Genomic DNA, 115,343 nt, shown 5'->3' with positions numbered 1-115,343 from the left:
CATCACTATTATGATGTGAATGTTCATAATATTTCCAATTCGGAGGGGGCGCGTATAGAAAACTTGTATGTTGTGCAAATACACGTTATCAAGACAGAAGATAAATATCCTTATAGAACATCAGGGGGAAGTATGTACCTGAAGAAAGGGACAACCTGTATGAAACTGAACAGTCAAGAAATTGCCAAAGAAATGGAGAGACGCACACAGGTACATTTGCGAAAAAAAGCTGACGAACTTGATAGAAAACTAGAAAAGGAACCTAATAATCCTGACCTTTTAAGCAAAAGAGCTGAAGTTGCAACAGATATGGGTGATGTTGCTAATATGGATCGATTTTACCGGAAATTGCTTGAACTAGATCCTAAAAGCCCAAAAATGAGGAGAGAATATGCCACGGCTTATCAGAGTATAGGTGATATAGAAGGCGCGTTATCTATCCTCAATGAGGCACTTAAATCCAATATCAACGACTTTTCTATTTTAAACAACAAAGGATTAATGCTTCAGGAGCTAGACAGATGGGATGAAGCTCTTTTATTTTATCAAAATTTGCTTAAAATGAAGCCGGATGATTATACTATAATTACTCAAATTGGCGTTATCTTAAGGCATAAATGCCAATATAGTGAATCTATTAAATTTCTTAATTATGCACTCTCAAAAAACCCCAATTATAGACTGGCAAAATATGAAAAGAAAAAAACCTATCAGGCTTTTAAAAGAGGTAATACGAATTAATAATATCTATAAACTATCATAAGACTTTTAATAAGATTGAGAAATTTATAAAATCGTGGTATAATTACCTTAGTACCTACTTAATGGGTATTTATTTCCGTGAGCGATACTGCGACGGAGGACTCTCAACTTAGCTTTACGCTCCTGGTACTGAACAGTGTCAGTGTGCGCTGCGTATGCAAAAAGCGTGAATGCTCAGAGAGTAGGTACTTCATTTTAAGAGTCGGAGCGGATAGTTATGAAAAATAAGACTTATGTTCCTCCATTTTTATACGAGAGTTGCGAAGAACTTTCCCAAAAGTTCAAAGAGCTTAAATCACCTTATGATGTTGCTCAACTATTGAGAGTTCCCTATGAATATCTTATATACTATATTTACCGAACTCCTCACGATTCTCGGTACACAAAATTTCAGGTTCCCAAGAAATCTAGAGGTTATAGAACTATTCATTCCCCTAATGGTTCGTTAGGGATAGTTCAAAGAAAGCTGAGCCAAGTTTTATATGCTGTCTATCGACCAAGACCTTCTGTTCACGGATTTGCGACTTCGCGTAGCATTATTACTAACGCTAAAGCTCACGTCGGAAAAAAGTTCATTCTCAACCTGGATATTAAGGATTTCTTTGGCTCTATTAACTTTGGTCGAGTTAGGGGATTGTTCATGGGAAAACCCTATGAACTAGACGAGAAAGTCGCGACAATCTTAGCTCAGATATGCTGTTTCGATAATCGCCTGCCACAAGGAGCACCAACTTCACCAATAGTCTCAAATCTTATTTGTGCAAAAATGGATAGCGAATTACAAAGATTTTCCCGAGAGCATGGGTTATTTCATACACGATATGCAGATGACATTACTTTATCTAGCAACAGGAATGAACTACCAGTCTCATTAGTTTCCTCTTATGAAAAAGGTTCTTCTAAGGTTGTTTTAGGAGATGAATTGCGAGGCATCATAGAGAGAAATGGGTTTAGAATTAACGATGCAAAAGTGAGGCTATCTTACAACAAAACACAAAGGCAGGAAGTTACAGGTCTAATTGTCAATCAAACTATTAATGTAAGTCGTAAATACGTCCGTAATATTGACGGTGCTCTTCATGCCTGGGAAAAGTATGGACTACAGGCAGCTACAGAAACTTATGAATCAAAATATGCGAAGAAAGTGACTTTGCCCGAAAAGGAGCTAGCGCGTTTCGTAGACTCTGTACGTGGGAAAATCGAGTTTGTAGGTAGTGTTAGAGGCAAAGATGACTACCTCTATCAGAAGCTTCTGAGTAAGTTCAACGAGATTAAAAAAAAAGAAGCTGATAATCAAAAAGTTACAGAGACTGAAGATCCACGATAACTTCTCAAATACGGCCCAACAATTGAAATTGCGTGCGGTGTATCTGCCCTTAACGCTGGATGACAAGTATCCTCATGCCGATCACGAGCTACACAAATCCATCTGCAATTGCTATGCTGTAACAGAATAAATTTTGTTTAGGGATTCTCTAAATAATCTGGTTTGTGCCGGATCTAAATAATCTGGTTTGTGCCGGAGTGGGAAGGTCAGCGCTAAACTAAGTTAGGTAAATGACTTTCTATACAGATGACTATTTTTACTCTGCGATCGATCAAAAAAGACTTCGGCATCAAGGAACTCTTGACAGATGCCAGTTTCAGCCTGGATGAAGGCGATAAAGTCGGACTCATCGGCACCAACGGTTCCGGCAAATCCACCCTCCTGAAAATGATTGCCGGTATGGAGTCGATCGACTCTGGCGATCGCTGGGTCAATCCAGGGTCTACAATTGTCTATCTCCCCCAACAGCCGGATTTAGACGAAAATCACACTGTCTTAGAGCAAGTATTTGCCGACAGTGGCGAACAAATGGCTTTAGTGCGCGAATACGAGGAAATTTCCGATCAATTGTCCCACGGCAAAGGCGATACAGACAAGTTGATGGCGCGTCTGTCTGCGGTGTCTGAACGCATTGATGAGGTGGATGCGTGGGATTTGGAAACCAAGGCGAAATTGATTTTGACCAAGTTGGGGATTGAGGATTTTGATGCGAAAATTGCCGACTTGTCCGGCGGCTACCGCAAGCGAATTGCCTTAGCAACGGCTTTGTTGTCCGAGCCCGATGTGTTGCTGATGGATGAACCGACAAACCACTTGGATGCGCTGTCTGTGGAGTGGTTGCAGAACTATTTGAACGGCTATCGCGGTGCTTTGCTGCTGATTACGCACGATCGCTATTTTCTCGATCGCGTTACCAATCGCATCCTGGAGATCGATCGCGGCGATCTTTACAATTATGCTGGCAATTACGCTTATTACTTGGAGAAAAAAGCCTTAGCTGAAGAATCCGCAGCCAGCAGTGTTCGCAAACACGCGGGTGTATTGCGGCGCGAATTGGAATGGCTCAAACGCGGGCCGAAAGCGCGGAGTACCAAGCAAAAAGCGAGGATCGATCGCATTAAAGATATGCGAGCCCAGGAGTTCAAAACAGCCAACGGCAAAGTCGAAATTGCGACAGCGGGCCGCCGGATTGGTAAGAAGGTGATTGAGTTACTGAATATCAGTAAGGCCTATGGCGATCGCACTTTAATTAAAGATTTTACCTACAATTTCACTCCCGAAGACCGGATAGGAATTATTGGCTGCAACGGTGCGGGAAAATCGACACTGATGGATATCATCACCGGACGCATTCAGCCGGATTCGGGTACTGTCGAAATTGGCACAACCATTCATATCGGTTATTTTGACCAGCATTCAGAGGATTTGACGCCCAATGAAGACCAGCGAGTTATTGAATACTTGAAAAGTGTGGCGGAGTTGGTGCAAACGGCGGATGGGGAAATCATTACCGCTTCTCAAATGTTGGAAAAGTTTCTGTTTCCACCGAACCAACAGTATGCACCGATTAACAAACTTTCTGGCGGGGAAAAGCGTCGGTTATTTCTGTTGAAAGTGCTGATGAGTGCGCCGAACGTGCTGATTTTGGACGAACCGACAAACGACCTAGACGTGCAGACCTTGGCTGTTTTGGAGGATTATCTCGAAGATTTTAACGGCTGCGTGATTGTGGTGTCCCACGATCGCTATTTTCTCGATCGCACGATCGACATGGTTTTCGCCTTGGAACCGGGCGGGAATTTGCGCTTGTATCCCGGCAATTATTCGGTGTATTTAGACTACAAAAAAGCAGAAGAAGCTAAGGAAATCAAAGGGCAAAAAGAAAAAGAAAAACTTACAAGCACCGCTGAATCTAATAATTCAAAATCCCCAAGCTCCAATCAAAAATCTACAAAAGTTTCCTTCAATGATAAGCGGGAATACGAACAATTAGAAAGTCAAATTCCGCAGATGGAAGCTGAGAAACAAGAGATTGAAAAGAGGTTGTCTAACAATGCTCCCAGCGGGTTTGCCGAGGTGAAGAAGTTATCGGATCGTTTAGCTCAGTTGACGCAGCAGATCGATCATGCGACTGAGCGCTGGTTGGAGTTAGCCGAACGGGTTGGTTAATTTGGGTTGTCCGAGTGTTGTGTTTAGCTCCTGTTAATAATGACAGGAGCTAGAGGAATTAGGGCTGAAAAAATTTCATGCTGAAACGAATATATATTGACAAATTTCAATATTTTTTTTATTTTTATATTACAAATAGTGTGGAAAAAAAATATTAGGAATAATGCTTATTTAGCCGACGATTTGGCAACCTTTGACACTTTATTACCTAAGTGTGATGAAGCTATGGTACTATTAAAGTTATAAAATGGGTCGCCTGTTACTACTGTCAAGCAAACTGACCAACAAACTTAAGACGGATAAAAGTCTGAAATCCTTGTCAAAGCTGCAATGCGATCGGAAACAGCGGCAAAAAACCCGCTTTTTTTCCAGAGCCTCAAGTAAAGCTGTGTGTCAAAAACAGCCAAGCCCCGGAAGGTGGGGTTGACAAAAGCAGTAGAATATGCAGTAAAAGTCAGGGTAAGCAAATAAGACTGGCAGCAGAAAACAGGGGCGAAAAGTCCCAAAACAGGTAAAACAAAAGTCGATCGGGCAAAGTAAGTTGGCTGAACACTAAAAATATGGTGATGGGTGAGATACAATTGACCTGTTCTTAACCAAGAATTGGTTAACATCACAAGTATCCTGTAGAAGTCTGATAGTTGAGAATCTCAGGGTTGTCGAGGAGCGGGAGCAAACAGAAAACTATGCCTCAAAAAGTAATCGCCAAACAGATGTCTTTGGAATCAGCGTCAGAGCCGATCGCCGTGAGGGCGACGGTGGAAACAGTGCCCGCCGAAGCAGTGGCAGTAGAGTCCTACGCCGATCGGTTGATGGACGAACTGTTTGAAGGAGTGGATCGAGCATTCGACGGTAGCGGCGGACTGCCATCCGAGCCCGTGCAGCCAGAATTCGTGGCGCTCAAGTCGATCTCGGTACCTCAAATAGTTTTGTCGCAGTTGGCACCCCCCCAGCCGCAGCGGGACGAAAAAGACGTAGAAGCGATCGCCCGCCAAGTCGCCCTAGAAACAGCCAAAAAACAGCAGTCCAAACAATCATTCGACAGAATGCTGCTGGGAGCAGCATTTGGGTCGCTGCTGCTAGTCATGGGGTTATGGCTCGCAAGCAGGTCGGGACTCGTGCGCTTGCCCGCCGCCCCCGCACCTGAGACACCAGCAGCAAGTGGCAAAACAGCACCAGATACTCCGTTTGTCGAATATGTGCAGCGCTCCCTAGAAGCGATCGAACAAAAAAAAGCACCCAAAGCTAACCCCCAACTTGCAGGAGTTCCCGGAACCCCCACCCCAGGGACTCTGCCGAGCATTCCAATTTCCGGCGCGCCGCCGGCAACCGCAGGTCTTTCGACCGCAGTCAACCGCATCGCTGATGCCCTCGAACAAGCCGGCGCGCAGCCAGGAGCACCTGCACCCCAAATCGTAGTCATCCCTCCCCCCGCTCAGGTGACAGTGGCTCCGCCTGCTCCGGTAGCGGCTGCTCCGGCTGCTCCTGAAACCGCGGCAGTTTCCCCCTCGCCTGCTGCTCCAGCCTCCGGTCGTGCGATCGCCGCTGCGGGCAATCGAGATCCCCTCGCCGCTTCCCCTTCCCCCTCGGATTCTCCCCAGCCAAAGATTTTGGCTCGCGAAACCGAACCGGCACCAGCGCCGCCAGCCCAGCAATCCGCGCCCGCGCCCGAGCAATCCGCACCGGCCGTCACCAGCGCCCCGACTTCCGCGCACACGCTGGTAGGGATTTTGGAGTTGGGCGATCGATCGGCTGCTTTGTTTGAAGTAGACGGCGTAGCCCGCAGAATTTATGTGGGCGAAAGCATCGGCGCTAGCGGTTGGACACTGGCAGAAATCAAAAATCAAGAAGCCGTTATCCGCAAGGGAGGAGATGTGCGATCGGTTTTTGTCGGGCAAAAGTTCTAATCAGTCATCAGTTATGAGTCATTAGTCATCAGTCATTAGTTATGAGTTAGGTCATCGGTAATCAGTAATAGGCAGCGATCGGGCTGTATATCACGAGCAGTGAAAACAGTTATAATATAGGAAGCGCCAAGACGTTCTTAATTGCTGAAACCATTGCTCTTATTACTTCTTGCTTCTATCCGTTAAATCGGTTCCCCAATTCGTTGCCGAACTTTCTTCTGCTATAACTAACAACTAAGGATCAATAATCGATCTCCAGTGACTAAGAACCAATGACTAATAACTAATGACCAGTGACTAATGACCAAGGACTAATGACTGAGGATTTATAAAAAATGGGCTTATTTGATGATTTCAGCCGCTTTCTAGAAACCAGATTAGAAGAATTTTTGCGAAGCAATCCCCATCTGGAATTGCAGGCAATAGAAGAACAACTGAAGGAACAAGAAGAAGACACTCTGCGGCTGATTCTCGATATCCAAAAACAAGAGAAAAAACTGCAAGCCGAAATTCTCTCGGCCGCCCAAGAAATTCAGCGCTGGAACGATCGCATCAACAAAGCTAAAGCTGGTCAAAGGCTCGATTTAGCTCAAGCCGCCCAAGAGCGCCAAGCAGCTTTGCTGCGTCAGGGAAATCAGCGCTGGGGTCAAATGCAAGGCTGCAAAGAACGCATTGAAAAAGCCAAAGAACTGTACCGCCAAATTCAAGTACGGCGAAAAGAAGTCCGAGCAAAAGCTGCAGAAGCTGCAACTCGAACTACCACTAAAACAGAGCCAAATTGGGATACAAAGGGTTGGAATCAGAGTTCAAATTATAATAGTTTTAATGCGGCAGATCCTTTAGAGGAAAAGTTTCAACGCTGGGAAGCAGACGAAGAACTAGATCAAATGAAGCGGAATATAAGCCGATAGGTCGTTGCTGATTTACGGTATGAAAGGCTAAATATGCAAGTCATATAAACCCGTACCCACAAAGCTTCCCGATTTCCAACTGATTTTTTTCATACCCTGATTAAGCAACGCCGATTTTAGAATAATATCTGCTAAGAGTCGAGTAAAAAAGACAGATTCTGCATCAACAAACAGTTTTTAATTTAAATCGCTGTGGTTATTCACAACGGCTGCTCCGCTTGAGAAGGGGGATCTTCTGGCAACGGAATAAACTCGGTCTCTTGAGGAACCTGAGCAAACCGTCCCTCTCTCCAATCGAGTTTGGCTTGCTCAATGCGCGAGTGCCGACTCGAAACAAAATTCCACCACTTATGCCGCTCCCCAACAGGTTCACCGCCAATCACAATACAACGAGCCTTGCCTGAAGCAGAAATGTTTACTTCAGTGCCTGAAGTGAGAACCGCCAACCGATGTTGTTCCAGAGGCATTCCATCAATAACCAGCCCCTCTGTTACGCTGTAAACCGCCTGTTCGCTGTAAAGGCCGGGTAAGGTAAATTGCTTGCCAGGAGCTAGTTGCACGTCCAGATAAATCATGGGTGAAAATATTTGAACTGGGGAAGTGCGACCATAGGCCTCACCCGCAATTAGGGTGAATGAAACTCCTGCATCCTCCCAAACAGGCAGTTGAGTGGCCGGATGATGCCGAAACCAGGGGTCGGTTTCTTCGTATTCATCGGGAAGTCCTATCCAAGTTTGAATGCCATGCAGGATGGCTTCTTTGCTGCGCTCGTCGTCAGGCGTGCGTTCGGAGTGGACAATTCCTCGCCCTGCCGTCATCCAGTTCACCGCACCGGGACGGATTTCTTGAACGCTGCCGACACTATCACGATGCAGCAAAACACCTTCAAACAGGTAGGTGACGGTTGCTAAGTTGATGTGCGGATGCGGTCTGACATCCACGCCCCGGCCGGGTGGAAACACCGCAGGGCCGAGATGGTCAAAAAAGATGAACGGGCCTACCAGTGCTAAAACGTCTGAGGGAAGCAAGCGGCGGGCTTGGAATCCACCCAAATCTTGAATGTGCGGCTCGATGAGATGCTGGATGCTATCCGTCATGATGTTTTATGAAGTTGTGAATGCTAATCGTCTATGTCAAAACTGCATTATACAAAAAGCTATCCTTGTAGAGGCCGATCGCAATATCAGTGACTGGTCTAAACTTTCCCAATCGAAAGCTGTTGTAGAGTGTCGAGTTCTCAACGAGCTTTCTGCTTACGAGACGATGGAGAGTTCATCACTGACTTGAATCCTACCTTTGACCAGGGAGCGAATCAGACGATCGAGTGAGCCACGTTCTTCTTCACTGATGGACTCATCGAGGATGGCGGCCATCATGCCGTATCGGTCAGCCTTGGTAACGCGGTGAGTATCGGTGACAGTGGCAATTAATTCGTTGATAGCGCCGGGGAGAAGATTAACTTGAAACATGGGATTATTTGGAACTCGACACCTTAATCATCTCGTGGTTTCTTCTAAGAGCAAGTGATGGTGCTGGTTTTTTTGCGTGATAATACTGAAAATATTGGGTGAACCAAGTCCGTGTTACCAGTGATCGAAGTCACAACATTGAAACCAATGCAGCGGTGGAACAATTACAACCCACATTCGGCCCTTTGACTGTCACACCGTGATAATTTTCGTTTTGCACGAGTCTGAACTTCCTGCTGTGCAAAAGTTTCAGACCTTCATCGGAAGAACTACCTCTTCTTCAACCAATTATCAACAAGTAACGACTGTTGACTTTTTATCCCAAATCAAAATAAGTAGACAGACAAAAAAATTAGTCCGCCTACTTAATCGCTAACTACAAATCACTCCCACTCGATCGTTCCCGGCGGCTTAGAAGTAATATCGTAAACCACCCGGTTCACCCCCTTAACCTCATTCACAATCCGATTCGAGATCAGTTCCAACAAATCGTAAGGGACGCGCGCCCAATCAGCCGTCATCCCGTCTTCACTCTTAATAAATCGCAAGACGATCGGGTAAGCATAAGTGCGCTGATCGCCCATCACGCCTACACTGCGAATCGGCAGCAAAACTGCAAAAGCTTGCCAAAGTTCACCGTACAATCCGTGCCGGTTAATTTCTTGGCGAACAATGAAGTCAGCATCCCGCAAAATATTTAGTCTCTCTGCGGTAACTTCTCCTATAATCCGAATCGCCAATCCCGGGCCAGGGAAAGGTTGTCGGTTGACGATTTCTTCCGGTAGCCCGATCGACCGGCCGACTTTTCGCACTTCATCCTTAAACAGTTTTCGCAGCGGTTCAATCAGCTTAAATCGTAAATCTTTCGGCAAACCCCCCACATTGTGGTGGCTTTTAATTTTAACAGCAACTCGTTCGCCGCTTTTCGGGTCTGCATTAGTATCAGCCGACTCAATCACATCAGGATAAAGAGTACCTTGTGCGAGGTAGTCAAAGGGGCCCAGACGCTTCGATTCTTCTTCAAATACGTTGATAAATTCGTGACCGATCCGCTTGCGTTTTACTTCAGGATCAGTAATCCCTTCAAGTTGAGCTAAAAAGCGTTCGCGAGCATTAACATACTCAACGTCAATGTGGAATTGTTCTTTAAATAATTTTACCAACCGTTCTGGTTCATACTTCCGCATAAACCCTTGGTCGATAAACATACAGGTAAGTTGGTCGCCGATCGCCTTGTGCAGCAAGAAAGCCAAAGTAGAAGAATCTACGCCGCCGGATAGAGCCAGCAAAACTCGTTTGTCTCCCACTTGCGCGCGAATTTCGCGAATCGATTCCTCCACAAAAGTAGCTGTCGTCCAAGTCGGTTCGCACTCGCAAATGTGGTAAACAAAATTGCGAATTAAAGCTATTCCCCCGATCGAGTGAACTACTTCTGGGTGAAACTGAACCCCGTACAAATTTTTCTCGTGGTGAGCAACAGCAGCAGACGGAGTATTGTCCGTGTGAGCGAGGATCTCAAAACCCGACGGCAACTCGGAACAGGAGTCTCCGTGGCTCATCCACATCGTGCTGCCTTCTTCGACATTTGTCAGCAAATCTGTAGGATCGTCAATAAATAGCGATGCCTTGCCGTATTCGGCTAACTTAGCCCGCTCAACCGTTCCTCCGAGCTGCTTTACCATCAACTGCATCCCATAACACACTCCCAACACCGGTATTCCCAAATTCCAAATTTCTGGGTCGCATTGGGGAGCTCTTTCATCGTATACAGAACTCGGGCCTCCTGAAAGAATAATTCCTTTAGGATTGATAGCTGTTAACTGTTCTGCCGTAGTGCGGTAAGAAATAACTTCTGAATATACTTGAGTTTCGCGAATGCGGCGAGCAATCAGTTCGGAATATTGCGAACCGAAGTCGAGAATCACGATCGTCTGGCGATCGCTCTGCCCCAGAGAAGAGTTTGTGAGGTCTGATTCAGTTTTTATTTGAGTAGTCACGGTTATTGCGTAATTGCTAATTGCTAATTGGGCAGAAAGTAGGGGATGTATTTGTCGCCCCTTCACTACTAGACTGAGGAAGGCGAGCAAGCATTAGTCGCTAGGAATAAATCTTATTTATACTAGATTGCAGTCAGCGCTCGTAGTCGATTAATAGGGTCGAGGGCAAGCATAGATTTACTTCAATCCTTACCCTAATTAATTGAACTCTGGCTTCAAAAACTGCGTCCCCAAGCAACCTAGTATAATTAAGGTCTAGGGACAAAGAATTATTACTTGTTAAATATTATCCCTGAGCGATGTTTTAAACAGAATTCAGGGATATTCACACTACATTAACAAATTTGGGTCAAAAATGTATCTCCTATATCACTTTTAACAATAATTTTGCGATCGCGCCCGAACATCACCGACCCCACGGGGATTCTCCGGTTGGTGTGAGTAAAAATGCAATCCGATGAGCGCAAGTCTATTTGTTGGGCGATGTCGCCGTAAATTCGATCGACCCAATTGCTGCCACTTTGAGCGTCCAAAGCCCGCAGTTGCCCGAGAGCGTCTTCGGCTGTCGCTGCGGCAAAAATTGCGGAACACGCATCGGCGGGCATTCGGGCCTTAGCACAGTAAGCTGTGAGAATTTCCCTGCGCCCGTCAGCGAGGTGGTGGTGAGTGTGAAAAATCCCCGCAGCCAATTTCATCAGTTTCCCGTGATAGCCAAACAGCAAAATTGACTGCACGCCCTGATATCCTGCTTCTACCAGCAGCGGGCCGAGCCAGTTAGCGGTTTTGACGAGCCTATCAGGATTAATCCCCAGTTGTCGGGCTAAATCCAAGCCGTTTTCGCCGATGCAGAAAACCAAACAGTCAAACAGTTGGGCTTTTTGTTGGAGTTGTTCGCGATAAACTTCCAACTGTCCGGGGGCGCTCAGGGGTTGAGAAATGCCAGTTGTACCCAGCAGCGAAAGTCCTTCTACCACGCCGAAAGCTTCGTTAGAAGTGCGGGCGGCCAGTTGGCGCCCTGACGGCAGAATCAGGGTGACAGTAATTTTTGCGGAGGGTGCGAGTTCTCGGCTCAAATTCGATCGCAGCAGCCGCATCGCATAATCATAGATTGCCGCTCCTCCACCTGCTTTATGATGTCCAATTCCCTCGCCCCCAACAATCTGTATTTGTTCCCCCTCTTCCCAATTCCCCAATTCCACCATTGCCCAAACGGGGGTGTTGCGAGTCAGATCGAGATTTTCCCCCGGATCGGAGCGAGTTACTCCTAAAGCGGTACCAGTTTTGAGTACAGACGCCTGTTCGATCGGAATTTCTGCCGTTATTTGCGGTTCCAGTAAATTTACTGATACGCTATCTAGAGAGTAAATACCCTCACGCAAGCACCGCAAAGCTGCAAGTGCGGCCGCACAGGCAAATACTGGCAGTGTATACCCGGATAAAGGTTGAGTTTTTGTCACAATCAAATGCAGAAATCCGTAAATTGGGCGGGGATCGACATCACGCCGCAGCAGTGATACCCCTCAAACATTTAAGCTTAATTCTAGGATTTGCTATCATTACACTTAGCGTAATTTTTGTCAAAGAATAATTTTGTGTTACCAGTTGCCGATCGCAACCACACTTTTTTTGAGGTGCGTTAGCGGAGCCCTCGTAGAGGATCGCCAAAAACCCACTCCGAAGCCTTACGGGCACGTGCGGGGGATTTCCATAAACAACCCGGAATCTTGATCGCCAGCGCTGGGACTGAACAAACGGATTCCAGGAATTAGGTACAAATCGTCCTTCAGCAATACTCGGCAAGTAGATCGTACTTCATTCTATAGATTTAGCTAGCCGTAAAGGTTTGAGAGCCGAATGGAGGATCTTGCGCCAAATTTGCTTGGGCCCTTGGGGCGACTTGTTTGAGAGGGAATTCGAGCAATTTTTGGCAGGCGAAATGCTGCGATCGCTTCCTTGTTAAGCGCTAAAACCTACTTTTTTACAATTAGCCAATTTATATCTCCCAAGCGGTTGATGTCCTAGCGATTGCAAGTCATTTATATTGATATGAATTACCCGGACGTGCCAGTCCTACTTTCGAGCTAACCTCTTGAAGGTGGGGCTGGTTTTATCTAACCCTGTTACTTCAATTCTCCAATCTAAAATCTAAAATCTAAAATCTAAAATCGATTGACTATGTTTGAACCAGTTGCACAGTTAAATGAACCTCTCTCCCTTCAGACTCCAGAAATACTAGACAAGAAAATATCTCAGCTCGTTCAATCTCCAAAAACCGATCTCAAAATTTCTAAACAAGAGGTTCGCTCGACCCTGAAAGCCTCAACTCTAGACGGCGTTTTTGCCACTGTCTTCGAGTCGGCGACCGCCGGCGTGCTCCTGAGCAACTTCTTGCTGCAACTCGGCGCCAGCAGCGTGGAAATAGGTATATTCTCGGCTATTCCGATGGTGGTAAATCTCCTGCAACCATTAGGAGCCTACATCGCAGACCGTACAACCAGCCGCCACTGGTACAACCTATTTGTATTCGGCTTGTCGCGGCTGCTGTGGCTGATGTTCGCAGTGGCAATTGTTTGGGGATCCCAGTACGCAGACCCCCACCAACTGCTGCAATGGACGCTGGTAACAGTCGTAGCAGCTAGCGTGCTGGGAGCTTTTGCAAATTCTAACTGGTTCAGTTGGATGGCAGCCGTGGTCCCTCACCGTTTGCGGGGACGCTATTTTGGCTTTCGCAACAGTGCTGTCAGCCTCATCACTTTACTGGGAGTGCCCTTGATGGGATGGGGAGTTTCAACTTGGGGCGCAGATCCAATTTTCGGCTACGGTATTGTTTTATTGGTGGGTGTTTTGGCTGGAATGATTAGTTTGGCGTGTCAATTCTTCATGGTTGATGTGAATCCGCAGCTATATAAAAAAGATGCAGAGAGGCATCGACTTACAGAGAAAAAAGAAAAGCAAGTAACAGATTTTGTGCCTTCTGTGCTGAAAGATTCTAATTTCTTAATGTTTATTCTTTACTTTAGCGTGTGGACATTTGCAGTTAATCTCAGCGCGCCTTTTTTTAATATCTACCTGCTGAAAGAATTAAGCTTGGATGTGAGTTTGGTAACGATTTACAGCAGCTTGAGTTCGGGGGCAAATCTACTGCTGCTGATGTTTTGGGGCAAGTTAGCCGATCGCTGGGGAAATCGCCCCCTGCTAATTGCGGTGGGGCTGGTGGTGGCGATAACGCCTTTGCTGTGGTTGGGTACGGGCAATTACCCGTTTGCGGTGTGGGTATGGCTGCCGCTGCTGCACTTGCTAGGGGGAACGACTTTAGGGGCGATCGCGCTGTGTAGTAACAATATTCAAATGGAGATAGCGTCGATCGAGCAACCTTCGACTTATTTTGCGATCGCCGCAGCAGTTTCGGGAGTAGCTGGGGCTTTGGGAACTACCGCCGGCGGCTTTCTTGCCGAACTTCCTGGCATGAGTTTGGGAGCAGTGTTTGCCCTCTCGGCTGGTGTTCGCTTGATTGCCCTTCTGCCTTTGGTTTTGGTGCGAGAACCTCGTAGCCAGTCGCTGCGGTCGATCGTCCCCACTTTTGCAAGTGTCAAAATAAACCGGGGCTAGGAAATTTTCGCACCAATTTACCGATCGAGAAACCAGAAAGGCCCACAGATTGTTAAAAACTTCAAGCACATCGCAGAAAAGCTGAGAGTGACTGAAACAAAACTTAACCTCAAAATCGCCCAAATGTGGTGTGTGCGGCAAATACCTCACTATTATCTTGCAGCCAACGGAAAAATTGATAAGATATAGCTGTTTTAAAAGCTGACAAGGCAGAGCGTAAATGTGTTTAAAGGTTTGTTAGCTAGGGCGTCGGATCACTACTCCTGTTAGGAGAATCGAGCATTTTCCCAGAACCAAACCTAGGATTTCACGCTCTGAATTTTTTACGTTTTAGGAGAATCGAGTATTTTCCCAGAACCAAACCTAGGATTTCACGCTCTGAATTTTTTAGGTTAAGAAATATAAATAAAATTAAAATTTTAATACAACAAACTCAACTAGGTGGTGTTTTGGGACTAATATCCTGAGAATCGAAATAACTCAACATTGCCCAGCCCGATCATAATTTGGTCGAGCAAGAAATTAGGAGGGCTCGCCGGACGCGACAGAAAAACGGGAAGTGGCAATTCTCTTGTAACCGATTACCAATGACAGGTCGCTATCAAATTTCAGATTCAAAGAGAGAATATAAAAATGACGAAACCAGGGAAACGTCTGATAGTTTGCTGTGATGGAACTTGGAACAAACTAGATACTCAGTGCCCAACTAATGTGGTTAAGCTTGCCCAGGCCGTGAAACGGACAGCCAGTGACGGGGTTCCGCAGATCGTGTTTTATGACGAGGGAATTGGAGTAGACAGTAACAAGATTGTGGGCGGAGTCACGGGGCTGGGAATCGATAAAAATATACAAGATGCCTATCGTTTTCTTTCTTTCAACTACGATCAGGGTGACGAAATCTATCTATTCGGGTTCAGTCGCGGTGCTTACACAGTCAGGAGTCTAGCGGGGATGATCTATTGCTCCGGTCTCCTATCCCGCCGTTATATTACCAAGGCATCAGAAGCTTACGAGCTTTACCGTGACCGAGGCCTTAAACCAAATGATGACAAAGCAAAGAGTTTCCGCCAAGATTACGGCAAAGATAACGGCGATCGCGTCCCGATTACCTTGCTTGGTTGTTTCGACACCGTTGGAGCCCTTGGTATTCCTCTTGTACCGGCATTGAAGAAGTTTGAGGGACAGATCAAAACAAGGTACAAATTCCACGACACCACTTTAAATAAGGATATTGAGAATGCGTTGCACGCCGTTGCGATCGACGAAATTCGCGAAATCTTTGATGTTACCCTGATGAAGAAAAATCCTGATGCCCCGAAGCAGAAGCTTCGTCAAGTTTGGTTTCCAGGCGAGCATGGCTGCATCGGCGGTGGTACGCCAGCATACCGCGGGTTATCAGATACTGTCTTGAAGTGGATGTTGGATCAAATCAGTGACTTGGAATTGAAGCTGGAATTCGAGCCAGAGGCCATTGAGGATATCAAGCCTGATTATAAGGTTCCATTTCAAAGCAATCCTGGGTTCTTCAAATTGGCAGGAATCAAGTGGCGCGAGGTGGGGGATACCATTGACGATCTTCACGAAAGCACGATCGAGCGATTGAAAAAAAGCCAAGACTATCGGCCTAAGAATCTGCAAAAGATTCTCTCCAAAGTAATTGAAAACATAGAAAAATGATAAAACTTTATCAAGCTCTCAGAACCGAACATAAGAAGACGATCTAATCTACAACAATCGAAAGGAAAAGCAATCATGACAAGAGATACATCTAGAGATGGATTGAGCAACAAAGCTTTAGCATATACGTTGACTCATTTCAAACCAATTTGGGATTTAGTTCAAAGTTACGAGCCTCTGAAACGTAAACTAAACAAATTTTTTCTCAATAGCATCATTTACAAACTTCCGACTCGCCCGCTTCCCTATAGCTTAATGGGCTTAGATCCAAAAATTCCAGGGACAGATATTCCCAAGAAAACTGATACCTATATCTCTTGGGATTCACTTACAGACAAGACTTATACTGGGCGACATTTACCTCCCGACCCGGAATTTAACAAAGAAGGGAATTTACCACCACTGGACAAAGTAAAGACCTTATTCCAAAAAAGAGACGGAAAAACAATTTATTCGGAAAAATCGACTCTGCTCTTTCCCTATTGGGTGCAGTGGTTTACAGATAGTTTTCTGCGGATCGATCAGCAAAACCGCTTCAAAAATACCTCCAATCATCAGATTGATATGTGTAATGTTTACGGGTTGACCCGCAAACAAACAAATATGCTCAGAGCTTTCAAAGACGGTAAATTTAAAACCCAAAAACTCAAGCGCAAAGATGGCGTAGAAGAAGAGTATCCACTCTTTTATTATGCCGATCCTGAGCAGGGTATTATCGATCCTCAATTTGAAGGTCTTCATGCACCCCTTAATGATGAGAAAAGACAACCCCCCGAAAAGAAAGGCAAGCTATTTGCAATGGGAGTTGAACGGGCAAACGTCCAAATTGGCTATGTCATGCTCAACACTTTATGTATCAGGGAGCATAATCGAATTTGTGATGTTTTGTCCAAAAGCTATCCGGATTGGGACGATGAGAGGCTCTTCCAAACCGCGAGAAATATTCTCATGGTGATTGTTCTCAATATCATTATGGAAGAGTACATTTTCCACATTACGCCCTATAATTTTAGGTTTTTTGCCGATCCAGAAGCTTTTACCAAGGAAAGTTGGTATCGAGAAAATTGGATGGCGATTGAGTTTAGTTTTGTCTATCGCTGGCATAGTGCGGTTCCGGAAACCTTTACCTATGACGGCAAAGAAAAATCCATGTACGATTCCCTCTGGAATAATCAGATGTTAATCGATAAAGGGTTGGGTGCATTGATGGAAGAAACTTGTTCCCAACCAGGCACTAGAATTGGTTTGTTTAACACACCTGATTTTAAGATCGCAGGAACACCCTATACATTTATTGATGCTACCGAACTAGCATCTGTTAAACTCGGACGGCAGGCGCAGTTAGCCAGTTATAACGATTACCGCGAAATGTGTGGTTATCCCAAGGTGACTGATTTCAATCAAATTACGGGTGACGAATACGCTCAACAGAAATTAAAAGAGTTGTACGGTCATGTTGATAACATTGAATTATTTGTCGGATTGTACGCTGAAGATGTCCGGAAAAATTCAGCAATTCCGCCTTTAGTAGCACGGATAATTGGCATTGATGCTTTCTCCCAAGCTTTAACTAATCCTTTGTTATCGCCTAAAGTCTTCAATAAGGAAACTTTTTCTGAGGTTGGTTGGGAAATTATCCAAAATACCAAAACAGTCTCTGATTTAGTGAATCGTAATGTTCCTCCAAGCGATCCCAAGTACAAAGTCTCCTTCGAGCTTTAAGTTGTAACTGACAACTAAGACTCAAATTAGTTGGGGGCGCAAAGACACCTGCGCCCTCAAAAATGAGGAATAAAAAGGCGATCTTTTCGCAAGCGCTCGGCTACGGCAATTCGGGAGCAATTGCACCAGCAGTTATACTGTTTAACAGATGCAACGGTTTGTGTAGAACCTTTTTTAGCGATTAACCGAAGGTTATGTTATGAACAAAAAGTTATTTACCGAATATCCCGAACAGGACGAACGCAAATACTACGATCTTTTGGTTGAGCAGGCCAAGCTTCGGATGGATAATCTTTACGGGGATAAGGAGCGGGCCCTGCGAGATACTCACGCCAAAACTCATGCGTGCGTTAAAGGAACTCTGGAAATTTTTGACTTTGATGAGGAAGAGATTAAACGGGAATTGGGCAAACGCGCCTCGTTAAATTCTTCGCAACTCAATGCGATTTCCCTTAAGCAAGGTTTGCTAGCCAAACCCAAACAATATCCTGTTTGGCTGCGATTTGCTAACGGGGCTACCACAGTATACCCTGATTACCAAAAAGATTCGCGCTCAATGTCAGTGAAAGTGATGGGGGTGGAAGGGGAACGACTGGCGCAAAGCCACGAGTCACAAACCCAGGACATCATTGTTCACAATTCAGAGATATTTGTGAGCCAAACCATCAAAGACTACTACGGCTTTTTTTCTGCTCTGGTTGAATCACCAGAGACATTGAAAAAGTGGCTAATGCGACATCCCAGACACTTTTTAGCTGTCTCGACGCTTACGGGTAGCCGGACTCCGAAGAGTTTGCTAACAGCCAAATATTGGAGCGGTTCACCCTCTGCTTTGGGTCTCAATCCCGATTTCGATCCCTCCCAGCCTGGTGAAGTTCCTGTCGAATATCCTGCTGTAATTAAGTATGGGTTTACTCCGGTTTCATGCAAACCACCGCACGGGATAATTCCAGAACAATCTCGACCGGGAATTCCTAAAATTCCTTTTGTCGATCGCGCTAAAGCCTTGGGTTTCGCTCCCAAACAACCAGACAATTATTACCGCGATGATCTAATTCAAGCCTTGGCGAAACCTGATGCTCAATACTGGTGGGATTTTGGCATTCAGTTCCAAACCAGCCTAAAAATGCCGATCGACGATGGCATCAATGTCTGGAAGGAAAAGGATTCACCCTTCTTGAGAGTAGGTCGTCTCACCGTCAAGCATCAGATTATTGATTATGAAAAACAATCTGATTTCAACGAAAACCTGAGATATTCTCCCTGGAACGGCTTAGCAGTTCATCGTCCAGTAGGTGCGATCAATCGGATACGCGGTGTTGTTTACCCGGTTGTAGCGAATTATCGCCTTCAAAAGCGAGGTATTGTCCACCAAGAACCCACAGGAGAAGAAACATTTTAAGGGAATAATTTTTGTCGGGGACAGGGCGTGGTTTCTTTCAGGGGTGTGGTTTGAGGTAAAATGCTGGCGTTGCTGAATACAGGTAGGAATTCAGATTTCCCAATTGCGATAAGCCAAGTCGGGTGAGTTTTGTAATTTCCGAGAAAAGTTAATTCATACCGTGAATCAGCAACGCCAAATGCTTATCCTGTCTAAGTTATAGCAACCGCCAGGGTAGCGCCGGACATTAGATGTCTTGCAAAAAGAACACCAAACTAATTCCCTTACTAACTGGTCTTGCTTTAATTACTTTGAGGGAATCCCTGGTCAACAGATTCAATTGCTAGAACGGTTTGAGGGTGCTAAGTAGAAGGAATAATGCTTGTACAGCAAGCTTTTTAGCCATTCCGATCTTAAGTGTAATTAAGTGAATTTACTTATACTATTTCCTAAAAGCAAAACACCCTAGTATATCAACAAGTTGAACTCGCGACTCTTCCATCCACAAAACGCAAAATTAGTTGGCCGATCGCACCTTCTCAAAAATCCCATATGTGCGATCGGGAATTCGATTAAACCAGGTTTATTGCCGATCGCCAACGTCCGTCTAGGATAGTCCAAATCCGTCGTTAGCGCAGCCCTCGAAGAGGATCGCAATCCTGAGTCAGTTGGGGCGAGCGCACTCATCACCATGTGCCAGTTGCGTAAATCCTGAATCAATTATATTATATTGTTACAAAAATATCTTATGAAAAGGAGTTTATGCGAATACAGTATTTTTTGTCCATTTTCCCAATATTACTTGTACTCACGTTTCAGGATACTACATTTGCCCAGTCTCTAGACTCATTACCATCAAGTGCCACCGCCCCAACCGCACCTCAAAACATTGCCCCGACTCTCAAAGAGGAAGTTAAAGATGACTTTGTAAAAGTTCAAGGTCAGGAGACATCTGTTTCTCAAGCGTCCGACGTACAGCCTCAGCAGGTTAAAGATGACTTTGTAAAAGTTCAAGGTCAGGAGACATCTGTTTCCGAAGTGTCCGACGTACAGCCTCAGCAGGTTAAAGATGACTTTGTAAAAGTTCAAGGTCAGGTCACATCTGTTTCCCAACTGTCCGACGTACAGCCTACCGATTGGGCGTTTCAAGCCTTACAATCTTTAGTTGAACGCTACAGTTGTATTAGCGGATATCCCGATGGCACTTATAAAGGGAATCGAGCCATGACTCGTTACGAGTTTGCTGCGGGTTTGAATGCTTGCTTGCAACGAGTCAATGAATTAATTGCTGCATCTGCAGTCGATAAAATAACCCAGGAAGACTTAGCCGTTTTACAGCGACTGCAAGAAGAGTTTGCCGCAGAATTAGCTACCTTACGAGGTCGGGTTGATACTTTAGAAGCTCGTACTGCTGAACTCGAAGCTAACCGATTCTCCACAACTACAGTTTTGGGAGGAGAAGCCATTTTTGCGTTAGCCACAGCAACAGGAGGCGACCCCCCTGGAGACCAAAGTAATAACCAACCCGTTTTTAATAATTTGGTGCGTGTGGGAACCGTCTCATCTTTTAGTGGTTTAGATCGCTTAAGAATTGGCTTAGTTAGTGGAAACTCGGCCAATCGAGGCTATGCCGGAACAGTTGAGAAACCAGGATTTGGTGACATGGCCCTGCTATCTTCTCAGACTGATACCAATAACCGAATCGCGTTAGACCTATTAGAATACAGATTTCCTGCATTTAACAATCGCGTAGTCTTTACGGCTAGACCTGTCGGCTTCAGTCTTAGCAACGTACTTACCGCGAATTCTCCCTACTTTGATACGGGACGGGGAGCTATTTCTCGATTTGGTGAAGCCAGTCCTCTCTTTAAAATTGGTAGCTTAGATGCAGGAGCAGGTGCCGATTGGTTAGTAACAGATTGGCTGCGATTGCAAGTTGCCTATGGAACAAGAAACAGCAGCGATCCTAATCAAGGTATCAGTGGCTCCGATCACAGTACATTGGGAGTTCAGTTTTTAATTAAACCCTCTGGCAATACTTTAGCAGGTCTAACTTACATTAACGCCTACTCTGCCAATGGCAGCCTCGATACCTTTACAGGTAGCTTAAATGCCGATACTTCTGGCGGTTTGGAGAAACCCATACAGGTTAATGCTCTAGGTGCATCGTTTCAATGGCGGATTAATCGTCAAGTTACCTTGGGGGCATGGGGAGGTATTACAATGGGGAACTTCCTTAATAGCAATGCCTATGCTAATACAACAACTTACGCGGCTTCTGTGGGGATTTCCGATCCCTTTGGTCGTGAGGGAGACTTATTGGCTTTCATCATTGGTCAACCCCCTAAATTAGTTGCAGGTCGGGATTTACCCAACGGAACCGATCGAAATACGTCTCTACACTTTGAGACATTTTATCGCTGGGGTGTATCGGATAACATTTTTGTTACTCCGGGTTTCTTTGTTATTACTGCTCCTGAACATAATGCTGATAATAACACAATTTTTATGGGTGTCCTCAGAACAACATTTCTGTTCTAAGCAGTTTGTCCTCAATTGAACACAAGTTTTGGAGATTAAAATCGTGAATCAGTATTTACCCAACTCAAAAGTTCTGAATCCCTTCCTGGCTATTGTGATTCTGAGTCTAGGAGGAATAGGATTTTTTCCTTCACATAGCCAAGCAGAAAGTTTAAACTCGTCTCACTCCAGTTCAGAAACTCAAACTATTGCTCAATCTCGACGTACCCGACCCACTTTTTTTGAAGAAACACAAGATCCAGAAGCAAGAAGAAGAAGGGGATTCAGGGAGACATTTTTAAATGATGCTTTAGGGGGAACTGCCGATCCCCTGAGTGGGACAGGTGGAGTGGCTACAACAGTAGATTCTTTACAAAAAGTAGGGTTTAACGGACAAAATGCAGGTCAGTTGCGTCCTGGACAACTAAATTTATCTCCCACTTTTGACCGAACAAATGTTATTATTCCCTCTCAAAGAGGACGTAATTAAGGGGTTACGCATACACTCAAGGGGAACAGAGCGTTCCCCAAGTGAGTTTCCCAAGGATAAACAATAGAATGACTTTAGCCAAAAGTAATATCGCCGATCACGAGTTTATTAGGTTGGTTTCCTAGAATTACTGATTTGCCAGTCCCTTGAAACAACAGATTTGATGAAGGATTGCTTTCTAAAATATAAGCACCGGGCGTTAAATTAGAGTCAGTTGTTCGAGGCAATTGTACTGAGGCTAAAACATTTCCTGTTCCATTCACTCCATCATAAATCGTCACTTGATGCTCGGCAAATGGAGAAGCATAACGGAAGCTGAATTTTTGACCGAATCCATTGCCTACATTGATGATAATGGATTGTCCTTCATCGTAGGTAATCCCACGAGCAACCTGTCCGGGGTTAATCAAAGGATCGATAAAATTACCGCTTCCTCCTTGCTGTGCACTGACAATTGCCAAAGCATTTGCAGACAAGTCAAAACCAGATTCTCGAATTAAAGGATCTCTAGCAACAGTTTGTAAATTACCCAAATTATCTAAAGGTAAGGAGACACCAGTATCGCTACTATTAATTATTAAACTTGCAGCAGTCTGTACACCTAAAGTTGCTCCGTTTGTGGGATTAACTAAGGAAAGATTAATAGTTTCATTGGGTTCCAATAGAGAATCATTAATGATGGGAATTCGGATGGGCTTGGGTGTGGTATCCCCATCGATAAACGAAACAGTAATCGGTGTAGCATTATAATCTGTTCCTGCATTTGCAGTGCCGTCACTCGCTAATACAGTTACATCCACTGTTCCCAAACTACCTCCAGTTCGAGTCACCATCACTTCCAGACTGGTTGTGCCATCTTCATTCACTGAATAGCTGGGGTTACTAAACTGCAAAATCCCAGGAATGCCAATGGGCGGCGTTGTTCGAGCATTTCCAAAATTAATATTTTCTGCATTGAAACCCCTAACAACAGGAATTGTAACTGGATTAGGAAGCTGAGAGGCTACAAAATCGGGTTGACGAGGAATTGTAACTGGATTAGGAACCTGAGTGGCTACAAAACCGGGTTGTTGGACTTCCCGAAGTATGTAAGTATTGGGTGGTAGGTCATTGAACTGATAGAAACCTCTGACATCTGTTAGTGTTGAGGGTTCACGGCTATCAAGGATGTTGTTTCTGTTGATATCGATGTAAATAGTAAACCCTGGAATTCCTGGTTCTTCTACGTCAAAAATTCGGTTAGCATTGATATCATTAAATTTCCTGCCACTAATACTACCAGTGACAGTTGGTGGGGTTTGTGCAATATTAAGAATGTCAAAGTTAGTGGTCTGATTAGCAACAGCAACAGCTTGAACTGGAGTAACACGAGTGAACCCTGCGGGAACTATTTCTTGAACAGTATAGGTGGCGGGGGGTAAATTTGAGAAGGAATAACCACCTAAACTATCTGTTTGAGTTTGTAATTCTTCGCTATCGAGTTGACCGTTGTTATTCTGATCTAAAAATAGGGTGACACCTGACTGAGGTTGATCTGATCCCGCGTCAAGCCTTCCGTTAAGATTGAGATCGTTAAATTTTGTTCCACTAATACGGCCAGTGAAAATTGGTGATGGCAGTGCAAAATCCAGACGATTAACAATGTCAAAGTTAGTGGTCTGATTAGCAACGACAGTAACACCTTGAACTCGAGTAACACGAGTGAAACCTGGGGGAACAATTTCTTGAACAGTATAGGTGGCGGGGGGTAAATTTGAGAAGGAATAACCACCTAAACTATTTGTTTGAGTTTGTAATTCTCCGCTATCGAGTTGACCATTGTTATTCAGATCTAAAAATATGGTAACACCCGGCTGAGGTTGATCCTCTCCCGCCTCAAAAATTCCGTTACGATTGAGATCGTTGGTGAATTTTGTTCCTTGAATACGGCCAGTAAAAGTAGGTAAAGGTTCTGGGCCAGGAATATTAATTTGTTGAGCAAACTTCAGGTTATTCGTTAAAATTGCTAATTCTCCTGTCTCAAGTGTGCTGTTGTTATTACTATCTAAAGCTGAAATGAGGTTAGTGCTGGGAAGTAAGGTTAAGTTTTTCATTTTTTTGAGATTGGTAGAGAGTTCTTAGAATTCAAGGGCTTGTCATTGAATCTTTTTTTGAGTAAGATTCAATGATTTAGAGAAAATAATTGAGAAGGCCAAAATCGCTACTTTTTTACCACTACCAACTTTCACATCCAGATTCATCAATAAGGACTCCGGTTGGACAATCTCTGAGTTGTGATTCTACACGATTAAATATTTTATACACATCCTCAATGACATCTGCCTCAGCTTTAGTTGCCCGTCCTCTAGAAATTACCGAAGGATTGACAGGTGGCGGATTAAAAGTTAGTCTAATCTGCTTAGATTCAATTTGACTAATCAAATAAACCGCTTGAATTCCACAACTACTATTAAGATTTAACTCCGGATCGATGCAGTAAATATTGCCGTTTTTTCTGCCAGCAGCATGAATCCCGATTACTTCTCCCTTTTGATTAAAAACTGAACTGCCACTCATCCCCCCTTTAGTCCAGTTATCATACATAATGTTATACCCCCCATTTGAAAAGGGAGTATCATCAACTTTAACTAACTTACCTGAACTAAAAACACGCACAATACGAGGGCTCCCATCTTCTGATCTAGGCCAACCGGATAGATAAACTGGCTCATTAACTTGAATCTGTTCAGAATTATTACTCATAACAGCAATTGGATAATCCTTATTACTGGTGAATTTGACTAAGGCGAGGTCAAATCCTCCGATGGGTAAATCGTCAGACTGATAGTTCCCAAATCGAATGATATTATCCCCAACATCGCGAACTAGATGTAATTCTTCATCCCAGGTCACAACTCCCCAAGTACCTTCACTGTTAGGTTGTTGAACAACGTGGGTATTGGTGACTGCATAATAAATATTACCACTGCGGGCAACAATCACACCAGAACCGGGATCAAATGTTTCTCGCCCTCCATCACCGTTTTTCAGAGATCTCCCAATTAAAACTGTGGTTTGGGAAGACATCGCATCGATATCATCGGGCATAATTGCTTGAGAAGGTGAACTTAATAGAATTAAGCCTAGCGCTGTAATTAACGCTAAAAACATCGATAAAATGCTAGACCCTCGACGGGATATAATCATAATTATTAATATCATCAATTCTAATTGTATAAAAACTCTTACTCAGATTTCTAAAATAATGTTTCTGAAGCCGGAGGAGTTTTTGGTTTCTGAAACCGCGAAATGGGAATCGCCCAACTTAAGGCTTCCATTTGTTGAAATAGCTCTTCTGAAGGAACTGTTCCATCCTCAAATTTAAACGCATCAATTCCTTGAAACGGATACTTAAGGCGGCCATTAATGCCAATTAAGCGACCATATTGATTGAAAACTGGCCCTCCACTCATGCCATTTTCAATTTCATTGGTGTAACCGAGTTGGTATCCTTGGGGAAGCGTTCGCTTCAATAACATTCCCACCTTTCCCACCGTTAAACGGTACGCTTTATTTCCCCAATCCTTTGTACTTAAAGGTGAATTTTGGTTAGGCCAATACCAATTCGGAAATCCAGAGGCATAAACTAATTCTCCGAGTGCAAGGGGTTGTAAATCTATGGTAGCGACTCGATAAGATTGGTTACTGGTAAACTGAACTAAGGCTAAATCTAAGTTTGCGAACTGAACAGACCGCCGCCATTCAGCGTGATAGGATTGACCGTCTGAGGTAAGAACCGTGTATTTGTTGTAATAGCTATTCTCCACAACATGATAGCAAGTCAATACTGTATAGGTTTGTCCTTGGCGATCGATAATTACACCCGATCCTAAACCGGGTTCTGTTAGGATTCTAACGGTAGCTTGTCTAGCAATTTCAGGAACTGCTACCCCGACTGCGGGTAAACGGGAAGTTAGTGTTTGGGAGGGTAGAACGGTTGCGGTATTAAGGATTGAACTCTGGGGATGAGTTGGAAATGGAATCCCCCAACCCCTTGACAATTCCCGTAATACAGGACTAATAGCGAATAAGTGTAACCCAATTAAGGTAGATAATAGCTCCATTGTGAGGCAATCAATATCAAGTTTAAAAGAGTAGGGGATGCCTCTACAGGACAGCCCCTACAAAAGATTCTTTCTGGTTAATTTTTGGGGATTGATTACGATAAGAGATTAGAAGACCGGCTCGTTGGGAGCAGGTTGAGATGGAGACTCATCAGGTGCAGAGGACGGGTCGGAAGTTCCTAATTCCTGCTCTAAATCACTCATATCCACTTGTATTCCCTCACCACTCTTTTCCGTAATATTACTCGATCCTGATAGTGAAAAATTCGTTAACTCTTGCAGAATTTGTCCAACGCGAGGTCGATTTTCTGGCTTGAGGGTAAACAACACATTGCCGGAGTTGCACCCAGATTGACCGCTCCCTAGAACACAAACCACCAGCTCCTCGTTGACAACTCCAGTATGAAAACGTACTCCTGCAAAACTTCCTCCATTCGCCATGACTGCATTGTGCAATTTAGGGGAAACCATTTGGCAGCGGGTTTCAGGAGAATATGTATCTCCAAAGTAATTTGTAGTCCATGTAATAACGGGTGATTGTCTGCCATTCTTTTCAGCGACTGTTACTCTACCTGCACAACGAACAGTTGTCATTGCTGGGGGTCGAACTGGAGGTGAGATTGGACGAGTAGGCCCTACTGGGATGCTGCCGCCGCCACCAGGAGTAGGACTAATTCGTTGAGCTTGGGCTTCACTGGTTAACGTCACCATACCTGCGACAGCCATTGCTAAACATGAAAGGGAAGCGAGCGATTGAGATTTCATGATGTTTTTTTCCTAATAAAATAAGCGAAAGCATAGAATAAAAGCACCCAGGTCATCGAGTTGTTACTATCAATTAATCCGCAACTTGTTACGGCTTGTAACAACAACTCAGTATAGTGGTCCGTCGTCAGGCGGTGTATTGACTGACCCAGGAGTGGTACGGGTTGTGGGATCAGCATTCAGGGGGAAAATCTCTCCCGTTGTGCGATCGTAGGTGTAGTTCCCAGCCGGTACTCCTGATCTCGGTACAATACAGTAAACTTTGTCCGTTTCAAAAGCAATCCTAACCACAGCAGTCCCTGCATTACAATCGACACGAGTTGCTCCCCAACTATTGATCGTTGCAATATAGGGATCGGCAGGTTCTTTAGGGATTAGCCGATTTTTTTCTGCATTGTAAACCCACTCTCCAGCTTTCCAACTGGTTGTACATCTTGTTTCACCTCCAATGTCAATTACTGCAACGACATCAGGAGAACTGCAAGCTGTTGAGATGAAGCTGAGTTTTTTCATCACCTGATCCGCATAAGGCACCGGTTCTGTAGGTTCCACCACACCACCATTGCGTTTAACAAGAAGCGTGATGCTGTAGTTTCCAGCTAGATAGTTATTAGAAACTACACGAACTTTCCACTTCCCTCCAGTATCAATAGAGTTTTCCGAAAAAACTTCCTTTGTACCTCCATTTAAGTCTAGATTAATAGGACCTATAGGTGCCTGATTGGGCGGATACACCATTAAAACAATATCAATTGCAGAGCCTTGCTCGCTCACAGCTGTGATTTGAATATTATCACCTGCTACAGCTTGAAAGGTGTACTCTATTCCAGGATGAGATTTACCAGAAATAAAAACAGGAGGTGATGAATCATCAATTCTCCCAGGAATAGTCTTGGTGGACTCTAACGCCTGCTGTGCCATAACTGTGCTGTTAAAACCGGCTGTGGTCGCACCGATCAGAGCCGCGGTTAGAGCAATTCTTTGAAACTTAATGTATTTCATTGTCCTTATAACCTCCACATCCCGACTATAGATTAGATACCCAACTGCTGTAGGACTATATTGGCAATTGTTACAAAAGTTTAAAAAAATTAACCTGTTGAGAGTCCAACTCAGAAGTTTAACTTCACTGTATTGTAATGCTTTTGCTTTGGAGGCGCTTGTTGCCCCCTGAACGGTACAGTTGGCATTTTCGTAAAAATTATCGCGTCCAGACTTTTGCAATAGGTTTATTGTTTAAGTACCCTTAAAAAATTCAAGCAAATAGCAGAAAAGCTTAGGGGTATTTGAAGCGAAACCTTCAAAAAATCCCATCCCTTTTTAGGGGTGGGAGTGTTAAAAATTATGAATTCTTAGTCCTCAGTCCTTAGTCCTCATTATTCAGTAGCAATTAATCAATAACTGGGTTCGTACCCAATTATTAATTATTCTGCTAGCAACCAACTGATGACTAATGACCAACGACTGATGACTAATAAATTAAGCTTGCCGTGAGTAGTATTCCACCACTAGCAATTCGTTAATCTGTAGAGCAATCCACTCGCGTTCGATAACGCCGTTAACTTTGCCAACCAGTTTTTGCTTATCAAATTCCAAGTGATTCGGCAAGTGAGCCAAGCCTGGGTCTTTGAGATTAGCTTCTACCATTGTGCGCGAGCGCTCTCTATTTTTCACAGCAACCACATCACCAGGCTTGCACTGATAGCTGGCGATATTGACTTCACGGTCATTGACAGTTATGTGACCGTGATTTACCAATTGTCTAGCGGACGGAATGGTTGGAGCCATTCCCATCCGAAACACAGTATTGTCCAAGCGCATTTCCAAAAATTGCAGTAACACTTGACCTGTGGAGCCCGTGACACGGCGGGCTTTGCGGACGTAACGGAGCAGTTGGCGTTCCGTCACACCGTAATTGAAACGGAGTTTTTGCTTTTCTTGCAAGCGAACCGCATACTCAGAGAGCTTTTTGCGGTTTTGACCGTGCTGTCCAGGCGGATAATCTCGTCTGGGGGTTTTGCGGGTTAGACCCGGCAACTCTTTCAGGCGACGGACGATTCTCAATCGGGGGCCTCGATATCGAGACATTTATTTTCCTCTCTAATATCTGTATGCAATTTTATGCAGACTCTATATTATATGTTGGTAACGGTCAAAATTCAAATAAAGATCGATAAAAAAACGATCGACCGCAGCGCGAGCCATAATGTGAGGTAAATTCTGAAGGAAAAGCCGATCGCTTGATCGCCCCAATCAGCCAAAAAACTCACTACTCGATCTGCCATGCACAACCGCAAATTTTCCCGCACTTCTTCCCCAAAGCCAGCACCGAGAGGCTCAAACCATACCGCGCGCTGGATATTAGCTCTCGGCACGCAGCTAGCAGCACTCGGTTTGTTAGCCACAGCACTGCCAATCTCGCCAGCATCAGCCATCACTATTAGAATCCCTCGCTCTAGGAATCCCTATCGCGTCTGCGCCCTAGAACTAATCGAAGCCGGAGTGGGGGCAGAGGCAGCCGCCGCCGCTTGTGCTGACGCCCTCCGCCCCCGCGACATATCTAAATGCGCCCTCCAAATCAACCGCAAAACTAATATTTCTGGTGTCGAAGCGCTCTCTAGCTGTCGGCGGGTGAGGCGTCCCCAGGAATTGGCTACTTGCGTAGTGAATATTAACAGCAAAAGTCGAACTCAACCTGCAGATCCCCTGGTAGTGCTCGATGGATGCCGCCGCAGTTTATTGCCACAACAGTTTGCTGAATGCGTAGTCGGTTTGAGCGGCAGGCTCGACTTTCCCACTGATCGGTTAATCACCACTTGTCTTGACCCCAGGGACAGCGTGAGCCAGTTGGACGGGCGTCCTGCACCTACCCCTCCTGTGGAGCTAATTTCACCGCCTTCGCCCCTCAATTAATCACTGTTAACAGTTAACAGTCAACTGTTAACAGTTGACTGTTGATTGTTAACTGACTAATGACTAATGACTAATGACTGATGACTAATGACTAATGACTACTTTTTTATAATCAAATGTCAGAAATTTTTGCTCAAATTACAGTCGAAGAATTAGCTCGCCAATTAGCAGAAACCAATGGTGAGAAATTGCAGCTTGTAGACGTGCGGGAACCTTACGAAATTGAACTCGCGGCGCTGCCAGGATTTGTAGCTTTTCCGCTGAGCGAGTTTGCCGAATGGTCTGGTGAAATTGACGCTAGACTCGATCGCGACACAGAAACCTTAGTTCTGTGCCATCACGGAGTGCGCTCGGCTCAAATGTGCCACTGGCTAGCCCAGCGAGGATTTACCAACGTTAAAAATATCGTTGGCGGCATCGATGCTTACTCAATGGTGGTCGATCGAACCGTCCCCCGCTATTAACATCAAATCCAGTTATTAAGTATCGTTTTCTTCAGAGTCCGCGCGGGCGGACTTTATATGTGTAGAAACGAATTATATTCTCCCGGAATGAGCTAATTAACAGTAGCCAATCGAAAGTTTAAAAGCGTACTCATAGTGAGCCGATCGCGCCCCTGCCTTTTCGAGTCATAAAGAGCCTCATCAGCCGCCATTAGCAGCGTTGTCGCATCATTTTCCTCGCTCGGAACAACGCTGGCAATTCCCAAACTAATCGTTAACACAGAATTAGGTAGACCGTCAACACTATCGGGGTTAAAAACAATATTCAAAGCTTTCACTTTCGCTCTAATTTGTTCGGCCACAACCACAGCCACCGACGCATCAGTTTCAGGTAAAATTACAGCAAATTCCTCGCCCCCGTAGCGAGCAGCTACATCAGCAGGACGCTGGAGCGATCGGCGAATTGTCTGAGCTACCAATCGCAAACAATCATCTCCTGCTTGATGTCCGTAGGTATCATTATATATTTTGAAATAATCGAGATCGCACAAAATTAAAGATATCGGACACCCCTCGCGAGCCATGTGTTTCCATGCAGTTCGCAAGCAACTATCAAAATACCGTCTGTTACCAATTTGAGTAAGTTCATCCACATTCACCAAAGCTTGCAGCCTTTGATTTTCTTGCTGCAACTCCTCAAAATCCACCACCGACCACTTGTCCTTGCACAAATTTTGCCCTTGAAAATACAGGCGATATAATTCGCAAGACAAACTACAGTTATTTCCCTCTAATTTGACCAGTCCCATGCTGTCTAACTGATAAGCGATCCAAGGTTCGAGGTGAATGCTATGTTTAGCATCGACAACTTGTTGAAATGCGGAGGCGAGTTCGGGCTGCTGTTGAATGGCGATCGAGTGATTTTGCAAGTAGTCGCTATAAATTCCGCTGTGAGTAGGAGCTGCTGTTAACAATTCTGCCAACTCGGCTCGCCCCAGTTCATCCACAGGCTCATCTCGATCGACGGACAGGCGATTTTGTTGCAAAATTGCCAGGTGATACAGGGCTAAATGCACTAAATAAGGATGCCCGCCTACCATGTTCATTAATTGCTCTATCGGATCGCTATCGCTCCAGTTCACTCCGTGTCTGCACGCCAAATCTTGAACTTGTTCAGCAGTAAATTCTGAGAGTTTAATCGGCATTCCTACATTAAATGGAGATTGATTAAGATTCAAAGCAATATAAATTTCTGTCGAATGAATGACAACAATGCGGAGTTTTTGCCAAGTTTTGCTAGCGCGAGCTTGTTCATACCAAAAACGGATCATCGACAGAAAATCTTGAGCAATATTGGTGCGTTCAAATACTCGATTTATTTCGTTAATCACCAAGACAATGGGACTGTCAATTAGTTCTAGCAAATAGTTTTCAAAGTAAATAGTGCAGCTTACCTTGCTGCCCATATCTTCATCCCAGAATTCATCAATATTTGGTTCGAGTTTGAGTTGCCGAGCGACATTGACACAAAGCCAGCGCAAAAATTTATCTAAACTAGCAAAAACCGCTGTGTCGGCTTGCTGAAAGTCTACAGTTACTGTGCGGTATCCACGATCGACTGCCGCGTCAATTATCCGCAGCATCAGCGAACTTTTGCCCATTTTTTTGGGAGCTTTAATGCGAACGAGGCCTCCGGGTTTGCTAATTTCTGCACAGGCCAGGGCTTCGGCCCCTGAGCGATCAATATAAAATCGAGAGTCAAGCGGTATGGGGCCGCCGGGAAATTCTAGGTCGGCAATTGTTTGGATCAAGTTTGGTGATTTTTGGAGTCCTGCCATAGTCCTTGCACAAGGCGATACCCTGACTGTATCTTACCTTTGTCAGGTTAGGGGGTAGACGAGCGGTGTCCAAGATCGATCGACAATCCTACAAAATCTAAGTTTTTAGGGACTTCCCGGAACTGACTTTGCTATAGTAGTGTCACTTTACCCAATATCAAATGCTGCTTCAACACGGCTCTGCCGACCGACAAAAATTCGACGGTAGCCCAGACGCGATGATTCTTGGCCTTTACCGGAAAAATAACTCGTCGGTCGTAGATGTCGTGCAGGAAGAGTCCCCATCAAAGGAGAAATAATCATTGTCACGTCGCTACCTGTTTACCTCTGAATCGGTCACTGAAGGCCATCCCGATAAAATCTGCGATCAAATTTCAGATACGATTTTAGATGCCTTACTGACTGAAGACCCCAAAAGCCGCGTCGCAGCCGAAGTTGTCGTCAACACGGGCTTGATGCTGCTGACGGGCGAAATTACCACTAAAGCTCAGGTAAATTACATAGAATTAGCCCGGAAAAAAATAGCCGATATTGGCTACATCCACGCTGACAATGGCTTTTGTGCCAATAGCTGCTCGGTGTTGGTGGCTCTTGATTCTCAGTCTCCCGATATTGCTCAAGGGGTGAATACAGCCCACGAAAGCCGGGAACAATCGAGTGAAGAGGAATTGGACGCCATCGGCGCTGGCGACCAAGGTTTGATGTTTGGTTTTGCTTGCAACGAAACGCCGGAATTGATGCCTCTGCCGATCAGTTTAGCGCACCGGATTTGCCGTCAACTGGCCGCAGTCCGCAAAACCGGTCAGTTATCTTACCTGCGTCCCGACGGCAAAAGCCAAGTTACAGTCATCTATGAGGACGGCAAACCTGTTGGCATAGATACGATTTTAATTTCTACGCAGCACACCGAAACGATCGGCGACATCACAGAAACAGCCGCAGTTCAAGCCAAAATCAAAGAAGACCTTTGGACTGCAGTCGTCCAACCCGTGTTTGCCGATATTAACGTGCAGCCGGATGCAGAAACTCGCTTCCTTGTCAACCCCACCGGCAAATTTGTGGTCGGCGGGCCTCAAGGAGATTCGGGTTTGACGGGCCGCAAAATTATTGTGGATACCTACGGCGGCTATTCCCGCCACGGCGGCGGCGCTTTTTCTGGGAAAGACCCCACCAAGGTAGACCGCAGCGCGGCTTATGCTTGTCGCTACGTTGCTAAAAATATCGTGGCGGCTGGCTTAGCCCAAAAGTGTGAAGTGCAGTTGAGTTATGCGATCGGCGTTGCGCGGCCTGTTAGCATGATGATCGAAACTTTTGGCACTGGGAAAGTTGATGACGATCGTCTTTTGGAAGTTGTGAAGCAGCATTTTGAACTGCGTCCTGCGGGAATCATTCAGGCATTTAACTTGCAGAATTTACCTGCTGAAAGAGGCGGCCGTTTCTATCAAGATGTGGCGGCTTACGGTCACTTCGGGCGCACTGATTTAGATTTGCCTTGGGAGGAAACTGATAAGGCGGAACTTTTGAAAGAAGCTTTGAGCCAGAAGTTGTCGGGAGTAGCTGGATAGTACGATTTTGGGGTGCGCGCAGCGCCCCTTATCCATAAATAATATCGGGTGCTACCAATCAATTTAGGGTGCGTACTCCGCACCTTATCCATAAATAATATCGGGTGTTCTTCGGCCCATCTTATCGATAAGTAATACCGGGTGCTACCAATCAATAATAACGTAGCGGGTTCAGTACCCACCTTCAAAGAAAAAAAGAATAAATAAATGCGATTTTTTAAACCTTTCCAATCAGCAATTCGCAGTTTTGCCTCTTTCTTCCCACAGCGGTTGGCGACGACTGGATTTTCTGCACCAAATCCAGCAACGCTGCCAAGTTCGTTTGCGACTAACAATCCTGGTGGAATTCGCGGCGTTTGGATACCCACCACTGACTCCAAAGTTCTCACATCAAAAGAGCGAATTGCTGAGGCAATGGACTTTCTCGCCGATACGGGATTTAATACCGTTTTTCCTATTATTTGGAACCAGGGTTATACGGCTTATCCTTCTCAAATTATGCGAGAAAACTTTGGGGTGGAAATTGACTCGCGCTATCAAGGTCGCGACCCCTTAGCAGAAATATGTGTTGAGGCTAAAAGAGTTGGTTTAAAAGTTATTCCTTGTTTTGAATACGGATTTGTGAGTTCTTACAATCGCAAGGGCGGTCATTTGCTGGCGAAAAAACCTGAGTGGACCGCCCGTGATGCCAGCGGCAATTTACTTAAGAAAAATAACTTTGACTGGATGAATTCTCTTGACCCGGAAGTGCAAGACTTTGTGCTGGGGTTGATGTTGGAAGTTGCTAGGAATTATCCGGTAGACGGCGTTCAAGGAGACGATCGCATTGCGTTTCCCGTAGAAGGCGGTTACGACGAAAAAACGGTTAAACGCTATCGAGAAGAGTGCGGTAAAGCAGCGCCGTCGGATTGTAAAGAACAACATTGGCTACAGTGGCGTGCTGATATTATTACTGAGTTTGTGGCTCGTTTATACCGAGAAGTGAAAGCGATTAATCCTGATTTGTTGCTCTCGATGTCGCCGAGTCCTTATGACTGGGGACTGGTGGAATATTTGCAAGATTCTAAAGCTTGGGTTGACAAAAATTTGGTGGATCTGCTTCACCCGCAGTTTTATCGTCGCGATTTTAATGCTTACAAACAATTGGTCGATAAAATGATGGGGGGACAGCTTAGCGGGCAGCAAGTAAAGTGCGTGTCGCCCGGTATTTTGTTGACGAATCGAGGCAGCAAATATAGCATAACTCCCGAACTGTTGTTGCAAGTAATTGCTTACAACCGCTCTTGCGGCATTCAAGGAGAAGTGATGTTTTTTTACGAAGGTTTGCGAGATAACGATAACGCTTTGGCTAAGGTTTTGAAAAAAGGGCCCTATGCTCGTTGAGAGATTGTCCCGGAATCAAGCTGTTTCTGGTGGGCGGGGTTCAACCGAGCCGATCGATATTTCCAGCCAACTTGGTATAAACTTAGGATGTTGCACCATTCTCAGTAAGCTTTTATGAACAGGCAAGATGCCTGTTCCACAAGAAAATTCACTCTTTGTGGAACAGGCATCTTGCCTGTTGCTGACAATGGTTCAAGATGTGAGTATAAAATGATATAGCAGAGCTATGCCTGTTAATAGCACAGCGATGCCAAGCAGCAAGCGCTACTAATTGTCAAGCCTCGCGCAAAAAAAAACCAGATAATTAATCATTGGGGAGTTGCAAAAATAGTGGCATCGAACATATTTTAGAAGTGGTGCCACTTTTTTTGAGAAGTTTAGTTTTGTAGGCGCCGCCGTATTTTTATTAAGACAGCGAGTTTAAAAGAGCAATCTCAACCGCTCGCCAAAATATCAGGATAAATCAGTGAACTCAGCAGCAAGCCTCATCCAACAGCTACCCGAGCTCAGCGATGCTCAATTTCATCAAAAATATTTGAAACAAAAACAAGGGATGCGAACCTTGGCAATAATATTGTCGCAAGTAGAACAGCAAAGTCTGGCTTTGCGGGCAGTAAAATTAGCTCTAAAAGTAAATTTAAAACTCGGCTCCAAGTTAGCAGGAACGGTAAAGCCAGAATTTCAAATAGCCACAATAAAATTAATCGAAAAAATCCCCACTTCGCCTCTGCTCAAAATTCAACTGCTGGCCCTAACAAGTTCGGATATGGCAATTCCGATGCTGGTGGCGGCATTAAACCACAAAGAAAGTGCAGTGCGGCTTGATGGGATTCGAGCGATCGGGAAAATCGGCTCCGAAGCGGCAGTAATTGAATTAGCCCGATCGCTCGAATCCAAAGATTCCCAAATCCAAGCTTGGGCCGCTTGGGCTTTAGGAGAAATTGACTCGAAACCAGCCGCCGTAGCACTGCTCAAAGCCATCAAACACCCAGAGTCTAGGGTGCGCGCCTGGGCTGTTTGGGCCTTGGGCAAAATTAACCCGAAAACAGCCGTCCCCGCGCTGCTGAAAGCCCTCAAACACCAAGATTCCGAGGTGCGGTGGCGGGCGGCGGTCAACTGCGGGAAAATCGGCGTCTCTGAGGCAGTACCCGGCCTGCTGAATGCCCTCAGAGACGAAAATCATATCGTCCGCGCTAGGGCCGCGGCGGCTTTGGGGAAAATCGGCGTCTCTGAGGCAGTACCCGGCTTAATAGAATTGCTTCATGATGATCCCGACTCCTATGCAGTTTCTTGGAGGGCCGCCGAGGCCTTGGGACAAATCGGCACGGAAACGGCTGTGGCTGGGCTGGTGCAAGCCCTCAACCATGACGACTCAGACGTGCGCGGCAGTGCAGTTTCTGCCTTGGGGGAAATCAGCAGCGAGGTTGCTATGGTGGCGGTAATGCAATCGCTCTCGGATCGAGACATTTTCGTGCGCGGCAGGGCGGCGGTTGCCCTGGGAAACATCAATACAGAGGGAGATGCTAAATTGCAAAAAATGGTGGTCGCGGGACTGGCGATCGCAATTGGCGACAGCGAATCTTATGTCCGGTGGAGAGTTGCTGCTGCTTTGGGGCAAATACGGACAGAAGAAGCTGTGGCAGGTTTGGTGCGGCTGCTGGGGGACGAAAATTCTGGAGTGCGCCAAAAGGCTGTTAAATCCCTCGGTCACATTGGCTCAACGGCTGCTATTGTTGCTCTGGAAACAGCTTTAAATCGCGAATTTGCTGACGTTCGGGCGCTGGCTGCCCAATACTTGGCGGATGTCAGCACTGAGGCAGAAACACTTGATTTTGAACCCTCTGTTTCCGCAGATTTCTCCGGTGAAAAGCTGCCGAAAATCCTGATTGCTTCGCAAGCAGAAGCCAGCGAATACATTGTCGATCGCGCTGTGGGGCGCCAGATCAAATACCTGATCTCGATCGGCAGTCCAGGCGTCCCGGAACCCAAAACTTTTGATCAAATCCCGAACCGAATGTGCCTGGAGTTTAACGACCTCGACACCCCCGTTGACGACCCCGATCAAATCTTGCCTACCTTTGAGGATGTACTTAAAATTATTGACTTTGCCCTCAAAATGTCGCCACAGGGAGGCAGTTTGCTGATCTGCTGCCAAAGTGGGATCAGCCGTTCAACTGCCACAGCTTTGACTGTTTGTGCTGCGCTATTGGGTCGCGGCAAAGAACGGGAAGCTTGGGCCGTTGTGCTTGCCGCCAGACCCCAAGCCAAGCCGAATCGCTGGATGGTACACTTGGCAGATGAAGCTTTGGGTAGAGACGGTAAGCTAGCACTGGCGATCGAATTGACCACCGCAACTCCAGAACTCGCAATCGCCAACAGTTGACTGGCCGAAACCGGGTTTCTTTTCGCAAGCCCTACAGTTATACTCAACTAACGACACTTCACCTCAGACTTGTCTGTGCGGGGCAACGATGCCAAAAGTCGATCGCCAGGGTGCAAAAGTTCGATCGGCTGCTGCATTTGTGACATTCTGTGCTAGAAAGTCGTCGGATGCTCAACAAAAACCGTCAAGCAATCGTCGCATTGCTGGCAGCCAAACTCCAAAGCTGAGGAATCGGGTGCATTGTCAACAGACAATATCAGCTTGGGGGAACTCAGAGGCAAAACCTATCAGACAGAATTTTCTGGCTGTAACATTCCACGCGGGGATAATTCACTGCCGGGATAAATTTTTATTTATTTTGCCTGCCGCAGACTTTTACGAGTCGAAAAAGTAATTTGGCAACAGCCATCAACAGCCTAATTATCTATTAGACATCAACCGAATTTAAGTTTATCCTCAGACTCGACAAAAGTTTTAGATACTTTTTCGCCGATGTCTACTAGAAAATAGACAAGCTTTTCCGTTTGGAGAATTTAAGAGCGTGGTAAATTTTAACAGAATACAGCGGTTGCATATGTCAAAAATTAACTTGCTCCAAAAAACAGGGGACGCAGCAAGTCTATCGGTAGCCGTTTGCCAAGGCCAAGGCGAATTGAATCCAGACTTAGAACCATTTAACCAGGAGGAAAAGCCTGTACTAACGCGAAAGGTTAACCAAAAAAATAGCAAGGTAGGTAAACTGATGCCACTCTTTACTTCCGGACAAGTGGCTTCTGTAGAAACCGCGAGCCAAAAAACCTCCACCCAGGATTTTGTACAAAAATCATCCTTAAAAATCACCAAAAGTTGGCCATCTAAAATTGGCAGTTTGCCTATCCATCAAAAAATTGGTGGCGGGTATGTGCTGGCAATAGGAATCGGCTTTCTTGGCTCCCTGAGTGGACTGCTAATCGCCGACTACTACCAAGGACAAGGAGTAAACCAACTCAATGATGCTCACCTGCAAGCCCAATTGCTGGGCAATTTTAAAGATGCAGCGCTGGCGGCGCAATTGCAGGGAGCGCAGCTAGATTCTTTTGTAGATAATTATGCCCAAGTACAACTGCAAAAAGAGCAGTTGATCGCGAGTGTTACTAAGGCAAAAAATCTGCGGTTGCGTATAGAAAAGTTTGCCGACAGCCAACCCGCTTGGCTGGCAGCAAAACCGGAAGTTCTCAAGTTTTTACTGCAAGATTGCACGAAAAATTTAGAAGCCTACGCCGATACTCTCAAGTCAACTTTGGAGAAAATCCAGCAATCGCAACTTTCGCATCGGGAGATAGAGTCTGCCCGAAAATTGTTGGCGACAGAAAGCGGAGAAGGTGTAAAACAGATCAACAGCAGCCTTGAGGAATTGAGCAAAATCCTGGAGATTGCCCAGCAGCAAGAGGGCCAAGGCGGTCAAGTGATGGAAGACGCCCAAGGAATGGAAAAAGCCATAATTATTATTAGTATGCTGCTGTCGGTAGTTGTGGCGGGAATTGTGGCTTGTCGCACCAGTCGGGCGATCGCCAAACCTGTAATCAGCGTTACTCAGGTAGCCGAACAAGTAGCCGCCGAGTCTAATTTTGACTTGCGAGTCCCCGTCACGGCACAAGGCGAAATAGGCTCTCTGGCTGTCTCTCTCAATCACTTAATCGAGCGAGTTTCCGAACATACAAAAGAATTGAAACAAGCTAAGGAAGCGGCAGTCACCGCTAACACTGCTAAAAGCCAGTTTTTAGCAAATATGAGCCACGAATTGCGGACGCCTTTAAATGCGATTATCGGCTACAGTCAACTACTTTCAGAAGATGCCCAGGATGCGGGATTTGATGAGTTTGTACCCGACTTGCACAAGATTCAGAAGGCGGGTACGCACCTGCTATCTTTGATTAACGATATCCTCGATTTGTCAAAAATTGAAGCGGGGGGGATGAAACTCGAAATCCAGGAATTTGACATCGAATCCCTGGTTGACAATGTGGCGAGTGCTGCGAAACCGTTGGTAGAGAAAAATGGCAATGTTTTACAAATAGAGTGCGATCGAACTGCAGGTATCATTCACGCCGATTTCAAAAAAGTGCGGCAAATTTTGATGCACCTGTTGAGTAATGCTGCTAAGTTCACCAAAAACGGCAGGGTGAAACTGAGTGTCAGGCGCATTGAAGGAAGCGGAAATTTGAATACAGCAGGGCGATCGGCGATTGACGATTCAATGCCTGCGGATGAAACTCATTCTGCGGCGATCGCTTGTCCCCTGCTGAATGTTCAAGAGTCGGATTGGATTTGCTTATCGGTTAAGGATACCGGAATTGGAATGTCGGAAGAACAACAGCACAAATTGTTTGAAGCTTTTGTGCAAGCTGACTGTTCATCAACGCGACCGTATGACGGCGCCGGATTGGGGCTGACACTTAGCCGCTACTACTGTCAGATGATGGGCGGGGAAATTTTAGTAGAAAGCGAAGAGGGTAAAGGGTCTATTTTCACTGTCCGCATACCAGCAGGAAACGGGTGATGTGATGTTTGGGCGAGAGATTTAGGGGGTAGGCAGAGGGGCGAAAATTTATGTTTCAAACCTCTGGCTGTATGTCCAAATGCTTTAGTCTGGCTATTGGGGGCGATCGCACTCTATTAATTCTAATTGGTTATTTTGCCAATTCAAACAGCACAAACCGCTTGCTCCTGAACTCCAACCTAAATAGATTCCGATAAATTTCATAGAGTATTATTGAACCGGGAAGACGCGAAGGACGCGAAGGAAGAATCAGGAAGAACTAGATAATCTTCTACGGGGAAGAAAGTAAAAGATCGATCGCACAAACTGCACTCAACTTTTATCTTGTTTCTCATCGGATGGTGGGGACTGTTTTTGCATTTGTTTTTGGCGTTCTCTCACGGCTTGTTCCAAAATGAATGCTGACAAGCCGCTGATTGAACGGCGTTCCTCATTTGCCCACTCTTGAAGTAGGTCATAGATTCCTTCTCCTATCGAGGTTGATATGCGTTTAGACATTAGAGGTTAATTGTTTCTTATTTAAGCCGATCGCCATTGTCCAGTATTTTAGGCAATTTTGTCGAAAATGCAGCATAATGCTGCTTTTGCACAGCACTATGCTGCTATTGCACGCCCCAACTCCACTCAACTCTTCTCCTGCTTCTCATCGGATGGCGGAGGCTGTTGTTTCATTTCCTTTTGGCGTTCTCTGGCAGCTTGCTCCAAAATGAATGCTGACAAGCTGCTGACTGAACGGCGTTCTTGACTTGCCCACTCTTCAAGGATGTCATAGATTCCATCGGCTAAATAGGTCGCTAAGCGTTTGGTCATAAGAGATTCATTATTTTTTAGTTTAAGCCGATCGTAATTGTGCTGTATCTAGACCATCCTGTCGAGGTTGGCTCATTTAAAGCATTTATGTGTGCTATATCTATGCTATAGTTTCAAAAAGTCAAAAGCCAGCGCTGAACTTTCGTCGGGCCCGCGCTGGCTTATGGCTCCCCAAATACGTAAGGAGACAATTACTATGGTAAAGCCTGTGAGCGACGGTAACGAATATAACCGCGGCTATCAACAAGCTTTGAATGATTTTGGCATCACGCAACTGCTGTCGGGTATTCGCAGCTACTCTAATGAGGATTTTGATGCCCATCGCGCGCGCATGACTGGGCCAGAGCTCGAAAGCTTTGCGGTGTTTCTGATTCTGCGCGTGGGGGCGAATCTCAAAGGAAGTACGATCGCCCGCTACCTCAACACTCTCCGAAAAGCAAATTCTCCGATGATCGCCGATCGCCCCGCGATCGAACTCAACCCAAATTCGATCTCGAAAACACCTGAAAAGTCAAAGGGGGGCGATCGCAATTCTTGGGCGATCATCCGAATTTTACCGAATGCTGAGCACTATACAATTGCGCGTTTTGTCAATCGCCAAGATGCGGACGATCGGCGGAGGGCTTTGTGTCGGTTTATTCCAGGGGGTGTGTTTGAAGTTGTGTGCGATCGGGCTTAATTAAAAAACACAAATCCCGTAGTCCGTCGGGGGGTTTAAGCCCCGCCGGACTGTTGCAACAAATGTAAAATATCAGTTGGAATGAACTTTTGCTAAAAGCTCGATCGCTTCAATACCGCTTGTACTACAATTAAAATCTATACTCTCTTTACTAAAACCGATGGAAACCATCAATCTTAAAGAAGAAGTCCGCAGCTTAATAGATCAACTGCCTGAAAACTTTACCTTGTCTGACCTGATATCTGCAATTTATCTCAGGCAAGCGATGAAATCCGAACCTATCCATCTTAAAGGCATAAAACAAGGTAAAAACATCCAACTGTCAGATTATCTCAGGCAAGTGTTGAAATCCGAACCTATCCATCTTAAAGGCATAAAACAAGGTAAAAACATCCAACTGTCAGCAAAATTTAACATTCCTGATGGCTGCGAAGTTCTGATTGAAGTGCGGGAAGTTTCGCCTGTCAACCATGAGGAGAAACTGAAAAGGATGAAAGAGTTTCTGGCAGATTTGTCAGATGAAGACAGAGAGGAATGGCAAAAAATTGGAGAATTATTAGAAAGCGATCGCACAACCAATAGAAAATCATCGGTGATGCCTCCTAAAAAGCGCCGTGAACCACTGTTTGGCAGCGATCGCGATTTAATTTCAATATCTGACGGTTTTGACGAGCCATTAGAAGATTTCAAGGATTATATGTAATGAGACTTCTGTTAGATACTCATACCTTAATTTGGTTTTTTGCGGGCGATTCTCAACTCAGTGCTAATGCACGAATTCTAATTGAGGATGAAGATAATAATAAACTGGTCAGTATAGCAAGTATCTGGGAGATGGCAATTAAGGAAAGTAAAGGGCATTTAAACTTGAGCTTGCCTCTTCATGAGTATATCGCCCAAAAACTAAGTTTGGAAGACTTTAATCTCCTGAATATCAATTTAGATCATCTGAGTCAGATCGTGACCATGCCTTTTTATCATAAAGATCCGTTCGATAGGTTGCTCATCGCACAAGCAATAATGGAAGGGATACCCATATTAAGTAAAGATTCTGCGTTTGCTGCCTATTCTAAGAATCTTAATCTAATTTGGTGAATTATAAAAATCATTAAAGGAATTATTAGCAGTGTTTTGGTTTTGGGTGTGTGTCTGACTCCTCTGACTGTACCGCTGATGGTGCAACCGAGTTGGGCGCAAAGTCAAAATTCACAGGTTGAAAAATTAAAGCAACTCATAGAACAAGCAAAGCAATAGGAAAGGCAAGGAAAAGCGGGACAGGCAATAGAAACATGGCAGGACGTTCTAGCCATTGTGCGACAATTTAAAGATAGACTAGGTGAAGCTATAGCACTCAATGGCATTGGTCTTAACTACGACAGTATCTACCAACCGCAAGAAGCATTGAAATACTATAACCAAGCTTTACCAATTATGCGGTCAGTGGGCGATCGCGCGGGGGAAGCTACTATTTTGAGTAAAATTGATGCAGTAAACAACAGAAGTCAACCGCCAAGCAGAACAAATATCCCGCCAATTTCCAAATGAAAAAGGTTATTTACCTGCTATATTCCCGGCAATTAAGAACCGCTAAACTCTCCCCCACAAAGCCAATCCGCCGCCCCTTCCCCTAGCCGCAATTATGCCATCTTCTACCAGAAAATATGCAAAAAATGCCTGCTTCCCCACCCTCAAACTAAAAAATTCCGCCTCCCGCGCTTCTCCACCGCGAATAAATCCTTGATACACAGTTTTTCCCAACAATTTCACCGTAATTCTGGTAAAATCAAAAGCTAAAATATTTTTATTAACCAAAAACTTAGTCGGCCCGGAAAGAGTTAGTGCGATCGCCCCAACTTGCACCGAATTCTCCACCCTGCCGATTTCGCTATCCGCTTCCCCACCAGCAACAGGTTCTGCCGAATAAGCAATTTGAATTTTCGCAATCCACTGAGGGATATAACGTCCCGCACCCAAGACAATTCCCGCTTTTTGTCGAGTCTTTTTTGTGCCGGTGATAAAGCAGAGTTGCCAGTTGCCGATTAATTGCTCAAAAGAATAGCAAACTTTATTTTTTTTCGCATTTTTCTCAGCTTCTAGGAGGGCTGCGACTACGGCGGCGGGAGATGGTTTAGTATTTGATTTAGCGACTTGTTCGAGAACAGATATGTTTTCCATTTAACTAACAATAACATACCAATAGGTGCTGCGGACTCGCTTTTTACTGGATTTTTTGGATGAAATGAACCGCAGAGGCCGCAGAGGTCGCAGAGGGAGAGGGAAAAAGAGGGATTTGATAATAATATTAGGTAGCGACACAACATGATTGTGTTCTGTATTTGCAAGGTACGATCGCACACTAGCACCCCGGATTTCCCATCAGCGGATTTTCAACCTGTTTTCAAATCCTGTATCAAAACTTTGATACAATCGGTCAAATACGACCTAAATCTGTCAGCATAGACATAGAGAGTTCGATCGCAAAGAGGCCACCGTGCAACCCGTAGACTTTACAACTTTAACCGCCACTTGCAGCGAACTGCGAGCCCAATGGCTGCCAGCGCGCTTAGAACAAGTCTACCAGCGCGATCGCTTCACCGTGTCCCTGGCCTTCCGCACCATGAAAGGGCGCGGCTGGATTGACCTTTCCTGGCATCCTGTTGCCGCCCGCATCTGCGTAGGCGACCCCCCGCCCCGTATTCCCGATACCTTCACCTTCAGCGAACAACTGCGGCACCAACTCAGCGGTTTAGCCTTAGTTTCCATCGCCCCTGTTTCATCCTGGGAAAGAGTCATAGACTTGCAATTCGCCAAACGCCCCGGAGAACCCGCCCTCTGGCACCTCTACGCCGAAATCATGGGCAAATACAGCAACGTCATCCTCACCGCCCAAGACAACCTCGTTGTCACCTGCGCCCACCAAGTCAGCGCCAAACAGTCCACCGTCCGTCCCATCCAAACCGGGCAACCCTACGAAATGCCCCCGTCTTTGACCGATGCAGTGCCGAGTCTGAGCGAATCTCAAAACCGCTGGCAAGAACGAATTAGCCTGGTTCCTGGACAATTAAAGGGCAATCTGCTGAAGAATTACCGAGGGATGAGTAAGGCCTTAGTTTTGTCAATGATTCGATCAGCTTCTTTAGACCCCGAACAATCCACCGACAGCCTCAATCCCGACGAATGGCAGCAACTATTCCAGCGCTGGCTATACTGGCTGCAATGCCTAGAAAACTCCAAATTTCACCCGAGTTTTACCCCCGAAGGCTACACCGTCATCGATTGGCCCGCACCAGAAAATAACGCTGTTTCTTCCTATTCTTCTTCTTCTTCCCTTATTCCGACTGCCATCGAACTAACATCCGTTAAATCCGTTACAGAATCCGTTGCCGAACCTTCCTCTTCCGTTCAAGAAATACTTAACAGCTACTACACAGGCGAAATCAATCAAGAAGTATTCGCCCAACTGCGGCATCAGCTTACCCAAAAACTCAACAACGTCCTGGCAAAACTGCGCCTCAAAGCCAACACATTTAAAGAACGCTTGCAGCAATCTGCAGACGCCGACACCCACAAATCCCAAGCCGACTTGCTGATGGCAAATTTGCAGCATTGGGAACCAGGAATGAAATCGATTTCTCTCCCTGACTTTGAAACCGAGAAACCAGTTATCATTCCCCTAAATCCGGAAAAAAACGCAGTTCAAAACGCTCAAGCCCTCTACAAAAAACACCAAAAACTTAAAAGAGCCCGCATTGCAGTAGAACCTTTGTTAGCCGCCGTACAGGAAGAAATCGACTATTTAGAACAAGTGGAAGTCGCACTTTCGGTATTGGAAACCTACCGCAACACCCAAGATTTGCAAACCCTTGCCGAAATCCGCGAAGAACTGATCCAACAAAAATATCTAGACGTACCAGATTACCGCAGTACCGACAAAAATGCTGCGATCGAATTTCACCGCTACCAAACCCCCAGCGGCTTTGAATTATTAATCGGGCGCAACAATCGCCAAAACGACCAACTCACTTTTCGCACCGCCAACGACTACGACTTGTGGTTCCACACCCTAGAGATTCCCGGAAGCCACGCTTTGCTGCGTCTCACACCCGGTACTGTGGCTGAAGAAACTGATTTGCAATTTGCGGCAGACATGAGTGCTTACTACAGTCGCGCCCGCCACAGCGAACAAGTCCCCGTGGTTTATACAGAACCGAAATATGTATACAAGCCGAAAGGTGCGAAACCTGGTATGGTTGTATACAAGCAGGAGCGAATTGTCTGGGGCAGACCGCAGCAAGCTCCGGCTTGATTTATACAAAGTGCGTGAAGGGGTCGATCGGCAATCGAAACCTCGTTTTTACCCAAAACAACCTGTTTGGAACCGATAAACCTAGGCAGGAACCGGGTTTTTGAACCCAGGCTTGATTATACAAAGTTACCGGGAGTGCGATCGTCCCCTCAAAATTAAAATCCGTCTGTAATGTAAAGTTTTATTACAAAAAATTAAATTTTGTTGTTATAATACCACTTAAGAGAGATGATATTTCTTTTAGAACCCTTTGCAAAGAAACGTGCAATTTGGGTTTCCTCACTGTGAGAAAAACACTGTGGGAACACAACGGATTTAACTATTTGTGCAGACCAGCTTTTACTAAAGCTGGTCGTTTCTGTTGAAACATTAAACCCAAGCCCCCACCGATTTTAGATTGGCGATTTTAGATTTTAGATTACAACCACCAATCTAAAATCTAAAATCTAAAATCCCCAAGGGCTATTCCTAGAAAGTAAACGTCGTTCTGACAACCCCAATCACCAAATCAGAATTATTCTTATTGTGGTCAGGAGCAGTCAGCCAAATCAGACCAGGAGTGATAGAAATATTATCGCTCAACTTAAACTGATAGAAACCTTCAATGTGCAGCGAAGTATCCTTATCTTCCGGCAAAGTCCGATTAGTAGAACTCGTCACCCGCGGCTCCATACCTACCACAATCCCCGCCACATTTCCTTCTTTCAACAAATCGGGAAAAGCCAAAGTAACTGCCCAGTTCCAGATTTTTTGATCGCCCCGCTGCACAGAACCCGTAGGAGTAGCCAAGTTGGATAAAATGCGCTGGTTGGTGTAACCCGCCCAACCGCCAATTGCAAATCTCCGGTTCAACTGCCACGAAGCTTGCGCGCCGTAGGAATTGCTAGAAACTGGGAGAGTGGTATCGCTGTCGAACCCGAAGGAACCGAGACGCTGCGGAAAATTAGAAGCATTGCTGCCGGTATTGGTAATTAAGTTGTAGGAATTAACGTAAGTTAAACCTAAAGCCATGCTGTCGCTCGGTTTGAAAGTCAACTGAGCCAAACCGCCGTAAGAACCGTTGAACAAACCGTTACCCCGCGTCGGGTTCGCAGGGTCGCCGGCCAAATACCCCAAACTAAGCTCTAATTTTTCCCCAAACTCATGCCGCAGAGCGATGCCAGAACCACCAAGCAAATAGTAAATTGGGTTGCGAGTACCGAAGTTAGAAAGAGCGCCGTAGCTGCCGTCTCCGTCAAAGTAAGGGTTGACAGTGTTGGTAAAATCGTCAGCAGCGCCGGCGTTGGCTTCTAGAAATACAGTCGTTCTGTTGCCTAGAGGGAATTGGTAAAGCAGCGCATCTAAAGCTACTATATTGTTAGCCTCGCCAAAAGGCCCGACATTAAACCGCAATTCCCCTTCAGCGGTTTTCGTATTTTCCGTAGAAAACGCACCCAAATTTAAAACTTGTAATCGAGTTCTCAGCAAATCTTCTCCTGAGAAACTCGTGTCGAAATTGATACGAACCCTGCTGCCAAAAGCCGTGGTTTTATCAGCTTCGCGACCCTCGGCATCATCTCCCCTGGCGATACCCGCCAAACCAAATATCACTTCGCCGTTGAGTTTAGTCGTAGTTGAAAACTGATTTGCTTCTAATTCAGAGGCGCGCGCTTCCAAAGCATCGACGCGGCCGCGCAAAGTTGCCAATTCCGCCGCAAATTCTTCTTGCAACCTTTGCACAGAAGCCAAATCTTCTCGCGTCGCCAGATTTCTGGAACCGCCTTGAATTAGCTCGGTAACTTTATCCAAACACGCATTTAAACCGGCTGCAAATTCGTAGCGAGTCATCGCCCGGTTGCCGCGAAAAGTGCCGTCAGGATAGCCAGCTATGCACCCGTAGCGCTCTACTAGAGACTGCAAAGCTTGGAACGCCCAATCTGTGGGCCGAACGTCGGAAAGTTGCGAAACAGAGGTTACTTGGCCGGCCGCATCTTCGCTGCTACTGTCTTCGGCGCTGTATTGGTTGATTTGTTCTAAAAGATTAGACTGTGCTTGAGGTTGGGCACTTGGATCAGTGGATTGCGAAATCTGATCGGGCTCTAGGGCGGATTTTTCTGCGTTTAAATTAGTCGGTGCAACGGCGGGTTGCGTTTCGCTTAAGTTTGCGGGTGCTACTGCGGGAATTTGCTCTGCGACAGGTTGTTCGGGACTTAAATTTGCGGGCGCTACTGCGGGTTGGGTTTCGCCTAAATCTGCTGCTGCAACTTCCGGTGCTTTTGCTTGTTCGGCAACTGGGGCGATCAAATCGTTAGTGAACTCTTCGTAGAGGTTCGCACTTTCTTTCTCAATAGTTTCAACAGTTGATTTGCTAGCTAGTGACGCTGGTTCGGCCGTCTCAGGCTTTGCCGTCTCAGACTTGGCTGCCTCGGTTGCAGCACCTGCTAATTGCAATTTATCAGCTTGAGCTGCCGTGGCAATTTCTACAGGTTGCTCTGCTAGCGCCGTCGAAGATATGACTAAACTTGCTGCCAATACACCCGGACTAACTAAAAGTCCCTTCCACAAAAATTTGGACATTTTTTCCTCACACCACATTACGGTCGATCGCCCGTTCCCAAGATTTAGGCGCTCGCAAATCACCTTTAGTATTCCGCCTAATAGTATTTCTTGTCAACAATCGGGGAAATCACTGCCGGAGAGTGCAGTTTGGCTGTGGCTGATTTGACAAAAACTCCGTTTATTCCCAAAATCCTTGGTTTGAGCTAAATACCTACATAGAAACCTGGTTGATGGCGGGATATTGCGTAAGTTATCCCTCAGTAAGACTAATATTGACAGCACTGGCGCTAACAAATCGTTTGATCGGCTACAAATACAAGTGAAAAAACTCAAATACGCCCTAGTTCACGAATGGTTGACGCCCTTAGCTACTGGCGGTTCAGAACTCGTAGTACAGGAAATTCTCAAACACGTAGACGAGGCAGATGTCTATGCCCTCATCGACTTTGAATCGGCAAATCCCGAAAGCTATCTTTTCGGGCGACAGATTGGCACAACATTTTTGCAGCACTTTCCCAAGGCCCGCAGCGGCGTCCAAAAATATTTGCCATTTCTGCCGATCGCGATCGAACAACTAGATCTGCGAGAATACGACATCATCCTCTCATCATCCCATGCCGTAGCCAAAGGCATCCTCACCAGTCCCCAGCAACTGCACGTCTGCTACTGCCACACTCCCATGCGCTACGCTTGGGACTTAACTTTTGACTATTTGCGTAGCAGCAAAGCCGGACGGGGCATCCAGGGTCTGCTGACGCGATATTTGTTGCATCGACTGCGACAGTGGGACGTAATTGCGGCCAATCGCGTTGATTATTTCATCGCTAACTCTCAACACACGGCGCGCCGAATTTGGCGGTGCTATCGGCGGCGGGCCCAGGTGATTTATCCGCCGGTAAACATCGAGCGATTTTCCTTGATGCGGCAAAAACAAGACTTTTACGTCACAGTTTGTCGGTTGGTAAGTTACAAAAACGTAAGTGCGATCGTCCAAGCATTCAATCAACTCGGCCGTACTCTAATTGTCATCGGCACCGGGCCAGAATTAGAAATGATTCGGCAAATCGCCAAACCCAACGTGCAAGTGCTCGGCTGGCAGCCCGCCTCCATAGTTGAAAAGTACATGGCAGAGGCGAAAGCCTTTGTATATGCAGCTTGCGAAGATTTTGGCATAGCTTTGGTAGAGGCTCAAGCTTGCGGAACGCCGGTAATTTCCTATGCAGCAGGGGGCGCTTTGGAGACAGTCCTCGACATTCGCCAACACCCAGAGACAGGGACTGGTTTATTTTTTTCCTCGCAAACCGCAGCAGCATTAGTCGAAGCTGTCGAGGAATTTGAGCAGTTGCAAGGCAAATTTCGGCCAGAAATCTGCAGGTTGCGCGCTGAACAGTTTGCCCCCGAAGTTTTTGGGCAGCGCTATCTAGCTTTTGTGGAACGCTGCTATCAGGAATTTCACTCGCGTGATTTTACCGAGTCGGGGGCTTGAGAGAGCCAGAGCCCCATAGCGGGACAATCTTCCTTCTGCCTTTGTATAAGTGCCTTCAGAAGACCTCTGGATAAGTACCTTGTGCCTTCTTCCTTCTGCCGCCAGAAGCCCTCTTCCTTCTTCTTTCTGCCTTTTGAAGCCTTCTGAAGGCAGAAAATTGAGTATTGGAAACATAATTCAGAGAACAAAGCGTCTTGAGGCTTTATGATCAGGACTGTGTGTGGTGTGAAGTGAAGGAGTAAGATGACTGCCGACAGCCAACTAATCTCCGGCAAGGTAATTCGAGCGATCGCAAGACGCGGTTTTGGGTCTGTCCTGCAAGGAGATAGACGCATAAGTCGTTCTCTACAGAACCTCGACGGAGAACTTTTCAAGCGGTTATTTGACATCCTGTTTTCCTTATCGGTTCTGATCCTGTTTGCTCCGGTTTACCTGCTTTTGGCTTTTTTAATCGCCTTAAGCTCGCCCGGTCCTATTTTTTACGTACAGGAACGAGTAGGCAAAAACCGTAAAAGGTTTTATTGCCTGAAATTCAGAACGATGGTGGAAAATGCGGACGATATATTGCTGGAAATCATGGAAAATTCTCCGCATTTGCGTCAAGAGTTTGAGGACAATTTCAAGCTGAAACAAGACCCTCGAATTACCTGGATTGGAAGATTTTTACGAATGACCAGTTTAGACGAGTTTCCCCAGTTTTGGAATGTTTTAAAAGGAGATATGAGTGTCGTCGGACCCAGACCTTTAGTTGAAGAAGAACTGCCGAGATACGGCCGTCACATCAACAAAATTCTCACCATAAGACCTGGAATTACAGGCTTGTGGCAAGTGTCTGGTCGTAACGACATTCCCTATCCCCGCCGAGTCCAAATCGACCTCTATTACGCAAATGACAAAAACCTTTGGATGGATATGTGGATTGTTTTCAAAACAATTGGAGTTGTGATTTTTCCCAAAAATAACGGCGCATATTAATTTTTGTCCGCAGTCAGCAATCGGTAGTTAGTTTTATTTGTTACTGACCACTGATGCTGACTACTGACAGCAAGCGACAAACTCTTTGTCAAAACTAAACAGTTCCTGGATGCCGAGCCAAGAATTGTGAGCTTAACTAAAGGGGCAAATACTTAAATAAACCTACCTCTTATTCATCTAGAAAGATCAGTTCTTCTAGATAGACTACTTTAGGTTTAGGTGTTAAACTTAACTCTATAACCTTTGGCTTAAGGGGGATAGCCTACTTATCTTGGGATAGCCCACTACCCAACAGCGTAGGAAGTAAACTTCAACTGGTTTTAGGCAACTAAAGTTAAGTTTGAGTAAGTTTTATAAAGCAGTTTGAGAATACGGCCGGCAGGGAGCAACAGCCTCTGCCAAAAAAATTATTGTGAATTAACACAGCCTGTCAAAGGAAAATCAGATGACGCAACGTAAGCGAGCGCTAATAACAGGTATTACAGGTCAAGACGGCTCCTACTTGAGCGAATTACTGTTAGAGAAAGGATATGAAGTTCACGGCATTATCCGGCGCAGTTCTAGTTTCAACACCGATCGAATTGACCACATCTATGTCGATCCTCACAGCGAGGGTGCGCGCCTGTTTCTACACTACGGCGACTTGACGGACGGCACCACTCTCCGCCGGATATTGGAAGAAGTTCAGCCGGTAGAAATTTATAACTTAGGCGCTCAATCTCACGTTCGAGTCAGTTTTGACTCGCCGGAATATACTGTTGACACAGTAGGGATGGGAGTATTGCGGCTGCTAGAAGCAATTCGGGACTATCAGCACCGCACCGGCATAGAAGTGCGGTTCTATCAAGCAGGTTCTTCGGAAATGTTTGGGTTGGTGCAGGAAGTTCCGCAGAAGGAAACAACTCCTTTTTATCCCAGAAGTCCTTACGCCTGCGCCAAAGTTTATGGGCACTGGCAAACAATAAATTATCGCGAATCTTACGGACTTTTTGCCTGCAACGGCATCTTGTTCAATCACGAATCTCCCCGCCGTGGCGAAACTTTTGTAACTCGCAAAATTACTCGCGCCGTTGCCAGAATAGTCGCCGGCAAGCAGAAAAAGATTTACTTGGGCAATCTCGATTCTAAGCGGGACTGGGGCTATGCTAAAGACTACGTGCGGGCGATGTGGCTGATGCTGCAACAAGACAAGCCTGACGATTATGTCATTGCTACCAACGAGACCCATTCTATTAAGGAATTTCTCGATTTGGCTTTTACTTACGTCAATTTAGATTGGCAAAAATATGTGGAGTTTGACGAACGCTACTTGCGGCCGGCCGAAGTCGAACTGTTGATAGGCGATTCGACTAAGGCGCGCCAGCAATTAAATTGGGAACCTTCTGTAACTTTTCAGGAGTTAGTACATTTAATGGTAGATGCTGACATGAAAGCTTTAGACCAGCAAGGTCGGGGTTCGGGCAACGGATTTGATTAAGTCGCTAAACCAAGCCGTCAGGGCGAACAATTTGTAGGGGTAGGGCCCCGTGTCTACCCCTGTGGCGAAAGGCGCACACCGGGGCATAGCCCCTGCAAACAGTTCACAACTGATCAGAGGATGGTTACAGCTATTAACAGGATCGGCATTCAAAGAGCCCGCTTAATTGCTGCTCGCAAAATTTTCGCCTGTGCGGGCTAAAAAAAACATTAAAATGATAGTTGAGGACTCGCTACTCATAAATCTAACTTTCGGGTGTACACGGAGCAAATTGTCCCGATCTGCAGCAGCTAAAACAAATTTCTGGGCAACCTCATCCTGTAGCTGAAAGCTTTTTTTGCTAAAGCAACAATTTTAGAATTGAAATTGTCGATCGACCTTTATTCAAAATTCCGAGGCTAAAATTATGACAAGCTTGGATTTAAGCAGCAAACGCATTCTAGTCACGGGCGGCGCCGGTTTCTTGGGCCGTCAGGTAATCGACCAGCTAGTGAAAGCAGGGGCCGATGCTGATAAAATTGCCGTGACTCGATCGCGCGAGTGCGACCTCCGCGTTATGGAAAACTGCAAGCGCGCCGCCGACAAACAAGATATCATCATTCACCTCGCCGCCCACGTCGGCGGCATCGGCTTAAACCTAGTCAAACCCGCTGAATTATTTTACGATAATTTGATGATGGGCGCGCAACTAATCCACGCCGCCTACGAAGCAGGAGTCGAAAAATTTGTCTGCGTCGGCACCATTTGCGCTTATCCCAATTTAACCCCAGTTCCTTTCAAAGAAGACGACCTCTGGAACGGCTATCCAGAGGTAACTAACGCACCTTACGGAATTGCCAAAAAAGCCTTATTAGTGCAACTGCAATCCTACCGCCAGCAGTACGGATTCAACGGTATCTACTTGCTACCAGTAAATCTGTACGGCCCGGAAGATAACTTTGACCCGAAAAGTTCCCACGTCATCCCCGCATTAATTCGGAAAGTCTACGAAGCGCAAGAAAGGGGAGACAAAACACTGCCAGTTTGGGGCGACGGCAGCCCTAGCCGCGAGTTTTTGTATTCCACAGATGCCGCGCGGGGAATTGTGATGGCGGCTCAATCTTACAGTGAATCTGACCCGGTTAATTTGGGAACGAATAGCGAAGTTAAAATTCGCGATTTAGTGGAAACGATTTGCGAATTGATGGGATTTGAGGGAGAAATTGTCTGGGAAATAGACAAACCGAACGGTCAGCCACGCCGCTGTTTGGATACCCAAAGGGCTAAGGAAAAGTTTGGTTTTGTTGCGGAAGTGAAGTTTAAGGAAGGATTGAAAAATACGATTGATTGGTATCGAAAACACGCAATTTGAGTGTGAAAAACCCGGTTTTTTCATGAAACCGGGTTTTTTTAGGAAAGGTGGTGAATGGCAGTAAATCAGCAGAAAGAACTGTTTAGTAAAGCAGGCTCTTCCTTATTTAGTGTGCCAAACGAGTAGTTGAAGTAGTTAAAACTCAAGCTATGTATGAATCGAAGGAAAAAATGGCTCCCAATTAACTAAGGTAAGACCGGAAACCCTTGCTGTGTAAAAATTTATGCCCTTAATTTCCGATAAATTAGCACACTAAGTACGGCAGACCCGGCATATTTAGCCTTTCATACCGTAAATCAGCAACGCCGAATAAGAAGGGAGGGGCGGGTTTTACAACCAATCTGTGGGTAAGACCAACAATATAGTAAACCCACCCCCACGATAGCGGTAAATCGCAATTGCTTTCGATCGATAAAAAAGCCGATCGCAATTTCGGTCAATCTGCGTTTTGGGCGATCGACTACCTCTAAAGAAATATTCACAAAAATTTTTGGGAAATTTTATTAAGATTTATTATACTCCTCGTAAGGTGCGTCAGTAGATATTCTGTCACCCCCGATAGAAATTCAAGACTGACGCACCCTACTAGAATTAGTCTGACTGACTCGGTAAACTTTCCAATCTAAAATCTAAAATCTAAAATCTAAAATCAAATGACAGCCGACAAAACCGGATTTAGCATTAGCGCGATCGCCATTCGTCGTCACATCGGCACCCTCATGCTGACACTTGCTATCATAATCGTGGGCTTTTTCTACATCACCCAACTGCCCGTTGACTTGCTGCCCTCCATCACCTATCCCCGCATCGGCGTGCGCTTAGACGCCCCCGGCGTCTCCCCAGAAGTAGCAATAGACGAAGTTACCCGCCCCCTCGAACAAGGACTTTCCGCCACTGAAGGCGTCATGCAAGTTTTCTCCCGCACTCGCGAAGGACAAGTCAGCGTCGATTTATTCTTCAAACCCGGGGGCAACATCGACCAGGCCCTCAACGACGCCACCGCCGCTGTCAACCGCATCCGCAACCGACTTCCCGATACAGTTGAATCGCCCACTCTCTTCAAAGTTGACCCTTCCCAGCAGCCGATTTACGAATTTGCCCTCACTTCCAACTCCTTGCAAGGAGTGGATTTGCGCGTATTTGCCGACGAAGAATTATCCAGAGAATTAAACGTAATTCCAGGAATAGCGGCAGTTGACGTTGCCGGCGGCGTGCAAGAAGAAATTCAAGTAAATATTGACTTAAATCGCTTGCAATCTTTAGGTGTCAGTATTTCCGACGTTTTATCAGCGCTCGAATCCCGCAACCTGGACACTTCCGGCGGGCGGCTGCGGCAAGAAGCAGCGGAACCTTTAACCCGTACCGTCGGGCGATTTAAGAACGCCAAAGAAATTCAGGCAATTTCTTTTCAAGCATCGGGTTCTAATCCGCCCAAACGAGTTTTTTTGCGTGACTTTGCTCAGGTAATTGACGGTACAGAAGAAGAGCGAGTCAAAGTATTTCTCAATCAGAAATCAGCCGTAAAAATTAGCATTCAAAAGCAGCCGGACGCGAATACAATCTCAGTTGTAGACGGCATCAAAAAGCGGCTAGAAGAATTAAAAGAATCCGGGGTCATTCCCGAAGGCACGACTATTGTCAATACCTTCGACGAGTCTAAGTTCATCCGCGATTCTATTAGCAATGTCCTATTTTCCGGTTTAACCGGGGCTGTTTTAGCCGGGGCATCTGTATTGCTGTTCCTCGCTTCCCTTCGCCAAACTTTGATTATTGTCCTAGCAATTCCCCTCGCAACTTTAATGGCGATTATCCTGATGGGAGTTTTTGGCCTATCTCTGAACGTTTTCAGTTTGGGCGGTTTGGCGCTGGGTGTGGGAATTGTGGTCGATAACTCGATCGTGATGCTGGAGAATATTGTCGAAGGAACCAGCAATAAAAAAAGTGCCAACGGTCAGCGCTTCAGTAACAAGCAGTTGATGCAGCAAGCAGAAAAAAGTAGCCAAGAATTAGAATCCGCTTTATTTGCTTCCACCATCACTAACTTAGTTGCCGTACTGCCATTTTTGCTCATCGGCGGCTTAGTTTCCTTACTTTTCAACGAATTAATTCTCACCATCACCTTTTCCGTCGCCGCCTCTCTGATTGTCGGATTGACAGTTGTACCGATGATGGCTTCTCGGCTGCTAGCGCTGCGGGTATCCAGCGGTTTGAGCAACTTTTGGCCGCTGCGCGCATTCGATCGAGCTTTTACCAATGCTACCGCCGGTTACGGTAAATTTTTATCGGGCATAGTGCGGTGGCGGTTGATTATCATTGCAGTAGCGATTATTGGATTGGGCGGCGGCAGTTGGCTGATGGCTGGTCAAATTCCCCAGGAAATATTGCCCAGAATTAATACCGGTCAAGCGAGATTGTTTGCTTTGTTTCCTGCCGGCACAAATTTGGCAACAAACCAAAGGATCATGGCAGAAGCGGATAAAATTATCCTCAGCCAACCAGAAACTCAATACACTTTGACGACCGTGGGCGGGCTGTTGTTCGGCAACAATACGGTTGAGAATGTGCTGCGCGGCGGCTGCAACATTACGCTGAAACCTGGCACCAATACATTGGATTTTGTGCAGCGAGTTACGCAAGAATTGAATCAAAAAATTGACTTGCCTAAAAATACTCGTTTGCGTCTGAATCCAGAAAATGTGCGGGGTTTGGTTTTAACTAATTCGCCAGTCCGCGGCGCTGAAGTTGATGTCCTGCTTCAGGGCGAAAACGAACAAATATTGCAGCAAGCCGGCCGCGAGATATTGGCAACTTTGGATCAGAAGGTAAATTTAGCTACTTTTCGCCCGGATGCAGACCCCCAGCAAACGGAAGTGCAGATTCGCCCCAACTGGGAACAAGCAGAAATCTACGGGTTGAATGCGAGGCAAATTGGAGAGGCGATTCAGACAGCAATTCAAGGTTCTGTCCCTACGCAATTGCAGCGGGGAAACCGTTTGGTTGATGTCCGGGTACAGTTCGATCGCGCTGCTGTCCAATCGATTTCCGCACTAAAATTTATCCCTTTAACTGCTAGGGATAACAGCATTATCCGCTTGAGCGATGTGGCGAATATTGAACTGGGAAAAGCGCCTGGGGAAATTCAAAGGCTTAACCAGCGCCAAGTTTTCATGATTGCTGGGAATATTAATAAGGGCGCGAGTTTGGGCGATGCTTTAAAACAAGTGGATGCAGTTTTATCGGAAATCAAATTGCCGCCGGGAGTGCGAGTGATACCTAGTTCGGCGGCGGAAACTAACCGGGAATTGCAAAGTTCGCTCATTGTTTTGGGATCTTTGGCGGCGTTTTTGGTATTTGTGGTGATGGCAGTGCAGTACAATTCGCTTGTCGATCCGCTGGTGATTATGCTGACGGTGCCGCTGGCTTTGGCTGGGGGGATTTTTGGGTTGTATGCGACTAAAACTGCGATCGGCGCAACGGTGATTGTGGGGGCGATTTTGCTGGTGGGAATTGTGGTAAATAATGCGATTATTATGGTGGAGTTGGCGAACCAAATTCTGGAAGATGAAAAGGTCGATCGCGCCACAGCAATTCTCAGGGCGGCACCTCAGCGCTTGCGTCCGATTTTGATGACAACTATTACCACAGTTTTGGGTTTGTTTCCCCTAGCTTTGGGCATTGGAGACGGTTCGGAATTCTTGCAACCGCTGGGTGTGGTGGTGTTTTCCGGTTTGTCGCTGGCGACGCTGCTGACGCTGTTTATTATTCCGTGTTTTTACATTTTGCTGCACGATTTCTTCGGGATGTTTGCAGGGAATAAGAAACCGCAGGCGGTTGCTATTCCTGTGCAGAAGGTGGGGAGAAAGACTCCGAATTTGTAAAATGTAGGGTCAGCAAATACGCACTTTCCCGCAATCCGGCAGGGGTTTAAACCCCTGCCTCATAGCGAAAGTCGGTTAAAACCGACTGCTGATTGTGAGGGAAAGCCTTATCGATTTCAGTCCTCTTTTAGAGGACTTTTGCTATGAGACAGGGAATTCATTCCCTGTCGGGCTGTCGGACTTACCAACAATACTGGTACTGCATTTGATGTTAAGTTGACGCGCCGATAATTAGTCGGTAAGGTGCGTCAGTAAACAGTCTCTGACTCCCCAAAGAAATTCCCGACTGACGCACCCTACGATAAATGCTGCAAGATTTCAGTTAAAATAGAGCTTATTTACGCTGAAATATCTTTATGCTAATTTTACCAAAACATGAAAAACAAATTGACTGGTCGTTCTCATATATAAATCAACCCATTAATTCCGAGTGGGCGACGATTGTCAGTGGCGATCGCAAAAAAGTCACTTTAGTCGATCGCAACTTGTCGCCAAAATACGAATACCAGCTTCCCGACGAAATTAGCTGTTTAGCCATTAGTCCCAAAGGCGATTTGCTGGCAGCAATTATGGCAAATGGCAATCACTTAGCAATTGTGACAGCAGAAAACCAGCTAGTTTTTGAAGAACAGCTACCTAACCCTCCTGTTAAAGTTTCATATTTGTATAACGATAATGGATTTCAGGACTGCTGGTTTGAGACAGACGGCGTGCGTTTTTGGTGCATGAAAGTAATTGGGTTCGAGGAAGTCGAAATTCAAATTCGCGATACCAATTCATGGCAAATCCAGGGAAAGTTTTTGCTCAAAGACCCTTTTGGTGGCAGTACCTTTTCGTTTTGCCCGCACCCAGAAAATCAAATTTTAGCTCTTTGGGCTGCTTCCGGTCAGAACGGACAGCAAATCTACTGGCTTTATGATGATGGTGTGACAATTCACGGCGTGGAGATTCCGTTTCCCGATGTAACAGGGCCCCCAGAATTTCATCCTGCTGGTGGCGAATTTTTAGTTCTAAATAGTTGTGAACGACAACTCAGCCGATTAAGTTTTCCTGACTGCAATCTAATTGGAATATGCGAATGGCCTTGGCCTGATGCGGATGACGGTTTTGGGTATCATATGTGCTACCTATCGGACGAGCGCGTTCTAATTAATACTGGTAATGGGAGAATGTACCTCATCGATATTGACAAAATGGAGATATCAGATGAACTTATTTTAATCGGTCACGAACCGCGTCCGTGTAAAGAACTTTATCCTACTCTTAAGGATCTTAAAGAACAGCTTTGCGGTGATTTGCACCATTTCTATCGTTTTGATTCAGATAGCATTGTGTCGGTTCACTCACAACTGCCGAGTCAAGAACCTGACTCTAAACAGAAGACATTAGTTATCTTCGGGGGAAAAGAGCTGTTTGGTTCGCTGGCGAAGGTACAACAATCCGCACCCTACAGTAAATTATTCATTCAATCTTTAGGCATTTCTTAAGGATTTTCAATACAAAACGCTTCTTGTGCCGTGTTAGCTTTTCACTCGCTTTCCCACAATCCGACAGGGGTTTCAACCCCTGCCTCATAGCGAAAGTCGGTTAAAACCGACTGGAGATTTTGACGGGAAGTGCGATCGATTTTAGTCCTCTTTCAGAGGACTTTTGCTATGAGACAGGGAATTCATTCCCTGTCGGACTGTCGGACTCACAAACAATATCACTCCTCCATTTGATGTTAAGCTGACGCACCCTAATAAAATCAGCCAGTAAGGTGCATTTGACATCATCAATTATTGATACTACAATATGTACTACACAGCAATAAGCAAAATAAATCTCCATAAAAATGCCCTACGAAAAATTAGACATATCAGCCCCAAAACCAGTCCTATCTTGGGCAAATCACGCCCTGGGCGAAAAAGAAACCAAGATGACCGCAAACGTAGCATCTTTGCCATTTGTATTCAAACACGTCGCACTAATGCCCGACGTACATTTAGGAAAAGGCGCTTTAGTCGGTTCAGTAATTGCTACAAAAGAAGCGATTATTCCGGCTGCTGTCGGAGTTGATATTGGTTGTGGCGTAATTGCTATCAAAATGCCTTTCACCGCCAACAAATTAGAAGGCAAACTCAAACAAATTCGCCTCGATATCGAAGCCGCCATTCCCGTCGGATTTTCCGAAAACAAAGAAGTAGAAACAACTGTCACCAACTGGCAAGGATGGGGCGAGTTTAAGGAACTTCATCAAGGCGTGCAGCATCAAAACAATAAAGCCTTAAAACAAATGGGTTCCCTCGGCGGGGGTAATCATTTTATTGAGGTTTGCGTTGATACTGAAAACTTTGTTTGGCTGATGCTGCACTCTGGTTCTCGCGGCATTGGAAATTTGCTCGCACAGCAGCATATCGAGACTGCTAAAGATTTAGCTAAACTGGCAGAAATTAATCTGGCTGACAAAGATTTGGCTTATTTTGTAGCGGGTACGCGGGAGTTTGCGGCTTACTGGCACGATTTGCAGTGGGCGCAAGATTATGCTCGTTTTAATCGCGATGTGATGATGAATCGGTTTAAGCGGATTGTGGAAAAGCACGTCGCGGGCGGCAAATCTGTTAAGCCGTTATTAGAGGTGAATTGCCACCACAATTACGCGGAAAAAGAAGTGCATTTTGGCGAAGATGTGTATGTGACTCGCAAGGGTGCCGTGCGCGCGGATGTAGAGGATTACGGGATTATCCCGGGCTCGATGGGGGCGAAGTCTTTCATTGTTAAGGGGAAGGGAAATGCTGAAAGTTACTGTAGTTGCAGTCACGGTGCGGGGCGATTGATGTCTCGAACTCAAGCGAAAAATGTATTTACTCTCGATGATTTTGTGCGCCAGACTGAGGGGGTTGAGTGCCGCAAAGATGAGCAATTTTTAGATGAAATTCCGGGGGCTTATAAGCCGATTGATGAGGTGATGAGTCAGCAGTCGGATTTGGTGGAAGTTGTGGCGACGCTGAAGCAGGTGGTTTGTGTCAAGGGGTGACAGAAACTGGTTTATTCTTTTATATGTTGCACCATTCTCAATTAGCCTTTTATGAACAGGCAAGATGCCTGTTCCACAAAGAGTAGATTTTCTTGTGGGGAGTAGGGGTTGGGCTTCTAGCCCGCCCAAAAAATGATTATTGAGAATGGTGCAATATCTCAGTTTATTTGTACTTCACTTAGCTAAAAATTGCTTTATGGGAAGAGGGGGGAAATTGAGCTTAACTCGATTCCCCCCCTCTTTACAAACGCTTTGTTTTCTGAAGCTTTTTCTCTAACACACCATCTGTCTCGACTCAATTTCTAGCAAGCGCAGCAGTCTTTCATCGCCATTGGCTTTGGCTGCTTGCTTTCTACGATCGAGAATATTGCAAATATTCGCCTGGTGGACTTGCGCCACTTCCACAACTGTTGGGTAATATTCCACCGTCGCTGAGGCGCTAGCTGCTGCGACATCCCGATCGCCAGCTTGAGCATCTCGCTTTTTGGTATAGTTTGTGCCGCCGTATTTTTTGGGGTTGGGAATGTGTCGCGGATACCGATAGTTCCAGTTTTGGCCCCGGTATTTGCCCGCGACTTCGCCTTCGATCATATCAACTGTCGGAATGTCGTACTCGTAGTTTGCGCCGCGATAAGTGAGTTTCATATTTTTTGATCCTTATATGTATGGAGATAAAAAGGGCAGTCAGGTCAGCTTGGGTTTTCTTGGCTAAAACTTTTTTAGTTTCTGTATTCAATTATACTGTTTTTTAACAGTAATCCGTTAAATTTACAAAAATTAATTTTTTGAGGGGGAAGCGGCAAGAAAAAACCCGCCGCAGCGGGTTTAATCGAGTTTTTGACTAATTCGAGCAGCACCCGGAGCGAAACTGCTTCGGTTCCGAAGAACTAGCCAACTGTCACCTGATCGGTTTGCACGCCTGCAGCACCTTCTTCAGCAGAAGCGATCGCCACCAACTTGTCGAGAATTTCCTGACTGGGAACTTGACCTTTGAGAACCACCGTGCCGCTGAGCTGAGCCACATAAACAGTCTCGATATCAGCAACTTCTGGATCGCCGTCAAAAGCTAAAGCAACCCGCTTCGCGAGGCCGCTTTCGTCAAAATTTCCGTCTGGGCCGACTTTAGCAGGAGCGATGGATTGCGCTTGGGCTGCTTGCTGTACTACTTGTGCCATCGGTTCAGCCTGGGGTGCAGGCTTTTCGAGTCCGAACAGTCTTTTAAACCAACCCATAGTATTTGAGTCTCCTGAAAATACACTTTTTACACAATAGCTCTAGAAGTCCAAAAGACTCCTAATTGTTGCAAAACTCAGCGAAATTTATCAAAATGTTTTCCGGCAGACTTTCACAATCTCAAATTTCCTCTGATATCCAGATGCTTATTTTGCTATTTTATGTATAGGACGCTACGCCTTGGATTGCAGGCCAGTAGTCGAAATAGTTCCCACTTTTACCTTGAAAAAACTGCACAGCGCGCCGGAATACATTCCCGGTTTGTTTAACTACCCAGGACATCTTGTGCTGGTCATCGAAGTGTGTTCACTGATACAGGGGACGCTAAACCCGCGCTTAATTGGGGGTAGCCCTGCATATACGCTATAAATCTAATTCTTAACTTTTTAGATAATATTGTTCTGCTTCCGACCAATTCAGTTTAAGCAACGAATCATCTCCCCAGGTCAACTTGAGACTCGGCTTAATTGCTTGCAGGCCCAAAGCCCTAATAATCTGCGCTGCTACAGCTTTCGCCAATAGCGGTGGTACAGAATTTCCGACTTGGCGAAAACCGTGCCATTTTGTGACGTGAAATCTAAACCAGTCAGGATAGGAATGCAGCCGCGCAGCTTCTCTGACTGTAATGCACCGAGGGGCGATCGGGTGAATCGGTCTCGGCGAAGTATAGGCCCCCCTAGCCCTGTCGGTTCCCGCCCTGAGAGTGTTGCAAACTCCGTCGGGGTGAAGCTTGTAAAAACGGCTGATCGGCTCTTTTTCGCCGTGTTTGGCAGCATGAAACCTTTCCATACATTCCTGAGAATGTTTAGTTCGCAAACTACAAGAGAGGATTTGTCGATCGTACTCGCGATCGTAGGAATAATCATCATCCAAACCATCAATTCCGCGCATTATACTCGCATAAGTGCTGCACTTTCCGTACTCCGCCATTACCCAATCTCGGTGCAGCAACTCGCTGTACTTTTCCACTTCCGGCAAATCTCCAATCGCATCCCAAACTGTCGGGACAGCAGGTAAATTAATTTTTTTATAGCGTTTAGGAATTTTAATTTTGGGCAGTATAGTAGTTTGCTGAGGGTATTTGGGTAGCTCATAACCTTCTTTGCACCCAATCAAAAACAATCGTTTGCGAGCTTGCGGCACTCCATAGTGAACAGCGTTGAGAACTTGATAATTTTCTTCTACTTTATAGCCACGTTTCAGAAAAGAGCTAATTAAAACATTCAGGAGTTCTTTGTGTTCCCCTGATGTAATTCCCGGCACATTTTCCATTACAAAAAACTTGGGTTTTAGCTCCAAAACTAAGCGCTGAAAGTGAAAAATTAAAGAATTTCGTGGGTCGTCCACATCGCGCTTGCCCATCATGGAGAATCCTTGACAGGGCGAACCGCTGATTACTACGTCTATCTCGCGCCGTCCGATCGCCGATTTTTTCCGAATTTCTGAGCCCGTAAGCGCTGTGACATCTTTGCACAAAATAGAACACATCGGGAAATTAAACTGGTGTGTGGCGCAGTGAATTGGGTCTATTTCGACTGAGGCAAGTACGTCAAAACCTGCTTGTTCAAAGCCGAGTGTCATGCCGCCCGCGCCTGCAAATAAATCAACAGCGATCGGTCGCTTTTTCCGATTGCTTGGCATAACATTTCAATAACAAAGTTGCTTTAATTTGCTGTATTTAATTTGACATTTTTCATTATTTCCACAGCGGCCCGATCGCACACACCCACATCTCCGAGACTTTCCCGCATTTCCCGATAACCCGCCAAAGTTTGCTGGCGTCGATCGGCATTTTGCAGCAATTCCAGTGCATGGTTCACTATATTTTCCGCAGTAGCGTCGTCTTGCAGCAACTCCGGGACGATCGGCTTCATTTGCACCAAATTGGGCGGAGACATAAAAGGAATCGAAAATTTCAGGACGTGGCGAGCAATAATCGCCGTAATCGGACTGACGCGGTAGGCGACAACTTGGGGAACGTCGAGCAAAGCTAGCTCCAGATTAACAGTACCAGATTTAGCGATCGCCAAATCGGCAGCAGCCAAGATTTCCAGAGTTTGATTTTCTAACAAAGTAGCCCGCAAACCGTAATTCTCGATCGCCTGTTCGATTTTGCTGCGGAAAGCTTGTTGAGAAAGCGGAATCCAAAAATGAACTTCCGGCAATTTAGCTTGAATAATTTGAGCTGCCTCAAATATGACCGGCATCAGGTACTTGAGTTCTTGGTGTCTGGAAGCGGGAATTAGGGCGATCGACACCTGTTCCGGCACAATTCCCAAACTTTTGCGGGCAACTTCCCGGCTGGGCGCAGATTGCATTCTATCCACCAAAGGATGACCAACCCAACTCACTTCGGCTCCTTTTTCTCGATAATAACAAGCTTCCTCTGGGAAAATTGCCAAAAGTTGGTCGCAAATATTGACAATCAGATCAGTATTGCGACGAGAAATCGACCAAACCCATTCTTGAGGTGCGATGTACCAAACCACTGGCAAATCAGGCAAACTGCGGCGGATATAGCTGCCAATACCGAGATTGGGAGTCAAATAATCAATCAATACAACAGCATCGGGGCGGAAGTTTTTGAGATATTGTTTAGCTTTTTGCTGAACTTTGATCGTTGGCCAAATATACGGCACTGATTCTATAAGGCCCATAGAACCAATGCCTACAGTATCCCCTAAAATAGTAGCACCAGCTTCCGCCATACGAGGGCCGCCCAATCCTATTATTTCTAACTCCAAACCGGCGGCGACAGCGTGACGTTTTAACGCTGCAATTAACAAAGATCCTTGCAAATCCCCAGAAACCTCACCAGTGCTGATAAAAATTTTCATATTCTGACTTTATACAGGTGAGATGTTTGCTAATAACTCGGTAACAGCATCATATTGATCGGGCATATTAGCACAGCGTAGCAGTAATTCTAAGTCCAGAGCGGGAAGGAATGTACTCCGGGCAATCTGCTCATAATTTTCACCTGTTAAGTAATAGAGAGATAACTGACTATTTTGCCAAAACCAGACTTCCCGAACACCCAATCTTTTGTAGAATTCTAGAGTATTTATCCCGCCACTGGTAATTACCACTTCAATAGCAATATCTGGGACTATTTTTTGGGTTCCTATATCATAGGAATCATCTGGCTCTTTTCTACCGCCTAATTCTTTGTTACCCAAAGTCGGCCCGCCCTTGGCGTAAAATCGAATCCCATTTGCTCTCATATATGCCTCTAGCAGCATACAGAGAGTTTTCTTGATTATTTCGTGTTCGGGCGAGACAGTCATAATTTGCAGTAGTCGATCGAGATAGAAAAATTTCACACCTCTGAAATCTTTAAAAGCTGCTTCTATAGCTTCAAATTGCTCCCAACTAACATCTGAGAACCTGATGCAGCCATCTTGTTCTGTTTCAGGGGATGTAGATTTGACTGAAGTATATACATTCATAGCCAAACAGTCGCTTAGTTCCTAGGTTTATTCTACCTGATTCACTTTTTGCCAGGAATCAAACCGCGCCGCCCTTTAGTAATAGACTGCTGCACAAATCTCTGCAGGTGCTGCAAGTGGGGGTTTTCCGGCAACAAATCCAACTGTTCCAAAGCTTGATTTAGAGTGTAGCCAGAATGGTATAGAATACGAAAAGTTTTCTTCAAAACTAGCAAATCTTCTGGGGTAAAACCGGCGCGTTCGAGGCCTATTTTGTTGATTGCTCGCACTCTCGAAGGATTCCCCTCGACTAGCATATAAGGAGGTACGTCTCGATCGATCCTGCTCAAGCCGCCCACCATAGACAAGCGGCCGATTTGGACAAACTGGTGAACGCCCAAAACACCGCTCAAGCGGGCTTGAGACTCGATTTTAACGTGTCCGGCTAAGGCTACAGCATTTGCGATAATTACTCGATCGGCGATCGCGCAATTGTGACCAACATGAACATAAGCCATTAATAAATTATGATTGCCAATTGTCGTGCTTTCCCCCGCTCCAGTAGCGCGGTTGATTGTCACGTATTCCCGAATCTGATTGCTGTCGCCAATTTTCACCCTAGTCGGAGAGCCCTCGTATTTCAAATCTTGAGGTTCCAAACCAATCGCCGCACCGGGGAAAATTTGATTGCGAGCGCCTATTTCTGTTAGCCCGTCGATAATTGCATGGGCACCAATCTTAGTATCCGGCCCGATTTTCACTCTTTCCCCAATTACAGCATAAGCTCCCACTTCTACAGTCGGGTGAAGTTCAGCACCGGGATGAATCACAGCAGTTGGGTGAATCAAAGTAAGCATTTTTCAGTTGTCAGTTGTCAGTTGGCTGTTGTCCGTTGTCAGTTGACTGTTGGCTGTTGTCTGTTGGCTGTTCTTAGTTATAAATTACCAATTACCAGTTACCAATTACCCAATTTAATCTACCATCGAAAACGTCAATTCTCCTTCACAAACTTTTTGTCCGTCTACTTCAGCCAGAGCCTGCATTTTTGCGAAGCGGCGGCGTTTTACCCACAGCAATTCTACAGTCATCCGCAACTGATCGCCCGGTACAACCTGACGACGGAACTTGACTTGATCAATTCCGGTAAACATCCACAATCCTTGCTTGATGTCGGGCAACTGAGCTAGAACAATACCGCCAACTTGAGCCATCGCTTCGACAATTAATACTCCCGGCATAATCGGCCGTCCGGGAAAATGCCCTTGAAAATGCGGTTCGTTGAAAGTCACATTTTTAATTCCTACAGCCTTCTCGGACGGCACGTAATCAACAATCTTGTCAACCAGTGCAAAAGGATAGCGATGAGGCAATAATTTTTGAACTTCTTCGAGAGTAAAAGTAGATTGAACCGCTGGAGAATCCTCACCGTTTTCGGTGGGGACGGATTCAGAATTAGCAGTATTGAGGGTGTTAACTTCAGTCAGCGTAGACATTGCTTGAAGACTTTTGAGTGTGGTATGGCAGAAGGAAGAAGGAAAAAGGAAGAAGGAAGATGCAATCTTAACAGATAACAGATAACCTGTTTTTTCCTAACTTTTATCTAGGGTAGCTAGAGCTTCCGATTTCAGGGCTTGGGCGAGTTGGACGTGCAGGTTGTGACTGGCTTTATAAGCCAAGTAGTGAGCTTGTGGCCAAGTTCCGAGCAGACTGAGGTCGCCTACTAAGTCTAGGATTTTATGGCGCACCGGTTCGTTGGCAAATCTCAAGGGCGGGTTGAGCCAGCCGGATCGATCGCAAACTAGGGCGTTTTCTAGGGTACCACCTTTGATCAAACCTGCTTGTCGCAATTGGTCAACTTGGCGAGCAAGTCCAAAAGTGCGGGCTGGGGCGATCGCCGTCGCAAAACTTTCTGCCTCTGGCGACCAACTGTACCATTGATTGCCGATCGCCTGTTCCTCAAAATCAATTCCGTAACTAAATCGAGTTTCGGCTGACGGTAAAGCCGCTGCAAAAGCATCCCCGTGACGCACCCAAATAGGCTGTTCTAGGACGAAGGAGGAAGTGGGGCCTTGCTTCGATTCTTGAGGAACTAAGCCGGTATGGGCGATCGCCTCTACCCAAACCTGGGCTGAACCGTCCAGCAGAGGCACTTCCGGCCCATCAACCTCAATTCGAGCATTATCCGCTCCCATCCCCGCCAAAGCGGCTAATAGATGCTCTACAGTGCGAATTTGAGCATCTATACCTGCGAGTTCCGTTGAAAGTGCCGTCTGACAAACCGCCTCAATTTTTGCAGGAATTCTCGGAGCACCAGGCAAGTCTATTCTGACAAAATAGCGGCCTTCCCCAACCTCCGCAGGCAAAACTCGGACGCGAGTTTGTGTGCCGCTGTGCAAACCGATTCCCGACAGTTCAAATTCAGATTTTAGGGTGTGAATAGTCATTAGTCATTAGTTAGTAGTCAACTCTCAACTGTCAACTCTCAACTGCCAACTGTCAACTGCCAACTGTCAACTGCCAACTCTCAACTCTCAACTCTCAACTGTCAACTTAGAATCGCTCACCAATCCCAAAGTGAATTTGATTGTCGCCAGTGTCGTTGATACCGTAATCGATCCGGATCGGCCCTAAAGGAGATTGAATCCGCACGCCGAGGCCGTAACCGTAACCGCTACCCGGCTTTCCGCGGATACCGGCAGGGTCGCCCGGGACATCTTCGCCCGTGCCCAAGTCGGTGCCAGCATCCAAAAATAGCGCTCCGCCGAGAAAGGAAATAATCGGGAAACGGTACTCAACGCTGGCTTCTAGGAAGCTGCGGCCGGCTCCCATGTCGCCTTCGTCGTATCCGCGCACCGAGTTGGCGCCGCCCAAGGCAAACGCTTCGTAGGGAGGCAAATCTCCGAATACGGTGCCGCCTCTAAAACTGAATGCCAGGGTTTGAGGGCCGGCGGCAAAGTTAGTGTACTGGACTGGTAGGTACAAGCTGTAGCTGGCCCGCAGGCGGTTTAACAGGATGCTGCCGGAACCTACAGGAATCGATTGTTCCATCCCAAACCGGAGCAGGGAACCGCTAGTCGGGCGGAGGGGGTCGTTGCGCCGATCGCGCACAACACCTGCTTGCAGTGTTGTCAAGTCGTCAGAGCCGGAATCGCTAAAACTTAACAGGTTGCCAAGTTCGTCCTCGGACTCGCGCCTGCCTTTGCGATCAGTAATTGAGACTCGCTGGTACTGCAAGCCGACTGAAGCAGTCCACTCAGAATCGGCAAAAGGATTGCGCGACAGGGGACGGGTGAAATTGATACCGGCACCGGTGCGGACGATGCGGGGTCGATCGTCGTTGGGCAATCTGACTTCCCGTTCCCCGCCGTCAAAAATCACGCTGATCGATCGTCTTCTAAACGCATTAATCGTGTAAGAAGTCCGGTAAGGATCGCCCGCAATCCAGGGGTCAGTAAAACTCAGGTCAAACAGCGTTTGGCGTTCCCCGATTTGTACTTCAGCCCCCAATTTCTGGTTCCTACCTCTCAAGTTTTGCTGCTGGTAACTCACCGTACCGAACAACCCCGTCGCGGAACTCAAACCCGCACCCGCCGCCAGAGAACCGGTATTTTTCTCGATGACGTTGACAATTACTCTTGCCTTGCGGGGGTCAGTCGTTCCCGGTTCCAAGGCAAGTCGCACGTCTTCAAAAATTCCCAAACCAAACACCCGCCTCAAGTCCCTTTCCGCCTTTGTGCGGTTAAAGATGTCTCCGGGCTTAAGTTCTACTTCGCGGGTGATGACAAATTGACGGGTGTTGCCTCCGATCGGCTGACCCGTGGCATCTGTTGCCTCTCCCTCCTTGTTCAGGAAGCGGACATCAACGGATTCGATCTGGCCTTCTGCCACTACCAGGGTGACAGTGCCGTCGTCTGCTACTTGCGGGGCATCAGTGATTTGGCCCAAAACATAGCCGTTCTCTTGATACCACGCATTAATTTTTTTCACTCCCTCCTCAAAGCGGCGGAGGTTGAGAATTTTGCCGTATTGATCGCGGAAGCTTTCGTCAATTACGCTTTGGGGCAGCACTTGCTGACCGGTGATTGTCACTCCCCGCAGCACTGGGTTTGGCTGCACAATAAAAGTCACCCGGACGCCCAACGGGGTGTCTTCGGGTACTGCGCGCACGTTTCTGAAAAAGCCCGTGGCAAAAATGGCGTTGATGTCTTGTTGCAGTTGGCTGCGGTTGGTCGTGCGTCCCGGTTGGGTGCTGATGACTCGGTAAATTTCGCTTTCCAGGTCTTCCGTCGCCCCGGTTACTGTAACTTCTGCAACTAGCACTTGCGGTTCGGCAGCCCCAGCGGGTGCGGGGGTTTGTCTCGGCTGCGGTGCCGGGGCAGAGGGCAATTGGGGAACGGTGTTAGCGGGCGGCCTGGTCGGGGCCGGTATTGTCGGAACTTGGGCGTTTTGAGCGATCGTCCCTGATTCCTCTGGTTTCCCTAGCTCTGCTGCGATCCAGGCGGGCGTTACAGCCGATACATCGGGGGGGAGCGAGCTGCCCTGTGGCGATCGCCCGTGCAGGGCGTTTTGGCTGCTAGAGGCGGGGGAGGGGTTGGATGCTAGCTCGGGTTTGAGTTGAAGGCTCGAAGGCGAAACCGGGGAGGGCGTGTCTGTGAATCGGTCTGGGGGTTCGTTGGGTGCTCCTCTGGCAGGGGCCGCAGCTATTGTTAGAGCTTCGGCTTTGCTGGTTTTAGGGGCTTTGCGATTTTGAGGAGGGTTTTGGGTTAATTCTGGAATGGGGCGATCGGGTAGTTCGATCGAATCAACGGGGGTAACGGCAGCCAAAGTTTCCTCTGCTGATTCAGAGTAGGATGTTTGGCCGCTTGCAGAATTTGATAACCCGAATGTTGCTGAGGCAGTAAAAACTGCCACCAATACAGCAGATAAACGCATTTTTGTTCACTTTTTTAGGCAATCCACACACCACATTAGCCATCAGTCATCAGTCATCAGTCATTAGTCATTAGTCATTAGTTATTGAGTCGGTTGAATTTGCCGCTGACTGCTAACTGTTGACTGCTGAGTGCTGAATGTCCGTGACAAACTGTGCAATTGTAGCGCATTACCAAGGCCTCTAGACTTTCTGAGCGAGAACCCGTTGGAGAACTTGCTGGTAAGCGGTTTCTACCGATCCTAAGTCGCGGCGGAATCGGTCTTTGTCCATCACACGGGCATCGGGGTCGGCTTCTGCGTTGTCCCAGAGGCGGCAAGTGTCGGGACTGATTTCGTCAGCGAGAATCAGATTTTGATGTTGGTCGATACCGAATTCTAGTTTGAAGTCTACTAGAGTGATGCCACACTGGCTGAAAAATTCCTTGAGTATTTCGTTAATTTCGCGGGCGGCGATTTCTAGTTGGTCTACTTGTTCGGGGGTGGCTAGCTGCATTAGCAGCAGTCGGTCGCGGGTCAGCAGTGGGTCTCCCAAATCGTCGTTTTTGTAATAAAACTCCACCAGCGGCGGATTGACAATTGTGCCGAGAGCGAGTCCGGTTTGCTTGCAAAGACTGCCGGCGGCAATGTTTCTGACTACGACTTCTAATGGCAAGATTTGGACGCGACAGACTCGCATTTGGTTGGGGGCCGGCGTGTCGATGAAGTGGGTGGCAATGCCTTTGGCTTCTAGCATCCGAAACAGGTGGGCGGATACGGCGCAGTTGATTTCGCCTTTGCCGACGATGCTGCCGCGTTTCTGGGCGTTAAAGGCTGTGGCGTCGTCTTTGAAGTGGGTCAGCAAAATTTCGCTGTCTTCGGTGGAGTAGAGGATTTTGGCTTTGCCTTCGTAGAGTTTGCGATCGGCTGACATGGCGATTAATAATAAGGTAGATGAGTTTTAGATTTTACAGTAGCTCGATCGGGCGTTATTGGCGAGTTTTTGGATCTCGGCTGCCCCGCTTATGTCCCTGACCGGCAAGTACCCCTACAGGTAGATACCGTGATGGGTGAGGCATAAATGATTCTTTACAAAGGAAAATAGAGATGAGACCTGCTGGGTTCGCGATCCGTGCTGCCTAAACCTCGCCAACGAGACGGGCGCTTAAAAAACATCTATAAAATGGCTGATTTATGCAAGACAAAAAAATTCATATTCTCTTGGTAGAAGATGATGAGGTTGATGTGATGAACGTCCGGCGAGCTTTCAAAAAAAATAACATCGTCAACCCCCTCTTCATTGCTGCCAATGGATTAGAAGCTCTAGCCATATTGCGTGGGGAAGGAAAAATAGACCCTCCGATGCCTCAAGCGCGCCGGTTGATTTTGCTGGACTTGAATATGCCGAGAATGAGCGGGATCGAGTTTTTGCAAGAATTGCGACTGGATGAATGTTTGAGGTCGATTCCGGTAATCGTCCTCACAACTTCTAATGAAGATAGAGATAAAGTAAAAGCTTATAATTTGAATGTAGCGGGTTATATTCTTAAACCTGTGACTTTTTCTAATTTTGTGGAAGTGATGGCTACCCTAAACAGATACTGGATGCTGAGCGAAATTCCCTAAAACAGGGAAATTTTAATAGAAAAAATTTTTTTTTATGTGGCTTTGTGATTTTTCAGCGATGCAGTTGTTTTAATTCCTTTTTTCAGACAGCAGATTTTTCGGAGTAATCCACAATTCGATTGTTATGGACAAAATTCTCACAATTCTGATAGTAGATGACGATGCAGTCGATCGAATGGCGATCAAACGCTCGCTCAAGTCCGCTGGTGTTTCGGCAGAAGTTACTGAAGCAGAAGACTGCGCGGATGCCCTGGCCCAACTCTCGGTCAGCAAAAATTCTACTCAGGCTACCGCAACACTCTCCAAATACAATAAATCTCAACCCTTAAGCGAGGTTGAGGAGACAGAAAAGGGGCTGCTATTAAATCAAATATTTGAGTGCAAATTTGACTGCGTATTCCTCGACTACGGATTGCCCGACGGAGACGGGCTGAGTTTGGTAAAAAATCTACGAGAAGCTGGGCTGAAAGTTCCCTTAATTGTACTCACAGGTCAAGGCGACGAACAAATTGCTGTGGAATTGATGAAGGCCGGAGCTTCTGATTATATCGCTAAAAACAAGCTTTCTCCCGATAGTTTATCTCGCAGTTTGTACAATGCGATGCGCGTTTACAGCGCCGAATATCAAGCGTTTCATACCAGTCAAAAGCTCAAGGAAAGTGAGGAACGATACAGGTTAGTGTTAGAGGGAGTGAACGACGGAATTTGGGATTGGGATTTAAGTAAAAATGAGGTTTATTGGAACGATCGCCTTTTGGAAATTATTGGTTTGTCGCGGGAGGAATTTGGCAGCACGATGGAAGCTCTATACAACCGTCTGCACCCCGATGACAAGGAGGGAATCGTCGCGGCGCTCGCCGCTCACTTGGAACAAGAAATAAACTATAATGTAGAATTCCGGCTACTACACTCGAACGGTGTTTACCGCTACTGCACTTCTCAGGGAAAAGCTCAGCGCAATTCCCAAGGAAAAGCGCTGCGAATGGCCGGCATGATTAGCGACATTACTGAGCGGAAACAGGCAGAATATGCTCTGGAAAGGGAACGGCAGCAACTGAAACAAATTATTACTTGCGTGCCGGTAGCAATGGCGATGTTCGATACGGAAATGCGCTATTTAGCTAACTCGCACAAATGGCTGACTCAATTTAATTTTGAGTGGCAGTCGCTGACTAACCTCAGTCATTACGAATTGTTTCCAGATACCCCGAATCGCTGGAAAGTAATGTATCAACAAGTGCTGAGAGGTGAGGTAGTTTCTGTGAGCGAAGATGCTTGGGAACGAGCAGACGGCTCTGTTATTTACCTGCGCTGGGCCGCTCACCCTTGGTACAATCCCGACGGTAAAGTAGGGGGAATTGTGATGGTTGCCGACAAGATTAATGAGTTGGTGGAAGCGCGGGAAACTGCCTTAGAAGCTAGCCGGGTGAAGTCACAATTCTTGGCGAACATGAGTCACGAAATTCGCACTCCGATGAATGGGGTTTTGGCAATGGCTCAATTGCTGCTGCGCGCTCCACTGGAATCGAAACAGCGGGACTGCGCTCAGACTATTTACCGCAGTGCTGAACATTTGCTGAACGTTATTAATGATATCCTCGATTTCTCTAAAATTGAAGCTGGAGAAATGCGGCTGGAAAAGTCTGATTTTGATTTGGATAACTGCGTTGAGTCGGTGATAGAAATCATAGCGCATTTGGCTGAAGAAAAAGGTATTGAATTGAATATTTTAGTGGACAGTTCAGTGCCCAGAAAGTTGGTGGGGGACTCAGGCAGATTGAAGCAAGTTTTGCTGAATTTGACGGGTAATGCCATAAAATTTACCGATCGCGGTCAAGTTCTAATTCACGTAACGGTGAAACAGGGCAACCGACTGGCAGAGGGTAGACAAGGGGCAAGATTGCTATTTTCGGTGCGGGATACTGGCATTGGAATTTCGGCCGAAGGGCAAACAAAGCTGTTCCAATCTTTTTCTCAGGTAGACGATTCTCCTACTAGACCTTACGGCGGGACGGGTTTGGGTTTGGCTATTTCCAAGCAGTTAGTGGAGATGATGGGAGGCGACATTGGAGTTCGTAGTTTGCTAGGCAGCGGTGCGACTTTTTGGTTTGCTGTACCTTTGGAAAAACAGTTACAAGTTGAGCCTAATGAACCCGAACTTGTGGGCAAGAAACTGTTAGTAGTCTCTGGAAGTGCTTTGAGGAGGGCAGCGGTGCGATCGATCGCTCAAAGTTGGGGCGCCCGCTGCGATGAGGCAGAAACTGCTGCTGAGGCTTTGAGGTGGTTAAAAAATGCCCAGGGCGGGATTTCTCAGCATTCAGGGCAGGCGGGAAAAAGCTGGGATGTGGTGCTTGTGGACTTGCAAATGCCGGAGTTGAATGGGGAGGAATTTGCTAGGAAAGTGCGATCGACCTCGACAGTTGGATTGTTAATCGCCATGACTGCTTTACGAGAACAGCCGAAGGCTGAAGCGCTTTGCAGTCGGGGTTTTAACGGATATTTGATCGAGCCGGTGCGGCCAAGCCGCCTGCTTAAAACTTTGCTGGCGCAGGTGAAGGGAACAGGAGATTTTGGGAGATTGGAGGCTGCTAATACTTGCAAGTTGCCAGCAGTTGATTCTCAATATATTACTCCCAATTCGCCGTCACCCCTGAAAATTTTGGTGGCGGAAGACCACCCGATCAATCAACAAGTTCTTGTCGAACAGTTGGCAGTTTTAGGCTATCAGGCTGACTGCGTGGTCAACGGTCAAGAAGCGCTGGATTTGCTGGCAAAAAAAAGCTATGATTTAGTGCTGATGGACTGTCAAATGCCGGTACTTGACGGTTATAAAACGGCACAAAAGTTAAGGCAAATCGAAGGAAGCGATCGGCATACTGTTGTGATGGCTTTAACTGCTCATGCTATGCCGGGGGAACGAGAAAAGTGTCTGGCGGCGGGGATGGACGATTATCTCAGCAAACCTGTAGATTTAGATGCTTTGGCGGCGGCTCTGAAAAAGTATGAAGCCCGAAACGTTGACGGGGAAAATAAGTATGGAGTTAAAAGTATTAATTCGGAAAATAAATCTCAATTAGCAACAAATTATACAGAAGTTGTGGAAAAAGCGCAGGTTGTGGCTGGGCCGGCACCAAGGGCGATCGCACTTCAAACTTGGGAACATAGAGACTACGACGGACTGTTCGACAAGAGCAGATTGGAGCAACTCGGACGAGTTAATATTAAATTGCCAGAACGACTTTTGCAAGCTTTTGTGGCAGACGCGCAAGCTGATGTAGCTGCTGCCAAAATAGCCGTAGAAGCTAAAGATTGGCAAGCTGTGGAATATCAAGCACACCGTCTCAAGGGAACTTCGGCTAATGTGGGAGTTGCTCTGATGTCGGATTTGGCAACACAATTGGAGCATCAAGCGCGAGGCTTTCAATCTGAAGCAACAGGGGTGGAATTGTCAAATATTGAGAGGATTGAAAACATATTAGTGAGTTTGTCCAGTCATTTAGCCCGGGTTCAAGAATTTGTGGAAACTCGAATGTTTGGTTAATATCTTACTCGCTCGGAGTCGATCGTAGTCGGCGATTTTAATCGCCCTTACAAAAACGAAGTCCCTCTCTAAGAGACTAAGAAATAAAGCGGTGCGGTACGGAGTGTGCATCCTAGATATAGAAATTTTAGGAAAATTTTGTTTTTTTTATTTATTCACTCCGTGTCCTCTGCGTTCTCTGCGGTTAATTTAAAAAACAATTAATTTAGCTATGAATTACGATACCCGTACAAACACTATTTTAGATAGCACTTCATTAGAAAATGATGAAAAACTGCTAACGCCTTTGATGATTTTTGCTCAAGAAGTTTTATTGTACGAAAACGAGGCTATCTCTGAGCAAAATTCTATAAATGCTGTGCCGTACTCGCCCGATGAAATCACTAATTTATGTGTTGACAATTTGGTGGCAAAAGTGGCTCGCTGCTGTCGGGAAAGCAAGGTGGGAAAAAAATTACCGACGGCTTTTTACGTTCACGTTTCGGCTTTGCAGACACTCAACCCTGTCCTCGGAATTTACGAAAATTGTGCCAGACGCACTCTCGAAAATATTGATGAAGCAACTTTAGTTAAATTTTTGCTCCATCAACCTAAAATATCTTATCTTTTTTACCCGGATTTCGATACAGATGCTCATCCTGCTTTGCAAAGCAGCATCCAAATTAATCTAGCAACAGGGGAAGTTAAATATTTTGATTACAGCAACAGCGAAAATCCGCCGGTTTTGCACCGCAAGGAAACTTTTGTAGCTGCGGATTATCCCAATTACGAAAAGTTTGCGAGGCTGACTCGCTGCGAGGAAGGATGGGGACTGCTTGACAATACTAGCGTTATCGGCACTCGCGATGGTTGGCTCAAATATTTGGGATATTGCGGTGTAGAAATCCAAGATCATACTGTTGTCGAGCGTTTGAAACAGGAGAATAGCGAGCTATCAATTCCTAAGATCGAGCGGCACAAAGCTGCAATGGTACGCCACTCGCTTTCTAAACCTCTGCGTCTGGTTTTAGAAGCTGATTTAGCGAGGGATGGATCGACTTTTTTTGATTACGGTTGCGGTTACGGCGGGGATGTTAAATATATTGCACAAGAGGGTTATGCTATTTCTGGTTGGGATCCATACTATCAGCCGGATACTCCGCGAACTTGTGCAGATATTGTGAATATTGGTTATGTGATTAATGTAATTGAATCTTTGGCGGAACGACGAGAGGCTTTACTGAATGCTTGGGAATTAACTAAGAGTTTATTAGTTGTAGCGGCTCAAGTTTTGATTGATGATAGCGACAGAGGTCAAATTGCTTATGGGGATGGGGTGATTACTTCTCGGAATACTTTTCAGAAGTATTACGAACAGGAAGAGTTGAAGGTTTATATTGACCAAGTTTTGAATGTTGATGCAATTCCTGTGGCTTTGGGGATTTATTTTGTGTTTCGGGATGCTGCGGAGGGTGAAGGTTTTCGTGCTTCTCGGTTTCGATCGCACTTATCGACTCCTAGGGTGCGATCGCAAGTTAAGCGGTTTGAGGATTATGCGGAAATGTTAGCTCCTTTGATGGCTTTTGTGAGCGATCGGGGCCGCCTTCCGGTTAAAGGCGAACTAGCGGAAGAATCGCCAATTAAGGAGGAATTTCACAGTTTTAATCGCGCTTGGAGGGTGATTTTGCAAGCAACGGATGCGGATGATTGGGAGAAAATCGCCGACAAGCGCCGCCAAGATTTGCTGGTATATCTGGCTCTCAACGGTTTGGGCGATTCCCTACGGGATAGCTACGCTTCACGACCTTCAATGCGCCGACTCCCGGCTCAAATCCGCAACGACATCAAAGGTTTGTTTGACAATTATCAAAAAGCTTGCACTTTGGCAGATTTAATGCTATATAGTTTGGGCAAAGCTGATATTGTTGCGGATTGCTGCGAAGATAGTGCGATCGGCTACAAACAGCCCGGTTCCCTTTCTGTTCACGTCTCTGCATTAGAAGAACTTGACCCTTTGCTGCGGCTCTACGAAGGCTGTGCAAACCGTACAATTGGCAGGCTTGACGGCGCTACAATCATCAAATTTCACGCTCGCAAACCTCAAATTTCTTATTTATTTTATCCCGATTTTGACACTAACCCGCATCCCGCCCTTCACACTTCTATGCACATAGATTTGCGCGACCTTTCTGTGAGCTATCAAGACTATTCTGATTTGTACAACCCGCCAATTTTAGTTAGAAAAGAAGCTTTTGTTACTGCTAGTTATCCCCATTACGAAAAGTTTGCGAAACTCACCCGCCAAGAAGAAAAGTTAGGGATTCTCGATTGTGGCGCAGTTAAAAAGCATCGGGAATGGGTGAAGTGTTTGGAGGAAAACTGCGTTAAAATTAAGGATCATAAGTTGTTTTGGCGCTCGAATGCTGACCCAGAAAGGTTGAAAATGCTGCAAAAAGCTGCGTCGGAACGCCAGCAGAAAAAGATTGAGTTGAATCCAGGAAAGATTGAAGAAACCGCAGAGGGCACAGAGGGGACAGAGGATGGAAAAGAAGAGGGAGAAGAAGTTATGTCTTTAAGAAGCGAATAGAGAAATTGGCGATTTAAATCACTTCTACACAAAATGTGTGGCAAAGTAAAGTAAATTAGTAAAAGCGGCTGAACTAAGGCGTTAGGTCGCTTTCGTTATTTCTTATAACAGAATTTCTAAACTGTGTTCACCAAGAATCCAGAAGGGACAGGTTCATTACCTCCTGAATGACCTTGAGAAATTGACGTAAAACAATGGACGAATCTTCCTGTCGCCAAACAACAGCAATCTGCCGGTTTAGGGCTGCATTTTGGAGCGATCGATAAACGACTCCCTCACGGTGCAGCGTTTGAACATGGTTGGGTAAGATGGACACGCCAACGCCTGCTGCAACTAAACTGAGCAGTGTGACAACTCCAGTTACTGTGACAGTTTGATTGATTTTCGGTTCAAAACCAGCCTCCCGACAAAGAGTGACAACTTTTTCATAGAAGGGCAATACATCAAGGGAAGGTAAGATGATCGCATCGTCTGCTAGTGCTTTCAGAGAAATTTTACTTTGGTCAGCAAGGGCGTGTGTGGTTGGTAACGCGACAACGAAATACTCTTCAAGAATGGGTTGAAAACTCAAGGCGGGATCGTTGTGATCAAAGCTGGGAGAGCGTTGAAATATCACATCTAATTGATGGTTCTTGAGCATCTGAATCTCATGCTGAATCGTGACTTCGTGCAGTTCTAGCTCCACCTTTGGAAACCGTTGCTGAAACTCTTGCACTACCTCGGGCAGAATCGTGTTTGCAATGGAATTGTTCATGCCGATGATTAAACGCCCTATTTCACCCTGACTGGCCTGTCGTGCATAAGAAACCGCTCGATTGAGATGAATTAACGCTTGCTGCGCTTCTACCAGGAAAGCTTGACCCGCTTCAGTTAACTCAATCGGACGTTTGCTGCGATCGAACAATTTTACTGCCAACGTTTTCTGATGGGTACTCAACAATTCTTCAAGCGCCTGAATTCTCTGACTGAGGGGAGGTTGCTTAATTCCTAAACGCTTTGCTGCCTCGCTGAAGTTGTTGTTAGCCTGCACCACTGCGATGAAGTAGCAAATCTGTCGAAGCTCAAACTGGCTGAGATGCTGGAACTCCATACCCATCCTTACTATATTTTCAAGCATATTTTGTTATGCACTTCTTATCTCATAGCATATAAAGACTTGCTGGACTAGCCGATCGGGCACAGATACGCACCTCAAGTGCTGTACCTTTGACCTCTGTGGCAAGACAACGCCTACTCTAAAGGAGAATTTTATGAAGGTAAATTCAACGATCGCCACTACATCCAGTCGTCTAAATCGAGAAATTGAATTACCACCTGAAGTCGAAGTGCAAAAGCAGGCAATCAGTGAAAGAACGATCGCCTATTGTAACAAATCGCTCGATCGCAGCCGATTTTTCAGCCTGCTTAAAGAGGGAGAAATTACCCCGTCCATCATGCAATATGCCTTCCTACAGTACCAACTTTGGCGGGATCGTCTGCATCAGTGGTTTGGATTATGCATCGTCAAAGCAGGAAGTTGCACTGACCCGGATCAGAAAGCAGCAATCATGTCCCTAGCCGATCACACATTCACAGATTTGCAGGATGGTCATAATGAGATGTATTTGGAATTTCTCCACAATCTTGGACTGAGTGATGCTGAAATCAAGCCATCTTGTCGGAGCGCGGCTACAGTATCGTATGAGCGCTCATTCTTTGACGACTTCGGCTATGGAACGAATAACTTCTACGAAGCACTGGCAGCGCTCAGCGGGCGAGAGCTATGCGTGGCAGTACGCAATGTGAGAATTCTCCAGTATTATTTCGATGCCCGCAGCATGAAGCACCCAACCTGGCTAGCATTGCACGCGGAATTGGAGGTCGATCATTTTCATGATGCCATTCGTCCGGTGCTGATCCGTTACGGTGAGGATTCGGCGAAGATTGCCGATCTTATGAAGGCAGTCGAGCAGGGGATCGATCGACATTTGCAATATTTCGAGGAGCTGCTGCATGAATACGAATCCCGGTAGTTCTACGAAAATCATAAAAAAGTAATGATGAACTATAGGTGTGAACAAAATACCAGGTTGCACCAATGCGGATCTCCAATGACTTCGAGAATGCCAACATTTTTTACTAACGGAGTATGAATAAACAACACATACAAAAACTGCTTGAATCAACCCAAGAACTATTTCTGACGACTCATAAACACGTAGTTGACGAGATTGTGAAACGGCATGGTTACTTTTTCCCTTTCGGTATTGGAGTATCAGCAGACGGAGAGTATATTGTAGCTGGAATAGAAAATCCCGATCCAGTACAGGCATTGAGTTTTGCAATTCAAGCACTCAAGGATTTTGCACGGCGGGGAAAGCTTATTGCTGCTGCCACCTGTTTCGCTGGAAAGATTCAGATGCCGCAGAATGATGACTTAATTGATGTGATAATTATCGTCCTTGAGGACAGGACAAAAACAGCTATGAAATGTTGTGGAACTTATCGCAAGACAGCAATTACTTGGGAATTTGGGGACATGACAGGCGAGGTTGGAGAACCAATGATTTTTGATTGCTTGTGAAGTAGCTTAAATTGGATTTATGACAGTATCGTATATCTTACGTACAGCAAGCTAACAACGCAGTGGAGCGAACGGTCAAGATTCGTTTCAGTTCTATTAGCCGCCGCTCACTTTGGCCGTTATACCAACAGTAAAAGCCAGTTAAATTTATCTATTTTCAGCCAAGATTGGGCAAGCAAAAATGCTCGGCTTCGTTTGTAAGTACCGAAAGTGGAGCGGCGATCGCCCTAGCATAAATAATTGTTAAGGGCTCGGAGTATAATACGTCATTGGAGCGGACAAAAGAGAGATAACTTCAGTTAAGCTAAAAATACAGGACTTACGCAGGCACACTACATATAGCGTGGCTGCGTAAGTTCTGTTAAGCAAACTTAATCTTCAAATAATCATCCTCCATCTTCGCCCCCGAAGGTTGCAGCGCCGCTAAAGCTTGGGGCAACACCAAATTACGGCGGTGATTCCCAATCCGAACATTCAACTCATCTCCCGTTTTGCTCAACTGGATCTGATCCTTAGCAATTCCGGGCAAATACAGCTCAAGACTATATTGATTGTTTTCCTGCACGATCTTAATCGTATTTTCTTTGTAATAAACTTGACTTGGATCTTCGTCTTTGTAAAGAGTTTCTTTCAACCGTTCTAAAGCTGCCAAACCGCACATTTCTTCTGAATAAAGTGGCACCTCCTTAACTGGCAGCGGCATGAAATCTGAGTGAATTTCCTGACGGTACTGTTCCTGGCTTTCTTTCCACCGTTTGAAAAATGGGTCAGTTACTTCTGCGGGAATAATGCGGTTAGCTACTACTAAATCAGTGGCTACATTGTACAAACTCAAATAGGCATGAGCGCGCAGAGACTCTTTAATTACCATTTTTTCAGGATTGGTAACTAACCTTACCGAAGTGACAGTATTGTCAGTTAAAACCTTTTCCAAAGCTTCGATTTGTTCGTAAAATTCGTAAGGTGCATCCATCACCTCTTTGTCTGGTAAAGAAAAACCCGCAATTGGTCTAAAAATAGGTTCAACTAAAGGCCGAAGGGCGGCTGATATGCCTTGCAGCGGCTTGTAAAATTTTCTCATGTACCAGCCGCCAACTTCCGGCAAACTTAGCAGTCTCAATGCAGTGCCAGTTGGGGCAGAATCGATAATTAAAACATCAAATTCGCCTTCGTCGTAATGCCGCTTCATTCGCACTAAACCGAAGATTTCATCCATTCCTGGCAAGATGGCTAATTCTTCAGCTTGCACCCCTTCGAGCCCCTGCGCTCGCAAGACTTGACTAATGTAGCGCTTAACTGCTCCCCAATTCCCTTCTAATTCCCTGAGAGCGTCTAATTCTGCTCCCCACAAATTCGGTTTCACCAGCCGCGAATCGTGCCCGAGTTCCATGTCAAAGCTGTCGGCTAAGGAGTGGGCAGGATCTGTGCTCAGCACTAGGGTTTTGTATCCCAATTCGGCACACCGCAGCCCAGTCGCAGCGGCTACGGAGGTTTTGCCGACGCCGCCTTTTCCGGTCATTAATATTAAGCGCATTGATTGTTTAGCTCGCCTGAAAGTAATTTACTTCTTTATTGTAACGTTCTGTAACAGAGATTAATTTAGTGGGCGCTTAATTTTGGCGCTCGCCGACCGCTGAACCCAGCACATTTCCCGTGATCCAGGAAATTGCTGCAATGTCAAGATAAGTTAAAATTATTTATTTCAAATATCAATTGCGACGCATAAAAATCCATCAGCGTTCATCTGTGTTTATCTGCTAACATCTGCGGTTAAAAAAGGGATCTCGCTCTTGAAAAACTATTTTTTATTGCTAAAAAACCTAAAAACAATTGTCAAACATTAGTTTTCCGAGGAAATACAAGCTGTTTGAGGACATCCAAGCGCGAACAGTCCCAGTAATCGATGTGAGAAACAATTAAATCATCACTGTTGACTTTAAGTTCGCTCCTACCGGCGATCGCCATTTTCGGTTTCCAAGGTAGCGGTGCGCTCCACCTCAAAGTCCAGCGAGTTTCTATAATATCGGACGATCGCGAAATGCCGTGCAAGTCTAGTTTAATTTCTTTAAAAAAAGTCCCCATAAACCCGATCATTTGGCGGTAGCGCTCGATTCCTGTAAATCGATTCACTGGGTCTTCAAAATAAACATCTTTGGCGTAAATGCTGTAAGTCTGATTTTGGGGAAATTTTTGATAATCGTCTTTGAGAATTTCAATAATATCCATTATGATTAGCTATTTGCCTTAAATTATTATAATATAGTTTATACCTGCTTGAGAAAAGGCGGACAACTTATGATCGACCTGTACACTTTTACCACACCGAACGGTCGCAAAGTCTCGATCATGCTCGAAGAAATAGGTTTACCCTACAGCGTGCACGTCATCGACATCACCAAAAACGACCAATTTAGCCCAGAGTTCATAGCAATCAACCCCAACAGCAAAATTCCGGCGATAGTCGATCGAGATAACGGCATCACCGTCTTCGAGTCGGGCGCTATTCTGATGTATCTTGCCGAAAAAAGCGGTAGATTTCTGCCCACAGACAAACAAAAATACTTTCAAGTTATAGAGTGGCTGATGTTTCAAATGGCCAGCGTCGGCCCGATGTTTGGTCAGCTAAACCACTTCAAACGCTTTGCACCCGAACAAATTCCCTATGCGATTGGGCGTTACGAAAAAGAAACCTTGCGCCTCTACGGAGTATTAGACACTCAACTAGCAAAATCTGAATACATCTGCGGCGACTATTCTATAGCCGACATTGCTACCTATCCCTGGGTGGCTATTTACGAATTTCAAGGATTGAGCCTCGACAACCACCCCCACCTTAAACGTTGGGTAGAAACCTTACAGAAGCGTCCCGCTGTTGAGCAAGGCATGGCTGTTCCATCATTATAAACCCCGCATCTAAATTGTATTTTCGGGCGGGCGGGCCCCCCCACAAGCAAGTTGACTTTTGTGGAACGGCCTTCTAGCCCGTTCTTAAGAAATAGCGGGCGGGCTAGAAGCCCAACCCCCTACTCCCCACAAGCAAATTGACTTTTGTGGAACGGCCTTCTAGCCCGTTCAAAAAAAGCCCTCAAACTCAATCCGCGAAATGCTTAATAATCGCCTCACCAAACTCCGAACACTTCAACTCAGGCACCGGCGGTTCCATCAACCTCGCCAAATCGTAAGTAACTTCACCATTAGAAATTGCCGCTCCCAAACCCTTCTTAATTAAGTCTGCTGCTTTCTGCCATCCCATGTATTCTAACATCATCACCCCGGACAAAATCAGGGAACCGGGATTGACTTTATCCAAACCAGCGTGTTTCGGTGCAGTGCCGTGAGTCGCCTCAAAAACTGCACATTCATCACCAATATTCGCACCAGGGCCCATACCCAATCCACCCACAATGGCGGCGGCCGCATCGGATAAATAATCCCCGTTCAGATTCATGGTCGCCAAAATCGAATACTCGGCCGGTCGCGTTTGAATTTGTTGGAAAATACTGTCAGCAATTCGGTCGTTGACCATGATTTTTTCTTTCCACTGACCGCTGCCGTGAGTCTCCCAAATTGCAAACAGAACGTCGGCAACTTCTTGACGAATTTTGGCTTGTTTTTCTGGCGTCAAAGCATCGTATCCAGGGTCTATTTGACGAGCATTATCTTCTAAGCTAATGTCAGGATTTTTTTCTTTGTTGCCAAGAATCCAAGACTCTCTTTCAGTCACGCACTGAGCACGAAATTCGGTGGTTGCTAATTCATAACCCCAATCTCGAAAAGCTCCTTCGGTGTATTTCATGATGTTGCCTTTGTGTACCAAAGTTACTTGCTGCTTTTCTTTTGGTAACCGCAAAGCGTGGGTAATGGCGCGCCGTACTAAACGCTGAGAACCTGTTTTGCTAATGGGTTTAATTCCGATTCCAGAATCGAGGCGAATTTGTTTTTTGCCATGTTCTGGTGTTGCTGGGATTAACTCATTATTGAGGAATTCAATCAATTTTTTGCCGATTTCGCTGCCTTTTGCCCATTCAATTCCGAGGTAAATATCTTCTGTATTTTCCCGGTAAATAATTACATCTAGGAGTTCAGGAGTTTTGTGTAGCGATGGTGTTCCAGGATAATATTTGCAGGGCCGCACGCAGGCGTAAAGGTCAAAGATTTGCCGCAAAGCTACGTTTAGCGATCGAATTCCGCCACCTACGGGCGTTGTCAGCGGCCCTTTGATGGCGACTCCGTATTCTTTGATGGCGTCTAAGGAATCCTGGGGCAGATATTGGTAAGTACCGTAGACATCGCAAGCTTCGTCGCCTACATAGATTTTAAACCAGTTGATTTTTCGATCGCCACCGTAAGCCTTTTCTACCGCAGCATCCATGACTTTCTGGGATGCTGGCCACAAGTCAACGCCGGTACCGTCGCCGCGAATGAAGGGAATAATTGGGTCATTGGGGACGATCGGCGAACCGTCTTTGAAAGTAATTTTAGAACCTGTTGTTGGGGCTACAATCTTTTCGTACATATCTTAACCGTGGGGATAGGAATGTTCCCTATTTTGCCACGATTGTCTGCCTAAACCTCAATTAATCCTAAATATTTGTATAAATTTTTGATAAATTGATTTTTAAGCGCAGATAACAGCAGATAAACGCAGATAAACGCAGATGTTTTTGGGATGTCTGCATTTATCTAGCATTCTATTCTTTTTGCATATTCTTCTTCACAATCCACAAAATACACCAGATGACTATAATCACCGCAACTATTTTGGAAACCGGGCCCAGATAATCCTCTACAAGTGTATAATTTTCCCCTAGTTTATATCCGGCAAAAGTCAGAAAACTTACCCATAAAAGAGTGCCGCCTGTTGAGTAAATTAAAAAAGGAATTAAAGGCATATTATTGATGCCAGCGGGCAGGGAAATTAGGGTGCGAACTCCTGGTACTAGGCGACACAAAAACACGGCTTTGTTGCCGTGTCTGTTAAACCATCTATTTGCTTTGTCAATATCAGCCCCCGATACTGTGATCCACTTACCGTATTTGTCGGCTAAATTCCTCAAGCGTTCTTCGCTCAATAATTTACCGGCATAGTACCAGGGCAGAGCCCCCAGAACTGTACCGATTACTCCTGCTGCGATCGCCGGTGAAAACTCCATTCTGTTCTGGAATACCGTGAATCCTGCCAGCGGCATAATCAATTCTGAGGGGATGGGAGGGAAAAGATTTTCTAAAAACATCAACAGGCCAATTCCGAGATAGCCCATCGACTGCATTGTGTTAGTTATCCATTCAACCATTTTGATTTAATAATTGGTAAGAAGAAGTCATGACTCAGTAGTCATTAGTCAGTAGTCATTAGTCATTGCTCGTTCCCAGGCAGAACCCGGGAACGAGAATACTATGATTAAGTTCCCGAAGTCCAAGAGTTTGTGTACTCAATTTGCTCGGCCGTCAAGGTATCAATGTGAATACCCATTGCTTCCAATTTGAGACGGGCAATTTCTTTGTCAACTTCCACGGGGATTGAGTGAATACCAGGCTCTAGTTTGCCTTTGTTCGTAACCAGATATTCGCAGGCTAAAGCTTGGTTAGCAAAGCTCATATCCATCACGGCGCTGGGGTGTCCTTCGGCTGCTGCCAAGTTGATCAAACGACCTTCGCCCAACACAATAATCGACTTGCCATTATTGAGGTGATATTCTTGAGTGAAAGACCGGACTGTTTTCACGTCGGTGCTTTTTGCGCCGAGGGATTTGAGGTCAATCTCAATGTCGAAGTGACCGGAATTGCAAACAATTGCGCCGTCTTTCATGGTCTCGAAATGTTCGGCACGAATGACGTGTTTGTTGCCCGTAACGGTAATGAATATATCTCCGACTGTTGCTGCTTCGTCCATCGGCATGACGCGGAAACCGTCCATCACTGCTTCGATCGCCCGAATCGGATCGATTTCGGTGACAATTACGTTAGCACCCATACCACGGGCGCGCAGTGCCGTGCCTTTGCCGCACCAACCGTAACCTGCAACCACAATATTTTTACCGGCTAACAAAATATTGGTAGCGCGGATAATGCCGTCTAGGGTAGATTGACCGGTGCCGTAGCGGTTGTCAAAGAAGTGCTTGGTGTCGGCGTCGTTGACGTTCATTGCGGGGAAAGTCAGCACGCCGTCTTTCAACATGGCGCGCAGGCGCACGATGCCTGTGGTAGTTTCTTCGGTAGTTCCAATTAAGTCGGAAATTTGGTCCGGGCGGTGCTGGATCAGTGCGGCTACCACGTCGCTGCCGTCGTCGATGATAATATTGGGGCGGTGGTCTAGGGCTGTGTAGACGTGACGTTCGTAGGTAGCCGCGTCTTCTCCTTTGAGGGCGAAGACGGAAATGCCGTAGTCTTCAACTAAGCAAGCCGCTACGTCATCTTGAGTGCTCAAGGGGTTGCTGGCGATCAGTACGGCGTCGCCACCGCCGAGTTTGATGGCGATTGCCAAATGAGCGGTTTCTGTGGTTACGTGGCAGCAAGCAGCCAAGCGAATGCCAGCGAAAGGCTTTTCTTTAGCGAAGCGTTCTTGAATTTGCCGCAAAACGGGCATTTCCCGGCCGGCCCACTCGATGCGTTGCTTTCCCAAGGGGGCGAGGGACAAGTCTTTGACTTCGTGTTTAATCTTGACGGATGTAGCAACCATGTATGTTATTTCTCAGAAATCATCAAACTTTGTTAGTTTTAGCAGATTAAGTCATCGACGGGCAAGTGCTGTGATTTTACTCGATCGGCGTCGGCGGTGCTAATCTTAAATTTTGATTGTATTTTAACGATTAGCGAGCGAGTCAATGGAGTTACCCGCACAGCGAGAGTCAAACATTTCTGTCGGCCGATGGAGCTCAATCTTTTGTGTTAGCGTGGCGTTCTGGAATTATTTGACACTCTCACTTGGGCTGCTGGCAGTTTGAGCGCCTTCGTGATTGCGTTCCCGGCTTGGCGGCCTGCAGATATCATCAGTTGGTTAGGACTTGGTTCAGCAGGGATTAGTTTCGCGTTCCAAGACATCTTCAAATACTTTTTAGCGGAAATATTGTTGCTGTTGCACGAACCGTTTCTATTGGGCGAGCGGATAATTGTAGAAGGCTTTGAAGGTACTGTTGAAAAGATTTTGCTGCGTTCAACTCAAATTATTAGTGATCGGGGAGAGCGAGTTATCGTGCCGAAGGCGATCGTATTTACCAATTCAATGCGGGTACTAACAACCATTCCACACAGGCCAACCAACCTGCGTTTAATTTAAGCCTACGATACCGGCTTTCCTGAGCAATTGAAACCTTGGTTAAAGCTATTTCCGAAGTCGAAGGCGTTTTGTCCCAAACAACTCCAGAAGCTGATACTTCATCCATTAACCAAGATTCTTTGCATCTTATTGTCCCCTATTGGAAGCTGCTGGAACAAGCACCGGTGCGATGGACAAAAACCCTGGTTATGGTGGCGATTAAAGTAGTGTGCGTCTGGGCGGACATTAAAATTTTTCAACCGGTAGCGGTGACTTTGTACGATCGAACAATTTACCGTGAGTTTTGAATTTTGAGTTGGGAGAGGGAGAGAGTGGGAGAGGGCGAGAGTGGGAAAAATCCTCTTGCTTCAGGCTTGACTTCTTCACCCTTGAGTTCTTCCCTCAACACCCATCCGTTAAATCCCGTACACTGCGCGTTCCCGAACTTCACCCTGATATCAAATCCGCGCTTCATCGTCGGGCGTAAAATCGAGTCAATATCCAACACTCAACCATTATTCAGTTTGGCGACCCGGAGTCAACAGTCAGCAGTCAACAATTCCGGAGGAGTGTAACCAGAGTTGATATGACTTCTCCCTTCTGACTTTTCAAATCAAGCAAAAGGCGAGCCTCTTTCTCATTAGCGCGCCTCCTAATTGAATTTTATTTTGTTGTCAAACGTAATTGAAGAGAGGGTTCCGGTTGAAACAAATCATGAAGTCGTCTTGCTAGCACGGCGGCGACGGGCTGCAACCAAGCCACCTAAACCGAGAGCCAAACCAGTCATTGTCATCGGTTCGGGAACTGCTTCTGCGCTCACTGTGAAGTCTTGGAAGTCTGAGTCGTTGCTGTTACCGCGATCGTCGAAGCCAATTAGCGTGCCTCCGTTAAACAGAGAATCCAATCCGTTTGTGAATTGTCCGGCTGCTTGGAATGTGGCAGTTGTTTCTTTGTCGAGCGCGTTCCACAGTTGCGATTGCCCGCCAAACACCGCTTGCTGGCTGCCGCTGTTCAAGCTTGAGGTCGAGTAGACACTGCCACCCCAGCCACTGTCGAGCCCCAAAGTGTAAATTTGATTTGCCAGGAATGTGAATACTGCCGAGCCAGAGCCCACGACTGTATTGCCCAGAGTTCCTTTCCATTCGTTTTCCCACTCGTTGTCTGAGGATTTAGTTTCCGAAAACAGGGTGCTAACTAGAGAGACCGCCGAGTCCTTCACACTGTAGATTCCCACAGAGGATTGGTACATACCGTGAGATTGTTTGAAGTTAAACTTGACACTGGTATCTTGGCTGAATGTGATGCCGTTGGTACCAAAGGAGAAGGCTTGAGCTGGAGCTCCGGCGCCAAACAGAGCTGTGGCGGCTGCGGTAGCTGTGAGGGCGGATAATAGTTTGGTATTCATAACCTGTTCCTTTTGTGCGAGGGTCTTAATAATTTCATTATGCGATACTTTTTTGTATTTGGTTCACTTTAGGTAAAGTTTGACATATTCTTTATCAAGCCTTTACATAACCTTCACAAATGCTGTCTATCGCCTCGGCTCGCGGGCGATCACTCCCTAAAAATACCTCCTAAATAATTATAAAAACTGTGGATTGAAACCTTGCAGTAGCGGGCATGGGAGCGCGGATCAGCCAAACTGATTTGGATCTGGCTTATGCTAATTTTTTATTTGATTTTCAAGTCTAAATCCTCAATACCAAACACTTAAGTATAAATACGGTAATATTTGTGTGTACTGACAGTTAGAGTAGTTTTATATTAACCAGAAACTGGGAATATTTGTTTTTTGGGACTTTTGTAGGGGAGTTAAAGTAGTTTATCTATCGGGTAAATTACGTACAAAATGCGATCTTTGGGTTTACGTATTTTGGTTAAATTAAGTAGATACGGTGGCGTGAGATATCCCAAAGATGCGATCGACGAGATGCGATTTCTGCAGATTGAAGCGGTAAAAGAGCGGATTGCGCCTCCACAAAGATTGTATAGAGAAGCTCTGGCCCCGTCCTTGCTCCCGATCGCCCGCATCAAAACAGACCGCTGTAGCGTTCCTCGGCCCAAGGTTCGCCCCGCGGGTGGTAGCCGTTGCGTTCCCAAAAACCGAGTTCTTCGGTTTCTGTAAATTCCAGGCCGTTAATCCATTTAGCGCTTTTCCAAGCGTACAAGTGGGGAACTACGAGCCGCATTGGGCCACCGTGGTCTGCGGATAGAGGTTCGCCGAAGACGGTGTGGGCGAAAAAGTTTTCTTCTCGGAGGAAGTCGGCGATCGCAATGTTGGTAGTGTAGCCGCCATAGCAGTGTTCCAGGACGTGCAGAGCTTTTGGATCGACTTCTACATACTTCATAAAATCTGTGACTTTGACTCCCGTCCACTGCACGTCGAGTTTTGACCACCGAGTGACGCAGTGAAAATCCGCAGTAAAGTTACTTTGGGGCATGGCCTGGAAGTCCGACCAAGTGAAGGTTTTTGGTTGTGCCAATCCCCAGACTTTAAATTCCCAACTCTCAATGCTAACGGAGGGGGTATCCCCGTAGGTCAACACGGGAAAGCCGTTGGCGAGGTATTGACCTGGGGGGACGCGATCGCTGTTTTCTGATTCTGGCTTGCGAAAAAATTTGCCCAGCATTGATTCACGCTCTACAGTAACCGACTGCAATCCTGAGTATAACTTGCAGAGATGAGCGCATCGCAATTCATCTCAAGGTAGAAAGCTTTCATCACTTCTGCCGAAATAAAAATCCCACAATCCTGCCTGATGCCAACCTACTTATGCCTTCTGAGAGAGGCCAAGCTAAAAATTACAAAATATATCACCCCAGAGTATGAATTACCTAACCTTAAATTTTATCGCAATTAATGGTGCATTTCCGAACCTTTGATGTATGGTTACAATATGCTCAGATGCCATATGTAAAAAAATTGATGGGGTAAAAATCATGATCAGAAGTTGCTTGATTCCGTTGACGGTATGCTTGATTGCTTGGTGGGTGACTGCCGGGACTGACAACAGAACGCTAGACGGAATTCCGGCTCCCATAGCTGCAATTATTGGAATGTGTTCGTTAATTTGGTTGGTCGCAGTGTGTCCTTGGCCTGTTGAACTCGCTCTAGTCTTGGCAGTCGTGGTTTTGGGCAAAGCTTACCTGCAAAAAATCTTGAAAGTCGGCTGAATTTTCAGGGCGAGCGCTCCTATAGTTTGCGGGAGCGCGATGATCGAGTGCTGCTACTTTGTTGAAATTCTTCGCGATTTGTCTGGCTAATTTGTCAGATGGGGTCCCAAAGGCGGAACCAACCCTAGAATTAGTGAAATTCAATTTAGATATTTAGGTTAAAAATTAGAACATAAAGATCGACAGAGAAACCCGGTTGACTAAGATCAACCGGGTTTGTGAGGACCTGAAATTTTGACACATCCCGCACCACTTGCTGAGGGCTTCGACACTGGGAACCCAAGAAACCGGGTTTCTGAGTCCAGAAGTGTTGCTGTATGTGCATAAAATGGCGAGCTGTTAAATTGGCAAGCGATTGATATCTTTATTAGAACCAATTACTACCATCACCTCGCCTTTGCTCAAGCGTTCGCTGGGCTGCGGATTGATCTCGAACTTGTGGGCACGACCGACTGCTAGCAAGTTCAAACCATACCTGCGCCGGAGTTCCAATTCGGAGATGGTTTTGCCATCAAACTTTTCAGGAACGAGCAACTCAACAATGCTGTGATCTGGGTCGAGGTCAAAGCGTTCTAAAATGCTGGGTTTTGTAAGAAGGCGGGCTAAAGAGCAGCCCATTTCTCGTTCGGGAAAAACTACATGATCTGCGCCGACTTTTTTCAACAGTTTTAAGTGAGTTTCCGAAGAAGCTTTGGCGATTACGTTACTTACCCCGCCTTCCTTAAGATTTAGGGCGGTGGTAATGCTTTCTCCTAGGTAATTGCCGATCGCAACAATCACTGTTTCAAATTCAAATATACCGGCTTCCGCAAGAGCGCTAGGCTCAGTAGAATCTAACTGCACAACGTGAGCAGCAATGCGATCGTTCAAAGCTTGAGTCACTTTTTTTTCATCGGTGTCAATTCCCAGGACTTCGTAACCCAAACCGTGCAGAGTAGAACACACAGCTTTGCCGAAGCGTCCCAAACCAATAACTGCAAACTGCTTGTTTTCGGCGCGCAAAGTCCGAAAAAAATTTAAAGATGACAGGTTCACTGAATATCCAGCGCTAAGCGTCTTGCTGTTTAAATTTTAGCAGAGACAGCGCCGCCTCCTTTTGGTTTTTGGGTAAGTAGTAAAAGTTGATTTGGGTTGTCACCCATTGTTTAGATTATCAGCAACGAGGCAAGATTTTTTTATCCCACTAACAAACTTTCCTCAGCATACTTAAAAGACCTGGGTTTTGGGTCGCCGAATGCAGCACTCATCAGCAGCAGCACGCCAACACGACCTATGTACATTGTAGCAATCAAAACCAGCTTACCGATCGCTGAAAGCGTGGGTGTAATCCCAGTGGAAAGACCGACCGTGGCAAAAGCTGAAACTGCTTCATACAGCGCTGCGATAAATTCTACTTGGGGATTGGTTAGCTCGATTAAAATTGCAGATGTGAACGCGACCAACAGGGAACCGAAGACTACGCTAATGGTTTTCAGAATCATTGCTGGCGGGATTTGACGCTGATAGCATTCCACATCTTCCTGGCCTTCGATAACTGCTGTGGTACAGCAAAACAATATCCTAAAAGTTGTGGTTTTGATTCCGCCACCGGTGCTGCCAGGACTGGCGCCGATAAACATCAGCGCGATAGTCAGAAATAGCGAGGATTCGGTCATTTGGCCAATGCTAATGGTATTGAACCCCGCCGTGCGGGGGGTAACAGATTGAAACCAAGCTGCCATCACCTTTTGAGGAAAATTTAGAGCACCGAAAGTGTTTGGGTTGTCGTATTCCAGCACCAAAAAGGCTAGCGTTCCTAAAATTAAAAGGACAGCGGTTGTAGTGGTAACAACTTTGAAGTTCAGGGAAAAAACTGTGCAGATAGGGCTTTTGTTGAAGCGATCACGCAGCCACAGGTACATTTCCATAATTACTTGATAGCCGATTCCCCCAAATATGATTAAACCGCTGACGGTGAAGTTAACCATAGGCGAACTGATGTAGCCGATCAAATTATCTGAATAGATGCTAAAACCCGCGTTGTTAAAGGAATTAACGCTGTGAAATATAGCAGACCACACACCCTCTTTAAATCCGTATTGGGGGACGAAAACCGTCATAAGCAAAAACACTCCTGTTAATTCAAACAAAAGCGTTGTTGCTAGAATTGACTGCACGAGTTGTACTACGCCGGCTAGCCCGGATTTGTCGAGAGATTGTTGCAGGGCAATTTTGTCTTTCAAACCAAAGCGGCGGCCCAATAACAGCAGCAAGAAAGTCGTGGCTGTCATGTAGCCCAAGCCTCCTATTTGCACGAGTAAAACTAGGCACAGTTGCCCCCAAAAAGAGTAATATTTTCCGACATCCACAACCGACAAGCCCGTGACGCAGACAGCGGAAGTAGAGGTAAACAGTGCTGTTATTGGATCGCTCCAAGTTCCATCAATTGTGGAAAAGGGCATCATAAGTAATAGAGCACCTGCGAGGATGACAGCGAGAAAGCCCAAAGCAATGGTTCGCGAGACAGTCATTCGATTTTAGATTTTAGATTTTAGATTTTAGATTTGAGAGGGAACCACAAATGGATTTTAGATTTGAGGTTTGAGAGGGAAGCCACAAATCGATCCTCGGGCTTGAAATCAGGACATCTCTATCTGGCCAATGCCGGAGACCGATCAAACTCAATCACCAAATTCGATGACAACAGCGGGAAAATAACGGTAGAATTCCTTTAATAACTTGCGATCCGGCGATGACATCAACACTTTACCAGCAAATTCAGCAACTTTACGACGCTTCTAGCGGTTTGTGGGAGCAGGTGTGGGGCGAACATATGCACCACGGTTACTACGGCCCGGATGGCAATTTGAAAAAAGAGCGCCGACAGGCTCAGATAGATTTGGTAGAAGAACTGCTGGGCTGGGCTGGAGTGCCGTCAGAGAAGGCACTCTGTGAACCTTACCGCATTCTCGATGTCGGTTGTGGGATCGGCGGCAGCACGCTGTATTTAACTCAAAAGTTTAGTTCGATCGCTCAAAATAATTTAAAGTTCGATGGCGGGGCGGATCAAGATTATAGCCGATCGTCCGAACAAAATAAAACGGGCGCTAGCGTTACAGCGACCGGGATTACTCTGAGTCCGGTACAGGCCAACAGAGCGACCGAACGCGCTAAAATTGCCGATGCTCAAAGCAATGTGAACTTTTTGGTGGCCGATGCTTTGAATATGCCTTTTCCTGACGAGTCTTTCGACTTGGTTTGGTCGCTCGAGAGTGGCGAACATATGCCCGACAAAATTAAGTTTTTGCAGGAATGCTGCCGCGTGCTCAAGCCGGGAGGAACTTTGATTTTGGCAACTTGGTGTCACCGCCCGCTGGGAGAAACGGCGGGTGAATTAACTGATGAAGAGAGAAAGCAATTGGCAGAAATTTACCGGGTTTATGCTTTGCCTTATGTGATTTCTTTGCCGGAATACGAGGAAATTGTCCGCAGTTTGCCTTTGACAAGTATTCGCACCGCTGATTGGTCAAAAGCTGTTGCTCCTTTTTGGGATGTGGTGATCGATTCTGCTTTGACTCCGAGCGCGATTTGGGGTTTGCTAACGAGCGGTTGGACGACTATTCAAGCAGCACTTGCTCTTGGATTGATGAGCCGTGGATATCAGAGCGGGTTGATTCGTTTTGGGATGATTTGTGCTGTAAAATAACAGGGATAGATCAGAGAAGTTTTGAGTCTTGAGTTGATGAGTAAGGTGCGTATTACGCACCTACAGAATATTATTTGTGTGGTGCGGGTGTGAGATTTATGGGCAATGATTCGATTGGCAAGTCTTGGATTGATAAAAATGGTTCGGCTCCGCAAAGCTGGGTGAGGGCATTTTGGGAGTTTTCTCGGCCGCACACAATTGTGGGTACTAGCTTGAGTGTATTGGCTTTGTACGCGATCGCCCAAAGCGCGCGACTGTTTGTGAATCCTGTATTTTTGCCCCTAGCTTTTGCGTGGTGGGCTTGCATTTGCGGCAATATTTATATTGTGGGATTGAACCAGTTAGAAGATGTTGAAATTGATCAAATAAATAAGCCGTATTTGCCGATCGCATCGGGAGTGTTTTCTCGGAAAACCGGCGAATTAATTGTAATTGCAACGGGAATTATAGCAATTTTGACTGCTGTTTTACAAGGCCCGTTTTTGCTGGCTACCGTTGGCGTTAGTTTGGCGATCGGGACTGCTTATTCTCTGCCGCCAATTCGGCTGAAGCGGTTTCCTTTTTGGGCGGCGCTGTGCATTTTTACGGTGCGGGGCGCGATCGTAAATTTAGGGTTATTTTTGCACTTTAATTGGGTGTTAGGTTCGGGAAGGGCGAAAAGCGCTTTTTCTGGCTGGAGTTTGGAGAGTGTGTCTTTTGAGATTCCTGCGGAAGTTTGGGTGCTGACGGTTTTTGTTGTGGTGTTTACGTTTGCGATCGCCATTTTTAAAGATATCCCCGACATGGAAGGGGACAAGCAATATAATATTACTACGTTTACGATTGAGCTGGGCAAGCCGGCCGTCTTTAATTTATCTCGCTGGGTGTTGACGGTTTGTTATTTGGGCGCGACTTTGGCGGGAGCGATCGTATTGTCTAATGTTAATTTAGTGTTTCTGGCAGTTTCTCATTTGGCGGCTTTGGGTTTGATGTGGTTTTGGAGCGCGAAAGTGGATTTGGACGATAAAATAGAAATTGCTGCATTTTATCAGTTTATCTGGAAGTTGTTTTTCTTAGAATATCTGATTTTTCCCGCAGCTTGTTTGTTGGGGTAGAAGGGGAAGAAGGAAGTTCGGCAACGGATTCGCTCCACGGATGTAACGGATGTCAGGAAGAAGGAAGAAGGAAGAAGGAAGGGGGAAGAAGGAAGGAAGAGTTAACACATTAGAACAAGTTGGCAATTACAAGTTAGCGAACTCCCAAACAACCAAGACAACTATGGCTTCTCAAAAAAAATCGCGGAAATCTGGCTGCAAACTGGGTGCCGAAGACTCTTTGAAATTAGCTTGGGAACATCACCAAGCGGGACGTTTGTTAGAAGCTGAGAATTTGTACCGGCAAATAATAGAAGTGCAGCCGGAGTCAGCAAATGTGCTGTGTTTGTTGGGAATAGCGGCGAGACAGCAGGGAAAGATTGCAGAGGCGATCGACTTTTACGAAAAGGCGATCGCCCAAAACCGCGATTTTGTAGAAGCACATTTAAATAAGGCTAATGTTTTGCTGGATGTACGCGAGTATCAAAGGGCGATCGCCAGTTACGAACAAGTAATCAAAATCCAGCCCCATTCCGCACTCGCCTACAATAATTTGGGCTGGGCAAAACAGCAATTAGGCGAAAGAGACGCGGCTATTTTATATTACCAAACAGCCCTGCAATTGGATCCAAATCTGCACGAAACAGCACACAACTTAGGACATTTATTTAAACAAAAAAATCACTTAAGCGAGGCGATAGCTTATTACCTCCACGCTTTAAAAATAAATCCCAACTTGACATATTCCCTGATGGGCTTGGCAACAGTTTTGCAGCAGCAAGGTAAATTAGCCGAAGCTTTCAACTGTTACCAGCAAGCGGTAAAACTTGACCCCAACAATCCCGAAGCTCACAACAATGTAGGAGCATTTTTCTACGAACAAGGCAATGCAAAAGCAGCAATATCCTACTACAGACAAGCATTAAACTTAAAGCCCGACTTCGTGGAGGCAATTAACAATCTCGGACACGCTTTGGTCGATTTAGGAGAGTTTCAAGAGGCTTTTTCTTGTCACAGTCGAGCCTTGGAATTGCAGCCCGACAACGCCACCGCCCACCTGGAATTAAGTTTAACTTTGCTATTGTTCGGAGATTTTCAGCGCGGTTTTGCTGAATATGAGTGGCGGTGGCGCACTCCGCAACTACAACCGAGGCAATTTAAACAGCCGGTTTGGGATGGTTCGGATTTGCAGGGGAAAACTATTTTACTCCACGTCGAGCAAGGCTTTGGCGATTCTATTCAGTTTATTCGCTACGCGCCGATTCTTCGGAGCCGAGGCGCTACAGTTATGGTGGCTTGCTATCCAGAACTGATGCGGTTGTTTGCGACAGTTCCTGGTATTGAATATTTATCAGTTAGTCTGGAAGGTTTGCCAGAATTTGACGTTCAGGCACCTCTGATGAGTTTGCCGCGAATTGTGGGGACAACTCTGGAAACAATACCAGCAAATGTTCCTTATTTAGAGCCGCCTGCTGAGTGCAAATTTGCGCTTTCTTCCGATGCAAAATTGAAGGTAGGGATTGTTTGGGCGGGGAGTCCGCAGCGCCGGAAAGACAATCAGCGTTCTTGCAGCTTGAGCGATTTTATTCGATTTTTAGATGTTCCGGGAATTGCTTTTTATAGTTTACAAAAAAACTTGTCGGAGATCGATCGCACTTTGTTGAACCAACACTTAGTGCCGGATTTGAGTCCACATTTGAGCGACTTTGCTGATACCGCTTCGGCTATATCCCAACTGGATTTAGTGATTAGTGTCGATACGGCTGTGGCGCACTTAGCCGGTGCTTTAGGAAAACCGGTTTGGGTGCTGCTTTCTTTTGCTCCTGACTGGCGTTGGCTGCTGCACCGCGAAGATAATCCTTGGTATCCAACTGCGAGGCTTTTCCGCCAAATTCAGCCGGAAAGTTGGCAAGAATTGTTTGAGGAAGTACAGGCGGCTTTGAGTTTATTTGCGATCGCCAATACTGCTAGTTATTCCGATGATTCTACTCACAAGCAGCTTGACTCCCTTTCGCTTGCAATGACTGGTAATAATAAGCCTGACCTCGATTTTGTGGCTCTCAAAAGGACAGGTGCAAGCGTGGTTAAAGAGACTAAACAAATATTTTTGAGGGCGAGCGAAGGGTTAGCGGAACGCTCCAGCGCTAAGCAATCGCAGGGGATTGAGACATCGGTTGCGATCGCAACGGGTGGCCATAGCCCGGTTGTTTTAGAGGATTTGTTGCGACAAGCAGAACAGTTAATGGAAACAGGAGATCGGGAAGAGGCGATCGCCCTTTACGAACAGATCATATCTCTTGACCCAAATTGCGTTCAAGCGCGGATTAATTTTGGTTTTCTCAAGCAAGAAAAGGGCGAATTAGACGCAGCTATTCCGCACTACCGAGAAGCTTTAGCACTCGATCCAAATATTCCTCAAACAGCTTACAATTTGGCAAAGATTTTTGAGGAACAAGGTCAAGTGGAAGAGGCGATCGCACATTACGAACAAGCTCTTGTCGCGGAACCGAATTTCGTACCCGCCCTGATTAATTTAGCCGTGGCGCTGCAAGAAAAAGGCGAACTTGTAAGGGCGATCGAGCTGTACCGGCGAGCGCTGGAAATTCATCCGCATAGCTGGGAAGCTTACAACAATCTGGCAACAGTGTTGCAAGAACAGGGCAATTTAGAAGATGCGCTGGAGTATTATCACAAAGCTCTAGAATTGCTGCCGGATTTTGTGGAAGCTATCAACAATTTAGGCAGGACATTTCTGGAAAAAGGCGCGGTAGAAAATGCAATATCCTGCTACAGACGAGCGATTCATTTAAGTCCAAATCACGCTAGCGCTCACCTGAATTTATCCTTGGCTTTGCTGTTGGTGGGAGATTTGGAAAATGGTCTCGCCGAATATGAGTGGCGCTGGCAAATTAAAGAATTTCACACTGGTCATTCCTGTTTTTTGACTGGGCCGGATAATACTGTTTCGGCAAGAGAATACCGGCCGTTATGGGACGGTTCTGATTTGGTGGGAAAGACTATTTTGCTGCACGCCGAACAAGGTTTAGGTGATTCGCTTCAGTTTATTCGCTACGCTGCGATCGTCAAAAATAAAGGCGGTAGGGTCATTGTTGGCTGTTACCCGCAATTGCACCGTTTGTTTGCAACGGTTTATGGCATTGATTTGCTAATAGTTAAAGGCGAGCCACTGCCGGAATTTGATGTGCAAGCGCCGATGTTGAGTTTGCCGTATATTCTTGGTACAAATCTGGAAACAATACCCGCAAATACTGCTTATTTATCTCCGCCAGCGGGTGCTGAATTTGGACTTTTGCCCGATCGCACTTTGAAAGTTGGCATTGTCTGGGCGGGGAATCCAAAACACCGCAAAAACAAGCAGCGTTCGTGCAGTTTAAGCCAGTTTCTGCCGCTTTTGGACGTTTCGGGGGTAAGTTTTTACAGCTTGCAGAAAGAGGTTTCGGAGGCAGATCGCGCGCTGTTGAATCAAACATCAATCGTAGATTTGAGCCCGCATTTTGGCGATTTTGCCGATACTGCGGCTGCGATCGCCAAACTGGATTTAGTCATTAGTGTCGATACCGCTGTCGCCCATTTGGCGGGCGCTTTGGGCAAGCCGGTGTGGATTTTGCTGGCGTTTTCGCCGGATTGGCGGTGGCTGCTGGAACGTGAAGATAGTCCTTGGTATCCGACGGCGCGGCTGTTCCGGCAGCATCAGCGGGGCGACTGGGAGGACGTTTTCGATCGGGTTGCGGAAGCTCTAGGCGCGGTTGCTGCTGCATTTGTGCCGTCGGATTCGGCGGATGCAGAGTTTCGGTTGGGCGTGGATTTGCAGCAGCAAGCCGATGTGGGCGGTGCGATCAAATGTTATGAGCGGGCGATCGCGATCGATCCAAATTACGCAGCCGCGCACAGCAATTTAGGTGTTGTCAAACAGCAAACGGGCAGGCTAACAGAGGCGATCGCCCACTACCGACAAGCCCTAGCAATCGACGGGAATTTGGCGGAAACTGCGAGCAATTTGGGCAGCGCGCTCGCGGAAGCAGGGGAGACTAAAGAGGCGATCGCAGAATACGAGAGGGCGCTTTCTTTGAACCCGAATTGCGCGGAGGCGCTGATTAATTTGGGCCTGTTGCGGGAAGAGCAAGGGGATGTGGCGGAGGCTATAAGCTGCTATGAGCAAGCTATTCAAGTCAATCCTAATTGCGCGGTGGCTTATTTGAATTTGGGAATTGCTTTGGAGGAACAAGGGGAGGAAGCGGGCGCGAATTACGAACGGGCGATCGCGAATTACGAACGGGCGATCTCGATCGAGCCAAATTATGTGGAAGCCTTGCAGCATTTAGCATACGCCTCGATCCGACAGGGCAAAATTGACCGTGCGATCGCATACTACGATCGAGCTCTGGCGCTGCAACCGGATTGGGCAGAAACTGATCTCGCTTTCGGGAGTTCGCTGTCTAGCCCCGATAAGTTGGATGAGGATTTAGCTGTTTGCCAGCAAGCGATTCAGGCATCGCCAGCCAGTGCACAGGCTCACGGCAATCTAGGAATTGTCCTGCATAAACAGGGCAAAATTGAAGATGCGATCGCCTGCTATCAGCAAGCTTTGATCCTGAAACCCGACTTTCCACAAGCTTTGAACAATCTCGGCAAAGCTTTTGAGGAAGCGGGAAAAATGACAGAGGCGATCGATTGTTACCGTCGGGCGATCGAACTCAAACCCGGTTATATCAATCCCCTCACCAGTTTGGGAAGTGCTTTGCACGATCGCGGCCAAGTTGCAAATGCTGTCACCTGCTACAGCCAAGCAGTAAAATTTAATGTCGCTAACCCGGAAGCTCACCTAAATTTAGGTTTAGTTTTGCTGCTGTCGGGAGACTTGCAGCGTGGTTTTTGCGAGTACGAATGGCGACTCCTAGTTAAAGAAAAACAGTTCCGAACCCACAACTTTATTCAGCCGCTTTGGGATGGCAAAGATTTGCAGGGAAAAACTATTTTGCTTTGCCCGGAACAGGGTTTAGGCGATGCAATTCAGTTTATCCGCTATGCAGATTTAGTCAAACAAAAAGGCGGTAGGGTAATTGTTTGGTGTTTCCCGCACTTGCAGCGCTTGTTTGCACAAGTTTCGGGAATCGATGGGTTAATAGTTAATCCAGAGGATGCGCCGGATTTTCAAGTGCGCGCGCAACTCATGAGTTTGCCTCACCTTCTGAGAACAACTTTAGAAACTATACCCGCCAAAGTTCCTTATTTAGCTCCCCCGCCCGGTTGGGAATTTACTCTCAATTCAACTACTAATTTGAAAGTAGGGATTGTGTGGTCTGGGAATTCTCAATACTCCCAAAATAAGGTGCGATCGTTACCCCTAAATTTGTTGACAAAACTGTTAGATATTCCCGGAACACAATTTTACAGTTTGCAAAAGGAAATAACAGCAGACGAGCGCGCTTTGTTAGAGCAAATGGCCGTAACAGATTTAAGCTCTTATTTGCACGACTTAGCGGATACTGCGGCGGCAATCTCGGCTCTGGATTTAGTAATTTCTGTAGATACTTGTGTGGCACACTTGGCTGGTGCTTTGGGCAAACCCGTGTGGATTTTGCTCTGTTTTGTGCCGGATTGGCGGTGGATGTTGCATCGCGAAGATAGTCCTTGGTATCCCACGGCGCGGCTGTTTCGCCAGTCAACAGCGGGAGATTGGGAAGGAGTTTTAAAAGAAGCTGCTTTGGCCCTGAGAGAAAGAATTGTCCAGCATAAACCAGCTATACCGCCAAGAGAAATTCAAATCAATATTGAATTATATCAAAAACAGTTTAATCAGGGAAATATTCTCAAGTCGCAAGGAAGATTTACCGAGGCGATCGCTTATTTTAAAAATGCTTTAGTTTTGCACCCGAACTCGATAGAGGCCACAACTAATTTGGCCGTGACGTTGCACCAAACAGGCGATTTAGCCGAAGCTACTACCTATTATCAGCGCGCGATCGAGATAGATCCTAACTGCGCTCAAGCGCAGAATAACTTGGGTATTTTGCTGCAAGATCAAGGCAATATAATGGCTGCTATATCTTGCTTTCAAAAGGCGATCGCCCTGAATCCGGTTTACGTCAAAGCTGTCAACAATCTCGGCGCCACACTCCAGCAGCAGGGCGATTTGGCGACTGCGATCGCGTGTTTTCATCAAGCACTCTCTGTTAATTCCAATTACGTGCCAGCGCTAGTAAATTTGGCGGCGGCGATGCAAACACAATCTCAGCTAGACGAGGCTGAACGGCTTTACGAGCGTGCAATTGGAGTAGAACCAAACAATCCTACAGGACACTATTCCCTGGGAAATTTATGCTTGGGGGCGGGGAAAATAAAACAGGCAATTTCTAGCTTGGAACGAGCCATATCTTTGAACCCTAATTATATAGAAGCTATTACTAATTTAGGCGGTGCTGTTGAACAATTAGGAGACGTAAATCGAGCCATTTTGTGTTATAATCAAGCTATAAAAATTGATGCAAATTGTGTTAAAGCTCATTTCAATTTAAGCTTAGTCTTGCTGTTGACTGGGGATTGGCTGCGCGGTTTAGCAGAATACGAGTGGCGCTGGCAAACAGAACAGGCGAAAAAATTACCACGGTTGAATTTTGACCAACCAGTTTGGGACGGTTCAGATTTGAACGGACAAACTATTTTGCTCCGATCCGAACAAGGTTTGGGCGATGCCATTCAATTTGTGCGATACGCGGCAATTGTGCAGCAAAAAGGCGGCAAAGTAATCATTTCTTGCTATCAAGAACTGAAGCGTTTATTTAAGCAGATTCCTGGCATCCAACAAGTGGCTGTTCGGATGGATGAATTGCCCGATTTCCAAGTGCAAGCACCGCTGATGAGTTTGCCTCATATTCTGGGAACAAATTTAGAAAATATACCGGCAAATGTTCCTTATTTAGCTGCGCCGCCGAATTGGCAATTTTCCCTAAATTCCGATGACAAGTTTAAAGTTGGGATTGCGTGGGCGGGAAGTTTGGAACATTTGAAGGATTTTCAGCGATCGAGCGATTTAAGCTATTTCCTGACATTGTTAGATATTCCAGGTGTAAGTTTTTACAGTCTTCAGAAAGAAGCGTCGGCGGAAAATCGTACTTTATTAACTCAAATTCCTGTGATAGATTTGAGCGACACTTTGAACGATTTTGCCGATACTGCTGCAGTGATATCGCAACTAGATTTAGTAATTTGCGTGGATACTGCTGTCGCGCACTTAGCCGGTGCTTTGGGTAAACCCGTATGGGTTTTGCTGTGTTTTATGCCGGATTGGCGGTGGATGTTGGAACGCGAAGACAGCCCTTGGTATCCTACGGCGCGACTGTTTCGGCAGCAAACACCGGGCGATTGGGAGGAAGTATTCGATCGCATAAAAACAGCTTTGCAAGAGTTAACAAGCTCCTTGGTTATTGCGAGGGAAACAAATCAATCGCCAAGCCTCCTCACTCCCAACGTAATCACAGAAACTGACGGACAATTTTACATAGCAAATGCCTTAAAAAAACAAGGTAAAAAAGCAGAGGCAGCCGCTCGCTACGAACAAGTAATTGCCGCCTCACCCCGCCACGCAGAAGCCCACAGTTATTTAGGTTATCTCAAACAGGAAAACGGGCAAATAACCGAGGCTATTTCGCACTACAAACAAGCGCTAGAAACCAATCCCAACCTGAGCGAAACAAACTTATACTTGGGTTCTGCCCTCGAAGAACAGGGAAAAGTCGCAGAGGCGATCGACTTTTATAATAAAGCAATTCAACTACGTCCCAACTCGCCAAATTGGCGATTGAGACTAGCCTTAGCTTTGCTTTTAACTGGAAATTATGAGCGCGGTTTTGCAGAGTACGAATCGCGCTGGCAAACTCAACAATTGGATCAGCGCTCTTTTGAGCAACCGCTGTGGGATGGCTCGGATTTGAAGGGAAAAACAATTTTATTGCACCCTGAACAAGGTTTTGGCGATACGATTCACTTTATCCGCTACGCACCTTTAGTTAAGCAAAAAGGTGGCAAAGTTGTTGTTGCGTGTCATGTCTTGCTGAAGCGTTTATTTGAAGGAATTGCAGGAGTCGATCGAGTAGGAGTCAGGCCGAGCGATTTGATAGATTTTCAAGTGCAAGCCCCGCTGCTAAGTTTGCCGCGAATTCTGGGAACCACTTTGGAAAATATACCGGCGAATATTCCTTATTTAGCTCCGCCACAGGAGTTTAAATTTTCCCTAGAGCCGAACAATAAACTAAAAGTAGGTATTGTGTGGGCGGGCGGCCCGCTGCACCGCAACAATCATCGGCGATCGTGTAAATTGAGCGATTTTCTGAAATTTGTAGATGTTCCGGGAGTGAGTTTTTACAGTCTTCAGAAAGATTTGTCAGCGGGCGATTCCCTACAGGATAGCTGCGCTTCACGCACTTTATTAAAGCAACACAAAATTGAAGATTTAAGCGAACATTGCGTCGATTTTGCCGACACCGCAGCAATTATTTCGCAACTCGATTTAGTAATTTGCGTAGATACTTCTGTGGCGCATTTGGCTGGTGCTTTGGGCAAACCCGTCTGGATTTTGCTGTCTTTTGTGCCCGATTGGCGCTGGATGCTGGAACGCGAAGATAGCCCTTGGTATCCCACCGTGCGGTTGTTTAGGCAGCAAAAACCGGGTGATTGGGATGGAGTTTGCGATCGTATAAAAGCAGCCTTGCTAGAGAGGGCGGGTACGGGGGCATCGCCCCTACAATCTACTCGTCCCCAGACTCAGCCTGGTAACGCAGATTGTGATACTCCGCCTCAAATTCAACCCCCAGAAACTCCCCCACAAATTACCGGAATCGGCATTAGTTGGCCCCTCAGCATCACCAGCGGCTGGGGAATTTACGCCATGAATTTAACACTACAACTGCGGCAAAATCCCGCCTGGGAAGTTGCACTTTTAGCACCGCCATCAATCACCTCAGAATCGATGAATCCGCTGCATAAATCGCTGTTATTACCTGTAATTGAAAAGCAAAAAACTTTTCAGGAATTAGTAGCAGCCAATTCCGACAAACAAATCAGTTGTAATTTTCCCGTACTTTACGCTTTGGGGAATAATTTAGCATCCTCTGGAGTTGACAATCAAATTACCAGCGCTTGTCAAATAGGAGTCATATTTTTTGAAGACACGCGAATCACAGCAGAAGCACTAGAAACAGCCAAAAAATATAGCGTGATTGTGGCCGGTTCCAACTGGAATGCCGATGTTTTGAGAAGCCACGGCTTGACTAATGTGGCGATGGTAAATCAAGGAATTGACCCCACAATTTTCCATCCTGCACCCAAATCTAATCTATTTGGCGATCGCTTCGTCATCTTCTCTGGCGGCAAACTGGAATATCGCAAAGGTCAAGATATTGTAATTGCCGCTTTCAAACGATTTCGCGCCAAACATCCAGAGGCTTTGTTATTAACAACATGGCACAATTTTTGGCCTCAGTATATGTTAGGAATCGAACAAACCGCAAACGTTGCGGGACTTCCCAATATCAACCGCGACGGAAGTTTAGGAATTTCCCAATGGTTAGTGGCTAACGGTTTGCCGATTGACTCTTTTATCGACATCGGCTTAATTCCCAATCACCTCGCTGGACAAATTTTGCGAGAAGCCGACTGCGCTGTTTTCACCAACCGCTGCGAAGGCGGCACTAATTTAGTCGCGATGGAAAGTATGGCCTGCGGAATTCCGACTATTTTATCAGCAAATACTGGTCATTTAGACTTAATTTACAGCAACATTTGCTATCCTTTGTGGAGTCAAGGACGAGTTAAACCGACTGCTCCTTTTTCCGGTGTAGAAGGTTGGGGAGAGTCTGAGGTTGCAGAAGTTGTCGAGGCTTTGGAACAAGTTTATACTAATCGCGAAGAATCAAAACGTCGCGGTTTAGCTGCGGCTAATTTTATGCTGGATTGGACTTGGGAAAAACAGGTTAAGCGCTTTCTTGATGTGATACTTAATGTGATGAGATAAGACGGCGGTTTCAACCGCGTCTACACAAACGAAGTCCCTCTCTAAGAGACTAAAGAATAAAGGGGGTAAAAAGCAAAAATTTAGTATTATTACAGGTAATCTGCCGCACTTAATATGATTTAAACTTTTGAAACCACACTCCTGTTTCATCAATTGTATGCAGAGAAAATGACTCGTCTTTCATCACCTCAAAATCGTGTACTGCTTGCTTGCAGCCCTCCCAGTGTCCGTAATCATCAACTTGAATAAAACCCTTAGAAATCACGCTGTCATAAAGCGTATTAAATATATCCATTGTTGACTCATACCAATCTCCATCAGCGTGCAGAAATGCTATACTTCCTATTGCTAACTTGTATGTGGGTAAAGTCTGGGCAAATAATCCCTTAATCGGTACAACAATATCTCTAACTTGCAGTAATTCACAGATTTTATCCAAATTTTCACTAATTGAAGCTTTGAGAGTTCCTTCGCCAAAATCGGTAAGATTTGCAGGTATTCCCTGATGTCGATCGATCTCCGTAGGCGCCGGCATTCCTTCAAAGGTATCAAAAGCATACAGCACTCTGGGACGGCGACTGTAATGTTTAATTACAAATGCCATTAAGGCTGCCGATCCGCCTTTACAAGTTCCGCATTCTACAAAATTTCCCGGCAAATCTTCCACACATATTTGCTTTGCTAGGGAGTATAGCGAGAACAGTCGGGCTTCACTCAATAATGTGTAAGGTTTGATAACTAAGAGTATGGCTTGAAACTCGTCATCAAACAGCTTATTTGACAATAGAGCCCCTCGCAATGACGATGCTTTTATTTTCTTTAAGAAACCATTGGTACACCAAGTCATGTTATAGCCAAAGTAATCGCAATAACTGCTATCAATTTTATATTCATCTTCGTGTTCGGACAGAAACTTTTTCAATGCTTTGTGAGGTCCGCTATTATATGAAGCATCTTGAACTAAATCCGAAATAATTCCGTCTTCAATCACAATATATTCTTCCGGCTTAAGATACGAATGGAAGAACTCCAAGACGTGCTTGCTGGTTTCGTAGGTATGGTCGGCATCTTCTATTACCAGCAAGGGACGCGGCAATGAGTTGATAAAATCTGGTGTCAATATTTGCTGTAAAGCTCGTCCGTTTCCTTCCATGTAAGTGACGCGAGGATGTTGGACTGAAGTAACTTTGAAAATATCAATAGAATAAATGTGGCCGTCAATGCCAAAATTATTTAGCATATCTCCGAACCACAAAGCACTACCACCATGTTTTGAGCCAATTTCAATAATTGTGAGCGGTTTTAAGTTCCAAAATAACAGGGGGTACAGTGTAAAATCGAAGGGATTTTTCAGCATCGGTACGCCTCGGTATGAATAGTTCAGAGTGGCGTTTTGAATTAACAGCATATGTTCGCGAGGAAGAGTTGTATTCCACGAGCGTTGCTGTGTGGGTATTTTTATTTGCAATAAAGTCATAGTTAAATTTTCAACTTGCACTTGTGCTTGGCGGTGCGTGGGATCGATCGCCAATTCCGCTTTAGCCGCTGCAAGTGCTTCTTGGTACCGTCCCGCATGGCTCAAACAAACAGAGCGCAGGTAGTACATTCCTGGAACATTGATATTTAGTGAGGCGACTTGTTCAGCTAGTCGCATAGCTTGCACCGGATTATTGCTATTGAGTAATGCAACAGCTTGTTGCATCATTTCATGCACTTGTCGTACAGTGATTTCTCCATCGACCAACTGATTGTTTGACATACCGCTGATTGAATAATCCTGCAAATGTACTGGCAACTGCCAGGAAATATTGGGATCTGGTTGATGTTTTACTGGCTCGACATTGCCCCGCCAAGCAGCCCCCATAATTTGCATTGTTTGATATACTACTGTTTGCCATCCCCTTTGCCTCAAGTAATCTAAACCTCGTGCAACAGCGGGAGCAGCTAAATCGTGAAATAAAATTATCGCATCTTCTTCAGCCAATTTTTCACACGCAATGGCATCATTTAAGGGGCCTTCACCTTCGTGTTCCCCGTCAATAAAAATTAACGACCATTTGTGGTTAAATTGAGCGGAAAATTCTTCGACTCTTTGGGGGCTGTAGCCTGGTATTAGCTCGACTGATGTTTGCACGCCCGACGCATTTAGAGCACCTTGAATTGAGTCTATTACGCTTTGTCTAATGTCCTCTCTTTCTAATAGCGGATCGACGACATCTAACTCAACTCCTGCCAGCGCTAAGTGACAGGCAGACCACCCTAGCCAGCAGCCTATTTCTAAGGCTTTTTTACCTTTGAATTGCAGAGCCGTATTGTAAAGAATATGTGCTTCGTCGCGGCTGAGAAATCCGACTGAATTAGCACGGCGATCGACATACCAATTGTGCTTAATTTCCCGGCGCAAATAAGACCACGAACAAGTCTGAGTATCCCCAACAATCATGTTGGGAAAGTACGCATCTGGGAGAATAACTTTCAATCCGGGCGAGACGTAATCTCCGGCGGGCAGCAAAGTATTGTTTGTGATTTCAGATAACGGCGGTAATGTCATTTTTTCTGGTGTTAAATTAGGAGAATTGGGCTTTTTTTTCTGTTGGTAGCGGAGACTAATTTCTATTTGATTTCCGTCCGTTGTTGCTAATTTTACTAAGTCGTGTTTGTGGCCAGTGATGTGCAGAATGCCGATCGCCTCCTGTGGCAAATACGGCTCCACAAAACAGGCTTGGTGCTTGTCCCAAACGGGCAAACCAAAGTTGCAACTCCAGTTGCACCTAGCCGGCAGCATCTCTGTTTTGTCAAACATTTCAGTGCCGTAAACTAACCGATTTAAAGCTATTTGGTCGGTCATTAAAGAAACGTGCCGCTGCAATCCCTGTTCCAGATATTCGGCCCAAATTTCCCAATGGGGGGCGTCTTTTTGCAGCGCGAAAATACCTGCATTTATGGTTGGATAGCTGTGCAACTGTTGGGCTACTTCTTCGCCAAAAGCTGCCTGATAATCGCGGTAAACAAATTGCCAGTACCAAGGAAGTTTGCCGTAAGCTAAATAATAACCCCGGTCGAGTTCTGGAACAACTGCTAATCCCCGTTTAGCCGCGCCTTTAATTAACAATTCAACAGCTTGCCAATCTTGCACCCAAGCATCGGCATCTATCCAAAGGTAGATGTCAAAATTGGGAAAATATCGACGGAGAAACGGACGCGCTAAAAGTCCTTTGAGATAGTGAGGGGCTTCATTTTTGCCGGGAAAGTTAAAGTCCCAATCAGGCTTTTGAATAATATTAACTTGTGTTTCCAGCCACTGCAACTGTTGGGGAGTGCAGCCGAGATCGAAAAAGCCGATCGCTACATTTTCACCCTCGGGTTTTTCCCGCACTGATAAAATAGTGCCTCGCACCAATTCAAAGTAATTTGCATCGGCGGCCGTGATGATGATAATCTGCATAAAATTAAATATAACTGAGATATTGCACCATTCTCAAGAAGCTTTTTATGGGCGGGCTCTTCGGCACACCCCACAAGAAAATTCACTCTTTGTGGAACGGGCCTCTTGCCCGTTCTTGAGAATGATGAAATATGTGAGATATAACCAACTACTCTGACATAAAGTATACCACGGAGGAGGAATTGTGAAAAACCACAAAGGAAAAGTTTATCTAGTCGGTGCAGGGCCCGGAGATTGTAACTTGATGACAGTGCGATCGCACAAAGTGCTATCCCAAGCCGAAGTCTTAATCTACGATGCTCTCATCGATATCCCGCAACTCGAATTAATCCCAGCAACTTGTCGGAAAATCGAGGTCGGCAAACGCGGCGGCAAACCTTCCACGCAGCAGCAAGAAATTAACCGTTTGCTGGTAGAACATTGCCAACTAGGCAAACAAGTAATCCGCTTAAAAAGTGGCGATCCGTTTATTTTTGGTCGTTCTAGTTCCGAGATTCAAGCATTAATCACAGCGGCCTGCCAGTTTGAAGTAATACCCGGAATTTCGTCCGCCTTAGCCGCACCTTTACTAGCAGGAATTCCCCTCACTGATCCGGTGATGAGCCGCTGTTTTGCAGTGATGAGCGCCCACGAACCGGATGCTCTTGAATGGGAAGCTTTAGTGCAGATAGAAACTTTGGTAATATTGATGGGAGGGCGCAATTTAAGCGAGATCATCTGGCAATTGCAAAAGCACGGACGATCGCCCGAAACTCCGATCGCCATTATCCGAGATTGTGGCCGCCCCCAACAGCAAATTTGGCTCGGCACTCTCTCCAACATTGTACAGCAAACAGCAGGTCAATCTCTATCGCCTTGCGTGATCGTAATTGGGGAAGTAGTCAGATTGCGCGAATATTTAATCCAGCCAGAAAGCACACATATGATCGATACACCAGTCACCACTAATAACAGCCAATTGCCGCTAGCAGGAAAAACCATTTTAGTCACGCGATCGGTTTCTCAGTCTGCTGAATTTAGCGATCAACTCCAGCAACAAGGAGCCCGCGTTATCGAAATGCCTGCCTTGGTAATTGGGCCGCCTTCGAGTTGGGAACCATTGGATAGTGCGATCGCACAATTGTCAAGCTTTCACTGGTTAATTCTCACTTCCCACAACGCTGTAGACTGCTTTTTTCAACGATTACAAGCAAAAGGCAAAGACGCCCGCAGCTTATTTGGTATTAAAATCGCAGTTGTCGGCAAAAAAACAGCAGAAAGTTTGCGATCGCACTCTTTACAACCAGACTTTATTCCCCCCAACTTTGTCGCCGATTCCCTAGTCGAGAACTTCCCCGACAACTTGCCAAACTGCAAAATCCTATTTCCGAGAGTAGAAAGCGGCGGCAGAGAAGTTTTAGTTAAAGAATTCACCGCCAAAGGAGCGCAAGTAATAGAAGTGCCAGCTTACCAATCTTGCTGTCCCGAAACTATCGATCGGATCGCCCTATCCGCACTCCAAAATCAAGCCGTAAATATCATAACATTTGCCAGTTCAAAAACCGTGCATAACTTTTGCCATCTCATAGAACAAAGCCCGCAATTGTCCGGATCTCAGGATTGGTTGGAAAGCGTTTGCATCGCATCCATCGGGCCGGAAACTTCCAAAAGCTGTCAGAATTTATTGGGGAAGTTAGATGTGGAAGCCAAAGAATACACGTTAGACGGATTGACTGAGGCGATCGTCCAATGGGTTACAAAATATCAAAATTTGTAAGTGCCATCGAACAGCAGTTAATTATCTAATCTGTAGGTGGTAAAAGGGTTATAATACCAATTTAAAAAATTTCCGGGTAAGGACACGGCAGTGCCGTGTCCCTACAAATGCTCGCGTACAATCTCTCGGTTGCAAAACTTTTATGAATTAGGACAATACTCCGGACAATTTTTGGAACGATACTACAAGCTTTACAGGGCAAGGATCGTAAAAAAGTCGAATTAAATGTAAGTCAGGGGTGGAGCTGACATTGATTTAATTATCCACAGTGGCTCAAAGTCAAGCGAGCATAAGCCATTGGGCTATATAAAAACTGTCCGGACTATTGTTAGGATACAATAGTTGTAAAATAACTAGGAGTAAATATGACCGCAAAAGATCAACTTCTTCAAGAACTAGACCAAGTACCAGAACCTATGTTGAAAGAAGTGCTTGAGTTTGTACTAGCCCTGAAGGCAAAACAGCCTGTAAAATCAGAAAAAAGTGATGTTTGGAACGCTTACCTAGCATCTAAAAAAGAACGAGAGGAGGTTTACCGTCGCCTTGCCAACTCCTAAATTTCTCTCTCTAGATGAAGTGCTAGAACTTCATGCAGACCAGATTTCTAGCTTTGGTGGCACTCCCGGCGTTAGAGATGAAGGCTTGTTGGAGTCGGCTTTGGCTCAGCCACAAGCAACTTTTGGCGGGGATTTTTTGCATCCAACGATTAGCGAACAAGCTGCCGCCTATCTCTATCACATCGCGATGAATCATCCCTTTATTGACGGCAATAAACGAACGGCTTTTGCGGTGACAGATACCTTTTTGCGTTTGAATGGTTGCGCTCTGAATTTGACGGACGATCGAGCATATGATTTAGTCATGCGAGTCGCGCGGGGAACGATGACTAAGGAAGAATTAAGCAGGGAGTTCGAGTCATGTATTGTTTAGTTTTAATAAGAAAGTTGGGCAGCCTGCATGGAGATTAATTAAGGTACGCAGTGGGCACCATACAGTGAAATAGGGAATCGCGGAACAAAAAAGCGAGTAAAATTATCACTAAAGAACAAAGCCGAGATCCTTTGCGTCAAATCACCAATAAAACTAAAAACAAAAAAAGTACCAAGGATCGATCGCCCTTTCTCCCGCAAATCCCGCTACCCAACTACTAATTAGCAATACCCATGAATATAAACTTTTCTCGTTACGACACCTTAACCACGCTGCTAGCAGGAACTACCGCCGCCTTAACCATAGTCATCAGCCAACCCGCGATCGCCAAAACGCCCCAAGAAGTCGCCAGCATTGCCGGTCCGCTGACAGTACAAATTAACAGTTCCCTCGGAGACGGTTCTGGCGTAATTATTGCCAAAACAGGCAAAACTTACACAGTTTTAACAGTCAACCACGTCGTAGAGAAAGCAGACGTGAAATACACCGTTCGCACGTCTAAAGGCAAAAACTATCAAGCAACCTCCGTCACCCGCTTGCAAACCGCCGAAACTGACCCGGATTTAGCCGTAGTCAAATTTGAAAGCCCCGAAGAATATCCAGTCGCGACGATCGCAGATTCCGATCAAGCCGTCATCGGCACTCAAATCTTCGTTTACGGCTATCCCGCTACCGGCGGACTTTTCGGCGCCGAACGAGAACCAGAACTCTCTCCCGGACTCGTTACCAGCCGCCCCGGCAACCGCCCGGAAGGTTACACTTTGCGGTATCAGGCAGTAACTTGGAGTGGCATGAGTGGTGGCCCAGTTTTTGACTCCGAAGGCCGAGTCATCGGTTTACACGGACAAGGAGAATTCGGTTTCGCGCAAACGAGTTCCGGCGAAGTCGCCCCGATTAAAACCGGATTTAATGCAGCAGTTCCCATCAATACATTTATCGCGAAGCTAGTGGCGGCGGGAATAAACAAATCCGAGTTGAAAGTAGACAATACTCCCGCCACGATCGGCCCGGTATCCACCGCCAATCCGCAAGACGCCCAAGCCTATTATTTTCGAGGACTTTCGCTGTTAGATCAAGGAGATGCTTGGGAGGCGATCGCGGATTTCAACAGAGCACTCGCTTTCAAGCCCAAATATACCCCTGAATTGTATTTTAATATCGGTAATGCCCGCACTTTCATCACCGCCAGCTTGCCCGAACTCGATCCCACTCGCGGTTCCAATGCTATTCAAGCATACACGCGGGCGATCGCAACCAATCCCGGTTTTGCCGACGCCTACTACAACCGAGCTTTAGCTTACCTGGACAACAAAGACCAACCGAAAGCAATTGCTGACTTTCAAAAAGCAGCAGAACTTTACAAGCAAGGCGGAAGAACAAGTGCGTATCTAGACGCGCTCAACAGAATCAAACAATTGCAGTAGAATTAGAAGTTAACAATTAAGAATTAAAAATGGGATTATTCATTTTTAATTCTTAATAAACTTTATACAAACAGCAGGTAAATAACAATGACTGCTATAACCTTAAACCTCAACTCCATAATTAAACTAAATTCAGAACAGTTTTATCAAGTGTGCGAAGAAAACCCGGAATTGAAATTAGAACGGAATGCCAACGGAGAATTAATTGTCCTGCCACCCACGGGAGGAGAAACGGGAAGAAGCAACTCCAAATTTAACTTACAAATTGGACTTTGGAACGAACAAACCCAACTCGGTGAAGCCTTTGATTCCTCCACAGGATTTACTCTGCCCAATAAAGCCGATCGCTCTCCCGATGCGTCTTGGGTAGAAAAATCGCGCTGGGAAGCTTTAACACCTCAACAAAGAGAAAAATTTATCCCGCTTTGTCCCGATTTTGCTGTGGAAATTCTCTCTCCAACTGATAGCTTGAAAAAGACTCAGGAAAAAATGCAAGAATATATGGAAAATGGCTGTCGTTTGGGTTGGCTGATTAACCGCAAAAAACGGGAAGTTGAAATTTATCGCCCCGGCCAAGATGTGGAAGTTTTACAATCTCCTCTCACTCTTTCTGGGGAAAATGTTTTGCCGGGATTTGTTCTCAATTTGCAAAAAATTTGGAATTAGCAGAATTCAATTATCAATTATATCATCTTCGGTAAAATAAGCGTAACCAGTTCGTAGTGAGGAATGCAAGTCCGAGCAAGTTGGATTCAGATTAAAGCGGGTTACTTCAACTTGCGATCCTATCCGCCCATGCTAGAAAAAATTATCAGTTTATCGATCGTCTCTCCGCTGTTATTTGCGGGCGAGTTTTATCTGCATCATTTCTACATTAAACCCAAAAAATTCCTCGAAATTTCCGAAGAAGATGAAGGCGTTATCATCAAAGACAGCATCGACACTTTAGTGTTAAAAGAGCAGTTGTGGCTGATGGTAATAGAATCAAATTTGTCCTTGAACTCGATAACTAAACTGGATTCGGGAGGAGAGGTCGAATTAACTCCACAATTTGGTCATACTTAAAGTTATTGACACAATCAATTAGCGCACTGGAAAGGGTTGATTGAGATGCGGGAATTTGTTTGATTAGCTCGTTCATGACATCAGGATCAACATAGTAGGCAGCTTGATACATTTCTTCTAACCACTGAGAGGACATCACGGCTAGATCTTCTGGAGATAAAGAATCCACAAATAGTTTTTGGCAATCTTTTCCTACAACTGTGTAGATGTACTCTACTCCCAAGTGTTGAGCGAGTTTGTCAAAGACGAGCCTTTCCTGAAATGGCTTGCTCATAAAGTCGTCACAACCAGCCATAAGAGCTTTCTCTCGCTCTTCTTCAAAAGCACTGGCAGTTAAAGCAATAATGACAGTCTCTTGTCCCTGAGGGTGTTCTCTAATGCGTTTAGTAGCTGTGTAGCCATCCATAATCGGCATTCGTAGATCCATCCAAATCAGGTGTGGGGACCAACTTTCCCACAGGGATAGTGCTTCAACTCCCTGTGTTGCTTGGCGCACCTCAAAACCGACTGAGGTAAGGAATTTGACCAATAAGCGACGATTTTCCTCTAAATCTTCAACAACAAGGATGCGGTAAGTTGGTTGTCCTGGAGCTATACCAATCACTCTTTGTTTAGGCAATTCTGAGGCAGGCCAGACTGCTTGAGCTAACTTTACCCCAAGTTCAAAGTAAAAAATGCTGCCCTGATTCAATGTGCTTTGAACCCGAATCTGACTACCCATGAGTTGGACAAATCTTTGGCTGATAGCTAGACCTAGACCAGTACCTTGATTCAATTTAGTCCCAGCTTCAGCTTGCACGAACACCTGAAATAAGCGGTCAACTTCTGTTGGAGCAATTCCCACTCCAGTATCCTCAATTTCAAAACATAGGCGACAGGACGTTTGGTCGCTCTGTTCTGATCTTACTCGTAAGGTGACGCTTCCTTGATGAGTAAACTTAATCGCATTACCGAGCAGATTGACTAAGACTTGATACAGTTTTTTCTCATCGCTATGCACAAATTGGGGAAGATTGGGTTCTTGCTCGACAATTAATTTCAATCCTTTCGAGTGGGCTTTAACTTGCAACATTTCTTCAAGAGAACTCAGCAAATTTTTTAGGTCAAAGTCAGAAAGATAGAGTGTCATCTGTCCGCTCTCAATTTTAGATAAATCTAAAATGTCGTTAATCAATTCCAATAAATGTGTGCCGCTACGATTGACGATCGCCAAATCTTGTTGGAGTTCGGGAGTCAGAACAGGATCGTAACT

General features: G+C 45.9%; 87 protein-coding genes and 1 pseudogene (2 of these 88 cut by a window edge). 48 read left to right on the top strand and 40 right to left on the bottom strand.

The window, feature by feature from the left end:
- From QUA74_RS01660 to QUA74_RS01650, 3 genes are all read left to right on the top strand, one after another.
- Window positions 1-741, top strand: the 3' portion of a protein-coding gene (locus QUA74_RS01660; RefSeq protein ID WP_333324370.1) for an RNA-binding domain-containing protein. Its footprint begins 348 nt before the window's first position; the window shows 741 of its 1,089 coding nt (coding positions 349-1,089); its start codon lies off the left edge, out of view; the stop codon is at window positions 739-741.
- Between the two features lie 238 nt (window positions 742-979).
- Window positions 980-2,089, top strand: coding sequence for a reverse transcriptase domain-containing protein (locus tag QUA74_RS01655; RefSeq protein WP_333324368.1), 1,110 nt, complete (start codon window positions 980-982; stop codon window positions 2,087-2,089).
- Between the two features lie 246 nt (window positions 2,090-2,335).
- The gene (locus QUA74_RS01650; protein ID WP_333324366.1) at window positions 2,336-4,258 is read left to right on the top strand and encodes an ABC-F family ATP-binding cassette domain-containing protein; all 1,923 of its coding nucleotides are present in this window, start codon (window positions 2,336-2,338) and stop codon (window positions 4,256-4,258) included.
- A 290-nt stretch (window positions 4,259-4,548) separates the two neighbouring features.
- On the opposite strand, the gene QUA74_RS01645 is transcribed toward QUA74_RS01650, so the two are convergent.
- Entirely contained in the window at window positions 4,549-4,872 is a 324-nt protein-coding gene (locus tag QUA74_RS01645) for a hypothetical protein (protein ID WP_333324364.1), read from the bottom strand.
- Window positions 4,873-4,944: 72 nt separating this feature from the next.
- Between QUA74_RS01645 and QUA74_RS01640 the strand changes: the two genes are divergently transcribed.
- Window positions 4,945-6,165, top strand: coding sequence for a hypothetical protein (locus QUA74_RS01640; protein ID WP_333324362.1), 1,221 nt, complete (start codon window positions 4,945-4,947; stop codon window positions 6,163-6,165).
- 335 nt (window positions 6,166-6,500) lie between these two features.
- Window positions 6,501-7,076 carry a TIGR04376 family protein gene (locus QUA74_RS01635; RefSeq protein WP_333324361.1) on the top strand — a complete coding sequence of 192 codons (576 nt, stop codon included), beginning with the start codon at window positions 6,501-6,503 and terminating at the stop codon, window positions 7,074-7,076.
- A gap of 200 nt (window positions 7,077-7,276) precedes the next feature.
- Here the strand turns inward: QUA74_RS01635 and QUA74_RS01630 are convergent, their stop codons facing one another.
- From QUA74_RS01630 to cbiD, 4 genes are all read right to left on the bottom strand, one after another.
- Window positions 7,277-8,173 carry a pirin family protein gene (locus QUA74_RS01630; protein ID WP_333324359.1) on the bottom strand — a complete coding sequence of 299 codons (897 nt, stop codon included), beginning with the start codon at window positions 8,171-8,173 and terminating at the stop codon, window positions 7,277-7,279.
- Between the two features lie 156 nt (window positions 8,174-8,329).
- Window positions 8,330-8,545 carry a hypothetical protein gene (locus tag QUA74_RS01625; RefSeq protein ID WP_190659239.1) on the bottom strand — a complete coding sequence of 72 codons (216 nt, stop codon included), beginning with the start codon at window positions 8,543-8,545 and terminating at the stop codon, window positions 8,330-8,332.
- A gap of 383 nt (window positions 8,546-8,928) precedes the next feature.
- Window positions 8,929-10,542: a glutamine-hydrolyzing GMP synthase gene (gene guaA / locus QUA74_RS01620; RefSeq protein ID WP_333324357.1), complete on the bottom strand. Its 1,614-nt coding sequence runs from the start codon at window positions 10,540-10,542 to the stop codon at window positions 8,929-8,931.
- Between the two features lie 335 nt (window positions 10,543-10,877).
- The gene (gene cbiD / locus QUA74_RS01615; RefSeq protein WP_333324355.1) at window positions 10,878-11,999 is read right to left on the bottom strand and encodes a cobalt-precorrin-5B (C(1))-methyltransferase CbiD; all 1,122 of its coding nucleotides are present in this window, start codon (window positions 11,997-11,999) and stop codon (window positions 10,878-10,880) included.
- A gap of 718 nt (window positions 12,000-12,717) precedes the next feature.
- On the opposite strand from cbiD, the gene QUA74_RS01610 reads away from it, so the two are divergent.
- The 4 genes from QUA74_RS01610 to QUA74_RS01595 all read left to right on the top strand — a co-directional run bounded on the left by QUA74_RS01610 (window position 12,718) and on the right by QUA74_RS01595 (window position 18,952).
- The gene (locus QUA74_RS01610; RefSeq protein WP_333324471.1) at window positions 12,718-14,151 is read left to right on the top strand and encodes an MFS transporter; all 1,434 of its coding nucleotides are present in this window, start codon (window positions 12,718-12,720) and stop codon (window positions 14,149-14,151) included.
- Window positions 14,152-14,784: 633 nt separating this feature from the next.
- Window positions 14,785-15,828 (top strand): DUF2235 domain-containing protein, encoded by a 1,044-nt coding sequence (locus QUA74_RS01605; RefSeq protein ID WP_333324353.1) that lies wholly within the window; start codon window positions 14,785-14,787, stop codon window positions 15,826-15,828.
- A 75-nt stretch (window positions 15,829-15,903) separates the two neighbouring features.
- A complete protein-coding gene (locus QUA74_RS01600; protein ID WP_333324351.1) occupies window positions 15,904-17,550 on the top strand; it encodes a peroxidase family protein in 1,647 nt (548 codons plus the stop codon).
- Window positions 17,551-17,749: 199 nt separating this feature from the next.
- Entirely contained in the window at window positions 17,750-18,952 is a 1,203-nt protein-coding gene (locus QUA74_RS01595; RefSeq protein ID WP_333324349.1) for a catalase, read from the top strand.
- A 444-nt stretch (window positions 18,953-19,396) separates the two neighbouring features.
- Here QUA74_RS01595 and QUA74_RS01590 read toward each other — a convergent pair whose 3' ends face one another.
- Window positions 19,397-19,651, bottom strand: a complete 255-nt coding sequence (locus QUA74_RS01590) for a hypothetical protein (protein WP_333324347.1) — start codon at window positions 19,649-19,651, stop codon at window positions 19,397-19,399.
- 42 nt (window positions 19,652-19,693) lie between these two features.
- Here QUA74_RS01590 and QUA74_RS01585 point away from each other — a divergent pair, with 42 nt between their 5' ends.
- Window positions 19,694-21,472, top strand: coding sequence for an iron uptake porin (locus QUA74_RS01585; RefSeq protein WP_333324345.1), 1,779 nt, complete (start codon window positions 19,694-19,696; stop codon window positions 21,470-21,472).
- A gap of 43 nt (window positions 21,473-21,515) precedes the next feature.
- Complete coding sequence (locus QUA74_RS01580; RefSeq protein ID WP_333324343.1) at window positions 21,516-21,941, top strand: hypothetical protein; 426 nt, start codon at window positions 21,516-21,518, stop codon at window positions 21,939-21,941.
- Between the two features lie 74 nt (window positions 21,942-22,015).
- Here QUA74_RS01580 and QUA74_RS01575 read toward each other — a convergent pair whose 3' ends face one another.
- The 6 genes from QUA74_RS01575 to rpsD all read right to left on the bottom strand — a co-directional run bounded on the left by QUA74_RS01575 (window position 22,016) and on the right by rpsD (window position 28,897).
- Entirely contained in the window at window positions 22,016-24,034 is a 2,019-nt protein-coding gene (locus QUA74_RS01575; protein ID WP_333324341.1) for an SdrD B-like domain-containing protein, read from the bottom strand.
- A gap of 121 nt (window positions 24,035-24,155) precedes the next feature.
- Window positions 24,156-25,091 (bottom strand): serine protease, encoded by a 936-nt coding sequence (locus QUA74_RS01570; protein WP_333324339.1) that lies wholly within the window; start codon window positions 25,089-25,091, stop codon window positions 24,156-24,158.
- Between the two features lie 86 nt (window positions 25,092-25,177).
- Window positions 25,178-26,044, bottom strand: a complete 867-nt coding sequence (locus QUA74_RS01565) for a serine protease (protein WP_333324337.1) — start codon at window positions 26,042-26,044, stop codon at window positions 25,178-25,180.
- Window positions 26,045-26,152: 108 nt separating this feature from the next.
- Window positions 26,153-26,809 carry a COP23 domain-containing protein gene (locus QUA74_RS01560; protein ID WP_333324335.1) on the bottom strand — a complete coding sequence of 219 codons (657 nt, stop codon included), beginning with the start codon at window positions 26,807-26,809 and terminating at the stop codon, window positions 26,153-26,155.
- Window positions 26,810-26,917: 108 nt separating this feature from the next.
- Entirely contained in the window at window positions 26,918-28,033 is a 1,116-nt protein-coding gene (locus QUA74_RS01555; protein WP_333324333.1) for a hypothetical protein, read from the bottom strand.
- A 255-nt stretch (window positions 28,034-28,288) separates the two neighbouring features.
- Window positions 28,289-28,897, bottom strand: a complete 609-nt coding sequence (gene rpsD, locus QUA74_RS01550) for a 30S ribosomal protein S4 (protein ID WP_172190738.1) — start codon at window positions 28,895-28,897, stop codon at window positions 28,289-28,291.
- Between the two features lie 195 nt (window positions 28,898-29,092).
- Here rpsD and QUA74_RS01545 point away from each other — a divergent pair, with 195 nt between their 5' ends.
- Together QUA74_RS01545 and QUA74_RS01540 are read left to right on the top strand one after the other, a co-directional pair.
- The gene (locus tag QUA74_RS01545) at window positions 29,093-29,722 is read left to right on the top strand and encodes a hypothetical protein (RefSeq protein WP_333324332.1); all 630 of its coding nucleotides are present in this window, start codon (window positions 29,093-29,095) and stop codon (window positions 29,720-29,722) included.
- A gap of 116 nt (window positions 29,723-29,838) precedes the next feature.
- The gene (locus tag QUA74_RS01540) at window positions 29,839-30,186 is read left to right on the top strand and encodes a rhodanese-like domain-containing protein (protein ID WP_333324330.1); all 348 of its coding nucleotides are present in this window, start codon (window positions 29,839-29,841) and stop codon (window positions 30,184-30,186) included.
- Window positions 30,187-30,278: 92 nt separating this feature from the next.
- Here QUA74_RS01540 and QUA74_RS01535 read toward each other — a convergent pair whose 3' ends face one another.
- Window positions 30,279-32,003: an AAA-like domain-containing protein gene (locus QUA74_RS01535; protein WP_333324328.1), complete on the bottom strand. Its 1,725-nt coding sequence runs from the start codon at window positions 32,001-32,003 to the stop codon at window positions 30,279-30,281.
- 302 nt (window positions 32,004-32,305) lie between these two features.
- Here QUA74_RS01535 and metK point away from each other — a divergent pair, with 302 nt between their 5' ends.
- From metK to QUA74_RS01510, 5 genes are all read left to right on the top strand, one after another.
- On the top strand, window positions 32,306-33,568 hold the full coding sequence (gene metK / locus QUA74_RS01530) for a methionine adenosyltransferase (protein ID WP_333324326.1): 1,263 nt from the start codon (window positions 32,306-32,308) through the stop codon (window positions 33,566-33,568).
- Window positions 33,569-33,775: 207 nt separating this feature from the next.
- Window positions 33,776-34,951 carry a family 10 glycosylhydrolase gene (locus QUA74_RS01525; protein ID WP_333324324.1) on the top strand — a complete coding sequence of 392 codons (1,176 nt, stop codon included), beginning with the start codon at window positions 33,776-33,778 and terminating at the stop codon, window positions 34,949-34,951.
- Window positions 34,952-35,417: 466 nt separating this feature from the next.
- Window positions 35,418-37,334, top strand: a complete 1,917-nt coding sequence (locus QUA74_RS01520; protein WP_333324323.1) for a HEAT repeat domain-containing protein — start codon at window positions 35,418-35,420, stop codon at window positions 37,332-37,334.
- Between the two features lie 88 nt (window positions 37,335-37,422).
- On the top strand, window positions 37,423-37,728 hold the full coding sequence (locus tag QUA74_RS01515; protein ID WP_333324322.1) for a hypothetical protein: 306 nt from the start codon (window positions 37,423-37,425) through the stop codon (window positions 37,726-37,728).
- Window positions 37,729-37,908: 180 nt separating this feature from the next.
- Window positions 37,909-39,873, top strand: a complete 1,965-nt coding sequence (locus QUA74_RS01510) for a HAMP domain-containing sensor histidine kinase (RefSeq protein ID WP_333324320.1) — start codon at window positions 37,909-37,911, stop codon at window positions 39,871-39,873.
- 312 nt (window positions 39,874-40,185) lie between these two features.
- On the opposite strand, the gene QUA74_RS01505 is transcribed toward QUA74_RS01510, so the two are convergent.
- Together QUA74_RS01505 and QUA74_RS01500 are read right to left on the bottom strand one after the other, a co-directional pair.
- Window positions 40,186-40,371 (bottom strand): ribbon-helix-helix domain-containing protein, encoded by a 186-nt coding sequence (locus QUA74_RS01505; RefSeq protein ID WP_332952640.1) that lies wholly within the window; start codon window positions 40,369-40,371, stop codon window positions 40,186-40,188.
- 126 nt (window positions 40,372-40,497) lie between these two features.
- The gene (locus QUA74_RS01500; RefSeq protein ID WP_293182102.1) at window positions 40,498-40,683 is read right to left on the bottom strand and encodes a ribbon-helix-helix domain-containing protein; all 186 of its coding nucleotides are present in this window, start codon (window positions 40,681-40,683) and stop codon (window positions 40,498-40,500) included.
- A gap of 196 nt (window positions 40,684-40,879) precedes the next feature.
- On the opposite strand from QUA74_RS01500, the gene QUA74_RS01495 reads away from it, so the two are divergent.
- The 4 genes and pseudogenes from QUA74_RS01495 to QUA74_RS01480 form a co-directional block, all read left to right on the top strand.
- The gene (locus QUA74_RS01495; protein ID WP_333324316.1) at window positions 40,880-41,362 is read left to right on the top strand and encodes a hypothetical protein; all 483 of its coding nucleotides are present in this window, start codon (window positions 40,880-40,882) and stop codon (window positions 41,360-41,362) included.
- A gap of 160 nt (window positions 41,363-41,522) precedes the next feature.
- Window positions 41,523-42,065, top strand: coding sequence for a hypothetical protein (locus QUA74_RS01490; RefSeq protein WP_333324315.1), 543 nt, complete (start codon window positions 41,523-41,525; stop codon window positions 42,063-42,065).
- On the top strand, window positions 42,065-42,457 hold the full coding sequence (locus QUA74_RS01485) for a type II toxin-antitoxin system VapC family toxin (protein WP_333324313.1): 393 nt from the start codon (window positions 42,065-42,067) through the stop codon (window positions 42,455-42,457). Before QUA74_RS01490 ends, QUA74_RS01485 begins: the two co-directional genes overlap by 1 nt.
- 174 nt (window positions 42,458-42,631) lie before the next feature.
- Window positions 42,632-42,907: pseudogene (locus tag QUA74_RS01480) on the top strand (tetratricopeptide repeat protein); the annotation flags it as partial.
- A 42-nt stretch (window positions 42,908-42,949) separates the two neighbouring features.
- On the opposite strand, the gene QUA74_RS01475 reads toward QUA74_RS01480, so the two are convergent.
- Window positions 42,950-43,537: a hypothetical protein gene (locus QUA74_RS01475; protein ID WP_333324310.1), complete on the bottom strand. Its 588-nt coding sequence runs from the start codon at window positions 43,535-43,537 to the stop codon at window positions 42,950-42,952.
- Window positions 43,538-43,853: 316 nt separating this feature from the next.
- Between QUA74_RS01475 and QUA74_RS01470 the strand changes: the two genes are divergently transcribed.
- Window positions 43,854-45,668 carry an NFACT RNA binding domain-containing protein gene (locus tag QUA74_RS01470; RefSeq protein ID WP_333324308.1) on the top strand — a complete coding sequence of 605 codons (1,815 nt, stop codon included), beginning with the start codon at window positions 43,854-43,856 and terminating at the stop codon, window positions 45,666-45,668.
- A gap of 468 nt (window positions 45,669-46,136) precedes the next feature.
- On the opposite strand, the gene QUA74_RS01465 is transcribed toward QUA74_RS01470, so the two are convergent.
- A complete protein-coding gene (locus QUA74_RS01465; protein ID WP_333324306.1) occupies window positions 46,137-48,224 on the bottom strand; it encodes an iron uptake porin in 2,088 nt (695 codons plus the stop codon).
- A 301-nt stretch (window positions 48,225-48,525) separates the two neighbouring features.
- Between QUA74_RS01465 and QUA74_RS01460 the strand changes: the two genes are divergently transcribed.
- From QUA74_RS01460 to QUA74_RS01430, 7 genes are all read left to right on the top strand, one after another.
- Window positions 48,526-49,692, top strand: coding sequence for a glycosyltransferase (locus QUA74_RS01460; protein ID WP_333324304.1), 1,167 nt, complete (start codon window positions 48,526-48,528; stop codon window positions 49,690-49,692).
- A 243-nt stretch (window positions 49,693-49,935) separates the two neighbouring features.
- Complete coding sequence (locus tag QUA74_RS01455; protein ID WP_006631924.1) at window positions 49,936-50,667, top strand: sugar transferase; 732 nt, start codon at window positions 49,936-49,938, stop codon at window positions 50,665-50,667.
- Window positions 50,668-51,112: 445 nt separating this feature from the next.
- The gene (gene gmd / locus QUA74_RS01450) at window positions 51,113-52,144 is read left to right on the top strand and encodes a GDP-mannose 4,6-dehydratase (RefSeq protein ID WP_333324301.1); all 1,032 of its coding nucleotides are present in this window, start codon (window positions 51,113-51,115) and stop codon (window positions 52,142-52,144) included.
- A gap of 406 nt (window positions 52,145-52,550) precedes the next feature.
- On the top strand, window positions 52,551-53,495 hold the full coding sequence (locus QUA74_RS01445; RefSeq protein WP_333324299.1) for a GDP-L-fucose synthase: 945 nt from the start codon (window positions 52,551-52,553) through the stop codon (window positions 53,493-53,495).
- A gap of 653 nt (window positions 53,496-54,148) precedes the next feature.
- A complete protein-coding gene (locus QUA74_RS01440; RefSeq protein ID WP_333324297.1) occupies window positions 54,149-57,373 on the top strand; it encodes an efflux RND transporter permease subunit in 3,225 nt (1,074 codons plus the stop codon).
- A 356-nt stretch (window positions 57,374-57,729) separates the two neighbouring features.
- Entirely contained in the window at window positions 57,730-58,860 is a 1,131-nt protein-coding gene (locus QUA74_RS01435) for a hypothetical protein (RefSeq protein WP_333324295.1), read from the top strand.
- 347 nt (window positions 58,861-59,207) lie between these two features.
- The gene (locus QUA74_RS01430) at window positions 59,208-60,389 is read left to right on the top strand and encodes an RtcB family protein (protein ID WP_333324293.1); all 1,182 of its coding nucleotides are present in this window, start codon (window positions 59,208-59,210) and stop codon (window positions 60,387-60,389) included.
- A gap of 273 nt (window positions 60,390-60,662) precedes the next feature.
- On the opposite strand, the gene QUA74_RS01425 is transcribed toward QUA74_RS01430, so the two are convergent.
- The 10 genes from QUA74_RS01425 to purC all read right to left on the bottom strand — a co-directional run bounded on the left by QUA74_RS01425 (window position 60,663) and on the right by purC (window position 70,892).
- Window positions 60,663-61,034 carry a DUF4278 domain-containing protein gene (locus QUA74_RS01425; RefSeq protein WP_333324291.1) on the bottom strand — a complete coding sequence of 124 codons (372 nt, stop codon included), beginning with the start codon at window positions 61,032-61,034 and terminating at the stop codon, window positions 60,663-60,665.
- Window positions 61,035-61,276: 242 nt separating this feature from the next.
- Window positions 61,277-61,621, bottom strand: a complete 345-nt coding sequence (locus QUA74_RS01420; RefSeq protein WP_333140664.1) for a BON domain-containing protein — start codon at window positions 61,619-61,621, stop codon at window positions 61,277-61,279.
- Between the two features lie 379 nt (window positions 61,622-62,000).
- Window positions 62,001-63,263, bottom strand: coding sequence for a DNA cytosine methyltransferase (locus QUA74_RS01415; RefSeq protein WP_333324289.1), 1,263 nt, complete (start codon window positions 63,261-63,263; stop codon window positions 62,001-62,003).
- Window positions 63,264-63,286: 23 nt separating this feature from the next.
- Window positions 63,287-64,459: a lipid-A-disaccharide synthase gene (gene lpxB / locus QUA74_RS01410; RefSeq protein WP_333324287.1), complete on the bottom strand. Its 1,173-nt coding sequence runs from the start codon at window positions 64,457-64,459 to the stop codon at window positions 63,287-63,289.
- A 9-nt stretch (window positions 64,460-64,468) separates the two neighbouring features.
- On the bottom strand, window positions 64,469-65,071 hold the full coding sequence (locus tag QUA74_RS01405) for a Uma2 family endonuclease (RefSeq protein WP_333324285.1): 603 nt from the start codon (window positions 65,069-65,071) through the stop codon (window positions 64,469-64,471).
- Between the two features lie 41 nt (window positions 65,072-65,112).
- Complete coding sequence (gene lpxA, locus QUA74_RS01400; protein ID WP_333324283.1) at window positions 65,113-65,907, bottom strand: acyl-ACP--UDP-N-acetylglucosamine O-acyltransferase; 795 nt, start codon at window positions 65,905-65,907, stop codon at window positions 65,113-65,115.
- A gap of 114 nt (window positions 65,908-66,021) precedes the next feature.
- Window positions 66,022-66,543 carry a 3-hydroxyacyl-ACP dehydratase FabZ gene (fabZ, locus tag QUA74_RS01395; protein WP_333324281.1) on the bottom strand — a complete coding sequence of 174 codons (522 nt, stop codon included), beginning with the start codon at window positions 66,541-66,543 and terminating at the stop codon, window positions 66,022-66,024.
- Window positions 66,544-66,639: 96 nt separating this feature from the next.
- Window positions 66,640-67,494, bottom strand: a complete 855-nt coding sequence (gene lpxC / locus QUA74_RS01390; RefSeq protein WP_333324279.1) for a UDP-3-O-acyl-N-acetylglucosamine deacetylase — start codon at window positions 67,492-67,494, stop codon at window positions 66,640-66,642.
- A 106-nt stretch (window positions 67,495-67,600) separates the two neighbouring features.
- Entirely contained in the window at window positions 67,601-69,982 is a 2,382-nt protein-coding gene (locus QUA74_RS01385; RefSeq protein WP_333324277.1) for a BamA/TamA family outer membrane protein, read from the bottom strand.
- A 181-nt stretch (window positions 69,983-70,163) separates the two neighbouring features.
- Window positions 70,164-70,892, bottom strand: a complete 729-nt coding sequence (gene purC / locus QUA74_RS01380) for a phosphoribosylaminoimidazolesuccinocarboxamide synthase (RefSeq protein ID WP_333324275.1) — start codon at window positions 70,890-70,892, stop codon at window positions 70,164-70,166.
- Window positions 70,893-71,152: 260 nt separating this feature from the next.
- Here purC and QUA74_RS01375 point away from each other — a divergent pair, with 260 nt between their 5' ends.
- The 3 genes from QUA74_RS01375 to QUA74_RS01365 all read left to right on the top strand — a co-directional run bounded on the left by QUA74_RS01375 (window position 71,153) and on the right by QUA74_RS01365 (window position 77,691).
- A complete protein-coding gene (locus tag QUA74_RS01375) occupies window positions 71,153-71,584 on the top strand; it encodes a response regulator (protein ID WP_333324273.1) in 432 nt (143 codons plus the stop codon).
- A gap of 124 nt (window positions 71,585-71,708) precedes the next feature.
- Entirely contained in the window at window positions 71,709-75,125 is a 3,417-nt protein-coding gene (locus QUA74_RS01370) for a response regulator (RefSeq protein ID WP_333324271.1), read from the top strand.
- 211 nt (window positions 75,126-75,336) lie between these two features.
- Window positions 75,337-77,691, top strand: coding sequence for a DNA phosphorothioation-associated putative methyltransferase (locus QUA74_RS01365; RefSeq protein ID WP_333324269.1), 2,355 nt, complete (start codon window positions 75,337-75,339; stop codon window positions 77,689-77,691).
- Between the two features lie 127 nt (window positions 77,692-77,818).
- On the opposite strand, the gene QUA74_RS01360 is transcribed toward QUA74_RS01365, so the two are convergent.
- Window positions 77,819-78,808 (bottom strand): LysR family transcriptional regulator, encoded by a 990-nt coding sequence (locus QUA74_RS01360; RefSeq protein ID WP_333324267.1) that lies wholly within the window; start codon window positions 78,806-78,808, stop codon window positions 77,819-77,821.
- 133 nt (window positions 78,809-78,941) lie between these two features.
- Here QUA74_RS01360 and QUA74_RS01355 point away from each other — a divergent pair, with 133 nt between their 5' ends.
- Together QUA74_RS01355 and QUA74_RS01350 are read left to right on the top strand one after the other, a co-directional pair.
- Window positions 78,942-79,703, top strand: a complete 762-nt coding sequence (locus tag QUA74_RS01355; RefSeq protein ID WP_333324265.1) for an iron-containing redox enzyme family protein — start codon at window positions 78,942-78,944, stop codon at window positions 79,701-79,703.
- Between the two features lie 116 nt (window positions 79,704-79,819).
- The gene (locus tag QUA74_RS01350) at window positions 79,820-80,254 is read left to right on the top strand and encodes a hypothetical protein (RefSeq protein WP_333324263.1); all 435 of its coding nucleotides are present in this window, start codon (window positions 79,820-79,822) and stop codon (window positions 80,252-80,254) included.
- 361 nt (window positions 80,255-80,615) lie between these two features.
- Here QUA74_RS01350 and QUA74_RS01345 read toward each other — a convergent pair whose 3' ends face one another.
- Both QUA74_RS01345 and QUA74_RS01340 read right to left on the bottom strand, forming a co-directional pair.
- Window positions 80,616-81,788, bottom strand: coding sequence for a TRC40/GET3/ArsA family transport-energizing ATPase (locus QUA74_RS01345; RefSeq protein WP_333324262.1), 1,173 nt, complete (start codon window positions 81,786-81,788; stop codon window positions 80,616-80,618).
- 299 nt (window positions 81,789-82,087) lie between these two features.
- The gene (locus tag QUA74_RS01340; RefSeq protein WP_333324260.1) at window positions 82,088-82,480 is read right to left on the bottom strand and encodes a DUF2358 domain-containing protein; all 393 of its coding nucleotides are present in this window, start codon (window positions 82,478-82,480) and stop codon (window positions 82,088-82,090) included.
- A 69-nt stretch (window positions 82,481-82,549) separates the two neighbouring features.
- Here QUA74_RS01340 and QUA74_RS01335 point away from each other — a divergent pair, with 69 nt between their 5' ends.
- Complete coding sequence (locus QUA74_RS01335; protein ID WP_333324258.1) at window positions 82,550-83,158, top strand: glutathione S-transferase N-terminal domain-containing protein; 609 nt, start codon at window positions 82,550-82,552, stop codon at window positions 83,156-83,158.
- A 187-nt stretch (window positions 83,159-83,345) separates the two neighbouring features.
- Here the strand turns inward: QUA74_RS01335 and QUA74_RS01330 are convergent, their stop codons facing one another.
- From QUA74_RS01330 to ahcY, 3 genes are all read right to left on the bottom strand, one after another.
- Window positions 83,346-84,770, bottom strand: a complete 1,425-nt coding sequence (locus QUA74_RS01330; protein ID WP_333324256.1) for an NADP-dependent isocitrate dehydrogenase — start codon at window positions 84,768-84,770, stop codon at window positions 83,346-83,348.
- Between the two features lie 175 nt (window positions 84,771-84,945).
- Window positions 84,946-85,548, bottom strand: a complete 603-nt coding sequence (locus QUA74_RS01325; RefSeq protein ID WP_333324254.1) for a DedA family protein — start codon at window positions 85,546-85,548, stop codon at window positions 84,946-84,948.
- A 107-nt stretch (window positions 85,549-85,655) separates the two neighbouring features.
- Window positions 85,656-86,933 (bottom strand): adenosylhomocysteinase, encoded by a 1,278-nt coding sequence (gene ahcY, locus QUA74_RS01320; RefSeq protein WP_190734016.1) that lies wholly within the window; start codon window positions 86,931-86,933, stop codon window positions 85,656-85,658.
- A 273-nt stretch (window positions 86,934-87,206) separates the two neighbouring features.
- Here ahcY and QUA74_RS01315 point away from each other — a divergent pair, with 273 nt between their 5' ends.
- Both QUA74_RS01315 and QUA74_RS01310 read left to right on the top strand, forming a co-directional pair.
- A complete protein-coding gene (locus tag QUA74_RS01315; protein WP_333324252.1) occupies window positions 87,207-87,530 on the top strand; it encodes a mechanosensitive ion channel domain-containing protein in 324 nt (107 codons plus the stop codon).
- Window positions 87,531-87,565: 35 nt separating this feature from the next.
- A complete protein-coding gene (locus QUA74_RS01310; RefSeq protein ID WP_333324251.1) occupies window positions 87,566-87,817 on the top strand; it encodes a hypothetical protein in 252 nt (83 codons plus the stop codon).
- On the opposite strand, the gene QUA74_RS01305 is transcribed toward QUA74_RS01310, so the two are convergent.
- From QUA74_RS01305 to QUA74_RS01295, 3 genes are all read right to left on the bottom strand, one after another.
- Window positions 87,802-88,017 (bottom strand): hypothetical protein, encoded by a 216-nt coding sequence (locus tag QUA74_RS01305; RefSeq protein ID WP_333324249.1) that lies wholly within the window; start codon window positions 88,015-88,017, stop codon window positions 87,802-87,804. The genes QUA74_RS01310 and QUA74_RS01305 overlap by 16 nt on opposite strands.
- Before the next feature lie 204 nt (window positions 88,018-88,221).
- On the bottom strand, window positions 88,222-88,914 hold the full coding sequence (locus QUA74_RS01300; protein WP_333324247.1) for a PEP-CTERM sorting domain-containing protein: 693 nt from the start codon (window positions 88,912-88,914) through the stop codon (window positions 88,222-88,224).
- A gap of 625 nt (window positions 88,915-89,539) precedes the next feature.
- Entirely contained in the window at window positions 89,540-90,139 is a 600-nt protein-coding gene (locus tag QUA74_RS01295) for a sulfite oxidase-like oxidoreductase (protein ID WP_333324245.1), read from the bottom strand.
- A 310-nt stretch (window positions 90,140-90,449) separates the two neighbouring features.
- Between QUA74_RS01295 and QUA74_RS01290 the strand changes: the two genes are divergently transcribed.
- Complete coding sequence (locus tag QUA74_RS01290) at window positions 90,450-90,683, top strand: hypothetical protein (RefSeq protein WP_333324244.1); 234 nt, start codon at window positions 90,450-90,452, stop codon at window positions 90,681-90,683.
- Between the two features lie 339 nt (window positions 90,684-91,022).
- On the opposite strand, the gene QUA74_RS01285 is transcribed toward QUA74_RS01290, so the two are convergent.
- Together QUA74_RS01285 and QUA74_RS01280 are read right to left on the bottom strand one after the other, a co-directional pair.
- Window positions 91,023-91,718 (bottom strand): TrkA family potassium uptake protein, encoded by a 696-nt coding sequence (locus QUA74_RS01285; protein ID WP_333324242.1) that lies wholly within the window; start codon window positions 91,716-91,718, stop codon window positions 91,023-91,025.
- Window positions 91,719-91,858: 140 nt separating this feature from the next.
- The gene (locus QUA74_RS01280; protein ID WP_333324240.1) at window positions 91,859-93,193 is read right to left on the bottom strand and encodes a TrkH family potassium uptake protein; all 1,335 of its coding nucleotides are present in this window, start codon (window positions 93,191-93,193) and stop codon (window positions 91,859-91,861) included.
- A 221-nt stretch (window positions 93,194-93,414) separates the two neighbouring features.
- On the opposite strand from QUA74_RS01280, the gene QUA74_RS01275 reads away from it, so the two are divergent.
- The 3 genes from QUA74_RS01275 to QUA74_RS01265 all read left to right on the top strand — a co-directional run bounded on the left by QUA74_RS01275 (window position 93,415) and on the right by QUA74_RS01265 (window position 105,471).
- Entirely contained in the window at window positions 93,415-94,368 is a 954-nt protein-coding gene (locus QUA74_RS01275; RefSeq protein WP_333324238.1) for a methyltransferase domain-containing protein, read from the top strand.
- Between the two features lie 98 nt (window positions 94,369-94,466).
- Window positions 94,467-95,462 (top strand): homogentisate phytyltransferase, encoded by a 996-nt coding sequence (locus QUA74_RS01270; protein WP_333324236.1) that lies wholly within the window; start codon window positions 94,467-94,469, stop codon window positions 95,460-95,462.
- A gap of 163 nt (window positions 95,463-95,625) precedes the next feature.
- On the top strand, window positions 95,626-105,471 hold the full coding sequence (locus tag QUA74_RS01265; protein ID WP_333324234.1) for a tetratricopeptide repeat protein: 9,846 nt from the start codon (window positions 95,626-95,628) through the stop codon (window positions 105,469-105,471).
- Between the two features lie 109 nt (window positions 105,472-105,580).
- Here the strand turns inward: QUA74_RS01265 and QUA74_RS01260 are convergent, their stop codons facing one another.
- Window positions 105,581-108,916, bottom strand: coding sequence for a CmcI family methyltransferase (locus QUA74_RS01260; protein ID WP_333324232.1), 3,336 nt, complete (start codon window positions 108,914-108,916; stop codon window positions 105,581-105,583).
- A 184-nt stretch (window positions 108,917-109,100) separates the two neighbouring features.
- On the opposite strand from QUA74_RS01260, the gene cobA reads away from it, so the two are divergent.
- The 6 genes from cobA to QUA74_RS01230 all read left to right on the top strand — a co-directional run bounded on the left by cobA (window position 109,101) and on the right by QUA74_RS01230 (window position 114,091).
- Entirely contained in the window at window positions 109,101-110,672 is a 1,572-nt protein-coding gene (gene cobA / locus QUA74_RS01255) for a uroporphyrinogen-III C-methyltransferase (RefSeq protein WP_333324230.1), read from the top strand.
- 365 nt (window positions 110,673-111,037) lie between these two features.
- Window positions 111,038-111,229, top strand: coding sequence for a DUF2281 domain-containing protein (locus QUA74_RS01250; RefSeq protein WP_333152845.1), 192 nt, complete (start codon window positions 111,038-111,040; stop codon window positions 111,227-111,229).
- A complete protein-coding gene (locus QUA74_RS01245; RefSeq protein ID WP_333324228.1) occupies window positions 111,216-111,602 on the top strand; it encodes a type II toxin-antitoxin system death-on-curing family toxin in 387 nt (128 codons plus the stop codon). Before QUA74_RS01250 ends, QUA74_RS01245 begins: the two co-directional genes overlap by 14 nt.
- A 233-nt stretch (window positions 111,603-111,835) precedes the next feature.
- On the top strand, window positions 111,836-113,026 hold the full coding sequence (locus tag QUA74_RS01240; RefSeq protein WP_333324226.1) for a tetratricopeptide repeat-containing serine protease family protein: 1,191 nt from the start codon (window positions 111,836-111,838) through the stop codon (window positions 113,024-113,026).
- Window positions 113,027-113,113: 87 nt separating this feature from the next.
- Window positions 113,114-113,692 (top strand): Uma2 family endonuclease, encoded by a 579-nt coding sequence (locus QUA74_RS01235; protein WP_333324224.1) that lies wholly within the window; start codon window positions 113,114-113,116, stop codon window positions 113,690-113,692.
- 63 nt (window positions 113,693-113,755) lie between these two features.
- Window positions 113,756-114,091, top strand: a complete 336-nt coding sequence (locus QUA74_RS01230; protein WP_333324222.1) for a hypothetical protein — start codon at window positions 113,756-113,758, stop codon at window positions 114,089-114,091.
- Here the strand turns inward: QUA74_RS01230 and QUA74_RS01225 are convergent.
- Window positions 114,036-115,343, bottom strand: partial view of a PAS domain S-box protein gene (locus QUA74_RS01225; protein ID WP_333324220.1) — the 3' end only. Its footprint extends 1,719 nt past the window's final position; 1,308 of the gene's 3,027 nt are visible here — the last part of the coding sequence; its start codon lies beyond the right edge, outside the window — the gene reads right to left on this strand; the stop codon is at window positions 114,036-114,038. The two genes, QUA74_RS01230 and QUA74_RS01225, sit on opposite strands and share 56 nt — an antisense overlap.

The organism is Microcoleus sp. LAD1_D3, from assembly GCF_036702135.1.
GTDB lineage: Bacteria > Cyanobacteriota > Cyanobacteriia > Cyanobacteriales > Microcoleaceae > Microcoleus.
This window is presented reverse-complemented; position numbering and strand designations above follow the sequence as displayed.

Coding starts and splice junctions, on each gene's coding strand:
- QUA74_RS01655 (WP_333324368.1), top strand. CDS start 980: ATGAAAAATAAGACTTATGTTCCTCCATTTTTATACGAGAGTTGCGAA.
- lpxB (WP_333324287.1), bottom strand. CDS start 64,459: ATGAAAATTTTTATCAGCACTGGTGAGGTTTCTGGGGATTTGCAAGGA.
- QUA74_RS01495 (WP_333324316.1), top strand. CDS start 40,880: ATGGTAAAGCCTGTGAGCGACGGTAACGAATATAACCGCGGCTATCAA.
- QUA74_RS01595 (WP_333324349.1), top strand. CDS start 17,750: ATGAACAAAAAGTTATTTACCGAATATCCCGAACAGGACGAACGCAAA.
- QUA74_RS01635 (WP_333324361.1), top strand. CDS start 6,501: ATGGGCTTATTTGATGATTTCAGCCGCTTTCTAGAAACCAGATTAGAA.
- QUA74_RS01345 (WP_333324262.1), bottom strand. CDS start 81,788: ATGCGCTTAATATTAATGACCGGAAAAGGCGGCGTCGGCAAAACCTCC.
- QUA74_RS01270 (WP_333324236.1), top strand. CDS start 94,467: ATGGGCAATGATTCGATTGGCAAGTCTTGGATTGATAAAAATGGTTCG.
- QUA74_RS01440 (WP_333324297.1), top strand. CDS start 54,149: ATGACAGCCGACAAAACCGGATTTAGCATTAGCGCGATCGCCATTCGT.
- QUA74_RS01430 (WP_333324293.1), top strand. CDS start 59,208: ATGCCCTACGAAAAATTAGACATATCAGCCCCAAAACCAGTCCTATCT.
- QUA74_RS01240 (WP_333324226.1), top strand. CDS start 111,836: ATGAATATAAACTTTTCTCGTTACGACACCTTAACCACGCTGCTAGCA.
- QUA74_RS01500 (WP_293182102.1), bottom strand. CDS start 40,683: ATGACCAAACGCTTAGCGACCTATTTAGCCGATGGAATCTATGACATC.
- fabZ (WP_333324281.1), bottom strand. CDS start 66,543: ATGTCTACGCTGACTGAAGTTAACACCCTCAATACTGCTAATTCTGAA.
- QUA74_RS01420 (WP_333140664.1), bottom strand. CDS start 61,621: ATGGGTTGGTTTAAAAGACTGTTCGGACTCGAAAAGCCTGCACCCCAG.
- QUA74_RS01330 (WP_333324256.1), bottom strand. CDS start 84,770: ATGTACGAAAAGATTGTAGCCCCAACAACAGGTTCTAAAATTACTTTC.
- lpxA (WP_333324283.1), bottom strand. CDS start 65,907: ATGCTTACTTTGATTCACCCAACTGCTGTGATTCATCCCGGTGCTGAA.
- ahcY (WP_190734016.1), bottom strand. CDS start 86,933: ATGGTTGCTACATCCGTCAAGATTAAACACGAAGTCAAAGACTTGTCC.
- QUA74_RS01295 (WP_333324245.1), bottom strand. CDS start 90,139: ATGCTGGGCAAATTTTTTCGCAAGCCAGAATCAGAAAACAGCGATCGC.
- QUA74_RS01355 (WP_333324265.1), top strand. CDS start 78,942: ATGAAGGTAAATTCAACGATCGCCACTACATCCAGTCGTCTAAATCGA.
- QUA74_RS01585 (WP_333324345.1), top strand. CDS start 19,694: ATGCGAATACAGTATTTTTTGTCCATTTTCCCAATATTACTTGTACTC.
- QUA74_RS01370 (WP_333324271.1), top strand. CDS start 71,709: ATGGACAAAATTCTCACAATTCTGATAGTAGATGACGATGCAGTCGAT.
- QUA74_RS01360 (WP_333324267.1), bottom strand. CDS start 78,808: ATGCTTGAAAATATAGTAAGGATGGGTATGGAGTTCCAGCATCTCAGC.
- QUA74_RS01405 (WP_333324285.1), bottom strand. CDS start 65,071: ATGAATGTATATACTTCAGTCAAATCTACATCCCCTGAAACAGAACAA.
- QUA74_RS01630 (WP_333324359.1), bottom strand. CDS start 8,173: ATGACGGATAGCATCCAGCATCTCATCGAGCCGCACATTCAAGATTTG.
- QUA74_RS01445 (WP_333324299.1), top strand. CDS start 52,551: ATGACAAGCTTGGATTTAAGCAGCAAACGCATTCTAGTCACGGGCGGC.
- QUA74_RS01600 (WP_333324351.1), top strand. CDS start 15,904: ATGACAAGAGATACATCTAGAGATGGATTGAGCAACAAAGCTTTAGCA.
- QUA74_RS01375 (WP_333324273.1), top strand. CDS start 71,153: ATGCAAGACAAAAAAATTCATATTCTCTTGGTAGAAGATGATGAGGTT.
- QUA74_RS01340 (WP_333324260.1), bottom strand. CDS start 82,480: ATGGATATTATTGAAATTCTCAAAGACGATTATCAAAAATTTCCCCAA.
- QUA74_RS01510 (WP_333324320.1), top strand. CDS start 37,909: ATGTCAAAAATTAACTTGCTCCAAAAAACAGGGGACGCAGCAAGTCTA.
- QUA74_RS01645 (WP_333324364.1), bottom strand. CDS start 4,872: ATGTTAACCAATTCTTGGTTAAGAACAGGTCAATTGTATCTCACCCAT.
- QUA74_RS01570 (WP_333324339.1), bottom strand. CDS start 25,091: ATGTTTTTAGCGTTAATTACAGCGCTAGGCTTAATTCTATTAAGTTCA.
- QUA74_RS01260 (WP_333324232.1), bottom strand. CDS start 108,916: ATGCAGATTATCATCATCACGGCCGCCGATGCAAATTACTTTGAATTG.
- QUA74_RS01535 (WP_333324328.1), bottom strand. CDS start 32,003: ATGGCAGGACTCCAAAAATCACCAAACTTGATCCAAACAATTGCCGAC.
- QUA74_RS01525 (WP_333324324.1), top strand. CDS start 33,776: ATGCGATTTTTTAAACCTTTCCAATCAGCAATTCGCAGTTTTGCCTCT.
- QUA74_RS01290 (WP_333324244.1), top strand. CDS start 90,450: ATGATCAGAAGTTGCTTGATTCCGTTGACGGTATGCTTGATTGCTTGG.
- QUA74_RS01385 (WP_333324277.1), bottom strand. CDS start 69,982: ATGCGTTTATCTGCTGTATTGGTGGCAGTTTTTACTGCCTCAGCAACA.
- QUA74_RS01505 (WP_332952640.1), bottom strand. CDS start 40,371: ATGTCTAAACGCATATCAACCTCGATAGGAGAAGGAATCTATGACCTA.
- QUA74_RS01230 (WP_333324222.1), top strand. CDS start 113,756: ATGCAAGTCCGAGCAAGTTGGATTCAGATTAAAGCGGGTTACTTCAAC.
- QUA74_RS01575 (WP_333324341.1), bottom strand. CDS start 24,034: ATGAAAAACTTAACCTTACTTCCCAGCACTAACCTCATTTCAGCTTTA.
- QUA74_RS01250 (WP_333152845.1), top strand. CDS start 111,038: ATGACCGCAAAAGATCAACTTCTTCAAGAACTAGACCAAGTACCAGAA.
- QUA74_RS01640 (WP_333324362.1), top strand. CDS start 4,945: ATGCCTCAAAAAGTAATCGCCAAACAGATGTCTTTGGAATCAGCGTCA.
- gmd (WP_333324301.1), top strand. CDS start 51,113: ATGACGCAACGTAAGCGAGCGCTAATAACAGGTATTACAGGTCAAGAC.
- QUA74_RS01625 (WP_190659239.1), bottom strand. CDS start 8,545: ATGTTTCAAGTTAATCTTCTCCCCGGCGCTATCAACGAATTAATTGCC.
- QUA74_RS01365 (WP_333324269.1), top strand. CDS start 75,337: ATGAATTACGATACCCGTACAAACACTATTTTAGATAGCACTTCATTA.
- rpsD (WP_172190738.1), bottom strand. CDS start 28,897: ATGTCTCGATATCGAGGCCCCCGATTGAGAATCGTCCGTCGCCTGAAA.
- QUA74_RS01435 (WP_333324295.1), top strand. CDS start 57,730: ATGCTAATTTTACCAAAACATGAAAAACAAATTGACTGGTCGTTCTCA.
- QUA74_RS01235 (WP_333324224.1), top strand. CDS start 113,114: ATGACTGCTATAACCTTAAACCTCAACTCCATAATTAAACTAAATTCA.
- QUA74_RS01490 (WP_333324315.1), top strand. CDS start 41,523: ATGGAAACCATCAATCTTAAAGAAGAAGTCCGCAGCTTAATAGATCAA.
- QUA74_RS01515 (WP_333324322.1), top strand. CDS start 37,423: ATGCCAAAAGTCGATCGCCAGGGTGCAAAAGTTCGATCGGCTGCTGCA.
- QUA74_RS01560 (WP_333324335.1), bottom strand. CDS start 26,809: ATGAAATCTCAATCGCTCGCTTCCCTTTCATGTTTAGCAATGGCTGTC.
- QUA74_RS01605 (WP_333324353.1), top strand. CDS start 14,785: ATGACGAAACCAGGGAAACGTCTGATAGTTTGCTGTGATGGAACTTGG.
- QUA74_RS01280 (WP_333324240.1), bottom strand. CDS start 93,193: ATGACTGTCTCGCGAACCATTGCTTTGGGCTTTCTCGCTGTCATCCTC.
- QUA74_RS01545 (WP_333324332.1), top strand. CDS start 29,093: ATGCACAACCGCAAATTTTCCCGCACTTCTTCCCCAAAGCCAGCACCG.
- QUA74_RS01325 (WP_333324254.1), bottom strand. CDS start 85,548: ATGGTTGAATGGATAACTAACACAATGCAGTCGATGGGCTATCTCGGA.
- lpxC (WP_333324279.1), bottom strand. CDS start 67,494: ATGACTATTCACACCCTAAAATCTGAATTTGAACTGTCGGGAATCGGT.
- QUA74_RS01610 (WP_333324471.1), top strand. CDS start 12,718: ATGTTTGAACCAGTTGCACAGTTAAATGAACCTCTCTCCCTTCAGACT.
- QUA74_RS01650 (WP_333324366.1), top strand. CDS start 2,336: ATGACTATTTTTACTCTGCGATCGATCAAAAAAGACTTCGGCATCAAG.
- QUA74_RS01475 (WP_333324310.1), bottom strand. CDS start 43,537: ATGGAAAACATATCTGTTCTCGAACAAGTCGCTAAATCAAATACTAAA.
- QUA74_RS01485 (WP_333324313.1), top strand. CDS start 42,065: ATGAGACTTCTGTTAGATACTCATACCTTAATTTGGTTTTTTGCGGGC.
- QUA74_RS01300 (WP_333324247.1), bottom strand. CDS start 88,914: ATGAATACCAAACTATTATCCGCCCTCACAGCTACCGCAGCCGCCACA.
- QUA74_RS01415 (WP_333324289.1), bottom strand. CDS start 63,263: ATGCCAAGCAATCGGAAAAAGCGACCGATCGCTGTTGATTTATTTGCA.
- QUA74_RS01455 (WP_006631924.1), top strand. CDS start 49,936: ATGACTGCCGACAGCCAACTAATCTCCGGCAAGGTAATTCGAGCGATC.
- QUA74_RS01275 (WP_333324238.1), top strand. CDS start 93,415: ATGACATCAACACTTTACCAGCAAATTCAGCAACTTTACGACGCTTCT.
- QUA74_RS01465 (WP_333324306.1), bottom strand. CDS start 48,224: ATGTCCAAATTTTTGTGGAAGGGACTTTTAGTTAGTCCGGGTGTATTG.
- QUA74_RS01335 (WP_333324258.1), top strand. CDS start 82,550: ATGATCGACCTGTACACTTTTACCACACCGAACGGTCGCAAAGTCTCG.
- QUA74_RS01350 (WP_333324263.1), top strand. CDS start 79,820: ATGAATAAACAACACATACAAAAACTGCTTGAATCAACCCAAGAACTA.
- QUA74_RS01425 (WP_333324291.1), bottom strand. CDS start 61,034: ATGAAACTCACTTATCGCGGCGCAAACTACGAGTACGACATTCCGACA.
- QUA74_RS01265 (WP_333324234.1), top strand. CDS start 95,626: ATGGCTTCTCAAAAAAAATCGCGGAAATCTGGCTGCAAACTGGGTGCC.
- purC (WP_333324275.1), bottom strand. CDS start 70,892: ATGTCAGCCGATCGCAAACTCTACGAAGGCAAAGCCAAAATCCTCTAC.
- QUA74_RS01540 (WP_333324330.1), top strand. CDS start 29,839: ATGTCAGAAATTTTTGCTCAAATTACAGTCGAAGAATTAGCTCGCCAA.
- QUA74_RS01565 (WP_333324337.1), bottom strand. CDS start 26,044: ATGGAGCTATTATCTACCTTAATTGGGTTACACTTATTCGCTATTAGT.